Below are 95539 nucleotides of genomic sequence, written 5' to 3' on the forward strand. Positions count from 1 at the left end.
GCGGCGACGTCCCACGGCGCGGACGGCGCGGGCTCCCAGCCGGCGTCGAGGCCGGCGGCGGGCCCGGAGCCGACACCGGCGGACCGGGCGGCGGGCCCGGCGGCGGACGCGGGGGCGGCGCCCATGAGCGTGGTCGCGGCAACTGCCGCCAGAGCAACGGCGGTTCGTCGCATGGTGACTCCCTGAAGTAGTGCTCGGACCGAGACATGACCCGAGACGTGACCAGGCCGAGAAGGATCGGACCGGGAGGCCGTCCCGCTGTCCGCCCCAGCGTCCCCCGGTCGTCTGACCACGCACTCACCATCGCTGTGCACCGCCGCGCCGGCCGGTTAGGCTCGCGGCTGCCATGGAGTTCCAGCTGCTGGGTCCGTTCGAGGCCCGCCACGAAGGCCGGGTCCTGGTGGGCAGCCGCCGCCAGGAGCGCTGCCTGCTGTCGATCCTCCTGCTGGAGGCGGGCCGCGTCGTGAGCACCGGCCGGCTCATCGAGCTGCTGTGGGACGGCAACGCGCCCGCGTCCGCGCGGGGCACCGTCCACACGTACATCGGCCGGCTCCGCGCCCGGCTGGGCCCGTACGGGGTCCGTGTCGACACCCGCCACGACGGTTACGTCGTCGACCCGGGTGTCCACGCCGTCGACGCCCTTGAGTTCACCGACCTCGCCCGCCGCGCCGGCAGCGTCGCCGACGCGGCGCAGCGGGTGCGCCTGTACGACCGGGCCCTCGGGCTGTGGCGGGGACCGCTGCTGTCCGACGTCGCGGACGACGGACTGCGTGAGCGGCTCGGCGGGCCGCTGGCCGAACTGCGGCTGTCCGCGCTGGAGCGACGGGCGGAGGCCCAGTTGGAGCTCGGTATGCACGACAGCGTCGTCACCGACCTGACGTCGCTCGCCCGCGCACATCCCGGCAGGGAACGGCTCGTCGCCGCGCAGATGACCGCCCTGTACCGGAGCGGCCGGCAGGCGGACGCGCTCGAGCTGTACCGCGCCACCCGCAACGCGCTGGTGACCGGTCTCGGCATCGAGCCAGGCGCCGGGCTGAACACCCTGCACGAGCGGATGCTGCACGGCGATCCCAGGCTGCACCGCCCGCCCGTGCCCCTCTACGCGGTACGGGTCGACGAGGAGTGGCTGCCCTGGACCACCAGCGGCCACCCGGCGCTCGAGTTCTGCAACACCTACGCCGGCTGGGGAGGGCCGGGCCTGCCGGGGTCGGAATGGCTGCGCACGTACCGCACGCTCGCCGTCTGGGCCGGGCACCTTGACCTCGCGGAGGACTGGCTGGTGAACGGGCTGCTCGAGCGGGCGCGGCAGCGGCCGGAGGAGGCCGCGGCCGTTCTCGGGGAGGCGCGGGACTTCCGTACGCGGCTGTACGCCGCTCTGACCGGACCGGACGACGTGAGGGCGTTCAAGGCGGTGGCGGATGTCGCGGAGGACGCCGCGAAGGCGTCGGCGTTCGTCCGCGGCGAGGACGGCCTCGGCCGCTGGCGGCTGTCCCCGTCCGCCGGTCTGCGGCTGCCCGTGCTCGCCGTGGCCCAGGGCGCCGCCGAGCTGCTGGCGGACCCGGGCCGGTTCACCGTCCGTGCCTGCCCCGGTGCCGACTGCGGCTGGCTGTTCAGGGACGAGAGCGGCCGGCGCAGATGGTGCAGCCTCGCGACCTGCGGAAAAGAGACTCCGGCGTACTGAATGAGACATTGCTGTCTCATATGGGCTATGGTTGTCCCATGGCCATGGATCGAGACCACGTGCTGCGCGCCGCCGCCGCCCTCCTCGCCCGGAAATCGACCGCCACGATGGACGAGGTCGCCCGGGCCGCCGGCATCGGCCGAGCCACCCTGCACCGTCACTTCGCCGGCCGGGACGCGCTCGTCAGGGCCCTGGAACAGCTCGGCATCCAGGAGTTCGAGGCGGCGATCGACCGGGCCCGCCTCGACGAGGACGGCGCCGGCGAGGCCCTGCGACGGCTGATCGGCGAGACGCAGCCGGCCGCGGACCTGCTGGCCTTCCTCTACACCGAGAACCAGCTCTTCGAGGGCGACGAGATCAACGAGGGCTGGGCCCGCCTCGACGCCCGCGTCTCCGACCTGTTCCGGCGCGGCCAGAACGAGGGCGAGTTCCGCATCGATCTGACACCGGCGTGGCTGACCGAGGCGCTCTACGCCCTCATCGGCTCCTGCGCCTGGGCCGTCATGGACGGCCGCGTCGCCACGAAGGACTTCCAGCACATGACCGCCGAGCTGCTGCTCGGCGGAGCACTACGGAGAGTGAATCAATGAGCAGCACCGTCCGGCCCACGACCGGGGCGGACGAGACCGTGTACCGCCCCGGCCGCTGGCTGGCCCTCGCGGTCCTGGTCCTCGCCGTCCTCCTGGTGGCCGTCGACGCCACCGTCCTCGGCCTCGCCACCCCGTTCCTCAGCGAGGACCTGGCCCCGACCGGCACCCAGCTGCTGTGGATCGGCGACGTCTACTCGTTCGTCATCGCCGGCCTGCTCGTCTCCATGGGCAGCCTCGGCGACCGCATCGGCCGCAAGAAGCTGCTGCTGAGCGGAGCGGTCGCCTTCGGCGCCGTGTCGGTGCTCAACGCGTACGCCACCACCCCGGAGATGATGATCCTCGCGCGGGCGCTGCTCGGCGTCGCCGGCGCGACCCTGATGCCCTCCACCCTGGCGCTGATCCGCAACATCTTCCACGACCCCAGGGAACGCAGCTTCGCCATCGGCATCTGGGGCGCCACGGCGTCCGCCGGTGCGGCGGTGGGCCCCGTCGTCGGTGGCCTGCTGCTGGAGCACTTCTGGTGGGGCTCCGTCTTCCTGATCAACCTGCCCGTGATGGCGGTCCTCGTCATCGTCGGCGTCAAGCTCCTGCCGGAGTCGAAGAACCCGGTCAACGGCCCCTGGGACCTGCTCAGCGTGGCGCTGTCCCTCGTCGGCATGGTCGCCGTCGTCTACGCCGTCAAGGAGGCCGCCACGCACGGGGCGAGCTGGGAAGCGGGCGTGGCCGTGCTCGTCGGCGGCGCCGGCCTGTACGGCTTCTACCGCCGGCAGCTCACCCTGAGCGCGCCCCTGCTCGACATGCGGCTGTTCCGGCACCGCGGGTTCTCGGGCGCGGTGCTCGCCGACCTGCTGACCATCCTCGGCCTGTCGGGTCTCGTGTTCTTCCTGTCCCAGTTCCTGCAACTGGTCCAGGGCCGCGCCCCGTTCGAGGCCGGACTCGCCGAACTGCCCGCCGCGATCGGCGCGGTGGCGACCGGGCTGATCGCGGGCAAGGCCGCCCGCCGGTTCTCGGTACGGTCCGTCGTCGCCGGCGGCCTGGCCGCCGTCGGGCTCTCCCTCGCGGTGCTCACGCTGCTCACCGGGTCGACCGGCTACCCGCTGCTCGGCGCGGCGCTGCTGATCGTCGGCGCGGGCGCGGGATTCTCGTTCACGGTCACCGCGGACGTGATCCTCTCCAGCGTTCCCAAGGAACAGGCCGGAGCCGCCTCCGCGGTGTCCGAGACGGCGTACGAGCTGGGCGCGGCACTCGGCATCGCGCTGCTGGGCTCGATCGTCACCGGCGTCTACCGCGGCTTCACCGCGCCGGACGGTACGCCGCCGGACGTGGCCGCGGCCGCCCACGAGTCGCTCGGCGGCGCGGTGGAGGCCTCGGCGGCCCTCCCGCCGGCCCGCGCGGAAGCCCTGGTCACGGCGGCGCAGGAGGCGTTCACCGAGGGCCTGCGGATGGCGGCGGGGGTGGGGGCGGCCGTGCTTTTCACCACGGCGGTGGCGGCGTGGTTCCTGCTGCGGGGGCAGAAGCTGGCGGAGGGCGTCGAGCACTGAGGGGGTGGGCGGGGGCGTGTCCGCTGCGCGGGGCCTGTTCCCCTACCCGCCCCTTCCCGAAACCGGGCTCCGCCCGGACCCGGCACCGCGCTGCGCGCGGTGTTTCGGGGGCTCCGCCCCCGGACCCCCGCGCCTCAATCGCCGGCGGGGCTGACAAAGTCAGCCCGCCCGGCGTTTGAGGGCACCGCGCGGAGCGCGGTACGGGTCCGGGCGGAGCCCGGTTTCGGGAAGGGGCGGGTAGGGGAACAGGCCCCGCGCAGCGGCCACCCCCCGCCCAACCTCATGTCACGCTCAAGACTTCCTTGATCGTTGGACTGACCCCGTACCCCCTCCATAGGCTCACGCCGTGCCCGACATATCCCTGACCACGATCGTCTTCCTCTGTCTCGCCGCCGCCGCTGCCGGCTGGATCGACGCCGTCGTGGGCGGCGGCGGTCTGCTGTTGCTGCCCGCGCTGCTGCTCGGTCTGCCGCAGGTGCCCGCCGCCCATGTGCTCGGAACGAACAAGGCGGTCGCCATCGTCGGCACGTCGGGTGCCGCGATCACCTATGTGCGCAAGGCGCCGGTCGACGTGAAGACCGCGGTGCGGATCGGGCTCGCCGCGCTCGCCGGCTCGATGGGCGGCGCCTTCTTCGCGGCGGGCATCAGCAGCGACGTGCTCCGCCCGGTGATCATGGTCGTGCTGCTCGGCGTGGCCGCGTTCGTGATGCTGCGCCCGTCGTTCGGCGCGGCCGCCGGCGCCGACAAGCGCCGTGTCACCCGTACCCGCACCGTCGTGGCGATCGTGCTCGTCGGCGGCGGTATCGGCTTCTACGACGGTCTCTTCGGACCGGGCACCGGCACCTTCCTGGTGCTGGCGCTCACCGCGGTGCTTCATCTGGACCTGGTGACCGCCTCCGCCACCGCGAAGATCGTGAACGTGTGCACCAACGGCGGCGCGCTCGCGATGTTCGCCTACCAGGGCACCGTGCTGTGGCAGCTGGCCGCGCTGATGGCCGTCTTCAATCTGGCGGGCGGCCTGTTCGGGGCCCGTATGGCGCTGCGCAAGGGCAGTGAGTTCGTCCGCGGGGTGCTGCTCGTCGTCGTCTTCTCGCTGGTCGCGAAGCTCGGCTTCGACCAGTGGACGGCGTGACGCCGGTCAGTACCTGTCGGCGGTCCGCGCGTACGCGGCGTTCGCCCGTGCGATGACCTCGGTCAGCACACGGCCGGCGACGGCCAGGTCCGCTTCCGGGATCCCGCCGTACACCAGCGGGCCGAACTCGGTGGCGACCGCGGCCAGCCGGCTCTGCTCGGCGCGGCCCGCCTCGGTCAGTGCGACCCGCGGGCCCTGTCCGGGCAGCGGCTCCAGCGGCTCGAGGAGCTCGGTGGCCAGCAGCTCGGCCACGGTGTCGCGGGCCGTGGCCCCGTCGATCTTCAGGGTGGAGGTCAACGACTCCACGATCCGGCTCGTTCCGGCGGTGCCGCCCTCGGCCGCGGTCGCGTTCAGCGCCATCGACTGGTGGAAGGTGGTGCCGGTGCGGCTCAGTTCACGGTCGAGCAGGGCGCGGGCCGCGTAGTGGGCCCGCCCGATGAGCCGGCTGTTGAGCAGGATCGGCGTGGTGGACGACATGGTTACTCCTCGGGTGTCGTGGACGTGTCCTCGATGGCGTCGGGTGGTGCGTCGAGCGGTGTTTCGAGCAGCAGCCGCAGTTCACGCGTCAGCGCCTCGGTGCGAGGTGCGTCGAGCCCGCCGAGCGGGGCCAGCAGCCGGTCGAGCAGCGTGTGGACCTCCGCGACGGCGCGGCCGGCCTTCTCCTCTCCCGCGGGGGTGAGCGAGAGCTGTACGGCCCTGGTGTCGGCGGGGTCGGGCGTGCGCTGTACGAGCCCCGACGCCTCGAGGGCGCGGGCCAGCTTGGAGACGTAGAGCGGCTCCAGGCCGGTGTGGTCGGCGAGTTGCCGCTGACTGGGGCGGTACCCGGACCGCCATATGCCGTGCAGCGAGGCGATCAGGGTGTACTGCGCGTGAGTCAGCCCCAGGGGAGCGAGCGCGCGGTCGACAGCGACGCGCCATTTCGTCGAAAGACGCCAGACCAGGTAACCGGGCGTGGGGCCCTTGGGTGCTGTGCTCATGAAAGATACAGTACATGGAGACTATGTCCATGGATACTGTTTTCAGGCGTTGCCGTTCCGGACGCCGATGAGATGCCCGTAGGCGACCACGTTGCCCTGATAGCCGGTCTTCTCCGAGAACTCGCCGCCGCAGGTGATGACCCGGAGCTCGGCCCGTTCGCCGGACCTGTAGACCTTCTTGTCGGGGAAGTCGTCGGCCTCGTACACCTCGATCGCGTCGATCGTGAAGACCGCGGTCCGGCCGTCCGCGCGGAGCACCTCGATCCGGTGGCCCTTCTTCAGGGCGCCGAGGCTGTAGAAGACGGCGGGCCCTCGCGCGTTGTCGACATGGCCGGCCACGATCGCCGTGCCCTTGGCGCCCGGGGTGGTCCCGTCCTCGTACCACCCGGCCAGGTTCCGGTCCTCGGCCGGCGGGACGTCGAGACTGCCGTCGCGGGCGAGGCCGAGGCCCATTACGGGGGCGTCGACGTCGATCTGCGGAATGCGCAGCCGCACCGGCTCCGAGGGCGGCAGCGGGTCGGCGGCGGCGTCCGTGTGCTGGTTCGGACCGGCGGCGAAGGCCTGCGCGGCTGAGGGAATCGGCGGGGTGATGTCGCGGGTGCCGTTGTGCACCAGCCACAGCCCGGCGCAGACGGCGGCGGCCACGGCCCAGCCCTTGGCCCTGCGCCTGGTGCTGTCCTGAGCGCTCATCGGTCCTCCGGCTTCGCTGCGGGGGCGGCCGGGCCCGGCCCGGGCGGCACCCGGGCCGGGCGGCCGTACGGGATGTGGGGGCTCGGTCGTGGGGCGGTCGCGCAACGGCCGGCGCCGCCCGGACGTCGCCCCGCCCCCGTCGGCTCGAGGCCTGACGGGAGCGGGGGATCCGGCGGGACGAGGAACGGTTGGGGTACCGGTCCGTCAGCCTCTCTGCGCGCCGCTCGCCCGGCGGCGCAGAAGGAGCGTTCCGCCCACGGCGGCCGCGGTGAGTACCGCCGCGCCCGCCGCGATCTGGGTGGTGTCGGGGCCCACGCTGCCGCCGACGCCTGTTCTGACGTGCCCGCTCGGCTCGCGGTGACGCACCTCGAGGTCGCCGGTGGCCTCCTTGCCGTTCTTGCAGCGCACCTCGATGCCGTAGGTGCCCGGCCTGGTGTCCTCGGGGACCGTGAACCGGCCCACCGCGACCTCCTTGTGCGTGCCGGGCCACAGCTTGAACTCGCCGGCGCCCAGCGACCGGGCGTCGCCGACGCCGTGGCCGTCCTTGCCGCAGGCCGTGGTGTTCACGGTGATCTTCGTGCCGGGGGTGGCGGGCGACGGGTACACCTCCAGCTCTCCGAAGCCCGAGGCGTACGCCCCCTGGGCGGCGAGCCCTGTCGTGGCGAGCGCCATCGCGATGCCGGTCAGCAGGCGGGCGGTGGTGCGCATGGGTCCTCCGGAAGCGCGTGGTGCGGTGTCTCGTCTTCTCCGAGGTAAGAGGCACCCGGCCCGTCACGCCTGCTGATGGCCAATCAGTTTCCTTCTGCCGAAACCGCGTGTCGCGCTGGACAGTACGCATCGCCGCAGGTCGCGGCGGGTGGCGCCGCGCTCGGGGGAGTGGTCGGGCGTGCCGTGCCGAACGGGTGAAGGGCTGCCGGCCCTCCGTCGGCGCGGTGTCCTGCGGGCCGTCCGCGCGATTGATCTCCGGAGCGTCTTGACCTCAACCAAACTTGAGGTACCAGGCTGCTCCGCATGGACATCAACACGCCTGACACCTCGTCCGACCGTCCCTCCGCGCTGAAGCTCGCCGTCATCATCGGCAGCAACCGCGACGGCCGCTTCGGACCCACCGTCGCCAACTGGTTCCTCTCCCGTGCCGCTCGGCGCGAGGACTTCACCGTCGACGTCGTCGACCTGGCCGACGCCGACCTCCCCACCGCCCTCTCCTACTCGCCCTCACCCGGCGTGCGGGCCGAGCTGGCCAAGCTCACCCCGAAGCTGGCCGCGGCCGACGCCTTCGTCGTCGTCACCCCCGAGTACAACCACTCCTTCCCCGCCGGCCTCAAGAACGTCATCGACCGGCACTTCGGCGAATGGCAGGCCAAGCCCGTCGGCTTCGTCTCCTACGGCGGCATCTCCGGCGGGCTGCGCGCGGTCGAGCAGCTGCGCCAGGTCTTCGCCGAGCTGCACGCCGTCACCGTCCGCGACACGGTGTCCTTCCACAACGCCGGCGCCCACTTCGACGACGAGGGCAACCACCGCGACCCCGCCGCCCCCGACGCCGCCGCCAAGACCATGCTCGACCAGCTCTCCTGGTGGGCAGAGGCACTGCGGTCCGCCAAGTCCGTCCGCCCCTACGCGGGCTGAGGGCCCGGCCGTGCTGCTGAGCCTGCTGACCGCCCGCCTGGGTCCCTACCGCGGACTGATCGGGCTGGTCGTCCTCCTCCAGTTGATCCAGTCCCTCGCCACCCTCTACCTGCCCACCCTCAACGCCGACATCATCAACAGCGGTGTGCTGCGCGGCGACACCGGTCACGTCGTCACCACGGGGGCCGTGATGCTGGCCGTCACGGTCCTCCAGGTCGCCGCCGCCGGCGCCGCCGTGTACTGCGCCGCCCGGATCGCGATGGGCATCGGCCGCGACCTGCGCTCCACCGTCTTCCGCCATGTCCAGGACCTGTCCGTGCGCGACATCGGGCGCTTCGGCGCCTCGTCCCTGATCACCCGCACCACCAACGACGTGCAGCAGGTGCAGACGTTCTCGCTGCTGATCCTCACCATGCTGGTCGCCGCGCCCCTGATGTGCGTGGGCGGTATCGCCATGGCCCTGTCCCAGGACGTGCCGCTCGCGATGCTCCTGCTTCTGTTCGTCCCGGTGCTCGCACTGTCCGTCGGACTGATCGTGCGCCGCCTGCCGCCGGTCTTCCGCTCCATGCAGGAACGGATCGACGTGGTCAACCGGGTGATGCGGGAGCAGATCACCGGCATCCGCGTCATCCGCGCCTTCGTACGGGACCGGCACGAGCAGCGGCGCTTCGCCGAGGCCAACGACTCCCTGCTCGAGGCCGGTCTGCGGGCGGGCCGGCTGCAGACCCTGATGTTCCCGACCGTTCTGATCGTCTGGGAGATCGCCACCGTCGCCATCATCTGGACCGGCGGCCATCGGCTCGACTCCGGCTCCCTGCAGGCCGGTTCGATCGTCGCCTTCCTCGGCTATCTGACGCAGATCCTGATGTCCGTGATGATGGGCCTGTTCCTCATGATGCACCTGCCGCGCGCCGAGGTCAGCGCGGAACGCATCCAGGAGATCCTCGGCACAGAGCCGAGCGTCGTACCACCCGTCGCTCCCGTGCACCGGCTGCGTGGGCGGGGTGAACTGCGGCTGCGCGGCGTCGACTTCAGCTACCCGGGCGCCGAGGAGCCCGTCCTCAGGTCCGTGGACCTGACCGCCCGCCCCGGCCGGGTCACCGCCGTCATCGGTTCCACCGGCAGCGGCAAGACGACCCTGCTGAGCCTCGCCGCCCGGCTGTTCGACGCGACCGGCGGCGACGTCCGGATCGGCGACGTGGACGTACGGGACCTGGACCCCGCGCTGCGGTCGCGCACCGTGGGACTCGTCGCCCAGAAGCCGTACCTCTTCTCCGGGACCGTCGCCTCCAACCTGCGGTACGGGAAACCGGACGCGACGGAGGAGGAGCTCTGGCACGCCCTCGAGGTCGCCCAGGCCGCGGACTTCGTACGCCGGCTCGGCGACGGGCTCGACGCCCCCGTCTCACAGGGCGGCGCCAACCTGTCGGGAGGGCAGCGCCAGCGCCTCGCCATCGCCCGGGTACTGGTGGCCAGGCCGGACGTCTACCTCTTCGACGACTCGTTCTCCGCGCTCGACAACGCCACCGACGCGGCACTGCGCCGGGCGCTGGCCGAGGAGACCGCCGACGCCACCGTCGTCATGGTCGCCCAGCGCGTGTCCACCATCCGCGGCGCCGACCGGATCGTCGTCCTGGAGAAGGGCCGCGTCGCGGGCACCGGCACCCACGACGAACTCATGCGGGACAACCCCACGTACCGGGAGATCGTGCTCTCCCAGCTCACCGAGGAGGAAGCCGCATGAGCGCCACCACACCGGAGCGCCGCGGCCCGGCCGGGCAGCAGCGCGGCCCCGGCGGCATCGGCTCCCCTTCACTGGAACGCTCCCTCCACTTCCGGGCCTCCGGACTGCGGCTGCTGCGGATGACCGCACCGGAACGCCCCCTGGTCCTCGGCGTCCTCGCCGCCGGCGCGGCCGCCGTCGCCCTCTCCGTGGTCGCCCCGAAACTCCTCGGCCACGCCACCGACCTCGTCGTCGACGGCGCGGCCGGCCCGGACGGGGTCGACTTCAGGGCCGTCGCCGAGGTGCTGACCCTCGTCCTGGGCCTGGTCGCCGTCTCCGCCGGTGCGACGCTGATCCAGATGCGGCTCGCCATGACCGTCGTGCAGCGCGTCGGCCACCGGCTGCGCGAGGAGGCGGGGGCGAAGCTGTCGCGGCTGCCCCTGTCGTACTTCGACAAGCAGCCCCGCGGGGAGGTGCTCAGCCGCACCACCAACGACATCGACAACATCACGCAGACCATGCAGCAGGCCTTCAGCCAGATGGTGCGAGCGGTGCTCACCATCGCCGGCGTCCTGGCGATGATGTTCTGGATCTCGCCGCTGCTGGCCCTGGTCGCCCTCGCGACGGTGCCGCTGTCCGTCTACGTGGCGACCCTCATCGGCAAGCGGGCCCAGCCGCAGTTCGTCCGGCAGTGGTCGGTGACGGGCCGGCTGAACGCCCACGTCGAGGAGATGTTCACCGGCCACGCGGAGGTCCGCTCCTTCGGCCGCGGGAAGCAGGCCGTGGAGACCTTCGACGAGCTGGGCGAGCAGCTGTACGCGTCGAGCCTGCGCGCCCAGGTCATGTCCGGGCTCATCCAGCCCGCCCTCGGTTTCGTCGGCAACCTCAACTATGTGCTGATCGCCGTCGCCGGCGGGCTGCGGGTGGCCTCCGGATCGCTGTCGATCGGCGACGTACAGGCCTTCGTGCAGTACTCCTACGAGTTCAACGGCCCCATCAACCAGGTCGCCGCGATGGCCAACCTCCTCCAGTCGGGCGTCGCCTCCGCCGAGCGGGTCTTCGACCTGCTGGACGCGGAGGAGGAGCTTCGGTCGACGACCGGACCGAGGCGGGCCGGGCCGCGGGACGGACGGCCCGCGGGCCGGGTGTCCTTCGAGAAGGCGGCCTTCCACTACCACCCCGCGGAGCCGCTGATCGAGGACCTGTCGCTCGACGTCGAACCGGGCCGGACCGTCGCCATCGTCGGCCCGACCGGCGCCGGCAAGACCACGCTGGTCAATCTGCTCATGCGGTTCTACGAGGTCACCGGCGGCCGCATCCTGCTCGACGGGGTCGACATCAGGGACATGACCCGCGACGAACTGCGTTCCGGCATCGGGATGGTGCTCCAGGACACCTGGCTGTTCGGGGGCACGATCGCCGACAACATCGCCTACGGCGTCCCCGGGGAGGTGTCCCGCGAGCAGATCGTCGCCGCGGCGACGGCCACCCACGCCGACCGGTTCATCCGCACCCTGCCCGACGGCTACGACACCGTCGTCGACGAGGAGGGCGCGGGCCTGAGCGCGGGCGAGAAGCAACTCCTCACCATCGCCCGCGCCTTCCTCACCGAACCGTCGATCCTCGTGCTCGACGAGGCCACCAGCTCGGTCGACACCCGCACCGAGGTGCTCATCCAGCGCGCCATGTCCTCGCTGCGCCGGGGCCGTACCAGCTTCGTCATCGCCCACCGGCTCTCCACCGTCCGGGACGCCGACGTGATCCTGGTGATGGACGCCGGAAGGATCGTCGAGCAGGGCACGCACGACGAACTGCTCGGCCGCGGCGGCGCGTACGCCCGGCTCCACGCGGCGCAGTTCGCCGCGGCCGGGTCCCCTGTGTGAGGCCGCGGTGCGTAACGTGAAGGGCGGGGGCCGCGACGGTTCCCGTCCTCCGTCCGCGGCCGCCGGCCCGCCCGCGGACACGTTGGCCGAACACCGAGAAGGAGCTCCTGCCGTGGAACCCACCCCCGCCGCGCCGCCGCTGCTCACCGTGATGACCACGACCGACAGCGCGGAGAAGGCCCGGCGGCTCGCCGACGGCGCCGTGGAGGCCCGGCTCGCGGCCTGCGCGCAGATCTCCGCGCCGGTGACGTCGGTGTACCGCTGGCAGAACCGCATCGAGACCGCCGAGGAGTGGCAGGTCCTCCTCAAGACCACGCCGGCCTGCTACGACGCCCTCGAAGCCCATCTGACCGCCGCCCACGACTACGACACACCGGAGATCATCGCCACCCCGGTGGTACGCGCCGGCGCGGCTTATGCGGCCTGGGTGCGGGCGGAGACCGTGGCGCCGTGAACGGGTCGCGGCGGCTTCCGTTCTTCGTCTACGGCACCCTGCGGCCGGGCGAACGCAACCACGACCTGCTCCTGCGGGGCCGCACCACCGCGGAGCGTCCCGCCCTGCTTTCCGGCGCGGTGCTCTACGAGGGCCCCGGCTACCCGTACGCCGTCGACACCGACGACCCGGCGGCCACGGTCACCGGCGAGGCGGTGACCGCGAAGCCGGAGGAGTACGAGCGACTGCTCGCCCTCCTCGACCGGCTGGAGGAGTACGGCGGACCGGGCCACGCGGCCAACCTGTACGAGCGGGTGGCCCGGGAGATCCTCCTCGAGGACGGCACGCCGGCACAGGCGTGGGTCTACGTCGCCGCCGAACGCGTGGCCCGCGGACTGCGGGCCGGCGGCCGACCCGTCACCGGCGGCGACTGGCACGAGGCGGTCAGCCGCCGCTGACCCGCTCCGGCTCCAGCCGGACGGCGCACACCTTGAACTCGGGCATACGGGACGTCGGGTCGAGCGCCGGGTTCGTCACCGAGTTCACCCGTCCCTCGCCCGGCCAGTGGAACGGCATGAAGACGGTGTCCGGCCTGATACCCGTGGTGATCCGGGCGGGCCCGACCGCCCGCCCCCGCCGCGACACCACGGCCAGGGGCTCGCCCTCCGCGACACCGAGACGTTCCGCCAGCTGCGGATGCAGCTCGACGAACGGGCCCGGGGCGGCGGCGTTCAGCTCGTCGACGCGCCTGGTCTGCGCGCCCGACTGGTACTGGGCGACCACCCGCCCGGTCGTCAGCAGCACCGGGTAGTCGGCGTCGGGCTCCTCCGCGGCGGGCCGGTGTCCCACGGCGACGAACCTGGCCAGGCCGTCGGGGGTGGCGAACCGGTCCAGGAACAGCCGGGGCGTGCCGGGGTGGGCGGCCGGCTCGTCCTCTTCGTCCGGCTCCGGGCACGGCCAGAAGACGCCGTCCTCCTCGGCGATCCTGCGGTACGTGATGCCCGAGTAGTCCGCAGGTCCGCCCGCCGACGCCCGCCGCAGCTCCTCGAAGACCTCCTCCGGGTCGGCGGGGAAGCCCTTCTCGTGTCCGAGCAGCGCCGCCAGCGCGCTCAGCACCTCGAGATCGCTGCGCACCCCCTCCGGGGCGTCGAGCGCCTTGCGGCGCAGCAGCACGCGGCCCTCCAGGTTGGTCGTCGTGCCGGTCTCCTCCGCCCACTGCGTCACCGGCAGCACCACGTCCGCGAGCGCCGCCGTCTCCGAGAGCACCACGTCCGCGACGGCCAGGAAGTCCAGGGACTTCAGCCGTCCCTCGATGTGCGCCGCACGCGGCGCCGACACCACCGGGTTCGATCCCATCAGCAACAGCGACTTCACGTCACCGCCCAGCGCGTCCAGCAGCTCGTAGGCGCTGCGTCCCGGCCCCGGCAGGGACTCGGGGGGCACGCCCCACACACCCGCGACATGGGCCCGCGCCGCCGGGTCGTCCAGCTTGCGGTAGCCGGGCAGCTGGTCGGCCTTCTGGCCGTGCTCACGGCCGCCCTGCCCGTTGCCCTGCCCGGTCAGGCATCCGTAGCCGGACAGGGGCCGCCCCGCCCGGCCGGTCGCCAGGCAGAGGTTGATCCAGGCGCTGACCGTGTCGGTGCCCTTGGAATGCTGCTCGGGCCCGCGGGCGGTGAGCACCATCGCGGACGGCGCGTCGCAGAACAGCCGTACCGCCTCACGCAGCTGCGGCACGCCCACGCCGGTGATCCGCTCGACGAGCTCGGGCCAGTGCGCCATGGCGGCGGCCCTGGCCTCCGCCCAGCCGCTCGTGCGGGCGGCGATGAAGTCCTCGTCGGTACGCCCCTCCGCCACCACTTCGTGCAGCAGGCCCAGGGCGAGCGCCAGGTCGGTGCCGGGACGGGGCGCCAGATGCAGATCGGCCTGCTCCGCGGTCCTCGTACGCCGCGGGTCGACGACGATCAGCTTGCCGCCGTTCTCCTTCAGCTCCGTCAGGTAGCGCAGCGCCGGCGGCATGGTCTCCGCGATGTTGGAGCCCACGAGGATCACACAGCCGGTCCTCGGGATGTCCTCCAGCGGGAACGGCAGTCCGCGGTCGAGCCCGAACGCCTTGTTGTGCGCCGCCGCGGCCGACGACATGCAGAAGCGGCCGTTGTAGTCGATCTGCGAGGTGCCGAGCACGACCCGGGCGAACTTCCCGAGGGTGTACGCCTTCTCGTTGGTCAGCCCGCCGCCGCCGAAGACGCCCACGGCGTCGGCGCCGTGCACGTCCCGCGTACGCCGCAGCCCGTCGGCGATCGTACGCAGTGCCTCCTCCCAGGTGGCCGGTTCGAGCCGGCCTGTGGCGTGGCTTCTGATGAGCGGCCCGGTCAGGCGCACCCGGGAGGAGAGAAGGGAGGTCGACGTGCGGCCCTTGCCGCACAGGGCGCCCCGGTTGACGGGGAAGTCGGGACGCTCCACCACCTCGACGGCCGTCCCGTCGGCGGTGTCCGGCCGGGGGACACCGCGCAGATTCATGCCGCACTGCAGGGCGCAGTAGGGACAGTGGGTCGGGATGGTCTCGTCGCGCATGACGCCCAGCGTGGAACATCCGTGTTACGCGGGCGGACGCGCCGCATTACGGACGGGGTACGCCTGGCTCAGCCGCGAGCTCACGGCGGAGTGAGGACCGACCGTGAGCGGTGGGCCCGTCCCGGGGCCCCGGGACGTCGTGCCGGGGGGCGTCGGAGCGGGCCTCCCCGCGGTCCCGGCCGTCCTGTCCAAGGCCACGGCGGCTCAGGCGCGGCGGCCCCGTCCTGTCCGGGGCCACGGCGGCTCAGGCGCGGCGGCCGAGCATCGCCAGCAGCCGGGTCTGCGGGTCGTCGCCCGGCGGCGGCTCGATCGGCGCGGCGAAGAGGCCGGATTTCGACAGCTCCGACGCGTACGGGGCGACCTCCTCCAGGGTGAAGGCCACCAGCGCGTCCGGAAGCCGCTCCTCCGCGCCGATCGCCCGTGACAGGTCCCAGGAGTGCACCACCGCGTCGCTGATCATCTGCGAGCAGTAGGCGGTCGCCGGGGTCTCCCCGTACGACAGCTGGACCGTCCGCTCCAGCGCCCCCTCGTCGGAGAACGCCTTACGGGCGGCGCGCGCCGCGGCGTCCCAGGCCTGGCGGGGCCGGTCGCCGAGGACGTCACCGTCGTAGGCGTCGCCGATGTCCTCGATCGTCGCCCCGTCCGTCACCAGGTCCGGCACCCACAGCTGCTCGGCGGTGAGGTGGTTGACGAGATCGCGCACCGACCACTCCGTGCACGGCGTCGGATCGTCCCACTGGTCGTCCCGTACGGCGTGCACCCGGTCGGTGAAGAGAGCCAGGGCCTCGGTGTGCCGGGTCAGCAGCGTTGCCACGTCATTTGTCATGCGGCTCACTTTTCCCTGCCGGGGACCTCGATGCGAGCGTGCGCGGCCGTGTGCCTCCCGGCGTGTCAGCCCGCCGCCGCCAGCGCGTCCCGCACGCCGGGCTCGCGCGCCCCCAGGAACCGCGGGTCCGGCCGGAACACGGCATCCAGCGACGCCTTGCCCGCCGCGAACATCTCCCGCACGCCGCCGTAGTACCAGGTCGCGTCATGCGGTTCCGCCACACCGACGCCGTACGCCTCGACCCCGGCGGACCGGCACAGCGCGACCGCCCGGCGGATGTGGAAGCCCTGGCTCACCAGCAGCGCCCGCTCCACCCCGAAGATCTCCTTCGCCCGCACGCACGAGTCCCAGGTGTCGAACCCGGCGTAGTCGCTGACGATCCGGTCGTCGGGCACACCGCGCTCCGTCAGATACGTGCGCATGGCGTCGGGCTCGTCGTACTCGACCCGGCTGTTGTCACCGGTGACCAGCACGACCTTGACCTTGCCGGTCCGGTACAGCTCGGCGGCGGTGTCGAGCCGGTGCGCCAGATAGGGGGAGGGCCGGCCCTGCCAGAGACCGGCGCCGAAGACGACGGCGACGTCCCGCGCCGGGGCCTCCGCGACCGTACGGACGCGGCTGTCGGCCACGGCGTGCATCCAGGTCGCGGGCGCCAGGCCGAGGACGCACCCCAGCATGACGGCCTGTGCGACGAGACGTCGCCTTCTCGTTCCTCTCACGGACAGTCAGACGCCGGCCGAGCGGAAATGGTTGGCCGGACGGGCCGGTCTGTTGACACGATCACCCGATGACCGACAAGAGAGCCGCGTCCGCCGCCCGCGACAACGCCGAGTGGTGCGAGGCGATGTGCCGCGCACACGGCCTTTCCGGCGCCTTCGGCGCCCGCGCGTGGACCAGCGCGAGCCGCACACCCCTGCTGTACCCGGACGCGGTGACACTCGCCAAGGACGCGACGGCGGACGACGTCCTGGGCGCCGTCTCCACCGGCCCCGGCTGTTCGGTCAAGGACAGTTTCGCGACCCTGGACCTGTCCGGCGCCGGATTCCACGTCCTCTTCGAGGCCCAGTGGATCCACCGGGAGCCGGGCCTGCCCACGCCGACGGCTCCCGCCGGCGTCGCATGGTCCCGCCTCCACACCCCGGACGAGCTGGCGGAATGGGCGGCCGCCTGGGACGGCGGCGACGGTCTGGCGCACCTCTTCCGCCCGGAACTGCTGTCCGACCCGTCGGTCGCGTTCCTCGCGGGCCGCGCGGAGGGCCGGCTGACCGCCGGCGCGGTGGTGAGCCGGGCCGGGGACGCGGCAGGCGTCTCCAACCTGTTCGCCGTCGACGACGACCTCGACGCGGCGTGGGCGGGCTGCCTGTCGGCGGTGGCCGACGCATGGCCGGGCGTGCCGGTGGTCGGCTACGAACAGGGCGACGACCTGTCGGCGGCGGTTCGGCAGGGGTGCGTGCCGGTGGGTCCGCTGCGGGTCTGGCTGGCGGGGTAGCGCCGACGCGGAGTGCCCTCAAGCGCCGGGCGGGCTGGATTTCGCTGCGCGAAATCAGCCTCGCTGGGGGCACCTCCCACGGCCGCCAGGCCGTAGGGGGAGTTTGAGGCGCGGGGGCCCGGGGGCAGAGCCCCCGAAACACCGCGCGGAGCGCGGTGGCGGGTCCGGGCGGAGCCCGGCTTCGGGAAGTGAGGGGCTCGCCACGGCCGCCAGGCGGAAGGGGGACCGCAGGAGCGGCGCCGCGTAGCGGTCAGGCCCGGCGGGGTGGCCGCGCTCACGCGGTGGCCACGCCCACGGGGTGGCCCCATGGGGTGGCCCCGCGTCGCGGTCAGGCCCACGCCACGCCGCGCCCACGCGTTGGTCGCGCCCGCAGTAGCGGCCCCGCGCCCACGCCGCGCCCACGCGTTGGCCGCGCTCGCAGGAGCGGCCCCGCGCCCACGCAGCGCTGCGCCCACGGGGTGGCCCCGCGCCGCGCCCACACGGCGGTCACGCCTACCGGTGGCCCCGCGCCGCGCCCACGCGGCGGTCACGCCTACCGGTGGCCACGCCCACGCGCCGCCCGCGCCGCCCGCGCCGCCCGCGCCGCCCGCGCCGCCCGCGCCGCCCGCGCCCCCGTGAGGCCCGTGAAAAGACCCGTCACCCTCACGCAACACCCCCGCAACCTGCGCCCGCCACCATCGGTGCATGACGGAGCCGGAACACCTTCGTGAGTCCCCGCCCCCGCCCCTCCCGAGCGCAGCCGACAGCGCAGTCGACACCGCCGCGCAGTTCGACACCACCGTCGGGCTGCTCACGCGTATCACCGCTCAGCTCGGCACCCAGCTGAGTCACGTCCGACTGAACGGAACCCGCACCGCATGCCCCCGACCGATCGGCCCACCCTCGTCGCCGTCGCCCACGGCAGCCGCGACCCCCGCGCGCTGAGCACCGTCACCGCTCTTCTCGAGCTGGTGCGTGAACTGCGCCCCGGCCTGGACGTACGGCTCGGCCACGTCGAGCTGAACGAGCCGCTCCTCGACGACACCCTCCGGTCGCTCGGCGGCGCGCCCACCGTCCTCGTGCCGCTGCTGCTCAGCCGCGGCTATCACGTCAAGCACGACCTGCCGCGCGCCGCGGCCGTGATACCCGGCGGCGACATCCGCATCGCGCGCCCGCTCGGGCCGCACCCGCTCCTCGCGGAGGCGCTCGCGGCCCGGCTCGCGGAGGCGGGCTGGCGGGCGGAGGACGGCTCGAGCCGCAGCGCCGGGGTCGTCCTGGCGTCCGCGGGCTCCCGCGATCCCGAGTCCGCGGCGGACACCCGGCGCATGGCGGACATGCTGGGGGAGCGGCTCGGCGGCGTGCCGGTCGTGCCCGCGTACGCCTCCGCGCTCGCGCCCACCGTGCCCGCGGCCGTCAAAGCCCTGACGGCGCGCGGCCGCCACCGGATCGCCGTGGCGTCCTACTTCGCCGCGCCCGGCCTGTTCGCCACCCGCAGTGCCGCCGCCGCTCCCTGGATCGCGGCGGAGCCGCTCGGCACGCATCCCGCTCTGGCCCGGCTGCTGCTGCACCGTTACGACCAGGCGCGAGCGCTGCCCCGCGCCGCGCGGCGGCTGGAACTGTCCGCCGCGTAGGGCGCCGTGGGGCCGGACGGGGCCCGGCTGTCGGCCGCTCCGGTTACCTTCGGTGCATGGACGGCACCACCAGCACCACAGGCACAGGCACACCCCCGGGCCACAGCACGGGCAACGGCACCGCCCCCGACGGCTACGACGCCGCGGCCGTCGAACGCTGGGCCGCCGAGCCCGACAAGCGCCCCGGCCGTACCGCCTTCCAGCGCGACCGCGCCCGCGTGCTGCACTCCTCCGCGCTGCGCCGCCTCGCCGGGAAGACGCAGGTCGTCACCCCCGGCACCCGCAGCCTCGCCTGGGACGCCAGCCCCCGCACCCGGCTGACGCACTCGCTGGAGTGCGCGCAGGTCGGGCGGGAGCTGGGCGCCGCCCTCGGCTGCGACCCCGATCTCGTCGAAGCGGCGTGCCTCGCCCACGACATGGGCCATCCGCCGTTCGGCCACAACGGCGAGCAGGCGCTGAACGAGTTCGCGGAGGACTGCGGCGGCTTCGAGGGCAACGCCCAGTCGCTCCGCCTGCTGACGCGGATCGAGCCCAAGCGTTTCGTGCACGCGCCGGAGACGGGCGAGCCGGTCAGCGTGGGCCTGAATCTCACCCGGGCCGCCCTCGACGCGGCGACCAAGTACCCCTGGCCGCGCGGCGGTCATCCGACCGATCCCGGTTCCGGGAAGTTCGGTGTGTACGAGGACGACCTGCCGGTCTTCGAGTGGGCCCGCCTCGGCGCCCCCGCGTTCCGCAAGTGCCTCGAGGCGCAGGTGATGGACTGGTCCGACGACGTCGCGTACTCGGTGCACGACTTCGAGGACGGCCTGCACGCCGGGCACATCGACCCCGACTGCCTCATGTCGGAGACCGAGCGCGCGGGCATCTGGTCGGTGGCGATCGGCCGGTACGTGCCGCACGACACCGAGCCTCAGGAGTTGTCCGAGGCACTCGACCGGCTGGTCGACCAGGCGTGGTGGCCGCACCAGTACGACGGGTCCGCGGTCGCCCAGGCCCGGTTGAAGGACGCCACGAGCCAGCTCATCGGCCGGTTCGCGCTCGCCGCAGAGGGCGCCACCCGGCAGGCGTACGGCGGCGGCATGCTCACCCGGTACGGGGCGGAGCTCGTCGTCCCCCGTGCCACGCGCAACGAGTGTGCCGTGCTGAAGGCGGTGGCCGACCGCTATGTGATGCAGCGCGCCGAGCAGGAGGCTCTCCGCGCCGACCAGCGCGTGGTGCTCGCCGAGCTGGCGCAGGCGCTCACCGCCCGCGCGCCGGAGGGCCTGGAACCGCAGTTCCGTGCCATGTTCGAGGCCGCGGCGGACGACCGGGCGCGCAAGCGTGTGATCGTCGACCAGATCGCGAACCTCACGGACGCCTCCGCCCGCACGCTGCACGTCCGCCTCACCGCCCGGCGCTGATGGAGGGCACGACGACCCCGGGAGCACCCGTGCCACGCACCGAGTGATTCGTCCGTTTTTGACACGCCGGAGGGCACTCCCTCTTCCGCCATATCGCTCCGTGCGGGACGCTCGCTGAAGGCTGCGCTGCGGAGAAGCAACGAGGAGGCATCACGTGGTCGACGCACATCGGACATTCGTCATCGTCGGCGGTGGGCTGGCGGGGGCCAAGGCCGCCGAGACCCTCCGTGCCGAAGGGTTCACCGGGCGAGTGATCCTCATCGGCGACGAACGTGACCGCCCCTACGAACGTCCGCCGCTGTCCAAGGCGTATCTGACCGGCAAGGACGAACGCGACAGCGCCTTCGTCCACGATCCGGCCTGGTACGCCCGGGCCGACATCGAGCTGCACCTGGGCCAGACCGTCGTGTCCATCGACCGCGAGTCCCGCTCCGTGCGCCTCGGCGACGGAACCGTCGTCCACTACGACAAGCTGCTGCTCGCCACCGGCGCCGAGCCCCGCCGGCTGGACATCCCGGGCACCGGTCTGGCCGGCGTCCACCATCTGCGCCGCCTCGCCCACGCCGACCGGCTGCGCCATGTGCTCGCCGCCCTCGGCCGCGACAACGGGCACCTGATCATCGCCGGCGCCGGCTGGATCGGCCTCGAGGTCGCCGCCGCGGCCCGCGGCTACGGTGCGGAGGTGACCGTCGTGGAGCCGGAGGCCACCCCGCTGCACCAGGTCATCGGCCCCGAGCTCGGCCAGGTATTCGCCGAACTGCACCGCGAGCGCGGCGTCCGTTTCCACTTCGGCGTCCGTCTCACCGAGATCATCGGGCAGGACGGCATGGTCCTCGCGGCCCGCACCGACGACGGCGAGGAGCACCCGGCGCACGAGATCCTCGCCGCCATCGGCGCGGCCCCGCGCACCGCGCTCGCCGACGCGGCGGGCCTCGACCTCGCCGACCGGGCGGAGGGCGGCGGCATCGCCGTCGACGAGAGCCTGCGCACCTCCGATCCCGACATCTACGCCGCGGGGGACGTCGCCGCCGCCCGGCACCCGCTGCTCGGGACCCGGCTGCGCGTCGAGCACTGGGCCAACGCCCTGAACGGCGGCCCGGCCGCCGCCCGGGCCATGCTCGGCCAGGACGTGACCTACGACCGGGTCCCGTATTTCTTCTCGGACCAGTACGACGTCGGCATGGAGTATTCGGGCTGGGCGCCGCCCGGCTCGTACGACCAGGTCGTGCTCCGCGGCGACGTCGGAAGGCGGGAGTTCATCGCCTTCTGGCTCAAGGACGGCCGGGTGCTCGCCGGGATGAACGTCAATGTGTGGGACGTCACCGCACCGATCCAGCAGCTGATCCGGAGCCGGGCGCAGGTGGACCCGCAGACGCTCGGCGATCCGGGTGTGCCGCTCACCGACCTCGTGAACCTCTCCGGCTGACGGGAGTGTCGCCGCGTCACCGTAGAATTCACGCGTGGCAGGCAGGATCAACGATGACGACGTGAAGGCGGTCCGGGACGCGGTCCCGATCGACGCCGTCGTTTCCGAGTACCTCCAGCTGCGCAACGCAGGCGGGGGGAACCTGAAGGGCCTGTGCCCCTTCCACGACGAGAAGTCTCCTTCCTTCCAGGTCAGCCCGAGCAAGGGTCTCTTCCACTGCTTCGGCTGCCAGGAAGGCGGCGACACGATCGCCTTCGTGATGAAGATCGACCATCTCTCGTTCTCCGAGACGGTCGAGCGCCTCGCCGCCCAGGCGGGCATCACCCTGCGCTACGAGGAGGGCGGGTACAACCCCACCCATCAGCGGGGCGAGCGGATCCGGCTGGTCGAGGCCCACAAGATCGCCGCACAGTTCTACGTGGAGCAGCTGGACGGCCCCGAGGCCGAGATCGGCCGGAAGTTCCTCGCGGAGCGGGGCTTCGACCAGGCCGCCGCCCAGCACTTCGGCGTCGGCTACAGCCCGGCCGGCTGGGACCACCTCACCCGCTATCTGCGCGGCAAGGGGTTCAGCGACAAGGAGCTGACCCTCTCCGGCCTTTCGCAGGAGGGCAGGCGCGGTCCCATCGACCGGTTCCGCGGCCGGCTGATGTGGCCGATCCGGGACATCACCGGGGAGGTCGTCGGCTTCGGCGCCCGTAAGCTCCGCGACGACGACAACGGCCCGAAGTACCTGAACACGCCCGAGACGGCGATCTACAAGAAGTCGCAGGTGCTGTACGGCATCGACCTCGCCAAGAAGGAGATCGCCCGCACCAGCACGGCCGTCGTCGTCGAGGGCTACACCGACGTCATGGCCTGCCACCTCGCCGGAGTCACCACCGCCATCGCCACCTGTGGCACCTCGTTCGGCGGCGACCACATCAAGATCCTCCGGCGGCTGCTGATGGACAACGCCACCGCCGAGGTGATCTTCACCTTCGACGGTGACGCCGCCGGCCAGAAGGCGGCACTGCGCGCCTTCGAGGACGACCAGAAGTTCGCGGCCGAGACGTCGATCGCCATCACACCCGGCGGCATGGACCCGTGCGAGCTGCGGCTCGCGGAAGGCGACGAGTCGGTGCAGAAGCTCGTCGAGACGCGCACGCCGCTCTTCGAGTTCGCGATCCGGCAGATGGTGAGACGCCACAACCTGGAGACGCCCGCCGGCCGCGCGGCGGCCCTCGACGAGGCCGCCCCGATCGTGGCCGGCATCAAGAACGTCGCCATCCAGCACGAGTCGGCCGTGCAACTGGCCGGCATCCTCGGCATCCTCGACACCCAGTTCGTCGTCAAGCGGGTCGCCCAGCTCGCCCGCTGGGCCCGCGACCGCGGCGGTGACCGGGGGGAGCGCAGGGGCGGCCCTTCCAGGGCATCGCATCCCGCGCCCGGCGCGCCTGCCCAGGCCGCGCCGTCGGGTCCGGCACTCAACCTGCGCAGCCCCGCCCACCGCACCGAGCGTGAACTGCTCAAACTGGCCCTCCAGCACCCCGAGCTGGTCTCCCCGGCCTTCGACGCGTACGGCGTCGACGAGTTCACCGCCCCGCCGTACGCCGCGGTCCGCCGGACCATCGAGGAGGCCGGCGGCGCCGAACAGGGCACCCGGGACGCCTCCGGCTATCTGGCCCGCGTCCGCGAAGCCGCCCCCGACGACACGGTGCGCGCCCTGGTCACCGAGCTCGCCGTGGAAGCGGTGCACGCCCGCGCGGTCGACGAGGTGTACGCGGGCATGCAGCTCGTCCAGGTCCGTCTGCGCGCCGTCGACCGCCGCATCCGCGAGGTCCAGGGCACGATGGCCCGCCTCGGCGCAGGAGGCGACCAGGAGCGGTACGCGGCGGTGGCGAACGAACTGTGGGTGCTCCAGCAGTACGCGCAGTCGCTGCGCAACCAGGGCGCGGCCGCGCTCTAGCGGCCGCACATCCGGCGCCCGAGGCGCCGCTCCGCGCCGCTACGCGGCGAACGTGGGCGCCAGCGCGGTCAGCAGCCGCCGGACGTACTCGTCCCTTCCGTCGGCGAACTGCGGATAGTCCAGGGCGAAATGGTTCCAGTCCATGTGCCGCAGGGAGTCCCGGAGGTCCTCCAGGCGGAGCTCCTCCTGCCCACCGGTAGGCCACTCGTTCCCCGACAGCCGGAACACCTCCTGAAGGAGCGCGTTCCCCAGCGGGCCCCGTTCCGCCAGCAGCACCGCGTCGTACAGGTCCTTGCCCTGCGGATACAGGTCGTCGATCAGCCACACCACCTTCCAGGCGAGCGACAGTTCGAGGGTCGCCGTCAGCAGCGGCACGCCGCACACCTTCTCGGAGCCGGGCTCCACGGGCAGCTTCTCGTTGAAGACGAAGTCGAGCTGCACCTGCCCGGCGGGCAGCCCGGGTGCCTGCCACGGCAGCACCATGCGGCGGCCCGGCACCCGCTCGTACGTCCAGATGTACTCGGACTCGGCGCCTGCCGCATCGATGACCGGGCCGCCCGCCTGCTCCTCGGTGGCGCGCTGCGCCGCCGCCGCGATGTCGTCGAGCATGGTGGTGGTGCGCTCCTCCTCGATGCGCCAGTCCGCAGGGACGACGACGAAGTCGAGGTCCTTCGGCTCCCGCGCGGCGTCCCCGAACCGGTCGGCGAGCAGCATGCTGCCGCGCAGCACCAGCGAACCGGCCCACCCCGAACGGGAGACCGCGGTGACGACGCTCTCCAGCGCGCGTCGTCGCGCCGCCCCCCAGGCGGGGCGCAGCTCTTCGGGCACCACGGAGTCGGCGGGCCGGTACGCGCTGTCGAAGTGCTTCAGGGCGGGGTCGAACAGCCGGTGCCTGGACGCGCCGGGCCCCACACCCGCGTGCAACGTGCGAGGCAGCTCCGTCCGGCGCCGCACGCGTTCCTCCCTCGGCTCCGCCGGGTCGTCAGGACCGCCCGGAATCGTCGGCTCCCAGTTCGCGTTCATCGTTCCGCCCCCTCGTCGATCCAACCGTCGTCCACCGACAGGTCGCTGTCGTACAGCACGAACTCCCGCTCTTCGCCGAGGACTTCGAACCCCTCGGCGGCCAACTCGGCTGTCAGCGCGTCACATGCCGCGCCCGCCTGCTCCGCGGAAACACCGCGGCGGCGCTGCGTCACGAAGCGCTCGTGCCGGCCCCCCGCCGCCACCCGGCGCGCGTTCCACGACAGATGCGCACCGTGGCGCACCGCCAGGTCCGTCAGCGCCTCGCGGTCGAAGTCCTCCTCGAGCAGCAGCTTCAGATGGTGCTCGAAGTAGCCGCCGTCCGCGGTGCGGACCTCCGGTGACCACGGCGTGGTCTCGATCTTCACCCGCACCGGGTCGAAACCGCCGGCGCGCAGCCGTGCCACCAGCCGGTCGGCCGCCGCCCGTTGAGAGGCCAGATCCTCGGTGCCCCGCAGGGTCAGCATCGGCTGGGACACCATCCGGCCCCGGGCGAGCACGATGTGCGTCACCTTCAGCCCCGCGGCGCCCGCCCACGAGTCCAGCCCGGAGCGAGCCGCGTCGTCCGTACAGCGCACCGTCACATGGGTCTCGTATTCGCACAGCCTGTTCACCGGCGCAGTCTGCCAAAGCGCCGGACGTCCGGCATCCGAGTAACCGGCCGGTCACGCACGGGTCTCAAAAAGTCGCCGCACGCCCCTCGTGGCGGTGATGTGTCGTACCCCACACTGGGTGGCGGTGCCTGAGCCCTCGGAGCTGCCCCCGACCCCCGACCGGCAGCGATCACCCTGGAGGTCGCCCCGTGCAGACCCAGACCCTGACCGAGACCCATACCGACGCCGTCGCGGCAGTCCTCGCGACCGCGGTCGAGCAGGTGCCCGCGCAGGGCCTGCCCGCCGGGCACCCCGACGCCCTGCCGGGCAGTCTGATCGAGGAGGCCGTCGAGCCTCCGGAGCCCCCGCGGCGCACCGGGCGCGGCGCGGACACCGGCGGCCCGTCCTCCGACCTGTTCCGCCAGTACCTGCGGGAGATCGGCCGCATCCCGCTGCTGACCGCCGCCGAGGAGGTCGAGCTCGCCCGCCGGGTCGAGGCCGGTCTCTTCGCGGAGGAGAAGCTGGCGAACACCCCGGACCCGGACTCGCAGCTGGCCGTCGACCTCGACCGGCTCGTCGTCATGGGACGGATGGCCAAACGGCGTCTCATCGAGGCGAACCTCCGCCTCGTCGTCTCCGTCGCCAAACGGTACGTCGGCCGCGGCCTGACCATGCTCGACCTCGTCCAGGAGGGGAATCTCGGCCTGATCAGGGCGGTGGAGAAGTTCGACTACGCCCGCGGCTACAAGTTCTCCACGTACGCGACCTGGTGGATCCGCCAGGCCATGTCCCGCGCCCTCGCCGACCAGGCCCGCACCATCCGGGTGCCCGTCCATGTCGTCGAACTGATCAACCGGGTGGTCCGGGTCCAGCGCCGGATGCTCCAGGAGCGGGGCTACGAGCCCACCCCGGAAGAGGTCGCCACGCACCTCGAACTGACCTCTGAGCGGGTCAGCGAGGTGCTGAGGCTGGCACAGGAGCCGGTGTCCCTGCACGCCCCGGTGGGCGAGGAGGACGACGTCGCCCTCGGCGACCTCATCGAGGACGGCGACGCGGCGTCCCCGGTCGAGTCCGCCGCGTTCCTGCTGCTGCGCGAACACCTGGACGCGGTGCTGTCCACGCTGGGCGAGCGCGAACGCAAGGTGGTCCAGCTGCGCTACGGCCTCGACGACGGCCGCCCCCGCACGCTCGAGGAGATCGGCCGCCTGTTCGGCGTGACCCGCGAACGCATCCGCCAGATCGAGTCGAAGACGCTCAACAAGCTCCGCGACCACGCGTTCGCGGACCAACTCCGCGGCTACCTCGACTGACCGGCCCTGCCGCCCGGCCCGGCTTACCGGCCCGCGTCGCCCGTTCCGGCGTCGCCCGGTCCCTGCCGTCGCCGCGCCTGCGAACCGGTCGCGTTGGTCGCGCCTGCGGCGGGCCTGTCCCCGACCCGCCCCTTCCCGCTGTACCGATGTGCGGCTCCGCCGCGTGGCGGGCTCCGCCCGGACCCGTACCGCGCTTCGCGCGGTGCCCTCAAACTCCCCCTACGGCCTGGCGGCCGTGGGAGGTGCCCCCAGGCGGACTGACTTTGTCAGCCCCGCCGGCGATTGAGGCGCGGGGGTCCGGTGGGGGTCCCCCCACGCCGCCAGGCGTAGGGGGAGGAGCCCCCGGACCCTCACGTCACTCCACCTCGACCACCGCCTGCGCGAACTGCGCCGAATACAGCCGCGCATACGCCCCGTCCGCCGCCAACAGCTCCTCGTGCGTGCCCTGTTCGACGATTGACCCGTCCTCCATCACCAGGATCACGTCCGCGTCCCGGATGGTCGAGAGCCGGTGCGCGATCACGAAGCTCGTCCGCCCGTGCGCGAGACGCGCCATCGCCTTCTGGATCAGCACCTCCGTGCGGGTGTCGACGGAGCTCGTCGCCTCGTCGAGCACCAGGATCACCGGATCGGACAGGAACGCCCGCGCGATGGTGATCAGCTGCTTCTCGCCCGCGCTGACGCCCGAACCCTCGTCGTCGATGACGGTGTCGTAGCCGTCGGGCAGCGTGCGGACGAACCGGTCGGCGTGCGCGGCCCGCGCCGCCTCCTCGATCTCCTCGCGAGTGACCTCCCGGGAGGCTCCGTACGCGATGTTCTCCGCGATCGTGCCCCCGAACAGCCAGGTGTCCTGGAGCACCATGCCTATCCCGGAACGCAGGTCCTCACGGGACATCTTGGCGATGTCGACGCCGTCGAGCGCGATCCGCCCGCCGGTCACCTCGTAGAACCGCATCAGCAGATTGACCAGCGTGGTCTTGCCCGCACCGGTCGGGCCGACGATCGCGACGGTGTGCCCCGGCTCGACGGCGAGCGACAGGTCCTCGATGAGCGGCTTGTCGGGGTCGTAGCGGAACGAGACCTTCTCCAGCGAGACCTGGCCGCGGGGCCGCTCGAGCCGCTCCGCGGACGGGGCATCCGTCTCCTGCTCCTCGGCGTCCAGCAGCTCGAAGATCCGCTCGGCGGACGCGACGCCCGACTGGACCAGGTTCGCCATCGAGGCGACCTGGGTCAGCGGCATCGAGAACTGCCGCGAGTACTGGATGAACGCCTGCACGTCACCGATCGACAGTGAGCCTGACGCGACCCGCAGACCGCCGACGACCGCCACCAGCACATAGTTCAGGTTGGAGATGAAGAACATCAGCGGCTGCATCATGCCGCTGTTGAACTGCGCCTTGAACCCGGCCTCGTACAGCGCCTCGTTCTGCTCGGCGAAGTCCCGCGCCGACTCCTCCTGGCGGCCGAAGACCTTCACCAGCGAGTGGCCGGTGTACATCTCCTCGATATGGGCGTTGAGCGCGCCGGTCGACTTCCACTGCGCCACGAACTGCGGCTGCGACCGCTTGCCGACCTTCGCCGCCACGAAGACGGACACGGGCACCGTCACCAGCGCGACCAGCGCCAGCAGCGGTGAGATCCAGAACATCATCGCCAGCACACCGACGATGGTGAGCAGGGAGTTGATCATCTGCCCCATCGTCTGCTGCAGGGTCTGCGAGATGTTGTCGATGTCGTTGGTGGCCCGGCTGAGGACCTCGCCGCGCTTGGCCTTGTCGAAGTACGACAGCGGCAGCCGCGACAGCTTCGTCTGCACGTCCTCGCGCATCCGGTACACGGTGCGGTTGATGACCGTGATCGACAGTCGCGTCGCCACCAGCATCGTCAGTCCGGCGGCCACGAACACGGCCAGTGCCAGCAGCAGTACCTCGCCGACGGCGTTGAAGTCGATGCCCTCGCCGGGGACGAAGTCCACACCGGAGAGCATGTCCGCGAGGCCGTCGTCGCCGCTTTGCCGCATGCCCTCCAGCGCCTGCTCCTTGGAGGTGCCCTCCGGCATCTGCCGGCCGACGATCCCGGCGAAGATCAGGTCGGTCGCCCGGCCGAGGATCTTCGGCCCGACCACCGCGAAGGCGACACTCAGCACACCGGCCGCGAGCATCACCCACAGCGTCGCCCGCTCGGGCGCGAGCTGCCGCAGCAGTCGCTTGCCCGAGCCCTTGAAGTCCATCGATCGCTCGACGGGACCCGTCATCATGCGTCCACCCGGCCCGCTCATGCGGCCTCAGCCTCCGTCAGCTGCGAGAGCACGATCTCTCGGTACGTCTCATTGCTCTCCATCAGCTCGTGATGGCTGCCGGTCCCCACGACCCTGCCCTCGTCGAGGACCACGATCCGGTCCGCGTCGCGGATCGTGGACACCCGCTGGGCGACGATCACGACCGTCGCGCCCGACGTCTCGCGAGCGAGCGCCTCGCGCAGCGCCGCGTCCGTGGCGTAGTCGAGTGCCGAGAACGAATCGTCGAAAAGATAGATCTCCGGCCGCTGGACGAGCGTCCTCGCGATCGCGAGCCGCTGGCGCTGCCCGCCGGACACGTTCGTGCCGCCCTGGGCGATGGGGGCGTTGAGCCCGCCCTCCAGCCCGCGTACGAAGCCGGCGGCCTGCGCCGTCTCGAGCGCCTGCCACAGTTCTTCGTCGCTCGCGTCGGGCTTGCCGTAGCGGAGGTTGGTCGCCACCGTCCCGGAGAAGAGGTACGGCTTCTGGGGTACGAGGCTCACGGTCCTCGCCATCAGCGCCGGCTCGAGCTCCCGTACGTCGACCCCGTCGACGAGCACCTCGCCGCCCGTCACGTCGAACAGCCGTGGCACCAGGCCGAGCAGTGTCGACTTGCCGCTGCCGGTGGAGCCGATGATCGCGGTCGTCTCGCCCGGGAGTGCCACCAGGTCGACGCCGCGCAGCACCGACTCCTCCGCCCCGGGGTAGCGGAAGTCGACGCCCCGTACCTCCAGCTGACCGCGGCCGCGCAGCTCGGTCACCGGAGCGAGCGGCGGCACCACGCTCGAGTCGGTGTCCAGTACTTCCTGGATGCGCTCCGCGCACACCTCGGCGCGCGGCACCATCATGAACATGAAGGTGGCCATCATCACGGCCATCACGATCTGCATCAGGTAGGCGAGGAACGCGGTCAGCGCGCCGATCTGTATGGCGCCGCTGTCGATGCGCTGCGCGCCGAACCAGACGACCGCGACGGAGGAGACGTTCACGACCGTCATCACGGTCGGGAACATCAGCGCCATCAGCCGGCCGGTGGACATCGAAACGTCGGTCAGCTCCTGGTTCGCCTCGCGGAAGCGCCCCTTCTCGTACTCGTCCCGTACGAAGGCCCGGATCACGCGGTTGCCGGTGATCTGCTCACGCAGCACCCGGTTCACGGTGTCGAGCCGCTCCTGCATGGTGCGGAACAGCGGCCGCATCTTCTTCACGATGAGGGAGACGCAGATGCCGAGCACCGGCACGACCGCGAGCAGCACCGCCGACAGCGGCACGTCCTGGCCGAGCGCCATCACGATGCCGCCGACGCACATGATCGGCGCCGACACCATCAGCGTGAACGCCATCAGCACCAGCATCTGGACCTGCTGGACGTCGTTGGTGGTGCGGGTGATGAGCGACGGCGCCCCGAAGTGGCCGACCTCACGGGCGGAGAAGCTCTGCACCCGGCCGAAGATGTCGGCACGGACGTCGCGGCCGAGCGCGGCCGCCGTCCGCGCCCCGTAGAACACGGCTCCGATGTTGCAGAGCACCTGGACGACGCTGACGCCGATCATCAGGGCGCCGAGGGCCAGGATGTAGCCGGTGTCGCCCTTGACGACACCGTTGTCAATGATGTCCGCGTTCAGGGTGGGCAGATAGAGGGTGGCGCTGGTCTGCAGCAGTTGCAGCGCCACCAGGAAGCCAATGGGTCTCTTGTACGGACGGAGATAGGTCCGCAGCAGTCGTATCAGCACGCGCTGTCTCTCGGGCTCGGCAAGATCGGGGGTCACCCCATCTTCCGACACCGGGTCGGTGAACCCACAAGGGTTTTCCCCAAGCGCCGGTCAAGAACAGCTCGTACGACCGCGCGTCACGGTGTGGCGTCGAAGGCCCCGGGATGGATCTGGTCGCGCGTCGCGCCGTACTGCTGACGTACTGCCTGGCCCACTGCCAGCTCCTCGCCCGGCTCGAACACCTGCGCCGCGGCGCCCTGCCAGGCCGGCGGCGCCTGCGGGGACAGCGTCCCCTGCGCGGCGCCCAGCGCCCACGCGGCCTGCCGGGCCGCGCCCAGGGCCGCGTAGTCGGCGGGCTGCGGCACGACGACTTGCGCGCCGAAGATCGCCGGTGCGAGCGCCTGTACGGCGGGCAGCTCGGCGGCCGCCCCCAGCAGGAACACCCGGCGCACCTCCACGCCCCGCCGGCGCAGTACGTCCATCGCGTCCGCCAGCGAGCAGAGCATGCCCTCGAACGAGGCCCGAGCCAGGTGCTCGGGCTTCATCGACTCACGTCGCAGACCGGTCAGCGTGCCCGCGGTGTGCGGCAGCTGCGGTGTCCGCTCGCCCTCCAGATACGGCAGCAGCACCAGTCCGGACGAGCCGGGCGTCGACTTCAGGGCCAGCGCCGAGAGCTCGGAGAGGTCGGCGACGCCCAGGAGTTCGGCGCTGCCGCGCAGGGCCCGCACGGCGTTGAGGGTGTGCACGACCGGCAGATGCATCCCGGTCGCGTCGGCGAAGGAGGTGATCGTCCCGCTCGGGTCGGGCAGCGCCTCGTGGTGCACGGCCATCACGGAACCGGACGCCCCCAGCGACACCACCGCGTCCCCGACGGCCACCCCGAGCCCGAAGGCCGCCGCCATCGTCTCGCCGGTGCCCGCCGAGATCAGCAGCCCTTCCGGAGTGGTGCCCGCGGCTTCCGCGGGGCCGAGCACCTCGGGAAGCGTGCACTGCTGCCCGAGCGCCAGCTCGACGAGATCGGAGCGGTACGCCCCCGTGCCGGCCGACCAGTAGCCCGTGCCGGACGCGCCGCCGCGGTCCGTGGTCCTGCGGGCCGGGCGGCCCAGCAGTTGCCACACCAGCCAGTCGTGCGGCTGCATCACGGCGGCGACGCGACGTGCCGCGTCCGGCTCCGCGCGGGCGAGCCAGCGGAGCTTCGCGACCGGCTGCCCGGCCTGGGGCACGGAACCGACCGCTTCCGCCCAGGCCTGCCGGCCGCCGAGTGCGTCGATGAGATCGGCGGCGGCGGCCTGCGCCCGCTTGTCGTTGCCGAGCATGGCCGGGCGCACCGGAGCGCCGTGGGCGTCCAGTGTGATCAGGCCGTGCTGCTGCGCGGAGACCCCGATGGCCTGGACGCCCTCGAGCAGGCCGCCGGTGGCCGCCTCACCGAGCGAGAGCAGCCACGCCTGCGGATCGATGTCGGTGGCCTTGGGTTCCACGGGGTGCGGCGCACACCCCTGACGCAGCACGGCTCCCGTGTCCGCGTCGCAGACGACGATGCGCGTGAACCCAGACGAACTGTCCAACCCGGCGACTATCCCCATGTCCGGAATTCTGCCGTACGCGGACGGTGTCCGGCGTCACGCCTGCCGTGCGCCGGGCCGGCCGCCTCAGGTGTTGGTCGTTCCCCAGTCGTCCTCGGCGCCGCCGCCCCGCTCCCGGAGCGCCCGCACCCGGTCCGCCACCGAGTCGGGAACCCGGTCGCCGACCTTGTCGCTGACCGCGTGGAAGGCTTTGCCCGCCGCCTCGCGGCCGTTGTGGGCGGCGGACTCGGCGGCGTTGCGGACCGCCGGGTTCTGCGAGATCTGTCGCGCGGACTTCTTGAGCTGCTCGTAGCGCTCGCGCCCGGCCCGTGTCCCGAGCACGAAGCCGATGGCCAGTCCCGCGACGAACGTGAGCTTGTACCGCATGGGTGACACCCTTCCGTTGCGTCGGTGCTGCCCGCCTACCCGTCGGGACCTGTGATCACCCGGCGCCATACCGATTGGCGGAGCACCCCCCTGGTTGCGCTAATGTATGTGTCGCAGCGAGCGCACGCCCCCTGGGACGCCCCGGGTAGGTACGTTCGGTGCACACGCAGCAATCCCCTGTAGCTCAATTGGCAGAGCAGCCGGCTGTTAACCGGCAGGTTACTGGTTCGAGTCCAGTCGGGGGAGCGCGATCCCCTGTAGCTCAATTGGCAGAGCATTCGGCTGTTAACCGGAGGGTTGCTGGTTCGAGTCCAGCCGGGGGAGCAGATGGGAAGAGGGCCCCTCGGGGCCCTTTTTCATGTGCGCGTACGGGAGCCCGGACGGTCCGTTCGGTGTGTTCCCGGCTACATCCGGAACCGCGCGGGGCGCAGCGGGGTCCTCATGGTCGAGCGTTGTCGACCATGCGAGGCAGGAGATCGTATGACCGGCTATGCTGCGGCAGACGGCGCGCACAAATGTGCGCGACGCGCCGTTAGGGGCGGTAGCTCAGCCGGTTAGAGCAGCGGACTCATAATCCGTCGGCCGTGGGTTCGAGTCCCACCCGCCCCACCCAAGGAAGGTAAGGGGAAACGTCTCTCCTCCTCGTGAGGCGCGCGACATCCCTTCCGAATCCTCCGGCGAGTTCACTCTCCCGGCCCCTCGAGCCCCTCGATCAGCGTGGTGAGCTCGCTCAGTGTCCAGGCTTCCGCCGCTCCCGGGCACCCTGACAGATAGCGGGCCACGGCCGACGGCTCCCAGGTGCCGTCGGCGCACAGCCCGTGGGCCAGGTGCAGCAGATACGGGGCCGAGGGCTTGTTCCAGGCCACTTCCGACAGGCGCCACGGTGCGGTGAAGGTGAGGACCGGGATGTCCTCGAGGTGGCCGAGGAGGACCAGCGTCTCGTACCGGCCGGGGCCGAGGGCGGCGCTGCCGTCGGTGAGCACCGCGGCGAGGTCGAGGTCCTTGCCGGGGATCTCGTACATCTCCTGCGCGGCGATGTCGGAGAACTGCTGCACGGTGACGAGGTGGGCGCGGCCCCTGACGACGCCGTCGGCGGCGGGGTCGTAGAACGCCCGGCCGCCCTGCCATACGGGCGACTCGGTCGCGAAGTACAGCGCCCCCGGGAACTCGACCGGTGCGGAGCGCACCGGTGGTCGCCGGTCACGGCAGCCCGGGTAGGTCCGCGCCGCGCCGGGGGGCCGGCCGCCGGTGAGGTAGTACCGCAGCCGGCCGGTGTCCATGTTCGAGCCGTACGACGCGTACCAGACGTGCTCCGCGCCACGCGTCGGTGCTGCCGGCGTGGTGGCGAGGCGGTGGACGATGGTCACGGACGACTCCGCTGACGGGTGTCTGGGCGGTTCCAGGCTACGGGGTGGTGTGCGGCCGGGGCGGCCGCACACCCGCGCCGGGCGGAGAGCCCCAGGTCAGCCCTGGCTCTCGTTGATGTTGACCATCCAGGAGATGCCGAAGCGGTCGACGCACATGCCGAACGTGTCGCCCCACATCTGCTTCTCGAGGGGAACGTTCACCGTGCCGTCGGCGGAGAGCTTGTCCCAGTAGCCGCGGAGTTCGCCGGCGTCCTCGCCGCTCAGGCTGATCGAGAAGTTGTTGCCGGGCTTGTGCTCCATCCCGGGCGGGGTGTCGGCTCCCATCAGCGTGAAGCCGCGCTCGGTCTCGAGCATCCCGTGCATGATCTTGTCGGCGTCGTCGGGCGAGGTCTCGCCGCCGATGTCGGCGTAGGTGTTCAGCCGCAGGTTTCCGCCGAGGACGCTTTTGTAGAACTCCATGGCCTCACGGGCGTTGCCGGCGAAGCTGATGTACGGGTTGAGGCGAGATGCCACTGGACGCTCCTTTTGCGATACAGGTCGGTTTCTCGCAGGGTAATTGCCGCGGTCCCGCTTTTTGCCGCCACACGCGGTCGGGCAACCGCGGGGTGTGAGCGGCTGATCCGCGCGTGCGGGTCGCCGTAAGCCGGGGAGCGGTCGCCGCCGCCGCTGGACGTGATTGCCGCTTACGTCAACCACGGCCGTCGGAATGCTTCTCCATTGTTGTACTTACTCAAGTTCCAGAAAGCGGTGTCCCTGCCCGAAAGTTGTCTTGACCGGCACGTTGTGAATGGTCGGGGTTCCAGAACTCTTGTTAGCGGTAGGCCAGTTGTGTAAGGGTGAGCCCTCTCACACCCGAACAGCACTGCTCAGATCAACCGTTCGAATTCCATTGCGGTGGCCCACTCCAAAAGAGCGTCGAGCCGCCCCGCTCGAAGGTATGTACCAATCGGTGCACTTCTTTCGGTCCCACACAGCAACCCCCCACCGCATTGCCATGGATGGAAAGACGTCAATGCAACATCCCCGCACGCCCGGAACCGCCCCTTCTTCGCAGCCCGGCCGCGCCCCCGGGATCTCCGACGAGGAGCTCGCCGCCGCACTGCAGGCCGGTGGAGGGGGTCTTGAAGTCCAGCCGATGGCCACGCTGCTCGCCCGGCACTGGCAGCCCGTGTTCGACTACGCCTCAATTTGTGCGACCTCGAACAAAACCGCTTCGATGCTGACCACCGCGGCTTTCGCGCAGTTGATGGAAAGTCTGGCGCGCAACGCGGCGGCCGGTGCGCTGAGGCCCCATCTTCTGGTGACCGTCCGTCATATCGCCAAGGCGTGGGCCGGCGACCCGACGGTGGCCTCGGTTCTGACCGGGCTCATGAATCCGGAAGGCCCCGGGGAAAACAGGCAGTTGGTCTCCCGGGCTTTCCATGTAATGCCGATGACCGCTCAGGTTCTGCTCTGGCACGCCGAGGTCGAGGCCGAGGGAATATCCATACCGGCGGGTTTGTCGGGGCTTGATCCACGTGTCGCCTCCGCCCAGCTCGAGCAGGCCCGCGAGCAGTTCAGGCAGGCGTGTGTGCGGGTCCACCGGGAGTACGCGCCGACCGCGGAGTGCCGCCACTACAACCGCCTGCTCGACATCTCGCTGCGCCGGGGCGGGGTCCTGATCCCCGACATCCAGGTGCATCTGTCCGAATGCTCGTACTGCCGGTTCGCCGCGGAGCAGCTGAGGCAGTCGGGCGGGCGGCTCGGTGTGCTGCTCGGGGAGGCGCTGCTCGGCGGCGCGGCCGGGCCGTATCTCGACTCGAGGCCGGGGAGACGGCGCAGGGCCGGGGCGGCGCAGGACACGGCAGGCCCCGGGCCCCGCGGCCCGAGGGGGAGCGGCCGGCACTCACGTGGCGGAGGGCCCGGGACGCTGCGGAGCCTCGCCCTGAAAGGCCGGCGTATCGCGGCGGTCGGCATCGCGCCCGGAGCGCTGACCGTGGGGGCCGCGGCGGCCGTGACCGGGCTGCTCGTCATCACCCTGGCGTCGGCCCTCTGGCAGGACGACGACAGGCAGGCCGGCCCGTCCGTCCCCAGCGGCGCCGTCACCGGCACCGCTCCGCCCGCGTCCGGGGCGGGCACACCCGGGCCCTCCAGCCCCGCGCCCGACCCGACGGCCACCTCGGCCAACCATCCGGGGGCCCCGCTGACCACCCGGCTGCGCAACGCGGAGGCCGGACTGTGCCTCGACATCACCGCCCCCGCGCCGCAGGCCGGGACGGAGGTGACCATGGCGGCGTGCTCCTCCGCGGCCACCCAGAAGTGGGTGTACGAGAGCGACGGCCGGCTCCGCAGCTCGGCCGCCCCCGCGCTCTGTCTCAACTCCCACGGACTCGATGGCATCGTTGTCCTGGACGGCTGCACCAGCCGGACCGCTCCCGACGCGGTGGACGTCCGCTACGACCTGACCATCCAGGGCCAGGTGATCCCGCGATGGAACGACCGGCTGGCCATGGTGCCCGCGTCCACGGAGCCGGGGGCGAACGTGGTGGTCAAGGTCCGCGACGAAACGCCCGCCCAGGTCTGGCAGACCGACGCCTCGCCCATGGGCACGCGGCAGCAGTCCGGCACGGGGCGGACGGCCCCGTACGCGGAGGAGGTCAACGGTCCCGCGACGGAGCACGGGTGCGTCCGCGAGCCGTGCCCCGCACCGCCCGCCGGCCGCGGCTCCGGCGTCGCGACCGGTGACCCGGGGGCCCGCTCCGGCGCCGGCCACGGCGTCGCCCCCGACGGCGGGCGGGACCCTGGCCGGGAGGACGTGCGGGGAGGCGAGGCGGAGGAGCCGGCAGAGGGAGGTCTGCGCCGGGTCAACGACCCGCCGCAGGACCAGGGGGCGCAGCAGAGCCCGCCGCCTCTGGTGACCGCCGTGGTGGGCCGGAGCGTGACGCTCCCGCCCGCCGGGCCCGCCACTTCCGGATCCGGGGTCAGGTGAACCTGGGCATCTCGCCTGCGGTCGTGGTGACGTCGATGACGGAGAACGCGGCGCCCTGCGGGTCACGGACCGACGCGTACCGTCCGTAGGGGCTGTCCAGCGGCCCCCGCTGCAGCGTGCCGCCCAGCCTGGTGACCGTGTCGATCGCCGCGTCGCAGTCCTCGACGCCGAAGTAGACGTTGAGGTACGGGTGGAGGTCGGGCGGGAAGTCGTCCGTCATGCGCAGCCGGCCCGCGACGGGTTCACCGCCGAGGTGCCACAGGGTGAAGTCGACCGAGTCCTGTTGCATCCGCTTCGCCTCGTAGGGGAAGAGCGAGCAGAAGAAGTGGTCCGCCCGCTCCACGTCCCTGGTGGTGACCTCCGCCCAGCAGTACGAGCCGGGCTCACCGGTCTTCCCGAACCCCGTGTGGGCGTCCGGCTGCCAGAGGCTGAAGAACACACCGCTGGGCTCCTCCGCGGTGACCATCGTGCCGAACGAGCCGACCGGCATCGGATCCATCAGCAGCGCACCGCCGTTGTCGCGGATCCTCTCGGCGGCGGACGCCACGTCGGACGTGGCGAAGTAGAGGTTCCAGGCCGGCGGTCCGCCCGTTCCCGGCATCCGGGGCACGACGGCCGCGACGGCCTTGCCGTCGGAGAACGCCTGCGTGTAGCCGCCGAACTCGGGCGAGCCCTCGTCGAAGGTCCAGCCCAGCAGCTCGCCGTAGAAGCCCTTCGCGGCCTCCACGTCGGGGAACATCGCGTCGGCCCAGCAGGGCGTGCCTTCGGGGTGCGCTGCCATCGTCTCCAAGCCTTCCTGCCCGTCGGGTCTCTCCCGTCGCACGCTATGCGCCCCCGTCCCGGGCCGCCCGTCGGGCGCGCCGGGCGCCCCCGACCCGGTGCCGTCGCACCTCCCGCCCCGGCCCCGGAGCGCCGTCTGGCGGGTCGCCGCCATGGCACGTACCCGCCAGCGAAGTCCGGTTCGCAACCGCCTTGATCACGCCGAGACTCTTCGCAGCGCCCGGAGCCACCCCTTCCACCGGGCGTCCCGAGGAGAGTCGTTCATGACCAGAGCACCCGCGAGACGCAGGGCCCGGCTGATCGCCGCCGGCGTGTCCCTCGTCCTGCTCCCGGCCGGGCAGGCCGTCGCCGCCGACCGTGAACCGGTCCACGCGGCGGCCGGGACCGCCGCCAGGACCGCCCAGGCGGCACACACCGTCACGCTGGTCACCGGCGACAAGGTGACCGTCACGGATCTCGGCGGCGGCCGGAAGTCGGTGGCGGTGCAGCGGCCCGAGGGCGCCGTGGGCGCCGTGCGCAGCGAGATCTCCGACGGGCGGGTCACCGTCGTGCCCGACGAGGCGCGTCCCTACCTGGCCGCCGGCGTGCTGGACGAGAGGCTCTTCGACGTCACGGGGCTCATCGAGCAGGGGCTCGCGGGCCAGGACGGTCTGCCGCTCATCGTGAGCTACGCGAAGGGCGCACCGCGGACGCAGGCCCGTGGCGCGGAGACCGTCCGGGCGCTGCCGAGCGTCAACGGCGCTGCCGTCGAGGCGGCGGCGTCCGGCGAGTTCTGGCGTGCCGTCACCTCCGCGAAGTCCCGGTCGGCGTTCGGCGCGGGCGTCGCCAAGGTGTGGCTCGACGGCCGGGTCGAGGCCGACATGGCCGAGTCGAACGCGCAGATAGGCACACCCGCGGCGTGGGAGGCCGGGCTCACCGGCAAGGGCGTCAAGGTCGCCGTCCTCGACACGGGCGTCGACGCCGGGCACCCCGACCTCAAGGACCGCGTCACGGAGTCGAGGAGCTTCATCGAGGGCGAGGAGGTCGCCGACCGCAACGGCCACGGCACCCATGTGTCGTCCACCGTCGGTGGTAGCGGCGCCGCGTCCGGCGGCCGGGAGAAGGGGGTCGCCCCGGGCGCGGACCTCGCCGTCGGCAAGGTGCTCAGCGACGAGGGCAGCGGCAGCGAGTCGCAGATCATCGCCGGCATGGAATGGGCCGCCAAGGACATCGACGCCAAGATCGTGTCGATGAGCCTCGGTTCGCAGGAGGGCTCCGACGGCACGGACCCGATGGCGCAGGCTCTCAACACGCTCTCCGCGGAGACCGGCGCGCTGTTCGTCGTCGCCGCGGGCAACAGCGGCGCCCCCGGCTCCATCGGATCGCCCGGCGCCGCCGACGCCGCGCTCACCATCGGCGCCGTCGACGCGGCGGACGAGGCCGCCTACTTCACCAGCCAGGGCCCGCGCTTCGGCGACAACGCGCTCAAGCCCGACCTGTCCGCGCCCGGCGTGGACATCCTCGCCGCACGCTCGCAGCTCACCGCCGGCGAGGGCCCGTACACCGCGATGAGCGGCACCTCGATGGCCACGCCGCACGTCGCTGGTGTCGCCGCCCTGCTCGCGGAGAAGCACCCCGACTGGAGCGGGCAGCAGCTCAAGGACGCGCTGATGAGTACGTCCGAGCAGCTCGACGCCTCCGCCTACGCGCTCGGCGCCGGCCGGCTCGACGTCCCGGACGCGGTCGGCGCCACGGTCACCGCGACCGGCAGCGCGGGCCTCGGCTTCTTCCGCTGGCCGTACGCGGAGAACGAGCCCGTCACGAAGACGGTCACCTACACCAACCACTCCGACGCGCCCGTCACCCTGGACCTCGCCGTCGACAACGCCCCGGCCGGGGTCTTCTCCCTCGCCGACACGACCCTCACCGTGCCCGCGCACGGCACGGCGCAGACGTCCGTCACCGGCGACGGCACCGGTGCGCCCGTCGGCAACACCTCCGCCCGCATCGTCGCGAAGGACGGGGAGCGCACCGTAGCCCACACCGCCGTCGGGCTGGTGAAGGAGGAGGAGCGGTACACGCTCACCGTCCGCGTCCTCGACCGTGACGGCGCCGCGACCGCCGCCCACCTCGGTGTGCAGAAGCTGGAGAAGGGCAACGACCCCTTCCCGGCGACGGTCGGCGAGTCCGGCACCCTCGAACTGCGGCTGCCCCCGGGCACGTACACCGTCTCCTCCTTCCTCGACGTACACGGCAGCAACGGGAAGGACTCCCTCGGCCTCGGATTCCTCACGGACCCCGAGATCACCCTCGACCGGGACCGCGAGATCACCCTCGACGGGCGGACGCTGCGGGAGGTGCGCGCCGACGTCGGCAGGCGGACGGAGACCCGTCAGCTGCTGATGGAGTTCGACCGCGACGCGAACGGCGTCTCCTACGGCGGCGCGGTGCAGGTCCCGCCCCTGTACGACAGCGTCTTCGCGGCGCCCACCGACAAGCCCGCGACCGGCTCGTTCGCGTACCGGACCGTCTGGCGCCTCGGCAAGCCCATGCTCGACGTCGCCGCGGGCGGCAGGCTGCTCGGCGGCACCCGGGTCCAGGCCGGCACGGCCGTCCTCGACGGGAAGCACCGGACGGCCGTCGTCGACGCGGGCGCGGGAACCACGGCCGACTACGCGGGCAAGGACGTCCGCGGCAAGGCGGTAGTCGTCCACCACACGGGCGCGGTCAGCCCCGCGCAGCTCGCCCAGAACGCCCAGGACGCGGGGGCGAAGGCCCTGTTCGTCACCGACGACGCGCCCGGCCGGCTGATGGCGTGGTTCGGCACGGAGAGCTACGAGGACCGGCCGCTGCACGTCGCCACCGTCGACGCTGCGGACGGCGCCCGTCTGCGGGAGGCGGCCCGCCGCCACCAGCGCCTCGAGCTGACCGGCACGCAGTACACGCCGTACGTGTACGACCTCTCGGAGGGGCACCCCGGCGCCGTACCGGACCGCGACCTCGCCTACCGGCCCGGCAAGGGTGAGCTGGCCGTGCTCGACAGCAGGTTCCACGCGGCGAAGCCCGCGGACGGCGGCGAGTTCCGCTACTCGATCACCGACACCTTCCCCGTCGGCTTCGGCTTCCCCGAGAAGATCGCCTTCCCCGTCGAGCGGACGGACTACGTCAGCACCGGCTCCGGACAGCGCTGGCACGAGTCCGTCACCAACGGCCCCGGGGCCCTCGAGCAGCGCAGCGGCACTCCCGCCTACCAGGGCGGCAGCCGCTCCGAACTCAACTGGTTCAAGCCGGTGCTGCACCCGTGGCTGGGCACCGGACTCGGCTGGGGACAGACTCGGACCGGCAACAACCTCGAGTTCAACACCCCCGGCTGGGGCGACTCCGGCCCCGACCACACCGGCTTCGGCGACGTGTGGAGCGATGCGTCGATGACGCAGTTCACCGAGGTGTACGCGGACGGCGAGCTGGTGGACCGCAGGATGAGCTCGGGCGCCTACGCCTGGGGCGCCGACCCGGCGGAGAAGACGTACAAGGTGGTCACCGACACCACGCTGGACGCCGACCGGTGGCGGCTGGCGACGAAGGGCCACACCGAGTGGACCGTCCGCTCCGCAGAGACGCCGGCCGACCGGCGGACCGTGCTCCCGATGCTCAACCTCGGCTTCGACGTCGACACGGACCTGCGCGGTGACGTCCGGGCCGGCAAGCGCCTCGGTATCGGGATCTTCGCCGAGTACGTCAAGGGCGCGGCGGGCACCGGCCGGATCGGCGGCGGGTCGCTGGAGGTGTCGTTCGACGACGGGAAGACCTGGACGGCCGTGGAACTCGACGGCGCCCGGGGCCGGTCCGCGGCCTGGGAGGGCACGGTCCGGGTCCCCGCGGACGCGCTGTACATCTCCGTCCGGGCCTCCGCGAAGGACGACCAGGGCGGCTCGGTGCGACAGGAGATCATCCGCGCGGTGGGTGTGAAGTAGCCCGCAGGCGAAGAAGAGGAGGCCCGGTACGTGCGCCGTACCGGGCCTCCCGCCGTCACCCCGGCCCCACGATGCCCCGCACGACGCCCAGTTCGACCAGGTCCTCGGGGCGCAGCCGTAGCTGGTCCGCGAGGTGCGGCACCTGGTCGGGGGAGCGCTTGAGGATCGCGGCGGCGAGCTCCGGGGCGATGACGGAGAAGTAACTCGCCGGCGTGGCCCAGGTGTTGCCCGGCGCGGCCAGCGCCAGCGCACCCCCGGAGCCGCCCTCGCCGATGAGCAGGCTCGTCAGCGGTGTGCGCGCCGCTGCCATCGTCGTGAACAGCTCGGCGATGGCAGCGCCTGCGCCGGAGCGCTCCGCCTCCGCGTCGTTGGCGGCGCCCGGGGTGTCGATCAGCGTCAGCACCGGCAGCCCCAGCCGGTCGGCGAGCCTCACGACCCGGGCGGCGGTACGGTAACCGGCCGGCCTGGTCGCGGTTCCGCCCTGGGCGACGTACGCGACAGGGCGCCCGTCCCGCAGTCCCACCCCGCAGAGCATGCCGGGGTCCTCGCCGCCGCACCGGTCGCCGCGCAGCGGCTCGCGGCGAGTGAAGTAGTCGTCGAGGTACGCCTCGGCCCGCGGCCTCTCCGCGCCGCGCGCCTGCCGTACGGCGTCCCATCCGGTGCGCGCGGGTTCCCCGCCGGCGCCCAGCGCCCGCGGCGGCTCCACGGGCTCCCGTTCCCCGGCCACGGCCGCCGGGGCGAGCGCCTTCACCCAGAACGCGAGCGTCTCGCGCAGGGAGCCGGGAGGGACGACGGCGTCGATCTGGCCCGCGGCGAGCTGGCCCTCCGCCGTGTACGCGGCCGGGTCCGCGTCCGCCGGACGCACGCGCGAGCCGGCGAAGCCGACCTGGGCGCCGGGCAGCGCGAGGATCACGTCGGCGCCCGCGCCGAGCGTGGCCCAGCCGCCGCCGGTCGTCGGATCGCGGAGCACGGCGATGTGCGCCACGCCCGCCTCCCGGAGCAGCACCGACGCGCGGGCGACCCGCTGGAGCTGGCCGAGCGCGATCATCCCCTCCTGCATCCGGCTGCCGCCGGTCGCGATCAACGAGACGAGCGGCAGCCGCCGCTCACGTGCCAGCCCGTACGCGGCCTCCAGCCTGTCCCCGGCCCGCTCGCTCAGCGAACCGCCGAGAAAGCCGAACTCGAAGGAGATCAGCACGCATTCGGTGCCGCCGAGCAGCGCCGTGCCGTAGACGACGGACTCGGCCGAGCCGGTCCGGCGCGCGGCGCGGTCGCGCTGTGCTCCGTAGCCCTCCCAGCCGAGCGGGCCGTCGCCCGCGTCGGGCAGGTCGGCGAGCTGCTGCTCGGTGAAACCGTCGCTGACCAGGGCGATCGCCTCGCGGGCGGACACACGCTCAGCCATGGAGCACCCGCTTCATGATCTTGCCCATGTCGTTGCGCGGCAGGACGTCGAGGAACCGGACCGTCCGCGGCCGTTTGTGCGGGGCGAGTTGGGAGGCGACGTGGGCGGTCAGCTCCTCCGCGGACGGCGGGTCCGCGGGGTCGGCGGCGACGATCCAGGCGACCACCCGCTCGCCCAGGTCCGCGTCGGGCTCGCCGGTCACCGCGGCCTCGCGGACGGCCGGATGGTCGAGCAGCACGTTCTCGATCTCGCCCGCACCGATCTTGTAGCCGCCGCTCTTGATCAGGTCGGTGCTCTTCCTGCCGACGATGCGCACGTAGCCGTCCGGTTCGCGCACGGCCATGTCGCCGGTGCGGAACCAGTCCCCGTCGAAGGCGGCGGCCGTGGCGTCGGGACGGTTCAGGTACTCGGTGAAAAGGTTGTCGCCGCGCACCTGGATCTCGCCGATCGTCTCGCCGTCGTGTGCGGCGATCTCCGTGCCGTCCTCCTCCACCAACCGCAGCTCCACGCCGCGCAGCGGCACGCCGACGGTGCCCGGCCGGGCCTCGCCGTCGATGCGGACGCTGGTGTTCATCAGGGTCTCCGTCATCCCGTACCGCTCGATCACCCGGCGCCCCGTCGCCTCCGCGATGCGGGCGTGGTCGGGCAGCGGCAGGGCGGCCGAACCGGAGACCAGCAGCCGCGCGCCGGACAGCGCCTTCGTCAGCTCGGCGTCGCCGTCGAGCGCCTCCGCCAGCCGGTGGTACATCGTGGGCACGCCGAAGAGCATCGTGCCGCCCGAGCCCAGCTCCCGTGCCACGCCCTCCGGGCCGAAGTGGCCCAGATGGCGTACCTCGCCGCCGCGGCGCAGCGGTCCGAGCACGCCGAGGATCAGCCCGTGCACATGGAACAGCGGCAGGGCGTGCACCAGGACGTCGTCGGAGCCCCACTGCCAGGCGTCCCGCAGCGCGTCGAGCGAGGCGGCGACCGCCCGCCGGGGCAGCACCGCGCCCTTGGGCGGGCCGGTGGTGCCGGAGGTGTAGACGATCAGCGCGGGGGACTCGGCCGCCGGCTCCGGGGGCAGCTCGCCCGCCGTGCCCGTCACCGTGATGTCGATCCGCCTCAACGGCGCGAGGGCCGCGGGCAGCCGGTCGTCCGGTGCGGCGAGCACCGCGGAGGGGCCGCTGTCCGCCACGATGTGCGCCAGCTCCCGGTCACCGGTCCGCGGGTTCAACGGCACGACCGGTACGCCGGCCAGCAGCGCCGCCACGACGCCGACCGCGGTCTCGAGGGTGGGGCCGGCCCACAGCGCGACCCGCTCCGCCCCGCCGATCCGTAGCGCGAGGGCACCCGCCGCGCCCCGCAACTGCCCGTAGGTCAGCGACCGTTCCCCGAACCGGAGGGCGATCCGGTCGGTGCCGGTGGCGGTCGCCGCCAGCGCTGGGAAGAGGGAACTCACTCGTCGGCCTCCTGGTGTCGTCGCATGCCGCACCCGGCGGGTCTCCCGGGACGGCCATTGTCTCCCCCATGCGGAGGAGCCGCCGGGCGGCCGGCTCCCTCCAGGGAACGATGCGCCGGATCCCTCGAGTCCGGCAGGATCGGCGACGGCCGACGGGGGAATGCCTACCGCCCGGCCGGCGTCCACGGGGGAGGCCGGCCGGGCGGTGACGGTCGCCGCCGCCCGGTCGGGGGTTCCGGCGCACCGAGCCGCCGCGGGCGCGCGGACGACGAAGCGTCCGGCGCCCGGACCCGACCCGCTCCCGACCCGCTCCGGCTCCGGCCCGCTCGGGCGGCCCCCCGCACCACAGCGCCCGGCTCGGGGCGCGTGCTACAGCGGGTGATGCCAGGTCAGCGTCGTACCCCTGGTGCCCTCGTCGTCCAGGCCGTCGTCCGTCACCGTCAGCCGTACGCCCTGCCGTCCGTCCGGCAGCCGTACCGTCGCGTCGACGTGCACGTCGACCGACGAGACGTCGCTCCTGCGGTGCGCGGCGGCCAGGGCGCCACGGAGCGTCGCCAGCAGCTCACGGTCCACCGGCTCCTGGACCAGGGTGTCGACGGCGCCGCTGAAGTGCACCGACGGAAGCACCCCGAGCGGCACGGCCGCCCCGCGGGTCTCGCGCAGCACCTGGCCCCTGAAGGTCGCCGGCGCGTCGGCGGGCGGCTGCTGGAGGGCGAAGATCGTCGTCCGCACCTCCTGGATGGTCGAGTCGAGTTCGTCGACGGCCTGGCTCAGCAACCGGTCCGTCGCCCCGGCCTCGGCCCGCCGGCGCGTCGACTCGAGCATCATCTCGGTGGCGAACAGCCGCTGGACGACGAGGTCGTGCAGATCCCGGGCGATCCGGTCCCGGTCCTCGTACACGGCGAGCTGTTCACGGTTGTGCCGGGCGTCCGCGAGCACCAGCGCGAGTGCGGCGTGTGAGGCGAACTGGGTGGCCAGCAGCCGTTCCAGACCGGTGTACGGGCGGCCGCCCCGCCGCCTCGGCAGCGCCAGGGTGCCGATCAGCCGCCCGCCGCTCTGCAGCGGCAGCATCATGCTCGGCCCGAAGCGGCTGCGGACGGGGGTGGTCATCCGCGGATCGGTGGCCGAGTCGTCGATGAACACCGGTTCACCGCCGAGGAGTTGGGCGAGCACCGGCGAACCGGGCCGGATGGTCGTGCCGACGATGTCCCGCGGGTCGTCGAGGGTGGAGGCCGTGACGATCTCCATGCCGCCCTCTTCGGTGGGCTGGAGCACCACGCCGGCGGCGGCATCCGCGAGGTCGCGTGCCTGCTCGGCCACGGTCATCAGCGCGTCGTCGGCGCTTTCGCCGGTGAGCAGCGCGTTGGTGACGGCCGCGGCGCCCTCGATCCAGCGTTCGCGCTGCCGGGCCGTCTCGTGCAGCCGTGCGTTTCCGATGGCGATACCGGCCTGCGCCGCGAGGACCTGCAGCAGCGCCAGGTCCTCCTCGGTGAACGCGTCGCCGTCCCGCGGGGTCAGGCGCAGGTCGCCGAACATCTCGGTGTCCACCCTGATCGGGATGCGCAGCGGCTCGGGGCCTGCCTGGGGCGCGTCCGCGGGTGTGGAAAGGCCGCCTGCCGGCAGGGGGCGTTGCCCCGCGCCGCCCGCCGTGGCCGTGAACCGTTCGGCGACGCCGCCCCGCTCGGGGTCGGCCACGTCCAGGGACGCGTCGTGCGCACCGGTCAGTACGGCGGCGGTGTCCACGATCTGCTGGAGGGTGGTGCGCAGATCGAGGTCGGTGCCGATGCCGGTCACCGCCTCGATGAGCGCGGCGAGCCGCGGCGCCCCGGCAGGCCGCTGCCCCGGGCGGCCGGCGTCGCCCGGGGTGGCCGGTCCGCTCGTGCGGGGTCCGTCCGGGGCGTCCGGGGCGCCTGCGCCCGGTCCGGCCGCGGAGTCCTCGGGGCCGGTGGTCACCGTCCCGTCTCCAGTGCCGGTCTCAGTCGGCCGTGGCGAGCGACTCGAGGTCCAGGGGCTGGATCCGGCCCTCGAGCATCGCGCCGAGCCCTTGCACCGTGCAGGTGTCGGGCCGTTCCGCGATGGTGACCGTCATCCCGGTGGCGTTGTGCAGCATCTGGTCCAGGCCCGGCAGCAGAGCGCTGCCGCCGACCATCATGATGCCGCGGTCGACGAGGTCGGCGACGAGGTCAGGCGGGCAGTCCCGCAGCACCCTGCCGATCCCGTCGAGCACCGAGGTGAGCGGGGTGTGGATCGCCTCCCGCACGGCGGCCGTGTCGACGCGGACGGAGCGGGCGAGACCCGTGGCGACGTCCCGGCCGTGGATCTCCGTCACCTCGGGGCCCTGCGAGGTGAGGCCGTTGCCGTGCAGGGCGACCTGGAGCGGCCGTACGGACTGGCTGGGCAGCATCAGCTCGTGCCGGTGGCGCAGGTGCTGGATCACCGCGTGGTCGATGGCGTTGCCGCCGATGGGGATACGGGTGGCGGTGACGATCGAGCCGAGGGAGAGGACGGCGATCTGTGTGGTCGCGGCGCCGCACACCATGATCATGGTCGCGCTCGGCTGCTCCACCGGGAGGCCGCAGCCGACGGCGGCCGCGATCAGGGTGTCCACCAGCTCGACCCGGCGGGCGCCGAGGCCGACCAGTGTCTCGACGGTGGCGCGCTGGGCGAGGGGGTCGCTGTCGTGCGGGGTGCTGGCGGCCGCGCGGAGCCGGGGCTTGCGGCGCAGCTGCCGGCGGAGCTTCTCCCCGAGCAGATGACGCAGCATCCGCTGGGCCATGTCGATGTCGACGACGGTGCCACCGGAGACGGGGCGCGCGACACGGATGTAGCCCGGGGTGCGGCCGGTCATCTTCTCGGCGAGCTCGCCGACCGCGATCAGCGCGCCCGTGCGGGTGTTCACGGCGGCGACGCTCGGTTCGTCGACGACAAGGCCGACGCCCTTGACGAAGACGCGGGTTCTGGCGGCGCCCAGATCGACTGCCACATGGCAACGGCGCAACTGCTCAAGGCTGACGGTCACGGCGGGTCCTCCCGAGTGCGGTACGTGTTCGCATCGTGCGATCGCCGCGGGCGGGGCGCGCGCTGGGCTGCGCCGGTCGGGGGTAGCACCTGACGGGCCGACAGATCAGTCCACGAGGCGTTGCAGCAGGCCCCAGGTGAACTCGGCGACGCGCATCTCGCCACCGGGCAGGGTGAACGAGAGCCGCCATCTGGTGGGCGCGGAGCCCTCCATGGGACGGGCCGGCGGGAAGGCCCTCGCCACCTCGTCGACGGTGCACGACCAGGGCGCCAGGTCGTCCGCGGTGCGCAGTTCCGGGCCGGCCGCTCCCGGGGCCCGCACCAGCCACTCGTTCCACACCGCGCCGTTGCCGGCGGCCAGTACCTCGAAGCGCAGGTCCGGCCAGAGCGGCAGGGGCCACAGCAGGGCGTCGCACTCCAGGTCGCCGATCCGCCGTCGACGGACCTGTTCGGGTTCGCCGAGCACCGAGCGGTAGCGCGACAACGCGCCGCGCGAACCGCGCGCGTGCAGCATCGCCTGCCAGCGCCGATTGGCCTCGCGCTGCTGCGCGAGCGACGCGCCCAGGGCGTGCCGCGCGTCCTCCGCGAGGCCCGGCTGGAAGTCGGCCATCCGGCGCAGCAGCACCAGTTGGAAGTCGAGTGGTCCGAAGCGGGCGTCAGGGGTCATGGCCGACATCCTGCCTGGTCGGCGGGGTCGACCGCGGCGAGTCGGCTCGCCGCGGAATCGAGCTTTCCACACAGGATCTGCACAGGCTGACCCACCGCAGGTGCCCCGTCGCCGAATAATCTGCGGGCGCCATGGATTACTGCCACCCGTGCGGACGGCATCTCAACGGCGCCCTGGCCTGTGCCGGGTGCGGCACACCGGTCGAGGAGCTCCGCCACCACAGCCCCCGTGCTCCCGAGCCCGACCACGTCTACGAACTGGACGTGGTGACCGAGCCCGCGGACAGCACCGGGCCGCGCCGTTCGCGCCGCCAGGCCCCGTCGCGGCGCAAGCCCGCGGGCCGCCGTGCCCGTAAGCGGCGTGGGCGCAAGGTGATGCTCGGGGCGCTCGGCCTCGTGCTGGCGGCCGGGGCGCTGAGCCTCGCGGAGCTGGCGATGGAGGACTCCGGCGACGACGGCGCGGCGACGGCGGTCAAGGAGGATCCGGTCGTCGAGTCGGAGATACCGGAGCCGACGGCGTCCGACGAGTCGCCGGACGCCCCGGGTCATGTGAAGGAGCCGGCCGTCACGAAGTCGTCCTCGCCCCGACCGGGGAAGTCCCGGGGCGGCGGTGGTGGTGACGGCGACGGCGACGGCGGCTCGGGCCGTACGGGCTCCGGTGCCGGGAGCGGCGAGCCGTCGGAGGCCGGGCCGAGCGGCGACGGCTCCCCTTCGGCGTCGTCCTCCGGCGATCCGGGGAGCTCCGAGGAGCCCGGGAGCACGGACGGGACCTCTTCGGACCCGGACGATCCCGAGGAGCCGGGCCAGCAGGACCCGCCACCTCCGGAGCCGACGCCGAGCGAGACGTGCAGCCGCTTTCTGTTCTGGTGCGTCTAGGCCGGGGCCGTACCGGGCCCGCCGCCCCTTCGCCGGGGCCTGGCGGTGCCGGGAGGCCCGAGGGCTTCAGGAACCGGCGGCGGGCGGCTCTGACACGTCTTCGCCCAGCATCCGTCTGAGCAGGTCCCGCAACACCGAACGCTCGACCGCCGTCAGCTGCGCCAGCGGCTCGCGCGCGAAGTCCAGCGAATCCCGCAGCCGGCGTGCCGTGCTGCGGCCCTCCTGCGTGGCCGCGGCGATCTTCACCCTGCGGTCGGCCGGGTCGGGGCGGCGCTCGACCAGGCCGCGCGTCTCGAGCCGGTCCACGATCCCCGTCACGTTCGACGGCTCGCACCTCAGCTTCTGGGCGATCCGGCGCATGGGAGTGGGCTCCATGGAGAGCAGCCCCAGGACACGGGCCTGTGCCCCCGTGAGGGAGTGCTCGGCCGCGGCCTGCTCGTACTCCTCGTGGTAACGCGCCACGACGGTGCCGATGAGCTCGACGACCTCGAGGGTCAGGGGATCTGTTCGCTGGGCGGCCATGCACATCAGGATAACCCGATACTTGACAACCTGAAATATTCAGGCGCATGGTTGTTTCAGGTAATGAAGCTTTTCTAGGAGGAACGCAGCATGTCCGCACTTCCCGCGTCCGGCCGTGAATGGCACCTTGTCGCCCGCCCGCATGGCTGGCCCAAGGCCGAGGACTTCGCGCTGCGCGACGCGCCCGTCACCGAGCCCGGGGAAGGCCGCATCCTCGTGCGGAACCTCCACTTCTCCGTCGACCCCTACATGCGCGGCCGGATGAACGACGTGAAGTCGTACGTCCCGCCCTTCCAGCTCGACCGGCCCATGGACGGCGGCGCGGTCGGCGAGGTCGTGGCTTCCGACGCGGAGGGCTTCGCCGTCGGCGACCACGTACTGCACGGCCTCGGCTGGCGGGAGTACGCCGAGGTGCCCGCCAAGCACGCCACCAAGGTCGACGCCTCGCTCGCGCCGCTCTCGGCCTACCTCGGCGTGCTCGGCATGACCGGCCTGACCGCCTACGCGGGCCTGTTCGACGTCGCGTCCTTCAAGGAGGGCGACGCCGTGTTCGTCTCCGGCGCCGCGGGTGCCGTCGGCGGACAGGTCGGCCAGATGGCCCGGATCAAGGGTGCCTCGCGCGTCATCGGCTCGGCCGGCTCGGACGAGAAGGTCAAGCTCCTCGTCGAGGAGTACGGCTTCGACGCGGCCTTCAACTACAAGAACGGCCCCGTGGCCGCGCAGCTGAAGGAGGCCGCCCCCGACGGCATCGACGTCTACTTCGACAACGTCGGCGGCGAGCACCTCGAGGCGGCGATCTCGTCGTTCAACGTCGGCGGCCGGGCGACCATCTGCGGAATGATCGCCCAGTACAACGACACGGAGCCGACCCCCGGCCCCCGCAACCTCGCGCTCGTCATCGGCAAGCGGCTGCGCCTCCAGGGCATGCTGGTGAACGACCACACCGCGCTCCAGCCGCAGTTCGTCCAGGACGTGGCGGGCTGGATCGCCTCCGGTGAGCTCAAGTACAACGAGACCGTCGTCGAGGGCATCGAGAACGGCTACGACGCCTTCGTCGGACTGCTCCGCGGCGAGAACACCGGCAAGATGATCGTTTCCCTCGCCGGTTGATTCACCCGTTAGGCTCTTGCCCAGCCGTCGCGATCGTGGGCGCGAGTCGCGGCGAACCAGCAGGAGGAAGACTTCATGTCCATCCAGCAGTCCGAGGTGCTCTACACCGCGGTGGCCACGGCGGAGAACGGCCGGGACGGCCGTGTCGCCACGCACGACGGCACGCTCGACGTCGTGGTCAACCCGCCCAAGGAGATGGGCGGCAGCGGTGCCGGCACGAACCCGGAGCAGCTCTTCGCCGCCGGGTACAGCGCCTGCTTCCAAGGGGCCCTCGGTGTCGTCGCCCGCCAGGAGAAGGCGGACATCTCCGGCTCGACGGTCACCGCCGAGGTCGGCATAGGGAAGAACGACGACGGCTTCGGCATCATCGTCAAGATCTCCGCGACCATCCCGAACGTGGACGCCGCCACCGCCAAGGATCTTCTCGAGAAGGCCCACCAGGTCTGCCCGTACTCCAAGGCGACCCGCGGCAACATCACGGTCGACCTCGCGGTCTGACCGGCAGCGCCGAGCACGACGCAGGGCCGCACCCCGTCCGGGGTGCGGCCCTGCGGCCTGTGCGGGAGGTCAGCGGGCCAGCAGCGCCCGGCCGATCTGCGCGAAGACACCCTTCGGGTGCGCCCGGAACATCGGCTCCGTGCCGAACAACGCCACCGGCGTGCCGGCCGACGACGTCCCGGAGACCACAGCGGCCTGGCCCGCGGCGTCGCCCGGCCCGCCCGTGCCCTTCTCCGTGGCGCGCCAGTGGCCGGACACCAGCGGGTTGCCCGTGGCGTACGACTGGTCCACCCGCACCCCGGCGCCCGCCCCGGTGAACCACATCGGCGAGTAGACGAAGGTGTGCGCCGGGGCGCCGCCCGTGATCGGGCCGCCCGCGTTCCGCACCCGCACCACACCGTTGGCGTCGCCGTTGCCCGCCACCGCCGTGACCTCGAGGAGCGACGCCGCCTCGTTGAACGCCGCGCCCTGCTCACCGAGCCCGACCACACCGACACCGCTCGCCTCGAACGCGGCGCGGGCGGCGGGGGTCAGCTTCGCGTGGTCCAGCCCGGACGACACGTACAGCACATCGGCCGTCGACCAGTCGAAGCCCGCGTTCAGCACCGCCGTCGAGACCGGCACGACGTCGAAGCCCATGTCACGCAGCGCGAACAGCTCGCCCGCCGTGACGGCCGCGGCGACCCGGGTCCGCTCCAGCGCGGTCGTGCCCTTCTCCCGCGTGGCGTGGAACGCCACGCCCAGCCGGTCCGCGAGTACGGCCGCCCGGCTACGTGCCGAGCCCGGCACGATCGCCGAGCCGTCACCGGCGCGCCGGACCTCGACCCCCTGCTTCAGCAGGGAGTTGAGAGCGGCCAGTTCCTTGGGGTCGTCGAGGCGCAGCCGCAGGTCGCCGCGCGGGGCGACGTATCCGGTGGGCGCCGCGGCGTGGACCGTACGGGTGCGGACCCGCAGCTCGCCGGAGGCGGCGGCGTCCACGTCCGCGCCCCACAGCAGGCCGAGGCTCCAGCCCGAGATGTCGTACATGGTGCCGACGTCCGCGCTGATGTCGCGGCCGGCGGCCAGGATCACGTTGGCGATACCGCGCTTGGGCTGGCGCATGTCGACGATGTACGACCCGGCGGGGTACGTACGGCCCGCCAGCCGGAACGCGGTGACCGCCCGCTCCACCCGGACGTCGTTGGCGACGAGATGGTCGACCAGCCGTGCCGCCGCGGTCGCCGACCGCTGCGAAGACCCGGCGGGCACGACGTACGCCCTCGGGAACTTCGCGGTGTAGACGTCCTCGGGGCCGATGCCCGGCACACCCGGGACACTCTCCTCGGAGACGGGTCGCTGCGGCTCTCCCGCCGCGCCCCTGCGGAACGTCTCGATCTGGTCGGCCAGCACCGAGGCGCGGTGCGTGTGGGTGTAGTCGAGGGTCGCGCGCATCGCCGCGCCCGCGATGTCGGTGTTGATCGCGGCCCTGCGGCGCAGCTCCTCGACCGGCAGCGTGTTGTACGCGTTGTTGTTGACGACCATCGGGAACTCGATGGTGTGCGAGGCGACAGCCCCCTGGAAGGGCATGTACTGCGGGGTGAAGATGGGCGGCCAGTCGTCCCAGCCCTCCTCCTGGTCCCGGAACGGGATCACGGCGGGGCGCACACCGTCCTTCTCCGCCGTGTAGCCGAGGCCGTTGACGGCCGCCTCCATCCCGAGCGCGTTCGCGTAGGAGTTCTTGAGGAACAGGTCGTACTCGTAGTTCTCACCGTGCGGCGGGGTCGTCGGCTCGATCAGGGTGCCGTTGACGTATCCGTGCAGGTCGAGCATGACGGCAGGCTGCTTGTCGATCGCGATCTGCCGGATCGCCCGTGTCTCGGGCTGCGTGGCGGTGATGAAGTCGCGGTTCAGGTCGAAGCCGCCTGCGTTGGCGCGGGTCCCGGCGATCCTGCCGTCCGGGTTGGCCGTGACGTTCAGATAGACGCGGTTCTTCGCGAGCAGGTCGGCGGTCTTCGCGTCCTTGGCCTTCGCCAGCTCCTCGATGAGCTTCAGAGCGGCGTCCGTGCCCTCCCACTCGTTGCCGTGGATGTTGTTGTTGATGAACACCGGCGTCTTGTAGCGCGTCTTGATGTGCCGGTCCTCGGCCGCGGCAGCGGGCGCGTTCTCGATGCGCTCCCGCATCCGCTCCTGGTCGCGCGCCTGGGCGGCGGTCTCCGGCGCGGTGACGGTGACGAGGTACAGCTCGTGACCGCCGGCCGAGCGGCCCGCGACCTCGACGCTGACCCGGTCGCCCAGTGCCTGAAGGGCGTTGAGCCGCGGGGCGAGGGAGTGATAGGGAGCGAGACCCAGTTTTATCGACTTATCGGCCGGGTTCTCCGGCGGGGCCTCGAGTTCGGTCCTGCGCGGGTATCCGCCCTCCCTGGTGAGATCGCGGGTCTCGTCGGTGAGCGCGCCGGCGGTCGCGGAGAGCGGCGCCCTGGCCGCCGCCGTGGGCGCCTCGCGGCTCCCTTCCCTCACGGGGTGCGGCTGGGGCCGGTCCTCCGCGGGAGCGGCCACGGCGCCGGGAAGGGGCGCGAGGAGAGCACCGGCGAGTGCCGCGGTGAGGGTGGCGGTGATCAGTACGGGGCGGGGTGAGCCCATGCGGTTCGAGCCTCCGTTGTGTCGGAAGGAATCGTCACAAGATCAGTACGCACGGTCTACCGGTTCGGCCGCCGAACAACAAGAGGCACCCCGATAAGGTGTGCGTATGCGTGATCTCGGGGTGGGTTTCGGGTACTTGATGAAGGGCCAGCGCTGGGTCGCCGGCCACGGCCGGTGGTTCGGTTTCGGCCTGCTGCCCGGACTCGTGACCCTGCTGCTCTACACGGCGGCACTCGTCGGTCTCGTCCTCGGCGCGGACGACGTGACGGCCTGGGCGACACCCTTCGCCGACGACTGGTCCTCGCCCTGGCTCGGCATCTTCCGCGGCACGCTCACCGCACTGCTGTTCGCCTTCGGGCTGTTCGTGGCCGTCATCACCTTCACGGCCGTGACGCTCCTGGTCGGCCAGCCCTTCTACGAGAACCTCTCCGAGCAGGTCGACCGCTCGGAGGGCGGCGACGTGCCCCACTCCGGGCTGCCGCTCTGGCGCGAACTGTGGATCTCCGCCAGGGACTCGCTTCGGGTCGTGCTGCGCGTGGTCTGCTACGGCGTGCTGCTCTTCGCCTGCGGCTTCATCCCGGTCGTCGGGCAGACGGTGGTCCCGGTGATCGGCTTCTGCGTCTCCGGCTTCTTCCTCGCGGAGGAGCTGACCGCGGTGGCCCTCCAGCGGCGCGGTATCGAACTGAAGGAACGCCTCGCCCTTCTGAGGGGCCGCCGGATGCGCACGCTCGGCTTCGGCGTGCCGCTGACGCTGGCGTTCATCGTCCCGTTCGTCGCGGTCTTCCTGATGCCGGGCGCGGTGGCGGGCGCGACGCTGATGGCCCGGGACCTCGTGCCGGACCCGGCCGCCGACCCCGCGCCGGCGCAGCCGGGCCCGTACACGTTCCGCAAGGCGGACTAGCCGCCCGGGCTATGGGCCGACGCGGCCCGGTCCGGCCCGGCGGCGAGCCGGCCGGCCGGGATCCGCGCCACCGCGAGGGCGGGGGCCTCGGTGCCCGCCGTGGCGAGCAGCACGCCGTCCGGCCCCCAGACCGCGCTGCCGCCCAGGCAGTCACCGACGCCGGAGGGCCCCATCGCGTTGGCGAGCAGCACCGGCAGCGCGTTGTCCCTGGCCCGGACCGGATAGACCCGCTCGAACGAGTCGTTGTGCTCGTCGAGCACCGAACTGGCCACATACACCCGGCATCCGTCGGCCTTCGCCCGCTCCGCCACGTCGGGGAAGCGGTTGTCGTAGCAGACCGCCACCGCGAACCGGACGCCGTCGAGGGTGAAACGGCCGTCCCGCGTACCGGCCGTGAAGACGTCGTTCTCCTCGCCGTACAGATGCGTCTTGTCGTAGCGGGCCAGCAGCTCGCCGTCCGGGCCGATCACCAGCGCCGCGATCGTGGGGCGGGGCCCGGACGTGCGGGCCGCGCAGCCGACGAGTGCCGCGGTCGACGTCGCACGGCACGCCTCCCGCAGCGGTTCGAGCCGGCGATCGTCCTCGGACAGCCACAGCTCGGGGCGTCCGGCGATCAGGTCCAGGTCGTAGCCGGTGACCGCCAGCTCGCAGAAGGCGACCAGGGCGGCCCCTTGCCCGGCCGCCGCCCGCACCAGCCCCCGCATGCTGTCGACGTTCGCCCCGATGTCGCCGGGTACCGACGTGAACTGTCCCGCCGCGATCTTCATGTGTCCGTCATCCCGTCCCGTCGTTCTCGGCAGCCACCCGGATGATCTCGCGCACCTGGGCGATGATGTCCAGCCGGTTGCGGACGAACTCCGGGTCGGTGATCCGCGTCGTGTTGTCCGCCGCGAACTGGAGCACCGGGGTGTGCACATGACCGCCGGGGATGTCCAGGCCGAGGCGGTCGCGCAACAGGGTCGCGCGGTAGGCGATCTCGTTGGACAGATAGTCGCCGCCGCCTCCGGCCCGCGCGGTCGAGCCCGGCGTCGGGCCGTCCGTCCGGGTGACCGGGGCGCTCTGACCGGCCGGTATCTCGGTCACGGAGGTGTTGTCGTAGACCGGGAAGCGACCCGTGTCCGCGGCCGTGATCGCCTTGTACGGGAGCGAGGTCGGCGTCCACTGGGGCTGCGAGGCGGGATCGGACACCGGCACGGTCTCCCGGCGGGAGACGTTGTCGTTGTCCGGGAAGCCGCCCCGCCAGGCCCCGTTGAAACGCTCGATGTCGATACGGCCCACCCGGCCCTGACTGACCGTCGTGAACAGGTCGGCCTCCGGGAGCCGGGCCTCGAGGGTCCGTTCGACCGTGCCGTCGGTGAAGTCCTGCCAGCGCACCGGGAAGACGGCCGTCTCGATCCTCGCCGGCCCGTCCGCCGTGCGGATCCAGGTGCCGTCGAGGGCGAGCGCGGTCGCGCCGGACGGGTTGCTGATACGGATGTCCCGGTCGAGCGTGAACGGGTCGAAGCCCGTCATCACGATCCGCTTGACGCCCTTGCCGGGCGGGAAGTCCATCGAGTCCTGGCCGCGCGAGGACCGTTCCAGGCCCTCCAGCAGCCGCGCCCGCTGCCCGGCGGTCATGTCGAACGCGGGCTGCCACTGCCGCAGACCGGCCGTCATCCCGAGCCGCGCCCAGTACAGCGGGCGGTCGTCGTCCCGGCTCAGGTCGCCCCGTGCCGCACCCCTGCCCTGCGCCCGGTCCACGGCCCGCTGCCACAGCGCCGACCCGTGGCGTACGACGATCCGCTCCGCCTGCCGGTACGACGCCGTGCCCTCCAGAGCCCGGACGAAGTCCGGTGCCGTGGAGTCGAATCCGCTGCGCCGCAGGATCTCCTGCGGTACGGCCCGTCCGAGCCGCTGCTCCTCGACCGTGAGCGGGACGGCGGCGGGGGAGGGGGCGGCAGAAGCGAGCGGGGACGCCGTGAGCGTGAGCGCGGCGGAGGCGAGCAGGGCGACACCAAGTACGTCCAGGCGGGCGCGTATCCGGGGCACGGGAAACCTTTCGTCGGGTGGCGGAAGTATCGCCGTCCGGCCGCGGTGGGGGAAGGCGGCCTCCTGCCTAGGACCCGGCGCGCGGCGCCTGGGCGGCCGTGATGTTGCGGTAGGCGATCTCCGCCAGCCGCTGCTGGCCGTCCCTGCTGGGATGGAACCAGTCCCAGCGGCTCAACTGCTCGCCCGTGAAGCGGTAGTCGAAGACCGCGCCGCCGTCGTACCGGCAGCGGTCGTCCTCGGCGCACACGTCCTCGAGAACGCCGTTGTACGCGACGACCCGCTGCTGGACGGTGTCCCTGCGCCGCTGAGCCTGGACGCTGAGGTCCTGCGCGTCGCCGAGCATCGAGGCGCAGATGCCCAGTTCCCATATCCGGCTGCCCAGCGCGTCGCCGCGCCCGGCCGACCACAGCCGCTTGAGGTCCGGAACGCTGGAGACGTAGACCTGAGCCTTCGGGGCGTCCTTGCGCAGCGTCGCCATGGCGGCCTCCAGGGAGGCCCGGAAGTCCTCGACGGGGGTCATACGGTCCACGGTGTCCGCGCAGGCGTCGTTCGCGCCGACCATCACCGTGACCAGTTCCGGCTTGTGGGCCGCGGCCCGGGCCATCTGCTCCGGCAGGTCGGAGGCGTCGGCACCGGAACGGGCGAGGTTCCAGCTGCGCTCCGCCATGGCGGACGGTCCGAGCAGGCGCAGGGCGAGGCTGTTCACCGTGGTGTCCGTACCGGTCGCCCACGACACCTCCGGGCAGTCGGCGAGGATCATGCACGCGTCGAACCCACGGGTGATGGAGTCGCCGACCGCGGCGAGCGAGCGCGGACTGCTGTCCCACACGCGGGTCGGGCTCGGGCTCGGGGAAGGACGCGCGGACGTCGCCGACGGATCCCGGCCGGAAGATGCTGACGGCGAGTCACATGCCGCCAGCACTCCCGCCGCCAGCGCGGCGGTGGCGAGCGCGGCGGCCACGCCGACGCGTGCCCGGAACCTCCGGCTCCGCTGTCGCAAGGTCACTTTCCCCTCCACAAACCCGGCATCCGACCTCCTGCCGAGTGAAAGCTTGGTGCGTACGGGCCCCAGGACCGACATTACGTCACCCCTCGGTGCGTTCCGCACGGTAACTTTTGCCACGTCGACCCAGAGGCCCACCTCGCCCATCGGCGCCGGTAAATTACATCTCGTCACATGCCGTCCCTTTTGCGGAGACTTGTTCCCGATGCTGTTTACTGAGGCCGCTGGGAAGGCGATCCTCGTCCCACACTGGAGGTCCCGGTGACGACACGTGGCGTTCTGTACGTTCACTCCGCACCGCGCGCGCTGTGCCCGCACGTCGAATGGGCGGTCGCGGGCGTGCTCGGCGTACGGGTCCAGCTGGACTGGATCCGCCAGCCCGCATCGCCCGGCACCTGGAGAGCGGAATTCTCCTGGCGGGGTGAGGTGGGCACCGCCTCCAAGCTGGCGTCCGCGCTGCGTGGTTGGCACCTACTGCGCTTCGAGGTGACGGCGGAGCCGTGCGCGACCGCCGAGGGCGAGCGCTACAGCGCCACGCCGGACCTCGGGATCTTCCACGCGGTGACCGGCATGCACGGCGACATCCTCGTGCCCGAGGACCGCCTGCGGGCGGCGCTGGCGCGGTCCGCGCAGGGCGAGACGGACCTCGAGGCGGAGATCGCGAAGCTGCTCGGGAAGCCGTGGGACGACGAGCTGGAGCCGTTCCGGTATGCGGGTGAGGGAGCGCCGGTCCGGTGGCTCCACCAGGTGGTCTGAGGCGGTAGCCCCTACGGGGGCCCACGGCTTTCGGGGGCTCCGCCCCCCGCACCTCGATCACCGGAGATGCCGGTGTGCCCCGCGCCTCGATCGCCGGCGGGGCTTGAGTGGCCCGTGCTTCGGGCGCCGGAGATGCCGGAGTTGCCCCTGCGCCTCAAGCGCCGGCGGGGCTGGAAAGCGACCCCGTGCGTGAGTTCCGGCAGGGATCGGGTCGCCTTGGGCCGAGGCTCTGCGCCGGGCCGGGGTTGCGCCCGCGCCTCGATCGCCGACGGGGCTTGAGTGGCCCGTGCTTTGGGCGCCGGAGATGCCGGAGTTGCCCCCGCGCCTCAAACGCCGGCGAGGCTGGAAAGCGGCCCCGCTGTACCGATGTGCGGCTGCGCGCCGCTCCGGCCAAGCCCTGTGCGGCTGCGCCACCCAAGGCTTCGCCTGGACGCACCACCGGGCTTCGCCTGGACGCACCACCGGGCTTCGCCCGGACCGGCGCCGCGCTCCGCGCGCACCACCGGGGCCCCTGCGTATCCCGGCGGGGCTGGTTTCGCGGAGCGAAAGCCGGTCCGGCTGGGGGCACCTCCCGCGGTCGCCAGGCCGTAGGGGGAGATCGAGGGCACCGCGTGAAGCGCGGCACGGGTCCGGGCGGAGCCCGCCACGCGGCGGAGCCGCACGTCGGTACAGCGGGAAGGGGCGGGGTGGGGGAAAGAGCAGAGGCCCGCGCCCCAAGAGGGGCGCGGGCCTCGCGCGTGTGTGATCAGGCAGGTCAGACCGTGCGGAACGCCAGCACCACGTTGTGGCCGCCGAAGCCGAACGAGTTGTTGATCGCCGCGATCGTGCCCTCCGGCAGCGCCCGCGGCTCGCCGCGCACGATGTCCGCGTCCACCGACTCGTCGAGCTCGTCGACGTTGATCGTCGGCGGGGCCGTGCGGTGGTGGAGGGCGAGCACCGTCGCCACCGTCTCGATGCCGCCCGCGCCGCCGAGCAGATGACCGGTCATGGACTTGGTCGCGGAGACCGCGACGTGGTCCAGGTCGTCGCCCAGCACGCTGCGCAGCGCCTTGATCTCGGCCACGTCACCCTGCGGCGTCGACGTCGCGTGCGCGTTGAGGTGCACGACCTCGGACGGCTTGAGGTCCGTGGTCTCGAGCAGGTTCCGCAGCGCCGCCGCGATCCCGCGGCCGGTCGGCTCCGGCTGCGCGATGTGGTGGCTGTCCGCGGACAGGCCCTGGCCCAGCACCTCGCAGTAGACCTTCGCGCCGCGCGCGGCGGCGTGCTCGGCCGACTCCAGGATGACGACGCCCGCGCCCTCGCCGAGGACGAAGCCGTCGCGGGTCGTGTCGTAGGGGCGCGAGGCCTTCGTCGGCTCGTCGTTGTTCTTGGACATCGCCATCATGTTGGCGAAGGCCGCGATCGGCAGCGGGTGGATCGCCGCCTCGGTGCCGCCGGCGACGACCACGTCGGCACGGCCGGTGCGGATCATCTCGACGGCGTAGCCGATCGCCTCGGCGCCCGACGCGCACGCCGAGACCGGGGTGTGCACGCCCGCCTGGGCGTTCACCTCGAGGCCGACGTTGGCGGAGGGGCCGTTGGGCATCAGCATGGGAACGGTGTGCGGGGAGACGCGGCGTACGCCCTTCTCCTTGAGCACGTCGTACTGGTCGAGCAGGGTCGTCACGCCGCCGATACCGGAGGCGATGACGGTGCCGAGACGGGCCGGGGCGATCGCCCCGTCCTCGCCGGCGGGGGCGGTGTAGCCGGCGTCGGCCCACGCCTCGCGGGCCGCGATCAGCGCGAACTGCGCGGAGCGGTCCAGCCGTCGGGCCAGCGGGCGCGGCAGAACCTCGCCCGGGTCGACCGCGGCGGTCGCCGCGATCTTCACCGGCAGGTCGGCGAAGCGCTCCCCCTCGAGCAGCTTCACACCGGAACGCCCGGCGATGAGACCTTCCCAGGTCGATGCGCTGTCGCCACCCAACGGTGTGGTTGCGCCGATACCGGTGACGACCACGGTGCGATTGGTCGAGTTCACAGGAATTCTTTCTCCACGTGTAGAGGGTGCTGAATTTTCACGGCGCCACCGGAGAGTGGCGACAAACGCGACGTGAGACTCAGGCCTGGTGCTTTGCGATGTAGTCCGCGGCGTCGCCGACGGTCTTCAGGTTCTTGACGTCCTCGTCGGGGATCTTGACGTCGAAGCGCTCTTCGGCGGCGACGACGACCTCGACCATGGACAGCGAGTCGACGTCGAGGTCGTCGGTGAAGGACTTGTCCAGCTGGACGTCCTCGGTCGGGATACCGGCGATCTCGTTGACGATCTCGGCGAGACCCTTGACGATCTCTTCCTGCGTGGCGGCCATGGTGGCGCTCCTTCGGTGTGTATCAGAGGGTGTGGCAGCAGCCGTCCGGAAGATCCGTACGGTGCCTAGGGGAGGGTAACGACCGTCGCGGCGTAGACGAGACCCGCCCCGAAGCCGATGACGAGCGCTGTGTCGCCGCTCTTCGCCTGTCCGGTCGCCAGGAGCCGCTCCATAGCGAGCGGGATCGAGGCGGCCGAGGTGTTGCCGGTGGTTTCCACGTCGCGGGCGACCGTGACGTGCTCCGGCAGCTTCAGGGTCTTCACCATCGAGTCGATGATCCGCATATTGGCCTGGTGCGGGATGAAGACGTCCAGGTCGGCCGCGCTGATGCCGGCGGCGTCGAGCGCCTGCTGCGCGACCTTCGCCATCTCGAAGACGGCCCAGCGGAACACCGCCTGGCCCTCCTGCGTGATGGCGGGGAACTTGACCTCGCCGCGCTCGTTGAGCGGCAGGCGGGACACGTCGCCGAGGTGGAAGTCGTTCCACGGCACGGTCTGCTTGATCGTCTCGGACTTGTCGCCCTCGGAGCCCCAGACCGTGGGGCCGATGTGCGGCTCGTCGGACGGGCCGACGACGACCGCGCCCGCGCCGTCACCGAACAGGAAGGCCGTCGCGCGGTCCTCCAGGTCGGTCAGGTCGCTGAGCCGCTCGACGCCGATGACGAGCACGTACTCCGCGGAGCCCTCGACGATCATGCCCTTGGCGAGGGTGAGGCCGTAGCCGAAGCCCGCGCAGCCCGCGGAGATGTCGAACGCGGCGGGCTTGCCCGCGCCGACCTTGTCGGCGATCTCGGTGGCCACGGCCGGGGTCTGCTTGAAGTGCGAGACGGTGGAGACCACGACGGCGCCGATCTGGTCGGCGGTGATCCCGGCGTCCGCGATCGCCTTGCCCGACGCCTCGACCGACATCGCGGTCACGGTCTCCTCGGGGGAGGCCCAGTGGCGGGTGGTGATACCGGAGCGGGAGCGGATCCACTCGTCGGAGGAGTCGATCTTCTCGAGGATCACCTCGTTGGGCACGACCCGGGTCGGACGGTAGCCGCCGACACCCAGGATGCGTGCGTACGGGGCGCCCTTGCTGGGCTTGATCTTCGACATGCTCTACGGCTCCTTGTCAGGCTGAAAGCTCGGCGACGAGCGCGCGGGCCGCGTCGAGGTCGTCGGGGGTCTTCAGCGCCAACGTCCGCACGCCCGGCAGGGCGCGCTTGGCGAGGCCCGTGAGCGTGCCGCCGGGGCAGACCTCGATCAGGGCGGTGACGCCCTGCTCCTTGAAGGTCTCCATGCACAGGTCCCACCGGACCGGGTTGGCGACCTGACCCACGAGACGGGAGATGACGTCGGCGCCGTCGGCGACGATCTGCCCGTCCTTGTTCGAGACGTACGGAACCGCCGGGGCGGAGACCGTGAGGGCCTTCGCGGCCTCCTCGAGCTTCGCGACGGCGGGTGCCATGTGATGAGTGTGGAACGCGCCGGCCACCTGGAGCGGCAGGACACGGCGGACGCCTTCCGGCTTGTCCTCCGCGAGTGCGGCGAGCTGCTCGGCGGTGCCGGCGGCGACGATCTGTCCGGCGCCGTTCACGTTGGCCGGGGTGAGGCCGAGCTTCTCGAGGTGCGCCACGACAGTGTCGGCCTCGCCGCCGAGGATGGCCGACATGCCGGTCTTCGTGATCGCGGCGGCCTCTGCCATCGCCAGGCCGCGGGCCCGTACGAGCTTCAGCGCGGAGGTGTCGTCGACGACACCCGCGAACGCGGCGGCGGTGATCTCTCCGACGCTGTGTCCGGCGACCGCGCCGGGAGCCACCTCACCGAGCGCCGACGCGGACAGCAGTCCGGCGGCGACGAGGAGGGGCTGCGCAACGGCGGTGTCGCGGATCTCGTCCGCGTCGGCCTTGGTGCCGTAGTGGGCAAGGTCGAGCCCGATGGCGTCCGACCAGGCCGCGATGCGGTCGGCGGCGCCGGGGAGGTCGAGCCAGGGAGTCAGGAAGCCGGGCGTCTGAGCGCCTTGGCCGGGAGCGACGAGTACGAGCACCCTCACACTCTCTCTTGTGGACGGCCTCTCCCGCCCGTGGGGACAGGGACGAAGAACCGTCAGGGGAATTGTCGGTGTTCAACAAAAGTCTAGGGCTGGGCATCCCCGTCGGCCAGACGCCCCAGGATCAGCGCGATTCGCAGCGTGAACGCCGAACGCACGTCGGAGGGTGACCAGCCGGTGACGTCCGTCACACGTCGGAGCCGGTAGCGCACGGTGTTGGGGTGGACGAAGAGCATTCTGGCGGCGCCCTCGAGGCTGCTCGCCTGCTCCAGATAGACACTCAGAGTTTCCAGGAGGGCCGAGCCGGCTTCCTCCAGCGGTCTGTAGATCTCCTCCACCAACTGCTCACGCGCAGAAGGGTCGGAGGCGATGGCGCGTTCCGGCAGCAGATCGTCCGCGAGAACCGGCCGCGGGGCGTCCTGCCAGGCCGAGCACGCCTTGAGGCCGGCGGCGGCGGCCTGTGCGGAGCGGGTCGCCGCCAGCAGGTCGGGCACGATCGGGCCGGCGACGACGGGGCCCGCCGCGTAGGGGCCGATGAGGGCCTTGGCGACGTGCAGCGGGTTGTCGCTGCCGCCGGCGATGACGACGAGCCGGTCGCCGAGCACGCCCGTCAGCACCTGGAGCTTGGCGTGCCGGGCGGCGCGGCGGATGGCTTCGACGGTCAGCTCGCTGTCCCCGTCGGGCGCGGTGCCGAGGATCACACACACATGCTCGGGCGAGTTCCAGCCGAGCGCCGCGGCGCGGGAGACCGCGCCCTCGTCGGCCTCGCCGGACAGCACCGCGTTGACGACGAGCGATTCGAGGCGGGCGTCCCACGCGCCGCGGGCCTCGGCGGCCTGCGCGTAGACCTGGGCGGTGGCGAAGGCGATCTCCCGTGCGTAGACGAGCAGTGCCTCACGCAGGACGGACTCGTCGCCGGGGGCGGCGACCTCCTCGATCGCCGCCTCCATGACCTCGATGGTGGTGCGCACCATCTCCACGGTCTGGCGCAGGGTGATCGCCCGGGTCAGCTCGCGCGGGGCGGTGCCGAAGACGTCGGTCGAGATGGCCTGCGGGGTCTCCGGGTGCCGGAACCATTCGGTGAAAGCGGCGATACCGGCCTGGGCGACCAGCCCGATCCACGACCGGTTCTCCGGTGGCATGGCCCGGTACCAGGGCAGCGACTGGTCCATGCGGGCGATCGCGTTCGCGGCGAGCCGGCCGGAGGACTGCTCGAGGCGGCGCAGGGTCGCGGAGTGCGGGTGGGAGGAGTTCGCTGCAGGTTCGGGCACGGGACAAGAGTGCCTTATCAGGACGCGGGGGCCGGGGGGCGGGGTTCTTGTTCATCCCGTCGTCGCCCGATGGTTCCCGGCTACCGTGGTGGCGTGATATCCGTTCGGCGCGCCGGTGAGCGCTACACAGGCGGCGACCCCGCGGCCGGCATCGAGTCCCTGCACGCCTTCTCCTTCGGGCGGCACTACGACCCCGGCAACCTCCGCTTCGGCGCGATCCTGGCCTGCAACGAGGAGCGGCTCGCTCCCGGCGCCGGGTTCGACGAGCATCCGCACAGCCACACGGAGATCGTCACCTGGGTCGTCGAGGGCGAGCTCACCCACCGCGACACCGCCGGGCACGCCACCGTCGTCCGCCCCGGCGATGTGCAGCGGCTCAGCTCGGCGGGCGGGGTGCGGCATGTGGAGCGCAACGACGGCGATGCGCCGCTGGTGTTCGTACAGATGTGGCTGGCACCGCTACGGCCGGGTGGCGAGCCGTCGTACGAGATCGTGCGCGGTATCGCCGACTCGACGCCGTACGCCCTGCCCGAGGCTGGCGCGATGCTGCACGCGCGCCGGCTCACCGCGGGCGAGCGGACGGCGGTCCCGGACGCGCCGTACGTGTACGCGCACGTGGTACGGGGCCGTGTGCGGCTCGCCGCCGACGAGTTGGGGCCGGGGGACGCGGCGCGGATCACGGACGCGGAGGGCCTGGAGCTGGCCGCGGCCGACGCGGCGGAGGTGCTGCTGTGGGAGATGGCGGCCGGCTGAGCGGCTGCGGGCCACGGGTCGGGCCTGCCAGTGGAACAACAGCGTGCCGACGCTCAGGGGGTCCGGTCGCCGAAGTAGTGCGTGGAGGTGGACCCTGCCCTCGGCTGGTTACCGCAGGCCGTCGATGAACGCCCGCCAGGCGCTCGCGCCGACGACCACGACCGGGCCGTCGGGGTTCTTGCTGTCACGGACCGGCACGGCGGCGGTCGGGCAACCGTCCGCGACCTCGACGCACTCGCCGCCGTTCGGGCCGCTGTAGCTGGACTTACGCCATTGCGCCTTGCTCGGGCCGGTCTCCATAGCGTTCCTCCATCACGCGGGCGATCAGCGCCGCCGAGTCCCTCACGGAGAGGGCGGCGGCCTGCAAGTGAGCGTAATGGAGGCTGGCCTCCTTGATGGTCTCCGGGTTGGCCGTCATGTGACCGGACATCATGTCCTCCGTGTAGAAGACGTCCGGGTGGTCCTCGAAGCGCAGGACGGTGAACGATCCGGCGAGGCCGGGATGTTCACCGGCGGCAAGCGGCAGCACCTGGATGCGCATCCAGCGGTGGTCGACGTACTCCAACAGGCGCGCCAGTTGCCTGCGCATCACGTCCGCGCCGCCGATCGGCCGGAGCAGCACCGCTTCGTCCAACACCGCCCAGGCCAGCGGCGGGTGCGCGCGCTCCAGAATCCGCTGGCGCTCCATTCGGGCCGCCAGCAGGCTTTCCAGGTCCACGGGACTGCCCGCCGTCAGCACCGCCCGCGCGTACTCCTCCGTCTGCAACAGTCCGTACACCAACTGTGCCTGATACGTGGAGATGTACGCCGCCTTGGCCTCCATCTCCGCGTACGGCTGGAACCAGTTGGGCAGTTGACTGCGCAGGACCAGGCCGACCAGGCGTGAGAAGACCCCGTCCGTGCCGAGGGCGGCGTCCACTCGCTCCGAGAAGTCGCGGGTGGGGACCTTCTTCGTGGTCTCGATCTGGCCGATCAGTGAGCCCGTGCAGAAGATGATGTCGCCGAGCTGGGCCTGTTTGAGGCCGTGGGCCTCGCGTTGGCGGCGGAGTTCCCAGCCGTAGTAGTCCAGTGGGGAAGCGCTGGGGTCGAGCGACTGGATGTTCACCACGGTCGGCACCTCCGGCCTGCAACGCCTCGCGGCGTTCGGTTCGTTACGTAGCCGAGCGTAGCCGGGTGGTCGCAAGGTGGTGCCATGAATCACGTAACCGACGAGCAGCCCGGCTACCGCGCCGACTTCGCCGTCGGCGCGCACTCGGCCCGGCACCTGCGTCGCATCCTGCGCGCGTACCTCACGAGCTGGGACCTGCTGGAGGTGGCCGAGGCGGCCGAGCTGGCGCTGACGGAGCTGATCGCGAACGTCGTACGGCATGTGCCCGGGCGGCGTTGTCAGACGCTGATCCTGCTCCAGGACGGCGGCGTGCGGGTGGAGGTCTCGGACGCCTCGCCGGTTCTTCCCCGCTCGGCCCGCGCGGATCTGACGGCCGAGGGCGGGCGGGGGCTGCTGCTGGTCGAGGCGGTCACGGACCGGTGGGGCGTGGAGGAGCGCCCGGCGGGGGCCGGCAAGGCGGTGTGGTTCGAGTGTGCGGCGAAACCAGCGGGCACGGACGGGCGGTGAGCGGTCCTCGCCGGCTGCCCGCGGGGCTGCTCGGCCTGGACTACGAGACCCCGCACGTGCCGGCCACGCCCGGTGAAGCGGGCCGGCCCCGGTCCACGCACCGGATGCCGTCAGTCCTCGCGCCAGACATCGTCGATGGCGTCCTGGACGTCCTCGGTGCGAGTGACCTTGAAGACGGACACCATCAGGTTCTCCCGGACGTAGTCGGAGTGCAGACCGCAGGCGAGGAGGTCGAGGTACTCGACGCCGATGAAGGGCTCGTCCTGGTCGGTGTCGAGGTACTCGCTCCCCGGGTCGCCGGGACCGACGCCGACGGCGCGCAGGAGCTGCGCGGGGTCGCCGGTGACGTCCTGGTCGTCCCAGCCGTCGGCGGAGAGGCGCGGCTGCCCAGGGACATGGGCCAGGTACTTGCCGTAGGTCTCGGCCGAGTACATCTCGCAGACGGCGGTGATGCGGGCCTCGGGGTGAGCTTTGACCTGGGCGTCGAACGCGGCGTCGAGGTTGGTGGAGAGGATGCCGTCCTCACCGAAGGCCGGGTCGCTGATCTGGACGATGTCGCCCCAGCATCCGACGGCGACCTGGTCGAGGTCGCCGACGCGCCGGGGGTGGTCCAGGTTCCGGCGGAGCACGGTCCCGAGTTCTTCGGCGACGGTGGCGACGGTGGAGAGCTCGTCGACGACGGCGCGGGCGCGGACCGGGTCGTGGGCCGGTGCGTGGCGGATCGTGTGCTGGTCGTAGGGGGCGCGGTAGGGCGGGTGGACGCGGGTTATCCGGAGGGCGGACTGCCGCCAGGCGACACGCGGATTCGTGCTCATGGGGCGAGCCTAGGGCCTTTCGTTTGGATCAGGCCGGATCAGCGAGCGGGGTCTGGTGCGTGCGATCGCAAGGCGGAGGAAGGAGGCATGGCGGAGCCATGCCGACTGACGACAACGCGGCGAGCGTGCGTGCCAGGGCCCGCGAGCCCGGCATGATCCAAACGAGAGGCCCTAGGTCAGGGGCCGCCGTGAAGCGATCGGCGTGTCGGACGCCAAACCTCTTGGTGTTCCCAGGAGTTGGGTACCTATGGTGAGCCCCGTTGGCGGTGTCATGTCACGGGGGCTCACACCGCACCGTACCCGTCCCACAGCCCCCAGGAGCAGGGACAGAAGAGCTTGAAACCGATACGTTTACGCGTCCGGGCACGTCTGGCCTCCGCCGCTGCCGTCGTCGCGGCATTGGGCCTCGCCCTCACCGGGCTGCCCGGCCTGACCGGCGACGCGGACGCGGCCCCGAAGCCGCTGGACAAGGGCATTCCTTGCAAGGACTACTTCGACCTCGCCGACGACATCCAGGCCATCGCCGAACTCCCGGAGTTCGACGCCTCCCGGGCCAAGGCCCACTGGGACACGTACGACTACGTGAACCCGGGCAAGCAGTGGGACGGCCTTGAACCGCCCGGCCAGGAGGTCATCGACCGGCTGGAGGACCTGGAGAAGCAGCCGCCGAAGTCCGAGCCGAAAGACCGCATCTACTGGGCGTGGCTGCAGGCACGGAAGGCCAACAAGGAGGCGTGGGGTGACTGGTCCCACTGGCGCGACGTCCGGCTGATCCGCAACTCCGGCAACGACCCGCGCGGCAAGGCGTTCGAGAAGAAGGTCATCAAGGACCACGGGCTGATCGGACCGGAGTGGATCTGCCAGAAGGAGGTGGAATTCACGGACCCGGACACCAAGAAGACGTACCGCAGGCAGCTCGACGCCTACAACACCAAGACCAAGCAGATCCTGGAGATCAAGTCCAACGGGCAGCCCGACCCCAAGCAGAAGCCCAAGGACATCGCGTGGTCGAAGGACAAGAACTGGCGCCAGTCGACCATGAAGTACGTCTACGGACAGCCGCAGGAGAAATCGGCGGCCACCCTGAAGCAGGAACTGAGCAAGAACGCTCCGGGCCGCGTCACGGAGTACAACTACCGCTCGGACAAGGTCGAGAAGGCGCCCAGCGGCGGTGTGCGCGCGAAGTCGACCAACATGCAGCCCCCCGGAAAGCCCCCCACCACGGGCGGCGGCGCGAACGACCTGATCCGTGAGTCCCGCCCCAGCCCCAAGACCATGGCCGAGTTCCTGAACAAGAAGAACGCCGCTGACCCCGGTCGGCTCTCGCCCCGAGGTGCGGGCGGCGTGGACTTCACCACCCTCGAACTTCGTTATGTCGGTGAGCCCGTCAAGGGCGAGGGGCTGGACTACGGCTTCTCCGCCGAGGAAGACCCCGAGGAGAAGTCCGGCTGGGGCGGCAAGGAGAAGGCGCAGCTCATCTCGGACGCCTTCCTGACCTGGCTGGCGCTGACACCGGACAAGTTCTGGGTGAACCTCAACCCGGACGAGCCCAACAGGGTCATGGACGCCCGGTTCGGGAAGACCGACGCCGGCCGGATCCTCCTCGAGGCCGACCTCCGGATGAAGCACGACTTCTTCAAGGCGATGGACCCCAAGACCGATCTCGGCAAGCGGTTCTGGGCGTCCCTGCCCAAGGTGAACGGCCGCCCGTGCTTCACCGGGATCCGCAACTGGATCGAGCCGAAGACCGCGACCGTACGCGAGCAGGACGGCGGCATCTACATCCTCGACGCCCCCCTGAAGCTGGAGTCCACCCCGCAGGACTTCACCACCGACCCCGGCGGCGACCAGATCTGCGACCCGACCAAGGCCGAACGGGACCAGGCACAGCGGGTCATCGACCAGATGATCGTCCCCGAGGTCGAGAAGACCATCAACACCGCGCCGCAGTACGCGGATCTGCGCCGCGTCTACACGGCCCGCGTGGCCGCCGAGTGGATCCGTCTCCAGGACGCGAAGACGCCCACCGACTATCGCTCGATCATCAACAGCAACGACGTGACGTCGTGGCCGCTGCGCGCTCCCAACCAGAACTGGGACAAGAACGAGCTGTTCAAGAAGTACCGCGACATCTTCCTCAACGGCGAGTTCCAGTACGACGTGGACACCGACGAAGGCGTGATGGTCTACATCGTCGGCGGCGTCGACTTCTCCAAGCAGCCGAAGCGCAACATCAGCAAGACCGAGTTCACCACCGGGCACAGCAACCTTCCCCGGCAGACACAGACGTCGGTGAAGACCCTCACCGACAACGCCAAGGACGACGACGGCAACGTGCTGCTCCTGGGCGGCAACACGACCTCCACCGATACCGGCGGAGGCGGTGACGAGCCGGGACCGGACCCGACGCCGACTCCGACTCCGACCGAGCCGGGCGAGCCGACCGACAAGCCGACCACCCCCGGACCCGACCCCTCCACGCCGCCCGCCACGGGCGGTAACACCGGCGGCCAGAACGACCCCGACCCGGACGGTGACCTCGCCGACACCGGTTCCGACACCCCCATCGGCCTGATCGCGGGCATCGCCGCCGCGCTCGCGGCCCTGGGCGGCGGACTGATCTGGTGGAAGCGCCGGACGGCCCTACAGGAATAGCCCGACCCGTCCCGCGAAACGCCGCGGCCCCGTACCCGAAGCGCGAAGGTACGGGGCCGCAGTGCTGCGGCCGGAAGCCGCACCGGCACGCGTCAAGGCCGGGGGACGGTCCGTGAACGGCTCAGCGCAGTGCGCTGAGCGTCTGCCACTCGGCCCACGGCACGTTCCAGGCGCCGAAGCCGTTGCCGGGCGCCGGGACGCCCTTGGTGTCCTTGCCGGTGATCTCGAAGGGGTCGCCAGGGCGGACCTGGGCGTAGAACCAGGCGGCGTTCGCGTCGCTCATGCCGATGCAGCCCGAACTCCTGTTGGCCTTGCCCATCCACCGGTCGTTCCAGGGCGCCGCGTGGGCGTACATCCCCGACCAGGTGAGGCGCATCGAGAAGTCGACCATCTTGTCGTAGGCGTCGGCGAGGCCGACCGTTTCGGAGTTCATGTTGATCGTGCCCTCCTTGGCCATCAGGACCGTCGTCCCGCGCCAGGAGCGCTTGTCGCCGCCGGGGGTGCCGCCGGAGACCGGGATCGTACGGACCGCCTTCCCGTCCCGCTCCAGGGTGAGCCGCTTGCGGTCGAGGTCGACCTTGACGACCTGGCTCGCGCCGATCGTGAACGTGGTCGCGTAGTCGCGGACGAACCAGCCGCCGTCGCCGGAGTCGGTGCCGTTCAGCTCGGCCCGGAGGGTGACCTTGGTGCCGGGCTTCCAGTACTCCTTGGGGCGCCAGTCGATCCGGTCGCGGCCGGAGTAGTCCTCCATCCAGCCCCAGGAGCCCTCCGTGCTGACGGAGGTGGTGATCTTCAGCTGCTTCTCGACGGCGGCCTTGTCCGTGACCGGGTGGTCGAAGACGAGGGAGACGGGCTGGGCGATGCCGGCGGTCGTGGCGGCGCCGGGCCGCCAGTCGACCTTGTTGACCTTGTCGGCCGACGCGGTCGTGAACGTGGAGGTCGCCGTCTTCCTCGTGCCGGCTTGGGTGGCCGTCACGGCGGTGACCTTGTACGAGGCGCCGGGCACGGCCTTGCGCAGCGAGGTCCAACTCGCCTTGTCCTTGGAGAGCTTGCCCGTGAGGCCGCGGCCCTCGGCATCGGTGACGGTGACCGAGGCGAGCGTGCCGCCGGTCGCGGTGACCGTCACCGGCACGCCGGCCCGCACGGCCTTGCCCTTCGGGGAAACGGTCACCGTCGCGGGGCGGTCCTCGGCCGCCGCCGATGCTCCGGCCTTGCCGTCCGCGGCGGACGTGCCCGATCCGGACGAGCAGGCGGCGAGCGGGGCGAGCAGCACCGCGGCCGCCGCGATGCGCACACGTATGTGGCTCAACGGAGCCTCCGTCAGTGGTCGATGAGTGGGATCGTGGCGACTCTAGAGCGGCAGAAGCGCAGGTGAGAGGCGCTGCGGCGATGTGACAGCGACTGCAGGCGAACGGTCATCGTCCGGTCACATCAGCCGCGCGGAGCGGTCACGGACGGCTGTGAGCATCCTCGGCGTCCCCCAGAGAGAGGCTCACACCGTGTCAGCGCTGCTCGTGCCGGCCGCCGCCCGCGGCCAGGAATCACCGCTGGGGTCCGTCGACGCCGCGACGTACCGCGCGTTCATCGCGTCCCGCACCGGCTCCGACCTCGGCACCGGGTTCCTCCAGTGCCCGTCCTGGGCGCAGGTCAAGGAGGGCTGGCAGTCCCGGCTCGTCGGCTGGGGGCCCGATCCGGCCTCCGGCGCGCTGACCGGTGCCGCGCTCGTCCTGCTGCGCCAACTGCCCCGCACGCGCAAGTTCTTCGCCTACCTGCCGGAGGGGCCCGTCGCCGACTGGGCCGACCCCGGCATCGACGCCTGGCTCGACCCGCTGCTGCGGCATCTGCGGGCGGCGGGCGCCTTCGCCGTACGGATCGGGCCGTCGCCCGCGTACCGCAGTTGGGGTGCGGCCAGGCTGAAGGCGGCGACGGGGCCGGGGCGCCGGCTGTCCGACGTCCTCGCGAGCGAGGTGGACCCGCTGGGCACGGCGGTCGCGGAGCGGCTGCGGGCCCGGGGCTGGCAGCGGTGCGGCGGCGAGGAGGACGGTGACGCGCAGCCGCGCCACGTCTTCCGGGTCCCGCTCGCCGGGCGTACCCAGGAGGACCTGTGGTCCGGGCTGAACCAGGAGTGGCGGCGCAACGTCCGGCGGGCGCAGAAGTCCGGCGTGGAGGTGGTGGTCGGCAGCGCGGCCGACCTGCCCGAGTTCTACCGGCTGCTGCGCATCACGGAGGAACGCGACGGTTTCCGGCTCGGGCGGTCGCTCGCGTACTACGAGCGCCAGTACGCGGCCCTCAACGCGGAGGAGCCCGGCCGGATGAAGCTGTACCTCGCCCGCCACGGTGGCGAGATCCTCGCCGCGCACACCATGATCCATGTGGGGCGCCGCGTCTGGTACCAGACCGGCGCCTCCGCCGACCACCGCCGCGAGGTCCGCCCCTCCAACCTGCTGCAGTGGCGGATGCTTCTGGACGCCAAGGCACTCGGCGCCGACGTCTACGACATGCGCGGGGTACCCTCCACCCTCGACCCCGACGACCGTCCGTACGGGCTGCTGCGCTGGAAGCTCGGCACCGGCGGCGAGGTCGTCGAGACGCTGGGGGAATGGGAGAGACCGTTGGACGGCACCGCCAACCACGCGCTGTACCGCGCGTTCCAGGCCTATCTGGCCCGCCGGTGAGCCGCCTCGCCGACACCGCGCCGAACGCCGCCGGCACCCCGGCCGACGCCGGTCCGGCTGCCGCTCTCAAGGAGCAGGGCCCGGAACGGGGACAGGAACACGGCCAGGAGCAAGGCCACGAACAGGGCGGGGAACGGGCCCTCGACGGCGGGTCCGTCGCGCGCAGCGGCCTCCTCATGGCGGCCGGTTCCCTCGTGTCACGGGCCACCGGATTCGTACGGTCCGCCGTGGTGGCCTCTGCGCTGGGCGTCGGTCTGGTCGCCGACGGGTACGCCGTCGCCAACGCCGTCCCGACCATCGTCTACATGCTCCTCCTCGGCGGCGCGCTCAACGCCGTCTTCGTGCCCGAGCTCGTCAAGGCGGCCAAGGAGCACGCCGACGGCGGGGCCGCCTACACCGACCGGCTGCTCACGCTCTGCGTCCTCGCCCTGCTGCTGCTCACCGGCGCCGCCGTGTGGGCCGCCCCCGCGATCATCGGCGCCTACACCGACTACGACGGCGAACAGGCCGCCATGACGGTCGCCTTCGCCCGCTACTGCCTGCCGCAGATCTTCTTCCTCGGAGTGTTCACCCTGCTGGGACAGGTGCTCAACTCCCGGGGCCGGTTCGGCGCCATGATGTGGACGCCCGTCCTCAACAACGTCGTCGTCATCGCCGTGTTCGGCCTGTACCTGGTGACCGGCAGCGGCGGCGGGCTCTCGCCGTCCGAGACGGCGCTCCTCGGCTGGGGCACCACCGCCGGCATCGCCGTGCAGGCGCTCGCCCTGCTGCCCGCCCTGCGGACGGCCCGCTTCCGCTTCCGGCCCCGCCTCGACTGGCGCGGCGCCGGACTGACCCGGCCGATGCGTTCCGCGGGCTGGCTGGTGCTGCTCGTGCTCACCAACCAGGCCGCGTTCTGGGTGACGACCCGGCTGGCCACGACCGCCGGGCTCCAGGCGCAGGCCGCCGGGATCGAGGGCGCCGGGTTCAGCGCCTACAACAACGCGTACATCCTGTGGGCCGTGCCGCACGGCATCGTCACCGTCTCCCTCATGACCGCCCTGCTGCCCCGGATGAGCGCCGCCGCGGCCGACGGTGACACGGGCGGACTGCGCCGGGACATCGCCTACGCCCAGCGCAAGAGCGCCGCCCTCGTGGTGCCCGCCGCCTGCGCCCTGCTCGCCCTCGCCCAGCCGGTCCTGGCCCTCGTCTTCCAGTACGGACGCACCGGCGCCGACGACATCGCCGTCATGGCGGGCACGCTCATGGCCTTCGCGCCCGGACTCGTCGCGTTCTCCGGGCAGTACGTGCTGTCCCGGTCGTTCTACGCGCTGTCCGACACCCGTACGCCGTTTCTTCTGAACCTCCTGATCGCCGGCCTCAACGCGGGCCTGTCACTGGCCGCCTACCTGGTGCTGCCCGCCCGCTGGGCCGTCACCGGGATCGCCGGCGCCTATTCGCTGGCCCTGTTCGCCGGCTGGCTGCTGACCGCCACCGTCCTGCGCCGGCGTCTCGCGCCGCCGGTGACGGGGGCCGTGCGCCCCGCCGGAATGTGGCGGTCCGGAACCGTCGCCGCCCAGGCCCGGCTGCTCACCGCCGCCGTGCCCGCCACGGCACTCGGCCTGCTCGTGGCCCGGTGGGCGGCGCCTGCCGGGCCCGCCGCCCAGGCCGCGGCGGGCACGCTCGCCATCGCCGCGGTGTTCGCCGCGCTGGCCCGCCCGCTGCGGCTGACCGAACTCGACGCGCTGCTCTCCGGCGCCGTCGCCCGGCTGCGCCGCGTCCTGCCCACCCGCCGCTGATCACGACCTGGAGCCCCACCGATGCCCCGCGTCCTCCTCATCGAAGACGACCCCTCCGTACGCGAGGGGGTCGAGCTCGGGCTGCGCCGCCGCGGTCACGAGGTGCGGACCGCCGCCACCGGCGAGTCCGGGCTCGCCGCGCTCGCCGAATTCCGGCCCGACCTGCTGCTGCTGGACCTGATGCTGCCCGGCATGAACGGCGTACAGGTCTGCCGCCGGGTACGGGAGGACAGCCAGCTGCCGATCATCATGCTCACCGCACGCGGCGACGACTTCGACGTCGTCATCGGCCTCGAGGCGGGCGCCGACGACTACATCGTCAAACCCGCCCGCACCGAGGTCATCGAGGCCCGCATCCGTGCCGTGCTGCGCAGGATGGAGGCGCCCGGCGGCCGGCCGTCCGTCGAGTTCCACGGCGAACTCGCCGTCGACCGCGCGGGGCTCACCGTCGCCAAGAACGGCGAACGCCTCGCGCTGGCACCCTCCGAGATGAAGCTGCTCCTGCACCTGACCGCCGCGCCGGAGCAGGTGTTCAGCCGCCAGCAGCTCCTGGAACACGTCTGGGAGCACAGCTACCACGGTGACGCGCGGCTCGTCGACGCGTGCGTACGGCGGCTGCGCAACAAGATCGAGGACACGCCGGGCAGTCCGCGCTACATACAGACCCTGCGCGGCTTCGGCTACCGCTTCGGACCGCTGTGACCGGCGACCGCGCCGCGGCCCGGGCCAGGCGGCGCAGCGCCGACCCGGACGTGACCGGCGCAGCCGATGTACGTCCCGGCAGCGCCGTCCGCCCCACGCCCCGGGACCGCCGGATCGCCCCCTTCGGGCTGCGCACCCGCCTCGTCCTCGCGTTCCTGCTGGTCGCCGCGGTCAGCGCGGGGACCACCGCCACCCTCACCTACCGCGAGGCGCGCAGCGCCGTCCTGGCCAGCGCCCAGGACACCGCGGTCGCCTCGTTCCGCGAGCAGGTCCAGACCCTGGCCCCGGAGCTGCCGATCGACCCGGTTCTGCTCCGGGAGTACCTCTTCGTCATCGCGAGCAAGTCCAAGCCGCACCCCTGGGTCGTCTTCGCCGAGTACGGATCGCTGCGCGTGTCCTCCGGCACCAACCCCGCATCGACCGTCATCACGCCGGATCTGCGGCGCATGACCCTCGCCCGCTCCCGGGGCAGCTTCCAACGGGTCGTCAGCGACGGCGTTCCGTACCTGACCGTCGGGGTGCCCGTCCTGGTGCGCACCGGCCCCGGCAGCAGCATGCCCAGCGGACTCGTGCTGTTCGCGGTGATGCGGATGACCGACGAGGAGGCGAACGTCGACGCCCTCGTCACCGCCGCCCGCGACGGGGCTCTGCCCGGACTCGCCGTCGCTCTGATACCCGCGCTGATCGCCGCGCGCGGTGTGCTGCGTCCGGTGCGCCAACTGCGGCGCGCCGCCCGCTCGATGGGCAGCGGCCGGCTGGACACCCGTATCCCGGTCCGGGGCAGCGACGAACTCGCCGACCTGGCCCGCACGTTCAACGAGTCCGCCGGCCAGCTCGAACGGTCCGTGGACGAACTGCAGCAGGCGGAGGCGAGGGCCCGGCGCTTCGCCTCCGACGTCTCGCACGAACTGCGCACCCCGCTGGCCGGGATGCTCGCCGTCACCGAGGTGCTCGACGAGGACGCCGACGGCCTGGACCCGGACACCGCGCGGGCCGTGCGGCTGATCAGCGCCGAGACGGGCAAACTCGCCGTGCTGGTCGAGGACCTGATGGAGATCTCCCGGTTCGACGCCCGCGCGGCGGAACTGAACACCGACGAGGTCGACGTCGGCGAGACCGTCCGCAAGACCCTGGACCACCGCCGCTGGGGCGAGCGGGTCCGCACCGACCTCCCCGACGGCATCCGGGCACGCCTCGATCCGCGGCGCTTCGACGTCGTCGTCGCCAACCTGGTCGGCAACGCGCTGCGGCACGGCTCCGAACCCGTCACCGTACGGCTGTCGGTCCAGGGCGGACTGCTGGTCGTCGAAGTGGCCGACAGCGGACCGGGCATCCGGCCCGAGGTGCTCCCCTACATCTTCGAACGGTTCTACAAGGCCGACGCGGCCCGCACCCGGTCGACCGGAAGCGGGCTGGGACTGGCCATCACCCAGGAGAACGTGCGCCTGCACGGCGGGACGATCCGGGCCGCGAACGGACCGGACGGCGGGGCCGTCCTCACCGTCGAGATCCCGCTGCACGGGCCGCACGACAGCCAGGAGGCGACGGCATGAGACGGCGCATCCGCGCGGCGACGGCCCTGGCGGCGCTGCTCGCGCTCACCGGCTGCGGCATTCAGGAGACGGACGTCATCGAGGCGGGCGGACCGGCGACGCTCGACGTCCTGCCGGCCCGCGAGCACCGCATGATGGGGTTCCTCCTCTCCCCGGACGGCCTGCTGGTGCCGTCGCCGAGATCGGTCGACACGAGGGTCTGGGACGGAGGCGTCGGCCCGGAGTCGGGCACCGCCCCGAAGGCGCCGTCGACCGCCAAGACGGTCGCGGCCCTCCTGGCCGGCCCGAACGCGGCCGAGAAACGGGCCGGGCTGAGCAATGATCCGTCGCTGCCCGATCCGTCGACCGTGGTGGGGACCGAGGTGTCCGGGGGCACAGCGAGGCTCACTCTGGACACCCCGCTGACCCCGTTGACCGGGGTCGCCCGGCAGCAGCTCGTCTGCACCGTCGCTTACGCGGAGAGCGACAACGGCGGTGTGCCGGTGGTCCTGGTGGGCACGGACGGCGCACGGCCCGCCGCGACGTGCGACAACGGGGCCCGCCGTCCGGCGCCGACCGTGACCCCTTCGGAGACGGGCTGATCCCGCCGTACCCGTCGGTGGGACGGCCAGGTCAGCCGCGCAGCTCCGCCAGCACCGCGTCCGTGAACGCCGGCCACGCCTCGATCGCCCACGGCCCGAAGTCCCGGTCGGTGAGCGCCACGCACGCCGCCCGGGCGTCCGGGTCGATCCACAGGAACGTGCCCGACTGGCCGAAGTGGCCGAAGGTGCGCGGTGAGGACGAACCACCCGTCCAGTGGGGGGACTTGGAGTCACGGATCTCGAAGCCGAGACCCCAGTCGTTGGGCTTCTGATTGCCGTAGCCGGGCAGCACACCGGACAGGCCGGGGTGGACGACCGTCATGGCGTCGAGCACCGTCCGCGCGTCGAGCAGCCGCGGCGCCTGCACCTCGGCCGCGAACCGAGCGAGGTCGTCGACGGTCGACACACCGTCCTTGGCGGGGGAGCCGTCCAGGGAGGTGGACGTCATGCCGAGCGGCTCCAGCACGGCCTGGTGGAGATAGTCGGCGAACGGGATGTCGGTGGCCTTGGCGATGTGGTCCCCGAGCACCTCGAAGCCGGCGTTCGAGTACAGCCGGCGGGTGCCGGGCGCCGCCATGGCCCGGTGCTCGTCGAAGGCCAGCCCCGACGTGTGCGCCAGCAGGTGCCGGACGGTGGCGCCCTCCGGGCCGGCCGGCTCGTCGAGCTCGATCGCGCCCTCCTCGTACGCGACGAGCGCCGCGTAGGCGGCGAGCGGCTTCGTCACGGAGGCAAGGGGAAAGCGGTGGTCCGTCGGGCCGTGCGAACCGGCGACGGTGCCGTCCGCTCGTACGACGGCGGCCGCCGCGGTCGGTACCGGCCAGTTCTCGATCATCGCCAGGCTCTGCATGGCTACGAGCCTAAACGGTGCTACAGGCTCAGCCGCATCGCCGGGTCAGGGGTGCGGACGAAGCCCAGGGAGGCGTACAGCGGCTCGCCGTTCTCGGAGGCACGCAGGTCGATCTTGCGGACGCCGCGCTCACGGAACCAGCCGAGCAGCCCTTCCATGCAGGCGCGCGAGTAGCCGCGGCGGCGCATGTCCTCGTCCGTGGCGACACTGAAGACATAGCCGCAGGTGCCGTCCGGGTTCCCGGGACCGCCGAGCCGGTGCTCGATGGTGCCGACCGCGCACGCCGCCAGCCCGCCGCCGGGCCGCTCGACGACATACGCCGTGAGGCTGCCGGCCGGGTCCGCGAGCCGGTCGCGCAGCGTCGCCGCGGCCGCCGGCTGCCAGCTGACATCCGGGTTCGGCCCGACGACGGAGTCCGTCATGACCTTGCGGAGGCGGACCAGCTCTTCGGCGTCGGCGGGGGTGGCGCGGCGGGAGATGCTCATGATCAGGCAGGCTAATTCCGGCCGCACCGGAAATGCCAGCGGATTGAGCTTGCTTGGAGTGCACTCCAACGTTTTAGCGTGGAGGGCATGACGGTGATCGAGAGCACCCCGGCCAGGACCGATCTCTGCAAGGCCGCCCCCCGTGCGCACCCGCGCCCCGAAGGGCAGGACCGCTACACCATCAGCGAGGTCGTCGCCTTCACCGGACTCACCGCGCACACCCTGCGCTGGTACGAGCGGATCGGCCTGATGCCGCACGTCGACCGTTCGCACACGGGCCAGCGGCGGTTCACCAACCGCGACCTGGACTGGCTGGCCTTCGTCGGCAAACTGCGGCTGACGGGGATGCCCGTCGCCGACATGGTCACGTACGCCGAGATGGTCCGGGAGGGCGAGTCCACCTTCGAGGCACGCGCGGAACTGCTCCAGCGCACCCGGCGCGACGTCCTCGCCCGGATCGACGAACTCCAGGACACCCTCGCCGTCCTGGACCACAAGATCGAGTTCTACGCGGACGCCCGGCGGGCTCCGGAGAGGTTCTGACCTGATGAAGGACAGCAAGATCGCACAGGTGCGCCTCGGCCCGGAGGGCCCCCTCGTCGGCGTCCAGGGCCTCGGATGCATGGGCATGAGCGAGTTCTACGGCGACACCGACGAGGCGGCGGCGAGGGAGACCCTCGAGGTGGCGCTCGCCGAAGGCGTGACCCTCTTCGACACGGCCGACGTGTACGGGCGGGGCGCCAACGAGGAGTTCCTCGCGCCGTTCGTCGCCGCGCACCGGGACGAGATCACGCTCGCCACCAAGTTCGCCATCGAGCGGAACGACGACCCCCACTACCGGGCGGTGCGCAACGACCCCGCGTACATCAGGCAATCCGTCGAAGGCAGCCTGCGGCGGCTCGGAGTCGACGTCATCGACCTCTACTACATGCACCGGCGCGACCCGGCCGTGCCGCTCGAGGAGTCCGTCGGGGCGATGGCGGAACTCGTCCAGCGAGGCCTCGTCAAGCACCTCGGCCTCAGCGAGGTGACCGGCGCCGAACTGCGCGAGGCGCACGCCGTGCACCCCATCGCGGCCCTCCAGTCGGAATGGTCCCTCTTCAGCCGCGACGTGGAGCGCAGCGCGGTCGGCGCGGCCGCCGAACTCGGCGTCACGCTCGTGCCGTACTCGCCCCTCGGCCGGGGCTTCCTCACCGGCGCGTTCACCGATGCCGGCAAGGACCTGTCGGAGAACGACTTCCGCCGCCACCAGCCCCGCTTCACGGGCGACAACGCGCGGGCGAACGCGGCGCTCCTGGAACCCGTCCACAAGATCGCGGCGGCGCACGGGGCGAGCGCGGCGCAGGTGGCGCTGGCATGGGTCCACCAGCGTGCCGACGCCCATGGCCTGACGGTCGTCCCCATCCCGGGCACCCGCAAGGCCACGCGCCTCCGCGAGAACCTGGCGGCGACGCGGCTGGTCCTGACCGAGGCGGAACTGACGGAACTGGAGCCGGTGGCGGGGCAGGTGGCGGGGGACCGGTACCCGGACATGTCATCGACGTCGACGGTGCGGGAGTAGGCCCCTGCGGGGCGGGGAAACGCCCCGCGCAGGGCCAAAAGCCCACCGCCACGCCGCACCGCACCGCCACGCCGCACCGTCACGCCCACCCGAACGCGAACACCGCGAACCCCACCGCCAACACCCCCGCCACCGCACGCGCACCCCGCGCACCCCGCGGCCACGGCGTCTCGAACACCCTTGCCCGGCGGGCGATCAGAGCCAGCAGGCACGCGAACAGCGGCAGCCACGCCACCCGCGCCAGGATCCAGGCGAGCGAGTCCGGCGGCGTGGTCAGGCCGGGGACCTCCCCGAGGAAGGACGCGGGGACGGCCGCCGCCAGCATCGCCGTCTGGTGCCAGCACAGGATCGTCATCGCCGACAGGTTGACGACGACCACCGGCGCCCACAGCGCGGGCCGCCTCAGCAGCGCGCCGAGCCGGCCGTGCAGCAGGATCGCCGCCCCGCTCTGCGCCGCCGCCAGCGCGAGGACCAGCAGCGACGGCGGATGCGAGTTGGTGCGGGCCTCGCCGGGCACGCCGACCATCGACGCCGGGTAGTCGAAGACGAGCAGCAGCAGCGCGAACAGCGCCACGCCGCCGATCAGAAGCCCCCGCGCATGACGCCGCCCGACGCGGCCCTCGCCCCAGCTCACTCCGAGCTGGTAGGCGAACAGCCAGCCGGGCAGGATGTTGACGACCCCGAGCCACCCCGGCACCGCGCCGGCGTCGGCGTACGGCCCGTACCGCAGCAGGTCGACCACCGCGACGGTGAGCAGCAGCGGCGCCGCCGCCCACGCGCCCATGCGGCGGGCGGCGCGTACGCAGTACGGGGTGAGGGCGGTGATCACTGTGTACACGCCCACGAACCACAGGGGTTGCACGACCAGCGTCGACCCGGTCCGCAACGTGTCGCCCGGTACGCCGAGCCACCACAGCACCGGGATCAGCACGGCCCACACGGCGGTGACGCCGAGGACGGGCCGGCCGAGGCGGGCGAGGCGCTGCCGCAGCCACGCACCGGTGGTGCCGGTACGGCGGTGGTAGGAGAGGACGGACGCGTGACCGCCGACGAGGAAGAAGACGCCCAGCATCTGGAGCACCCAGCTGACCGGCGCGAAGAAGCCGAACGCCGTGAGCGGGCTGGCGTTGTGCAGCGCGCCGTCCGTGTCGAGGGTGAAGCCGCCGAGCAGCCAGTGGCCGGTCGGTACGGCGAGCAGGGCGAGCGCGCGCAGCCCGTCGATGGCGCGGTCGCGGTGGGCGGGTGTCCGGGCCTCGATCTTCTCCGCGAGTTTCATCGCGCCGCTCCTTCCGGGCCGCCGTTCGCGAGGCCGGCCGCGTTCGCGAGGCCGGCCGCGTTCGCGACGCCGGTCCTGTCCGCGACGCCGGTGCCGTCCGCGATCGCGGCGAACGCGCGCAGCGAGTCGGTTCCCGGCACGAAGTAGCCGGTGTGGCCCTCGGCCAGCTCCGCGGGGATCCGGCGGGCGCCGAAGGACGGGTCGGTGGGGTCGTTGCCGTGGCCGAGGCCGATGAGCCGCACGCCGGGGACCTTGGAGATCCAGTCGGAGTCGTCCTTGGCGGCCCACACCCGCGCGTCCGTGCCCAGTGCGCGCACGTGCCCGGCGCGCATCCCGGGGGAGGCCAGCACCACGATGTCGCGGGCGTTCACCTCGTCGGCGGCGAGCCCGCAGACGACGGAACCGTAGCTGTGGCAGAACAGCACGGGTTTCGGGGCGCCGGTCGCGGCGAGGCCCTCGGTGAACCGGGCCAGCCGGACCGCGCCCGCCTCCGCGAGCTTCCCGGTCGCGGCGTCGAGACCGACCCCGACGGGCGTGGTGTAGCCGGCCCAGGCGACGACCGCGGTGCCGCCGTCGGTCGCCGCCCGCAGGGCCTTCGCCATGCCGGCGGGGGTGCCGTACGGGTCGCTCGCCCGGTCGAAGGTGTCGGCGTCGATGTCGGAGCCGGGGACGACCACGGACACCTGGCGGGCCCGCTCGAGATCCCCGTGCACCTCCGCGACCTGGCCGCGGCCGCGCGGGTCGAAGGCGAGGATCTGCCGCCCGGCCAGCCGCTCGTACGGGGTGCCCCGCAGGGCGAGGGCGTTGGCCCGGTAGCGCAGCCGGACGGGTACGCCGTCGAGGTTGCCGACGACGAGCGGGTGGCGGCGGACGAGCCGCTGCTGCTCGTCGTCGTTCAACGACCCGAAGAACGCGGCGACTTCCGCGGGAGCCGCCGCTGCCGGGTCGGGCAGGGCCCGGCCCAGCGAGGTGTCCGCCGTCCACGCGGCGCTGCCCGGCGGCGGTCCCGTCACCGGGCGCTGTGCGTTGCCCGAGGCCCATCCGGTGGTTCCCGCGGCGACCGTCGTCGCGAACGCGACGGCGACCAAGGTCCTCTTGTAGCGGCGCATCGGCCCGCCTCCCTCTTCCCGACTCCGTTGCTGTGGCGGGAGGAAGGTAGGAAGGGGACGGGTGACGGCACGTCACACCGGGGAGCCAACTCCGGTGTCGTACCGGAGTATCACCGGGAGGAGAAGGGCGGAACGGCCTGGACGGGCCTCAGCCCGCGGCCTCGCCCGGCCGGACCAGGCCCGACTCGTACGCGAAGATCACGGCTTGTGCCCGGTCCCGCAGGTCGAGCTTGGCCAGCACCCGGCCGATGTGCGTCTTGACGGTCTGCTCGGCCAGCACCAGATGCCCGGCGATCTCCTGGTTGGACAGGCCCCGCGCGATCAGCTCGAGGACCTCCGTCTCGCGCGGCGTCAGCCCGTTCAGCCGCAGTGAGGGGTCCCGGCGCGGAGCGGGCCGCTGTGCGGCGAAGTCCGCGATCAGCCGACGGGTCACGGACGGGGCGAGGAGCGCCTCCCCGGCGGCGACGATCCGTACGGCGGCGATCAGGTCGGCGGGCGGCGCGTCCTTCAGCAGGAAGCCGGACGCGCCGGCGCGCAGCGCCTCGTACACGTAGTCGTCCACGTCGAACGTCGTCAGCATCAGCACCTTGGGCCGGTGCACGACGGCGGTCGGAGGGTTCAGCAGCTCACGCGCGGCGGCGAGGCCGTCCATCTCCGGCATCCGTACGTCCATCAGGACCACGTCGGGGTGCGTGGTGCGGCTGACCTCCACGCCCTTGCGGCCGTCCGGCGCCTCGCCCACCACGTCGATGTCGCTCTGCGCGGAGAGCAGCGCGGCGAATCCGGCGCGCACCATGGCCTGGTCGTCGACGATGATCACGCGAATGGTCAACTGGCGTCCTCGGTCCGCTGAATGGGCTTGCTGTTGGTCCTGCCGGTGCTCCCGGCGATGTTCTCCGGCGTGGTCCCGGCGGTCAGGGGAAGACGTGCTGCGACCCGGAAACCGCCGTCCGGCAGCGGACCGGTGTCGAGACTGCCGCCGGTCAACCGTACGCGCTCCCGCATCCCGACGAGCCCGTGCCCGGTCCCTGTCGTCTCCAGTGGCGAAGTGGGCGCGGGGGCGGGGCCGTTGACGACGAGCACGGTCAGGTCGGACCCGTCGGACGTCACCGACACCCGCGTCGGCGCGCCGGGCGCGTGCCGTACGACGTTGGCCAGTGCCTCCTGCACGATCCGGTACCCCGACAGGTCCACGGCCTGCGGTACGGCACCGAGGTCCGCGGCGAGCGACAACTCGGCCGGCACCCCCGCCCGTACCGTCGCCTCCACCAACTGCTGCACCCTGTCCAGACCGGGCTGCGGGGCCCGCTCGCCCTGCGTGTCCTCGCTGCGCAGCACGGCCAGCAGCCGCCGCATCTCGGTCAGCGACTCCCGCGCGCTCGCCGCGATCGACGTGAACTCCTCCCGCGCGGCGTCGGGAAGGGACTCGATCCGGTACGGCGCCGAGTCCGCCTGCACGGTGATCACCGACATGTGGTGCGCCACGACGTCGTGCAGTTCACGGGCGATACGGGCGCGCTCCTCCAGCAGCGTGCGCTGGGCGCGCTCCGCCTCGCTGATGGTCTCCTGCACGATCAGTCTGCGCTGGGCGTCACCCCGCTCGCGCAGGGCGCCGGTGACGACGAGGACGACGCCGCTGAGCACGAACAGGAGCAGATGCACGCCGTCGCTGAGGTCCTGCGAGACCAGTTCGAGCGCGAACCCCGCCGCGCCGGTCGCCAGCCACACGGCAAGCAGTGTGCGGCGCGGCTCGCGCAGCCCCAGGCAGGCCATCAGCAGCAGATGGCCGATGACGGCCATCGGGGTCCACGGCCAGGACCTGCCGTCGGTGCCGTCCGCGCCGAGCAGGGCCAGCGCCCCGGCCACATCGGCGGCGAGGACGATCCACCACGCTTGCAAGGGGCGTGTCACGGCGAGCAGCAGCGGCGCGGTCTGCGCGGTGGCGAGCGCGCCGGCGACGGCGCCGCCGACCTTGTAGTCCTGGGTCAGCACGGTGGCGGTGACGGGCAGCAGTGTGGCGACGAAGGCGAGGGCGACGCCGTACGGGAGCAGCCGCAGCCAGCGGTTGCGGGCGCCGCCGAGGAGGGGAGCGGTCGAGGAGGACGGCGTACCGAGATCGGCGGCGAGCCTCCGCCCGGCACTCCGCGCGACGGAGCGGGCTCGGGCGCGGATACGGGTGCCGGCGCTGGGGCGGAGGGTTTCTGGCATGACGGGGTCAGCGTAGGCGGGGCGGGGTGGCCCGGGCGTCATACCCCGGGCGTGGGTGGCGGGTCATACCGTGGTCCGATCCTCGCGGAGCCCCGTCACAGCTCCGCCAGGAGCTCCGCCTTCTTGCGGGTGAACTCCTCGTCCGTCACCAGCCCCGCCAGATGCAGGTCACCCAGGTGACGTATGCGGTCCGCGATGTCCGCGGGGTCGCGGCGGGCCGCGGGGACCGTCAGCGCCGGGGTCTGGTTCTGGCGGCGGACGGATTCGAGGACCGCCGCGGCGAACGGGAGCGACTCGTGCACCGGCCCGTAGCCGAGCCCGAAGACGACCGCCGCCGGGTCCTGGTCCGCCTGCCCCGCGTCCTGTGTGCCGTCCGAGCCGCGGCGCAGCAGCCGCAGGTAGCCGTCGAAGACCTCCGGTGAACGCCATTCGACGCCGCTCAGTTCGGAGACGGCGAAACTCTGGTCGCCGGCCTTCCACTTCGCGGAGGACGCCCCCGTCCAGAACCAACGGAACGCCACGTGCGAGCCGTCGAAGGACGCCTTCCCGTCGTAGGCCTTGAAGCCGAGCGGCGCCTCGGGCGCGGAGACGAGGTGCCGCTCCGCGGGCCGGCCGGCGTCGGGGCCGAGGACGGCGCGCAGTTCGTCGGCGTAGTACTCGGCCAGCGTCTCCCGCTCGGCCGGCAGCACCAGGCGGTACGGGTCGCACACGTCCTTGAGCTGCCCTGCGGCCGCCTCCATCAGCGGATCCGCACCCGGTCTGGGCACAGCGTGCAGTACCACCGTGCCGCGCTTGCCCGGGGTGAGCGTCACCGATGCCAACGCCTCGTGCGGTATTCGGCGTTCGCGCAGCGAGGAGAGGAGCTTCGGTGTGCGGATCCCCCGTTCGAAGCGGATGAGCAGGGAGTCGGTCTCGAACTCCCAGGTGGCTTGAATTCCGGCCAGCACATCACCCATGTGCCTCATCGTATGCGGCTCACGCCTGCGCGTCTTCCCTCGGCGGCCACCCCTTTTGGCCGGGCTCTACGCGCGTCAGCCCGCTCAGGCACCGGAAATACCACTGCGGCATGTGTCGGTGCCCGATGCGCAGCTCACGTCGGCGTAGGCGCCGACACCCAGGTCGGCGAAATTGCGGACGCTCTCGGTTCCCGGCTCGAAATAGCCGGTATGACCGACGGCGCCCTCCGCGGAGAGCACCCGCGCGCCGAACTCGGGGAGGACCGGGTCCTCACCGTGGCCGAGTCCGCCGACCTCCAGGTGCGGCACGCCCTCGATCCAGTCGTCGGCGTCGCGCATCGCCCAGATCCGGGCCCTCGTGTGCAGGTCGGCGACGCTCTCCGCCCGCATGCCGGGGCTGCCGGCGACGGCCACGTCGCCGACCCGGGCGGGCAGTTGCCGTGCGGCGACCCCGCAGACCACGGAGCCGTAGCTGTGGCAGAACAGCGCGACCGGGGACCGCCCCGGCAGCGCCTCGGTGAGCTCGACGAGCCGTACGGCCCCGTTCTCGGCGAGCCGCCCGATGGCCGACTCCATGCCGACACCGACCGGGCTCGTGTAGTCGCCCCATGCGATGACGGCCGTACGCATCCCCGGTGCGGCCGCCCGCTGGGCGGCGTAGAGGGACCGGGCCATGCCGACCGGCGCGGTGTACTTGCGGGCGGTCCGCTGGAAGGTGAGCAGGTTGGTGTCCACACCGGGCACGACCACGGAGACGCGCTGGGCCCTGTCCAGGTCCCCGAAGACCTCGGCCACCCGGCCGGAGCCGGACGGGTCGAAGGAGAGGATCTGCCGGTCCGGGCTCATCAGCGCCTGGAACCGGTGCATCCGCCGTACGGCCTGACGGTGTCCGGCGGCCGTGAGCCCCGGATCGGCCACCCGCTTGCGCTCGCGGGCCAGGGAGTCCGCGAGGGCCGTGCGGTTGGCCCGGTACCGCAGGGTGACGGGCGCCCCGTTCAGGTTGCCCACGATGCGCGGGTAGTCCTCGGCGAGTTGCCTGCTCCGCTCGCCGCCGAGCGACCTGAAGAAGGTGGCGAACCGCTGCGGCCCGCTGTTCAGGCCGGGCAGTTCACGGGCGCCTATACGTCCCTTGCTCCAGCCCGCCAGTTCGGCGTCGAGGGCGTCACGGGCGCCGGGCTGGTGCCGTACGGCGGTCCAGCCGGTGGTCGCCAGCATCACGAACACCACCGCGAGGGCGAGCAGGGTGCGCCACGCGGTCAGGGAGGGGGAGGAGTCGAAGGAAGTCACTGCGGGACACCCTAGGAGAAGGGCGCGGGCCTACGCGAAGAGCGTGAGGTACATCACGTGTCGGAAGGCGAATTGATGGGGAGAAGGGTGACGTTCCGTGCGTGCCCGGCGCGCGTTCGGGCACATTTCCCCTGCGCACGGCGGGTGTTGGGCGCCCACGATGCCCTTGGGCCTCAAGAGCCGGGCGGTGAGCGCCGCTCGTCGGTGCGCCAGTTCCCGGCGAGCGCGGGACCGAGATGGTCGAGGAACGTCTCCGTGAGCGAACGGATCGCCTCGATGCTGGGATCCTCGCCCTGCCCCCACAGCCGCCCTGTGGCGCGCATCACGCCGCTGAAGGCGGCCACGGCCACCCGGGGCCTGGGATCGGCGTTCACGTCCAGCCCCTCGCGTTCGGCGATGAGCCGGGCCAGCGCCTCCTCCGTCACGGTGGAGCGGCGCATGTGCGCGGCGAGCAGCGCCGGGGTCGACTCGATCATCTGGAAGCTGCGCATGTACAGATCGAGCGGAACGATCTCCTCGACCGCTTCGCCGATGGCCTCCCAGGCGGCGAACACGGCGTTGCGCAGGGCCTCGAGAGGGCCTTCCTCCGCCGGGCGTCCGCGCAGCACCATGGCGTAGTGGGCCTCGAGGATCTCCTGGACGGCGAAGGCGACCTCTTCCTTGGACGCGAAGTAGCGGAAGAAGGTGCGCTGGGACACCTCGACGGCGTCCGCGATCTCGTCGACGGTCGTCCGCTCGTACCCCTGGGTGGTGAACAGCTCGAGGGCCACACGTACCAGTGCGTCACGGGTGCGCTGTTTCTTGCGGGCGCGCAGCCCGGTCGGCTCGGCCGTGGTCACTTCATGTTCCTCATTTCGCTGCTTCCACCTGCGTCCATTGTCCGCTGAGTCACGTGACAGTTACCGACTAGTGAACTCGTTTGTCAACTGTCAGTGGCTGTCATTAGTCTTCTCGCATGACTAGTCAGACCACCGTCGAAAAGGCGCCGAGGGATCCCCAGGACTCCGCTCCGGCACCGGTCAAGGGGCTTCGCGGCCACCCCTGGCTGACCCTGTTCTCCGTGGCCATCGGCGTGATGATGGTCGCGCTGGACGGCACGATCGTCGCGATTGCCAACCCCGCGATCCAGAAGGACCTCGGCGCCTCGCTCGCCGACGTCCAGTGGATCACCAACGGCTATCTGCTCGCCCTGGCCGTGGCACTGATCACGGCGGGCAAGCTCGGTGACCGCTTCGGCCACCGGCAGACCTTCCTCATAGGCATCGCCGGCTTCGCCGCCGCCTCCGCGGCCATCGGCCTGTCCGACTCGATCGTCCTCGTCATCGCCTTCCGGGTGCTGCAGGGCCTCTTCGGCGCCCTGCTGATGCCGGCGGCGCTCGGCCTGCTGCGCGCCACCTTCCCCGCCGAGAAGCTGAACATGGCGATCGGCATCTGGGGCATGGTCATCGGCGCCTCGACGGCCGGCGGCCCGATCCTCGGTGGTGTGCTCGTCGAGCACGTCAGCTGGCAGTCGGTGTTCTTCATCAACGTGCCCGTCGGCATCCTCGCCGTGGTCCTCGGCCTGGTCATCCTGAAGGACCACCGTGCGGAGAACGCCCCGAAGTCGTTCGACATCCTCGGCATCCTGCTGCTGTCGGGCGCGATGTTCAGCCTCATCTGGCCGCTGATCAAGGCCGGCGAGTGGGGCTGGGGCTCCGCCGGCACCCTCGGCTGGCTGGCCGGCGCCGTGGTGCTGTTCGGCCTCTTCGCCTTCTGGGAGAGCAAGGTCGACGAGCCGCTCGTGCCGCTCGCCATGTTCCGGTCCGTCCCGCTCAGCGCCGGCGTGGTGCTGATGGTCCTGATGGCGTTCGCCTTCATGGGCGGCCTGTTCTTCGTGACCTTCTTCCTCCAGGGCGTCCAGGAGATGAGCCCGGTCGACAGCGGTCTGCGGCTGCTGCCGCTCACCGGCATGATGATCGTCTCCTCGCCGCTGGCGGGTGCGCTGATCACCAAGTTCGGCCCCCGTGTGCCGCTGGTCGGCGGCATGGTCTGCACCGCCGCCGCCATGTTCGGCATGACCACCCTCTCCGAGGGGACCGGCACCTTCGCGATGTCCCTGTGGTTCGCGCTCCTCGGCCTCGGCCTCGCGCCGGTCATGGTCGGCGCCACCGAGGTCATCGTCGGCAACGCCCCGATGGAGCTCTCCGGCGTCGCCGGCGGTCTCCAGCAGGCCGCCATGCAGGTCGGCGGCGCCCTCGGTACGGCCGTCCTCGGCGCGGTGATGTCCGCCAAGGTCAGCGCCGACTTCGCGGCCAACTGGAAGGACGCGGGCATCCCGGCCCCGGCGGACCCGCGGCTGGAGCAGGCCGCCGAGTTCGGCATCGTCCCCGGCGAACTGGCCCAGGCCCCCGGCATGACGCCGGACCTGGTCACCAGGATCGGTGACGTCATCCACGACACGTTCATGTCAGGCATGGGCCTGGCGTTCACGGTCGCCGGCATCGTCGCGGTCGTCGCGGCCCTGGTCGCCGTGCTCACCAAGCGTGGCGAGAACGCGGAGGCGGGTGCGGGCGCCGCCCACATCTGACGTCAACCGCGTGCGTCGACAGCCCCGCCGGGCACTCCCCGGCGGGGCTGTCGCCTATCCGGATGATTTCCCCCGCGGCCCCTTCCGCGGCCACGTCACCGCAGGTCAGGGTCGGCCCACCGATTCGTCCGACCACACGGGGGTTCCTCATGCGCAAGACCGTCACCGCCGCCGCCCTGGCCGCCGCCGCACTGCTGCCGCTGCTGCTCCAGCCACCGCAGACCGCGTCCGCCGCACCACCGCGTCTCGGCGCGTGCGCGGCCGGCGAGCTGTGCCTGTGGGCCGAGAACGACTTCCGCGGCGCGCGCAGCACCCATGAGCTCTCCGGTACCGACATCGAGAGCTGCGTGCCGCTGCCGCCGGGCACCTCCGCCAAGGCCCTCGCCAACCGGACCGGCCGGCCCGTCACCACCTACCAGTCAGAGGAGTGCGCGGAGACCGGCGAGTTCGAGACCTACCCAGGCGGCGGCACCTGGCTCCCCAGGTCGCCGTACCGGGTCAGGGCGTTCAAGATCTGGGAGAACTAGGCCCCGGCACCTCGGGCGCACCGGCCTCCGGGGCGCCCGAGAGCCGCGCCACCTCGGCCCGCAGACCGCGGACCTCCGCCGTCAGCGCCTCCAGCAGCGCCGTCTGCCGCCGCTCCTCGGCGTCGTCCCGCTCGAAACGGGAGATGAACCAGGCGGCGATGTTGGCCGTCACCACACCGAGCAGCGCGATCCCGGAGATCATCAGCCCGACCGCCAGCAGCCGCCCGAGGCCCGTCGTCGGCGAGTGGTCGCCGTAGCCGACGGTCGTCATCGTCGTGAACGACCACCACACCGCGTCGCCCAGCGTCCTGATGTTCCCGCCGGGCGCGTCCCGCTCCACCTGGAGCACCGCCAGCGAGCCGAACATCATCAGCCCCACGACCGCGCCGCCCACATACGTGGTGAGCGTGATCTGCGGCGCCATCCTGGCCCGCCGGCCCACCAGCAGCAGCGTGGAGACCAGCCGCAGCAGCCGCAGCGGCTGCACCAGGGGCAGCAGCACCGCCAGCAGGTCCAGCGGATGGCTGCGCAGGAACAGCCACTTGCCCGGCGCCAGCGACAGCCGTACGAGGTAGTCCACCGCGAACGTCCCCCACACCACCCACTCGGCCACCTGACAGGACCGGTGGACCCAGGACGGGGCCCCCGGGGCGACGATCGGGACCGTGTAGGCGACCGCGAAGACGAGGGCGAGCGCCAGCAGGGGCGTCTGCATGCGCTTTTCCCAGCGGATCTGGGCGGTCTGCTGTTTCATGACAGGAATCGTAAGGACACGCCAGGGGCGGCGGACCCGTGGGTCCGCCGCCCCTGACGTGCTGATCCTCGCTACGCGTCGCCGCCCGCCGCGCCCGGGTCGGCCGCCGCCACGTCCAGCAGCTGGTAGCGGTCCACCGCCTGCTTGAGCGCGCCGCGGTCGACCTTGCCCTCGCGGGCCAGCTCGGTCAGCACCGCCAGCACGATCGACTGGGCGTCGATGTGGAAGAAGCGGCGGGCCGCGCCACGGGTGTCCGCGAAGCCGAAACCGTCCGCGCCGAGCGACTGGTACGTGCCGGGCACCCAGCGGGAGATCTGGTCGGGGACCGAGCGCATCCAGTCGGAGACCGCGACGAACGGGCCCTCCGAGCCGGACAGCTTCCGCGTCACGTACGGGACGCGCTGCTCCTCCTCGGGGTGCAGGAGGTTGTGCCGTTCCACGTCGACCGCCTCACGGCGCAGCTCGTTCCAGGAGGTCGCCGACCACACGTCGGCGCGTACGTTCCACTCCTCCGCGAGGATCCGCTGGGCCTCGACCGCCCAGGGGACGGCGACGCCGGACGCCATGATCTGGGCCGGGATGGCGCCCTGCTCGCCCTGCTTGAAGCGGTGGATGCCCTTCAGGATGCCCTCGACGTCCACATCTGCCGGCTCCGCGGGGTGCTGGATCGGCTCGTTGTAGACGGTGAGGTAGTAGAAGATGTCCTCGTTCTCCTCGGGGGTCCCGCCGTACATCCTGCGCAGACCGTCCTGGACGATGTGCGCGATCTCGAAGCCGAACGCCGGGTCGTAGGCGACGCAGGCCGGGTTGGTCGAGGCGAGCAGCTGCGAGTGGCCGTCCGCGTGCTGGAGTCCCTCGCCCGTCAGCGTCGTACGGCCGGCGGTGGCGCCCAGGACGAAGCCGCGCGCCAGCTGGTCGGCCATCTGCCAGAACTGGTCGCCGGTGCGCTGGAAGCCGAACATCGAGTAGAAGACGTACACCGGGATCAGCGGCTCGCCGTGGGTCGCGTACGCGGAACCCGCGGCGACCAGGGACGCGGTGCAGCCGGCCTCCGAGATGCCGTCGTGCAGCATCTGACCGGTCGGCGACTCCTTGTACGCGAGCAGCAGCTCGCGGTCCACTGCCTCGTACTGCTGACCGAGCGGGTTGTAGATCTTCGCACTCGGGAAGAACGAGTCCATGCCGAAGGTGCGGTACTCGTCGGGCGCGATCAGCACGAACCGCTTGCCGATCTCCTTGTCCCGCATGAGGTCCTTCAGCAGTCGGACGAACGCCATGGTGGTGGCGATCGACTGCTGACCGGAGCCCTTCTTCACAGCCGCGTACGTCTTGTCCTCGGGCAGCTCGAGCGGCTTCGCCCGTACGATCCGGGTCGGCACATATCCACCGCAGGCCTTGCGGTGGTCGTGCATGTACTGGATCTCCTCCGAGTCGCGACCCGGGTGGTAGTACGGCGGGGGCCCGCTCTCGATCTGCTGGTCCGTGATCGGGAGGTGCAGGCGGTCACGGAAGCGCTTCAGGTCGTCGACCGTCAGCTTCTTCATCTGGTGCGTGGCGTTGCGGCCCTCGAAGTTCGGCCCCAGCGTCCAGCCCTTGATGGTCTGCGCCAGGATCACCGTCGGCTGGCCCTTGTGGGCCTTGGCCGCCGTGTAGGCCGCGAAGACCTTGCGGTGGTCGTGACCACCGCGGCCCAGGTGCAGGATCTGCTCGTCGGTCATGTTCTCGACCATGGCGCGCAGCCGCTGGTCGCCGCCGAAGAAGTGCTCACGGATGTACGCGCCCGTCTCGGTGGCGTACGTCTGGAACTGGCCGTCCGGCGTGGTGTTCAGCTTGTTGACGAGGATGCCGTCGCGGTCCTGGGCGAGCAGCGGGTCCCAGGAGCGGTCCCAGACCAGCTTGATGACGTTCCAGCCGGCGCCGCGGAACTGCGACTCCAGCTCCTGGATGATCTTGCCGTTGCCGCGGACCGGGCCGTCGAGGCGCTGGAGGTTGCAGTTGACCACGAAGGTCAGGTTGTCCAGGCCCTCACGGGCGGCGATGGACAGCTGGCCGAGCGACTCCGGCTCGTCCATCTCGCCGTCGCCGAGGAACGCCCACACGTGCGAGTCGGAGGTGTCCGCGATGCCGCGGGCCTCCATGTAGCGGTTCATGCGCGCCTGGTAGATGGCGCCGAGAGGGCCGAGGCCCATGGAGACCGTCGGGAACTCCCAGAAGTCCGGCATCAGCCGCGGGTGCGGATAGCTGGACAGCCCGTACGGCTCCTTGGACTTCTCCTGCCGGAAGGCGTCCAGCTGCTGCTCGCTGAGCCGGTCGAGCAGGAAGGCGCGGGCGTAGATACCGGGGGACGCGTGCCCCTGGAAGAAGATCTGGTCGCCGCCCTTGCCGTCGTCCTTGCCCCGGAAGAAGTGGTTGAAGCCCACGTCGTACAGGGAGGCGGAGGAGGCGAAGGTGGCGATGTGGCCGCCGACGCCGATACCGGGGCGCTGCGCGCGGGAGACCATCACCGCGGCGTTCCACCGGGTCGCGTTGAGGATCTTGCGCTCGATCTCCTCGTTGCCGGGGAAGAACGGCTCGTCCTTGGTCGCGATGGTGTTGACGTAGTCCGTGCTGCGCATCTCGGGCACGGCGACGCGCTTCTCACGCGCCCGCTCGATCAGGCGGAGCATCAGATAGCGGGCCCGTTCCCGGCCCCGCTCGTCGACGGCGGCGTCGAGGGAGTCCAGCCACTCCTGGGTCTCTTCAGGATCGAAGTCCGGGACCTGGCTGGGAAGGCCGCCAATGATGATCGGGTTGCGATCTGATCCGGAAGCCACGCTGTTCCTTCGCTGTTCGGAGGTACTGGGTCGGCAAAGCTGTCGCACCGCCTCCCATCGTGTACCGCGGGGAGCCTCGCGTCATCTCTACCGGGAGGTAACCCTCGATCTCGGCGACATCCGGCCCCGGACCGGCGGGCGGGCCGGACCGAATCGCAACTTTACGCCCGACCCGTCCATGCGTTTCGTTCGGTCGTTCGGTTCCTATTGAGATGTGAAAGGGTAGGAATGCCGCGTACGCGGCCGAAGGGTGTGGTCACGATCGTGGCGGGGACCCGTCGCTTGCCTGGAGTTGCGCCGAGACGGCCGCAAACGTCACCGTTTCGGCGGTCTGGACGGCCGGGTACTTGCGCGATCCGCCCCGCCCGTGTGGACTACGGCCAATGCTGCGCGTACGCGCGTGGCCGAAGCATTTGTCGAAAACGATCAGGAGGCAAGCCGTGAGCGCGACCGCGGACCACGCGGAGGAGCGGACCAACCCGGCAGCAAGGCTGGGGTTCGAGCCCGGACAAGTGGTCCAGGAGATCGGCTACGACGACGACGTCGAGCAGGAGCTCCGTGAGGGCATCGAGGCCGCTACCGGCCAGGAACTCGTCGACGAGGAGTACGACGACGTCGCTGACGTCGTCGTGCTCTGGTTCCGCGACGAGGACGGGGACCTCACCGACGCACTGGTGGACGCCATCGGTCTGATCGAGGAGGGCGGGGCCGTCTGGCTGATGACCCCCAAGACCGGCCGTGACGGCTATGTCGAGCCCAGCGACATCAACGAGGCCGCACAGACGGCGGGTCTCTCCCAGACGAAGAGCATCAACGCCGGCAAGGACTGGAGTGGCAGCCGGCTGGTCACCCCCAAGGGGGCGAAGTCGGGAAAGCGCTGAGCCGCCGAGCGGCGAAGGACAGACAAGAGGCCCCCACCGGCACCGCCGGTGGGGGCCTCCTGCGTAGGCTGGCCCCCTACCGGACGGCACACAGAAGGGAAGCGTTCTCCATGGCGATCGAGGTCGGCGACAAGGCACCGGAGTTCGAGCTCAAGGACAACCACGGCCGCACCGTCGCGCTCTCGGACTTCCGGGGCGAGAAGAACGTCGTGCTGCTCTTCTACCCCTTCGCCTTCACCGGCGTGTGCACCGGTGAGCTGTGCGCCCTGCGCGACGAGCTCCCGAAGTTCGTCAACGAGGACACCCAGCTGCTGGCCGTCTCCAACGACTCCATCCACACCCTGCGTGTCTTCGGCGAGCAGGAGGGCCTCGAGTACCCGCTGCTCTCCGACTTCTGGCCGCACGGCGAGACCTCCCGCGCCTACGGCGTCTTCGACGAGGAGAAGGGCTGCGCGGTGCGCGGCACCTTCATCATCGACAAGGAGGGCGTGGTGCGCTGGACGGTCGTCAACGGCCTGCCGGACGCCCGCGACCTGAACGACTACGTCAAGGCGCTGGACGCCCTCTGAGCCGCGGCGTTCGCCGCACGGGCGTCGTCCCGGTCCCGTCCGGGCATCGTTCGCGCGAACCGGCGCGCGAAAGCCTGTTTTGCGCGGGAACCGGTCACTAGGATCCTTTCGTTGATCCGATAGCCATGCACGACGGGGGCGCTGCCCCTGAAACAACAATGGAGGGACTCGTGGGAGTCAGCCTCAGCAAGGGCGGCAACGTCTCGCTGACCAAGGCCGCGCCGAACCTGACCGCGGTCACCGTGGGCCTGGGCTGGGATGTCCGGACCACCACCGGCACCGACTTCGACCTCGACGCCAGCGCCCTGCTGACCAACGCCGAGGGCAAGGTCACCAACGACGGCAACTTCGTCTTCTTCAACAACCTCAAGAGCTCCGACGGCTCCGTCGAGCACACCGGTGACAACCTCACCGGTGAGGGCGAGGGCGACGACGAGCAGATCAAGGTCAACCTGGCCGCGGTCCCCGCCGACGTCGACAAGATCGTCTTCCCGGTCTCGATCTACGAGGCCGAGAGCCGCCAGCAGTCCTTCGGCCAGGTGCGCAACGCGTTCATCCGCGTCGTCAACCAGGCCGACAACAACGAGCTCGCGCGTTACGACCTGAGCGAGGACGCCTC

At 72.0% G+C, this 95539-nt stretch carries 84 protein-coding genes and 3 tRNA genes (1 of these 87 running past the window's edge); 40 read left to right on the forward strand and 47 right to left on the reverse strand.

From position 1 onward, the window contains the following. Nucleotides 1–173 carry the 5' end (the start) of a hypothetical protein gene (locus AB0K36_RS10670; RefSeq protein ID WP_364591220.1) on the reverse strand. Its footprint begins 385 nt before the window's first position, so the window shows 173 of its 558 coding nt (coding positions 1–173); it begins with the start codon at nt 171–173; its stop codon lies beyond the left edge, outside the window. Nucleotides 174–346: 173 nt separating this feature from the next. Here AB0K36_RS10670 and AB0K36_RS10675 point away from each other — a divergent pair, with 173 nt between their 5' ends. From AB0K36_RS10675 to AB0K36_RS10690, 4 genes are all read left to right on the forward strand, one after another. Beyond that, on the forward strand, nt 347–1681 hold the full coding sequence (locus AB0K36_RS10675) for an AfsR/SARP family transcriptional regulator (protein ID WP_364591223.1): 1335 nt from the start codon (nt 347–349) through the stop codon (nt 1679–1681). A gap of 38 nt (nt 1682–1719) precedes the next feature. Then, on the forward strand, nt 1720–2271 hold the full coding sequence (locus tag AB0K36_RS10680) for a TetR/AcrR family transcriptional regulator (protein ID WP_364591226.1): 552 nt from the start codon (nt 1720–1722) through the stop codon (nt 2269–2271). Further along, nucleotides 2268–3812 carry an MFS transporter gene (locus AB0K36_RS10685; protein ID WP_364591229.1) on the forward strand — a complete coding sequence of 515 codons (1545 nt, stop codon included), beginning with the start codon at nt 2268–2270 and terminating at the stop codon, nt 3810–3812. The genes AB0K36_RS10680 and AB0K36_RS10685 overlap by 4 nt, the downstream gene beginning before the upstream one ends. Before the next feature lie 346 nt (nt 3813–4158). Beyond that, nucleotides 4159–4944 (forward strand): sulfite exporter TauE/SafE family protein, encoded by a 786-nt coding sequence (locus tag AB0K36_RS10690; protein ID WP_364591232.1) that lies wholly within the window; start codon nt 4159–4161, stop codon nt 4942–4944. A gap of 6 nt (nt 4945–4950) precedes the next feature. Here the strand turns inward: AB0K36_RS10690 and AB0K36_RS10695 are convergent, their stop codons facing one another. The 4 genes from AB0K36_RS10695 to AB0K36_RS10710 all read right to left on the reverse strand — a co-directional run bounded on the left by AB0K36_RS10695 (nt 4951) and on the right by AB0K36_RS10710 (nt 7319). Continuing rightward, nucleotides 4951–5421 (reverse strand): hypothetical protein, encoded by a 471-nt coding sequence (locus AB0K36_RS10695; protein WP_364591235.1) that lies wholly within the window; start codon nt 5419–5421, stop codon nt 4951–4953. 2 nt (nt 5422–5423) lie between these two features. Beyond that, entirely contained in the window at nt 5424–5921 is a 498-nt protein-coding gene (locus AB0K36_RS10700) for a MarR family winged helix-turn-helix transcriptional regulator (protein ID WP_364591238.1), read from the reverse strand. Between the two features lie 42 nt (nt 5922–5963). Further along, complete coding sequence (locus AB0K36_RS10705) at nt 5964–6611, reverse strand: class F sortase (protein ID WP_364591241.1); 648 nt, start codon at nt 6609–6611, stop codon at nt 5964–5966. 204 nt (nt 6612–6815) lie between these two features. After that, the gene (locus AB0K36_RS10710; protein ID WP_189468064.1) at nt 6816–7319 is read right to left on the reverse strand and encodes a GVDTG sorting domain-containing protein; all 504 of its coding nucleotides are present in this window, start codon (nt 7317–7319) and stop codon (nt 6816–6818) included. Between the two features lie 303 nt (nt 7320–7622). Here AB0K36_RS10710 and AB0K36_RS10715 point away from each other — a divergent pair, with 303 nt between their 5' ends. The 5 genes from AB0K36_RS10715 (at nt 7623) to AB0K36_RS10735 (ending at nt 12734) form a co-directional block, all read left to right on the forward strand. After that, nucleotides 7623–8237 carry an NADPH-dependent FMN reductase gene (locus AB0K36_RS10715; protein WP_364591244.1) on the forward strand — a complete coding sequence of 205 codons (615 nt, stop codon included), beginning with the start codon at nt 7623–7625 and terminating at the stop codon, nt 8235–8237. A 10-nt stretch (nt 8238–8247) separates the two neighbouring features. Continuing rightward, entirely contained in the window at nt 8248–9981 is a 1734-nt protein-coding gene (locus tag AB0K36_RS10720; RefSeq protein ID WP_364591247.1) for an ABC transporter ATP-binding protein, read from the forward strand. Next, nucleotides 9978–11843, forward strand: coding sequence for an ABC transporter ATP-binding protein (locus AB0K36_RS10725; RefSeq protein ID WP_364591250.1), 1866 nt, complete (start codon nt 9978–9980; stop codon nt 11841–11843). The genes AB0K36_RS10720 and AB0K36_RS10725 overlap by 4 nt, the downstream gene beginning before the upstream one ends. A 151-nt stretch (nt 11844–11994) precedes the next feature. Further along, nucleotides 11995–12297, forward strand: a complete 303-nt coding sequence (cutA, locus tag AB0K36_RS10730) for a divalent-cation tolerance protein CutA (protein ID WP_364591433.1) — start codon at nt 11995–11997, stop codon at nt 12295–12297. Then, entirely contained in the window at nt 12294–12734 is a 441-nt protein-coding gene (locus tag AB0K36_RS10735; RefSeq protein WP_364591253.1) for a gamma-glutamylcyclotransferase family protein, read from the forward strand. The genes cutA and AB0K36_RS10735 overlap by 4 nt, the downstream gene beginning before the upstream one ends. Here AB0K36_RS10735 and AB0K36_RS10740 read toward each other — a convergent pair. The 3 genes from AB0K36_RS10740 to AB0K36_RS10750 all read right to left on the reverse strand — a co-directional run bounded on the left by AB0K36_RS10740 (nt 12721) and on the right by AB0K36_RS10750 (nt 16350). After that, nucleotides 12721–14847, reverse strand: coding sequence for a molybdopterin oxidoreductase family protein (locus AB0K36_RS10740; protein ID WP_364591256.1), 2127 nt, complete (start codon nt 14845–14847; stop codon nt 12721–12723). The two genes, AB0K36_RS10735 and AB0K36_RS10740, sit on opposite strands and share 14 nt — an antisense overlap. A 244-nt stretch (nt 14848–15091) precedes the next feature. After that, nucleotides 15092–15673, reverse strand: a complete 582-nt coding sequence (locus AB0K36_RS10745) for a TIGR03086 family metal-binding protein (protein WP_364591259.1) — start codon at nt 15671–15673, stop codon at nt 15092–15094. Nucleotides 15674–15738: 65 nt separating this feature from the next. Further along, nucleotides 15739–16350 carry a SanA/YdcF family protein gene (locus AB0K36_RS10750; protein ID WP_364591436.1) on the reverse strand — a complete coding sequence of 204 codons (612 nt, stop codon included), beginning with the start codon at nt 16348–16350 and terminating at the stop codon, nt 15739–15741. Nucleotides 16351–16460: 110 nt separating this feature from the next. On the opposite strand from AB0K36_RS10750, the gene AB0K36_RS10755 reads away from it, so the two are divergent. The 5 genes from AB0K36_RS10755 (at nt 16461) to dnaG (ending at nt 23543) form a co-directional block, all read left to right on the forward strand. Next, nucleotides 16461–17162 carry a hypothetical protein gene (locus tag AB0K36_RS10755; protein WP_364591262.1) on the forward strand — a complete coding sequence of 234 codons (702 nt, stop codon included), beginning with the start codon at nt 16461–16463 and terminating at the stop codon, nt 17160–17162. 857 nt (nt 17163–18019) lie between these two features. Next, nucleotides 18020–18772 (forward strand): sirohydrochlorin chelatase, encoded by a 753-nt coding sequence (locus tag AB0K36_RS10760; RefSeq protein ID WP_364591265.1) that lies wholly within the window; start codon nt 18020–18022, stop codon nt 18770–18772. A 56-nt stretch (nt 18773–18828) separates the two neighbouring features. Further along, nucleotides 18829–20172 carry a deoxyguanosinetriphosphate triphosphohydrolase gene (locus tag AB0K36_RS10765; RefSeq protein WP_364591268.1) on the forward strand — a complete coding sequence of 448 codons (1344 nt, stop codon included), beginning with the start codon at nt 18829–18831 and terminating at the stop codon, nt 20170–20172. Nucleotides 20173–20326: 154 nt separating this feature from the next. Beyond that, nucleotides 20327–21598, forward strand: coding sequence for an NAD(P)/FAD-dependent oxidoreductase (locus AB0K36_RS10770; protein WP_364591271.1), 1272 nt, complete (start codon nt 20327–20329; stop codon nt 21596–21598). A gap of 34 nt (nt 21599–21632) precedes the next feature. Further along, nucleotides 21633–23543: a DNA primase gene (gene dnaG, locus AB0K36_RS10775; RefSeq protein WP_364591274.1), complete on the forward strand. Its 1911-nt coding sequence runs from the start codon at nt 21633–21635 to the stop codon at nt 23541–23543. A 39-nt stretch (nt 23544–23582) separates the two neighbouring features. Here the strand turns inward: dnaG and AB0K36_RS10780 are convergent, their stop codons facing one another. Together AB0K36_RS10780 and AB0K36_RS10785 are read right to left on the reverse strand one after the other, a co-directional pair. Further along, nucleotides 23583–24566 carry a nucleotidyl transferase AbiEii/AbiGii toxin family protein gene (locus AB0K36_RS10780; RefSeq protein ID WP_364591277.1) on the reverse strand — a complete coding sequence of 328 codons (984 nt, stop codon included), beginning with the start codon at nt 24564–24566 and terminating at the stop codon, nt 23583–23585. Beyond that, the gene (locus tag AB0K36_RS10785) at nt 24563–25177 is read right to left on the reverse strand and encodes a hypothetical protein (RefSeq protein WP_364591280.1); all 615 of its coding nucleotides are present in this window, start codon (nt 25175–25177) and stop codon (nt 24563–24565) included. The genes AB0K36_RS10780 and AB0K36_RS10785 overlap by 4 nt, the downstream gene beginning before the upstream one ends. Nucleotides 25178–25365: 188 nt before the next feature. Between AB0K36_RS10785 and AB0K36_RS10790 the strand changes: the two genes are divergently transcribed. Next, entirely contained in the window at nt 25366–26466 is a 1101-nt protein-coding gene (locus AB0K36_RS10790; RefSeq protein WP_189468087.1) for an RNA polymerase sigma factor, read from the forward strand. 355 nt (nt 26467–26821) lie between these two features. Here the strand turns inward: AB0K36_RS10790 and AB0K36_RS10795 are convergent, their stop codons facing one another. The 4 genes from AB0K36_RS10795 to AB0K36_RS10810 form a co-directional block, all read right to left on the reverse strand. Then, complete coding sequence (locus tag AB0K36_RS10795; RefSeq protein WP_364591283.1) at nt 26822–28744, reverse strand: ABC transporter ATP-binding protein; 1923 nt, start codon at nt 28742–28744, stop codon at nt 26822–26824. Then, a complete protein-coding gene (locus AB0K36_RS10800) occupies nt 28741–30474 on the reverse strand; it encodes an ABC transporter ATP-binding protein (RefSeq protein ID WP_364591286.1) in 1734 nt (577 codons plus the stop codon). Before AB0K36_RS10800 ends, AB0K36_RS10795 begins: the two co-directional genes overlap by 4 nt. A gap of 116 nt (nt 30475–30590) precedes the next feature. Further along, a complete protein-coding gene (locus AB0K36_RS10805; protein WP_364591289.1) occupies nt 30591–32036 on the reverse strand; it encodes an FGGY family carbohydrate kinase in 1446 nt (481 codons plus the stop codon). Between the two features lie 66 nt (nt 32037–32102). Beyond that, entirely contained in the window at nt 32103–32402 is a 300-nt protein-coding gene (locus AB0K36_RS10810; protein ID WP_364591292.1) for a YtxH domain-containing protein, read from the reverse strand. Between the two features lie 173 nt (nt 32403–32575). Between AB0K36_RS10810 and AB0K36_RS10815 the strand changes: the two genes are divergently transcribed. From AB0K36_RS10815 to AB0K36_RS10825, 3 genes are all read left to right on the forward strand, one after another. Next, nucleotides 32576–32648: transfer RNA gene (locus tag AB0K36_RS10815), tRNA-Asn, on the forward strand. 5 nt (nt 32649–32653) lie between these two features. Next, nucleotides 32654–32726, forward strand: a tRNA-Asn gene (locus tag AB0K36_RS10820). A 211-nt stretch (nt 32727–32937) separates the two neighbouring features. Then, nucleotides 32938–33011: transfer RNA gene (locus AB0K36_RS10825), tRNA-Ile, on the forward strand. A gap of 74 nt (nt 33012–33085) precedes the next feature. On the opposite strand, the gene AB0K36_RS10830 is transcribed toward AB0K36_RS10825, so the two are convergent. Further along, a complete protein-coding gene (locus AB0K36_RS10830) occupies nt 33086–33769 on the reverse strand; it encodes a histone deacetylase (RefSeq protein WP_364591295.1) in 684 nt (227 codons plus the stop codon). A 96-nt stretch (nt 33770–33865) separates the two neighbouring features. Next, nucleotides 33866–34282 (reverse strand): VOC family protein, encoded by a 417-nt coding sequence (locus AB0K36_RS10835; RefSeq protein ID WP_364591298.1) that lies wholly within the window; start codon nt 34280–34282, stop codon nt 33866–33868. Between the two features lie 499 nt (nt 34283–34781). Here AB0K36_RS10835 and AB0K36_RS10840 point away from each other — a divergent pair, with 499 nt between their 5' ends. Next, nucleotides 34782–36737, forward strand: coding sequence for a ricin-type beta-trefoil lectin domain protein (locus AB0K36_RS10840; protein ID WP_364591301.1), 1956 nt, complete (start codon nt 34782–34784; stop codon nt 36735–36737). On the opposite strand, the gene AB0K36_RS10845 is transcribed toward AB0K36_RS10840, so the two are convergent. Further along, the gene (locus AB0K36_RS10845) at nt 36730–37518 is read right to left on the reverse strand and encodes a VOC family protein (protein ID WP_364591303.1); all 789 of its coding nucleotides are present in this window, start codon (nt 37516–37518) and stop codon (nt 36730–36732) included. The genes AB0K36_RS10840 and AB0K36_RS10845 overlap by 8 nt on opposite strands. Nucleotides 37519–37780: 262 nt before the next feature. On the opposite strand from AB0K36_RS10845, the gene AB0K36_RS10850 reads away from it, so the two are divergent. Continuing rightward, nucleotides 37781–41470: a S8 family serine peptidase gene (locus AB0K36_RS10850; RefSeq protein WP_364591306.1), complete on the forward strand. Its 3690-nt coding sequence runs from the start codon at nt 37781–37783 to the stop codon at nt 41468–41470. Nucleotides 41471–41525: 55 nt separating this feature from the next. Here the strand turns inward: AB0K36_RS10850 and AB0K36_RS10855 are convergent, their stop codons facing one another. From AB0K36_RS10855 to AB0K36_RS10875, 5 genes are all read right to left on the reverse strand, one after another. Continuing rightward, entirely contained in the window at nt 41526–42872 is a 1347-nt protein-coding gene (locus AB0K36_RS10855; RefSeq protein ID WP_364591308.1) for a carboxyl transferase domain-containing protein, read from the reverse strand. Continuing rightward, nucleotides 42865–44310, reverse strand: a complete 1446-nt coding sequence (locus AB0K36_RS10860; protein ID WP_364591311.1) for an acyl-CoA synthetase — start codon at nt 44308–44310, stop codon at nt 42865–42867. Before AB0K36_RS10860 ends, AB0K36_RS10855 begins: the two co-directional genes overlap by 8 nt. Nucleotides 44311–44679: 369 nt before the next feature. Beyond that, complete coding sequence (locus AB0K36_RS10865; RefSeq protein WP_435877832.1) at nt 44680–46263, reverse strand: GAF domain-containing sensor histidine kinase; 1584 nt, start codon at nt 46261–46263, stop codon at nt 44680–44682. Between the two features lie 22 nt (nt 46264–46285). Beyond that, nucleotides 46286–47329: a rod shape-determining protein gene (locus tag AB0K36_RS10870; protein WP_364591314.1), complete on the reverse strand. Its 1044-nt coding sequence runs from the start codon at nt 47327–47329 to the stop codon at nt 46286–46288. Between the two features lie 105 nt (nt 47330–47434). After that, on the reverse strand, nt 47435–47995 hold the full coding sequence (locus tag AB0K36_RS10875) for a hypothetical protein (RefSeq protein WP_364591317.1): 561 nt from the start codon (nt 47993–47995) through the stop codon (nt 47435–47437). 131 nt (nt 47996–48126) lie between these two features. Here AB0K36_RS10875 and AB0K36_RS10880 point away from each other — a divergent pair, with 131 nt between their 5' ends. Continuing rightward, complete coding sequence (locus AB0K36_RS10880; protein ID WP_364591320.1) at nt 48127–48870, forward strand: SCO2400 family protein; 744 nt, start codon at nt 48127–48129, stop codon at nt 48868–48870. 66 nt (nt 48871–48936) lie between these two features. Here the strand turns inward: AB0K36_RS10880 and AB0K36_RS10885 are convergent, their stop codons facing one another. Beyond that, the gene (locus AB0K36_RS10885; protein WP_364591323.1) at nt 48937–49392 is read right to left on the reverse strand and encodes a MarR family winged helix-turn-helix transcriptional regulator; all 456 of its coding nucleotides are present in this window, start codon (nt 49390–49392) and stop codon (nt 48937–48939) included. 90 nt (nt 49393–49482) lie between these two features. On the opposite strand from AB0K36_RS10885, the gene AB0K36_RS10890 reads away from it, so the two are divergent. Together AB0K36_RS10890 and AB0K36_RS10895 are read left to right on the forward strand one after the other, a co-directional pair. After that, nucleotides 49483–50502 carry an NADP-dependent oxidoreductase gene (locus AB0K36_RS10890; protein ID WP_364591326.1) on the forward strand — a complete coding sequence of 340 codons (1020 nt, stop codon included), beginning with the start codon at nt 49483–49485 and terminating at the stop codon, nt 50500–50502. 75 nt (nt 50503–50577) lie between these two features. After that, nucleotides 50578–51000 (forward strand): organic hydroperoxide resistance protein, encoded by a 423-nt coding sequence (locus AB0K36_RS10895; protein WP_159692291.1) that lies wholly within the window; start codon nt 50578–50580, stop codon nt 50998–51000. A gap of 69 nt (nt 51001–51069) precedes the next feature. On the opposite strand, the gene AB0K36_RS10900 is transcribed toward AB0K36_RS10895, so the two are convergent. Next, nucleotides 51070–53619 (reverse strand): M14 family zinc carboxypeptidase, encoded by a 2550-nt coding sequence (locus AB0K36_RS10900; protein WP_364591329.1) that lies wholly within the window; start codon nt 53617–53619, stop codon nt 51070–51072. Between the two features lie 106 nt (nt 53620–53725). Between AB0K36_RS10900 and AB0K36_RS10905 the strand changes: the two genes are divergently transcribed. Beyond that, entirely contained in the window at nt 53726–54520 is a 795-nt protein-coding gene (locus AB0K36_RS10905) for an EI24 domain-containing protein (RefSeq protein WP_364591331.1), read from the forward strand. On the opposite strand, the gene AB0K36_RS10910 is transcribed toward AB0K36_RS10905, so the two are convergent. From AB0K36_RS10910 to AB0K36_RS10920, 3 genes are all read right to left on the reverse strand, one after another. Beyond that, complete coding sequence (locus AB0K36_RS10910) at nt 54517–55287, reverse strand: carbon-nitrogen hydrolase family protein (protein ID WP_364591334.1); 771 nt, start codon at nt 55285–55287, stop codon at nt 54517–54519. The two genes, AB0K36_RS10905 and AB0K36_RS10910, sit on opposite strands and share 4 nt — an antisense overlap. Before the next feature lie 7 nt (nt 55288–55294). After that, nucleotides 55295–56548 (reverse strand): pyroglutamyl-peptidase I, encoded by a 1254-nt coding sequence (locus AB0K36_RS10915; protein ID WP_364591337.1) that lies wholly within the window; start codon nt 56546–56548, stop codon nt 55295–55297. A 67-nt stretch (nt 56549–56615) separates the two neighbouring features. Next, the gene (locus tag AB0K36_RS10920; RefSeq protein WP_364591442.1) at nt 56616–57548 is read right to left on the reverse strand and encodes an SGNH/GDSL hydrolase family protein; all 933 of its coding nucleotides are present in this window, start codon (nt 57546–57548) and stop codon (nt 56616–56618) included. Nucleotides 57549–57812: 264 nt separating this feature from the next. On the opposite strand from AB0K36_RS10920, the gene AB0K36_RS10925 reads away from it, so the two are divergent. Continuing rightward, on the forward strand, nt 57813–58307 hold the full coding sequence (locus AB0K36_RS10925) for a DUF3145 domain-containing protein (protein WP_360038601.1): 495 nt from the start codon (nt 57813–57815) through the stop codon (nt 58305–58307). A gap of 754 nt (nt 58308–59061) precedes the next feature. Here AB0K36_RS10925 and AB0K36_RS10930 read toward each other — a convergent pair. From AB0K36_RS10930 to AB0K36_RS10950, 5 genes are all read right to left on the reverse strand, one after another. After that, complete coding sequence (locus AB0K36_RS10930; RefSeq protein WP_364591340.1) at nt 59062–60324, reverse strand: beta-ketoacyl-[acyl-carrier-protein] synthase family protein; 1263 nt, start codon at nt 60322–60324, stop codon at nt 59062–59064. A gap of 79 nt (nt 60325–60403) precedes the next feature. Continuing rightward, on the reverse strand, nt 60404–60652 hold the full coding sequence (locus AB0K36_RS10935) for an acyl carrier protein (RefSeq protein ID WP_005318091.1): 249 nt from the start codon (nt 60650–60652) through the stop codon (nt 60404–60406). Between the two features lie 65 nt (nt 60653–60717). Next, the gene (locus AB0K36_RS10940) at nt 60718–61749 is read right to left on the reverse strand and encodes a ketoacyl-ACP synthase III (protein WP_189468137.1); all 1032 of its coding nucleotides are present in this window, start codon (nt 61747–61749) and stop codon (nt 60718–60720) included. Nucleotides 61750–61765: 16 nt separating this feature from the next. Further along, complete coding sequence (locus tag AB0K36_RS10945; RefSeq protein WP_364591445.1) at nt 61766–62680, reverse strand: ACP S-malonyltransferase; 915 nt, start codon at nt 62678–62680, stop codon at nt 61766–61768. Between the two features lie 89 nt (nt 62681–62769). Beyond that, complete coding sequence (locus AB0K36_RS10950) at nt 62770–63954, reverse strand: PucR family transcriptional regulator (protein ID WP_005318100.1); 1185 nt, start codon at nt 63952–63954, stop codon at nt 62770–62772. 93 nt (nt 63955–64047) lie between these two features. Here AB0K36_RS10950 and AB0K36_RS10955 point away from each other — a divergent pair, with 93 nt between their 5' ends. Next, complete coding sequence (locus AB0K36_RS10955) at nt 64048–64707, forward strand: pirin family protein (protein WP_364591344.1); 660 nt, start codon at nt 64048–64050, stop codon at nt 64705–64707. 108 nt (nt 64708–64815) lie between these two features. Here the strand turns inward: AB0K36_RS10955 and AB0K36_RS10960 are convergent, their stop codons facing one another. Together AB0K36_RS10960 and AB0K36_RS10965 are read right to left on the reverse strand one after the other, a co-directional pair. Then, entirely contained in the window at nt 64816–65007 is a 192-nt protein-coding gene (locus AB0K36_RS10960; protein ID WP_364591347.1) for a DUF397 domain-containing protein, read from the reverse strand. After that, nucleotides 64973–65815, reverse strand: coding sequence for a helix-turn-helix domain-containing protein (locus tag AB0K36_RS10965; protein WP_364591350.1), 843 nt, complete (start codon nt 65813–65815; stop codon nt 64973–64975). Before AB0K36_RS10965 ends, AB0K36_RS10960 begins: the two co-directional genes overlap by 35 nt. Before the next feature lie 84 nt (nt 65816–65899). Between AB0K36_RS10965 and AB0K36_RS10970 the strand changes: the two genes are divergently transcribed. Next, nucleotides 65900–66322 (forward strand): ATP-binding protein, encoded by a 423-nt coding sequence (locus AB0K36_RS10970; RefSeq protein WP_364591353.1) that lies wholly within the window; start codon nt 65900–65902, stop codon nt 66320–66322. Between the two features lie 110 nt (nt 66323–66432). Here AB0K36_RS10970 and AB0K36_RS10975 read toward each other — a convergent pair whose 3' ends face one another. Next, a complete protein-coding gene (locus AB0K36_RS10975; RefSeq protein WP_364591356.1) occupies nt 66433–67137 on the reverse strand; it encodes a DUF6333 family protein in 705 nt (234 codons plus the stop codon). 336 nt (nt 67138–67473) lie between these two features. Between AB0K36_RS10975 and AB0K36_RS10980 the strand changes: the two genes are divergently transcribed. Further along, nucleotides 67474–69792 (forward strand): LPXTG cell wall anchor domain-containing protein, encoded by a 2319-nt coding sequence (locus tag AB0K36_RS10980; RefSeq protein ID WP_364591359.1) that lies wholly within the window; start codon nt 67474–67476, stop codon nt 69790–69792. 121 nt (nt 69793–69913) lie between these two features. On the opposite strand, the gene AB0K36_RS10985 is transcribed toward AB0K36_RS10980, so the two are convergent. After that, a complete protein-coding gene (locus AB0K36_RS10985; RefSeq protein WP_364591362.1) occupies nt 69914–71101 on the reverse strand; it encodes a L,D-transpeptidase family protein in 1188 nt (395 codons plus the stop codon). A 190-nt stretch (nt 71102–71291) separates the two neighbouring features. On the opposite strand from AB0K36_RS10985, the gene AB0K36_RS10990 reads away from it, so the two are divergent. From AB0K36_RS10990 to AB0K36_RS11010, 5 genes are all read left to right on the forward strand, one after another. Further along, nucleotides 71292–72467 (forward strand): lipid II:glycine glycyltransferase FemX, encoded by a 1176-nt coding sequence (locus AB0K36_RS10990; RefSeq protein WP_364591365.1) that lies wholly within the window; start codon nt 71292–71294, stop codon nt 72465–72467. A 176-nt stretch (nt 72468–72643) separates the two neighbouring features. Next, nucleotides 72644–74245, forward strand: coding sequence for a murein biosynthesis integral membrane protein MurJ (gene murJ, locus AB0K36_RS10995; protein ID WP_435877834.1), 1602 nt, complete (start codon nt 72644–72646; stop codon nt 74243–74245). A gap of 21 nt (nt 74246–74266) precedes the next feature. Next, the gene (locus AB0K36_RS11000) at nt 74267–74947 is read left to right on the forward strand and encodes a response regulator (RefSeq protein WP_364591371.1); all 681 of its coding nucleotides are present in this window, start codon (nt 74267–74269) and stop codon (nt 74945–74947) included. 50 nt (nt 74948–74997) lie between these two features. Then, nucleotides 74998–76500, forward strand: coding sequence for a sensor histidine kinase (locus AB0K36_RS11005; protein ID WP_435877835.1), 1503 nt, complete (start codon nt 74998–75000; stop codon nt 76498–76500). Further along, nucleotides 76497–77081 (forward strand): hypothetical protein, encoded by a 585-nt coding sequence (locus tag AB0K36_RS11010; protein ID WP_364591374.1) that lies wholly within the window; start codon nt 76497–76499, stop codon nt 77079–77081. The genes AB0K36_RS11005 and AB0K36_RS11010 overlap by 4 nt, the downstream gene beginning before the upstream one ends. A gap of 31 nt (nt 77082–77112) precedes the next feature. Here the strand turns inward: AB0K36_RS11010 and AB0K36_RS11015 are convergent, their stop codons facing one another. Together AB0K36_RS11015 and AB0K36_RS11020 are read right to left on the reverse strand one after the other, a co-directional pair. Continuing rightward, entirely contained in the window at nt 77113–77928 is an 816-nt protein-coding gene (locus AB0K36_RS11015; RefSeq protein WP_364591377.1) for a serine hydrolase domain-containing protein, read from the reverse strand. Nucleotides 77929–77948: 20 nt separating this feature from the next. Next, entirely contained in the window at nt 77949–78413 is a 465-nt protein-coding gene (locus AB0K36_RS11020) for a GNAT family N-acetyltransferase (protein WP_364591380.1), read from the reverse strand. A gap of 87 nt (nt 78414–78500) precedes the next feature. Between AB0K36_RS11020 and AB0K36_RS11025 the strand changes: the two genes are divergently transcribed. Together AB0K36_RS11025 and AB0K36_RS11030 are read left to right on the forward strand one after the other, a co-directional pair. Beyond that, a complete protein-coding gene (locus tag AB0K36_RS11025) occupies nt 78501–78956 on the forward strand; it encodes a MerR family transcriptional regulator (protein ID WP_364591383.1) in 456 nt (151 codons plus the stop codon). Nucleotides 78957–78960: 4 nt separating this feature from the next. Continuing rightward, nucleotides 78961–79974: an aldo/keto reductase gene (locus AB0K36_RS11030; RefSeq protein WP_364591386.1), complete on the forward strand. Its 1014-nt coding sequence runs from the start codon at nt 78961–78963 to the stop codon at nt 79972–79974. Nucleotides 79975–80053: 79 nt separating this feature from the next. On the opposite strand, the gene AB0K36_RS11035 is transcribed toward AB0K36_RS11030, so the two are convergent. The 7 genes from AB0K36_RS11035 to AB0K36_RS11065 form a co-directional block, all read right to left on the reverse strand. Then, complete coding sequence (locus tag AB0K36_RS11035; RefSeq protein ID WP_364591389.1) at nt 80054–81250, reverse strand: acyltransferase family protein; 1197 nt, start codon at nt 81248–81250, stop codon at nt 80054–80056. Further along, nucleotides 81247–82359: an alpha/beta hydrolase gene (locus AB0K36_RS11040; RefSeq protein WP_364591392.1), complete on the reverse strand. Its 1113-nt coding sequence runs from the start codon at nt 82357–82359 to the stop codon at nt 81247–81249. Before AB0K36_RS11040 ends, AB0K36_RS11035 begins: the two co-directional genes overlap by 4 nt. 148 nt (nt 82360–82507) lie before the next feature. Further along, nucleotides 82508–83191 carry a response regulator gene (locus AB0K36_RS11045; protein WP_005318133.1) on the reverse strand — a complete coding sequence of 228 codons (684 nt, stop codon included), beginning with the start codon at nt 83189–83191 and terminating at the stop codon, nt 82508–82510. Beyond that, complete coding sequence (locus AB0K36_RS11050) at nt 83188–84609, reverse strand: sensor histidine kinase (protein WP_435877833.1); 1422 nt, start codon at nt 84607–84609, stop codon at nt 83188–83190. The genes AB0K36_RS11045 and AB0K36_RS11050 overlap by 4 nt, the downstream gene beginning before the upstream one ends. 53 nt (nt 84610–84662) lie before the next feature. Beyond that, complete coding sequence (locus AB0K36_RS11055) at nt 84663–85523, reverse strand: DUF4429 domain-containing protein (protein WP_189468178.1); 861 nt, start codon at nt 85521–85523, stop codon at nt 84663–84665. An 84-nt stretch (nt 85524–85607) separates the two neighbouring features. Further along, on the reverse strand, nt 85608–86810 hold the full coding sequence (locus AB0K36_RS11060; RefSeq protein WP_364591399.1) for an alpha/beta hydrolase: 1203 nt from the start codon (nt 86808–86810) through the stop codon (nt 85608–85610). A 173-nt stretch (nt 86811–86983) separates the two neighbouring features. After that, nucleotides 86984–87649 carry a TetR family transcriptional regulator gene (locus AB0K36_RS11065; RefSeq protein ID WP_364591402.1) on the reverse strand — a complete coding sequence of 222 codons (666 nt, stop codon included), beginning with the start codon at nt 87647–87649 and terminating at the stop codon, nt 86984–86986. A 116-nt stretch (nt 87650–87765) separates the two neighbouring features. Between AB0K36_RS11065 and AB0K36_RS11070 the strand changes: the two genes are divergently transcribed. Both AB0K36_RS11070 and AB0K36_RS11075 read left to right on the forward strand, forming a co-directional pair. Beyond that, nucleotides 87766–89376, forward strand: coding sequence for an MFS transporter (locus AB0K36_RS11070; RefSeq protein ID WP_364591405.1), 1611 nt, complete (start codon nt 87766–87768; stop codon nt 89374–89376). A gap of 149 nt (nt 89377–89525) precedes the next feature. Then, on the forward strand, nt 89526–89903 hold the full coding sequence (locus AB0K36_RS11075) for a peptidase inhibitor family I36 protein (protein WP_364591408.1): 378 nt from the start codon (nt 89526–89528) through the stop codon (nt 89901–89903). On the opposite strand, the gene AB0K36_RS11080 is transcribed toward AB0K36_RS11075, so the two are convergent. Further along, nucleotides 89884–90657 carry an ion channel gene (locus AB0K36_RS11080; RefSeq protein ID WP_364591411.1) on the reverse strand — a complete coding sequence of 258 codons (774 nt, stop codon included), beginning with the start codon at nt 90655–90657 and terminating at the stop codon, nt 89884–89886. The two genes, AB0K36_RS11075 and AB0K36_RS11080, sit on opposite strands and share 20 nt — an antisense overlap. Nucleotides 90658–90728: 71 nt before the next feature. Further along, nucleotides 90729–93470, reverse strand: coding sequence for a pyruvate dehydrogenase (acetyl-transferring), homodimeric type (aceE, locus tag AB0K36_RS11085; protein WP_364591414.1), 2742 nt, complete (start codon nt 93468–93470; stop codon nt 90729–90731). A 440-nt stretch (nt 93471–93910) separates the two neighbouring features. Between aceE and AB0K36_RS11090 the strand changes: the two genes are divergently transcribed. From AB0K36_RS11090 to AB0K36_RS11100, 3 genes are all read left to right on the forward strand, one after another. Continuing rightward, nucleotides 93911–94351, forward strand: a complete 441-nt coding sequence (locus tag AB0K36_RS11090) for a DUF3052 domain-containing protein (RefSeq protein WP_364591417.1) — start codon at nt 93911–93913, stop codon at nt 94349–94351. A gap of 110 nt (nt 94352–94461) precedes the next feature. After that, nucleotides 94462–94920: a peroxiredoxin gene (locus AB0K36_RS11095; protein ID WP_307706253.1), complete on the forward strand. Its 459-nt coding sequence runs from the start codon at nt 94462–94464 to the stop codon at nt 94918–94920. A 170-nt stretch (nt 94921–95090) separates the two neighbouring features. Continuing rightward, nucleotides 95091–95539: TerD family protein (locus AB0K36_RS11100; RefSeq protein ID WP_364591421.1), on the forward strand; the 449-nt coding region annotated here is incomplete at its 3' end.

The organism is Streptomyces kurssanovii, from assembly GCF_040677245.1.
Classification (GTDB): Bacteria; Actinomycetota; Actinomycetes; order Streptomycetales; family Streptomycetaceae; genus Streptomyces; species Streptomyces kurssanovii.

Coding starts and splice junctions, on each gene's coding strand:
- AB0K36_RS10675 (WP_364591223.1), top strand. CDS start 347: ATGGAGTTCCAGCTGCTGGGTCCGTTCGAGGCCCGCCACGAAGGCCGG.
- AB0K36_RS10680 (WP_364591226.1), top strand. CDS start 1,720: ATGGCCATGGATCGAGACCACGTGCTGCGCGCCGCCGCCGCCCTCCTC.
- AB0K36_RS10685 (WP_364591229.1), top strand. CDS start 2,268: ATGAGCAGCACCGTCCGGCCCACGACCGGGGCGGACGAGACCGTGTAC.
- AB0K36_RS10695 (WP_364591235.1), bottom strand. CDS start 5,421: ATGTCGTCCACCACGCCGATCCTGCTCAACAGCCGGCTCATCGGGCGG.
- AB0K36_RS10700 (WP_364591238.1), bottom strand. CDS start 5,921: ATGAGCACAGCACCCAAGGGCCCCACGCCCGGTTACCTGGTCTGGCGT.
- AB0K36_RS10705 (WP_364591241.1), bottom strand. CDS start 6,611: ATGAGCGCTCAGGACAGCACCAGGCGCAGGGCCAAGGGCTGGGCCGTG.
- AB0K36_RS10710 (WP_189468064.1), bottom strand. CDS start 7,319: ATGCGCACCACCGCCCGCCTGCTGACCGGCATCGCGATGGCGCTCGCC.
- AB0K36_RS10715 (WP_364591244.1), top strand. CDS start 7,623: ATGGACATCAACACGCCTGACACCTCGTCCGACCGTCCCTCCGCGCTG.
- AB0K36_RS10725 (WP_364591250.1), top strand. CDS start 9,978: ATGAGCGCCACCACACCGGAGCGCCGCGGCCCGGCCGGGCAGCAGCGC.
- cutA (WP_364591433.1), top strand. CDS start 11,995: ATGACCACGACCGACAGCGCGGAGAAGGCCCGGCGGCTCGCCGACGGC.
- AB0K36_RS10740 (WP_364591256.1), bottom strand. CDS start 14,847: ATGCGCGACGAGACCATCCCGACCCACTGTCCCTACTGCGCCCTGCAG.
- AB0K36_RS10745 (WP_364591259.1), bottom strand. CDS start 15,673: ATGACAAATGACGTGGCAACGCTGCTGACCCGGCACACCGAGGCCCTG.
- AB0K36_RS10750 (WP_364591436.1), bottom strand. CDS start 16,350: ATGCTGGGGTGCGTCCTCGGCCTGGCGCCCGCGACCTGGATGCACGCC.
- AB0K36_RS10755 (WP_364591262.1), top strand. CDS start 16,461: ATGACCGACAAGAGAGCCGCGTCCGCCGCCCGCGACAACGCCGAGTGG.
- AB0K36_RS10760 (WP_364591265.1), top strand. CDS start 18,020: ATGCCCCCGACCGATCGGCCCACCCTCGTCGCCGTCGCCCACGGCAGC.
- AB0K36_RS10765 (WP_364591268.1), top strand. CDS start 18,829: ATGGACGGCACCACCAGCACCACAGGCACAGGCACACCCCCGGGCCAC.
- AB0K36_RS10780 (WP_364591277.1), bottom strand. CDS start 24,566: ATGAACGCGAACTGGGAGCCGACGATTCCGGGCGGTCCTGACGACCCG.
- AB0K36_RS10795 (WP_364591283.1), bottom strand. CDS start 28,744: ATGAGCGGGCCGGGTGGACGCATGATGACGGGTCCCGTCGAGCGATCG.
- AB0K36_RS10805 (WP_364591289.1), bottom strand. CDS start 32,036: ATGGGGATAGTCGCCGGGTTGGACAGTTCGTCTGGGTTCACGCGCATC.
- AB0K36_RS10810 (WP_364591292.1), bottom strand. CDS start 32,402: ATGCGGTACAAGCTCACGTTCGTCGCGGGACTGGCCATCGGCTTCGTG.
- AB0K36_RS10840 (WP_364591301.1), top strand. CDS start 34,782: ATGCAACATCCCCGCACGCCCGGAACCGCCCCTTCTTCGCAGCCCGGC.
- AB0K36_RS10845 (WP_364591303.1), bottom strand. CDS start 37,518: ATGGCAGCGCACCCCGAAGGCACGCCCTGCTGGGCCGACGCGATGTTC.
- AB0K36_RS10850 (WP_364591306.1), top strand. CDS start 37,781: ATGACCAGAGCACCCGCGAGACGCAGGGCCCGGCTGATCGCCGCCGGC.
- AB0K36_RS10855 (WP_364591308.1), bottom strand. CDS start 42,872: ATGGCTGAGCGTGTGTCCGCCCGCGAGGCGATCGCCCTGGTCAGCGAC.
- AB0K36_RS10875 (WP_364591317.1), bottom strand. CDS start 47,995: ATGACCCCTGACGCCCGCTTCGGACCACTCGACTTCCAACTGGTGCTG.
- AB0K36_RS10880 (WP_364591320.1), top strand. CDS start 48,127: ATGGATTACTGCCACCCGTGCGGACGGCATCTCAACGGCGCCCTGGCC.
- AB0K36_RS10885 (WP_364591323.1), bottom strand. CDS start 49,392: ATGGCCGCCCAGCGAACAGATCCCCTGACCCTCGAGGTCGTCGAGCTC.
- AB0K36_RS10890 (WP_364591326.1), top strand. CDS start 49,483: ATGTCCGCACTTCCCGCGTCCGGCCGTGAATGGCACCTTGTCGCCCGC.
- AB0K36_RS10895 (WP_159692291.1), top strand. CDS start 50,578: ATGTCCATCCAGCAGTCCGAGGTGCTCTACACCGCGGTGGCCACGGCG.
- AB0K36_RS10900 (WP_364591329.1), bottom strand. CDS start 53,619: ATGGGCTCACCCCGCCCCGTACTGATCACCGCCACCCTCACCGCGGCA.
- AB0K36_RS10905 (WP_364591331.1), top strand. CDS start 53,726: ATGCGTGATCTCGGGGTGGGTTTCGGGTACTTGATGAAGGGCCAGCGC.
- AB0K36_RS10910 (WP_364591334.1), bottom strand. CDS start 55,287: ATGAAGATCGCGGCGGGACAGTTCACGTCGGTACCCGGCGACATCGGG.
- AB0K36_RS10935 (WP_005318091.1), bottom strand. CDS start 60,652: ATGGCCGCCACGCAGGAAGAGATCGTCAAGGGTCTCGCCGAGATCGTC.
- AB0K36_RS10940 (WP_189468137.1), bottom strand. CDS start 61,749: ATGTCGAAGATCAAGCCCAGCAAGGGCGCCCCGTACGCACGCATCCTG.
- AB0K36_RS10960 (WP_364591347.1), bottom strand. CDS start 65,007: ATGGAGACCGGCCCGAGCAAGGCGCAATGGCGTAAGTCCAGCTACAGC.
- AB0K36_RS10970 (WP_364591353.1), top strand. CDS start 65,900: ATGAATCACGTAACCGACGAGCAGCCCGGCTACCGCGCCGACTTCGCC.
- AB0K36_RS10975 (WP_364591356.1), bottom strand. CDS start 67,137: ATGAGCACGAATCCGCGTGTCGCCTGGCGGCAGTCCGCCCTCCGGATA.
- murJ (WP_435877834.1), top strand. CDS start 72,644: ATGGCGGCCGGTTCCCTCGTGTCACGGGCCACCGGATTCGTACGGTCC.
- AB0K36_RS11000 (WP_364591371.1), top strand. CDS start 74,267: ATGCCCCGCGTCCTCCTCATCGAAGACGACCCCTCCGTACGCGAGGGG.
- AB0K36_RS11010 (WP_364591374.1), top strand. CDS start 76,497: ATGAGACGGCGCATCCGCGCGGCGACGGCCCTGGCGGCGCTGCTCGCG.
- AB0K36_RS11015 (WP_364591377.1), bottom strand. CDS start 77,928: ATGCAGAGCCTGGCGATGATCGAGAACTGGCCGGTACCGACCGCGGCG.
- AB0K36_RS11020 (WP_364591380.1), bottom strand. CDS start 78,413: ATGAGCATCTCCCGCCGCGCCACCCCCGCCGACGCCGAAGAGCTGGTC.
- AB0K36_RS11025 (WP_364591383.1), top strand. CDS start 78,501: ATGACGGTGATCGAGAGCACCCCGGCCAGGACCGATCTCTGCAAGGCC.
- AB0K36_RS11030 (WP_364591386.1), top strand. CDS start 78,961: ATGAAGGACAGCAAGATCGCACAGGTGCGCCTCGGCCCGGAGGGCCCC.
- AB0K36_RS11035 (WP_364591389.1), bottom strand. CDS start 81,250: ATGAAACTCGCGGAGAAGATCGAGGCCCGGACACCCGCCCACCGCGAC.
- AB0K36_RS11040 (WP_364591392.1), bottom strand. CDS start 82,359: ATGCGCCGCTACAAGAGGACCTTGGTCGCCGTCGCGTTCGCGACGACG.
- AB0K36_RS11050 (WP_435877833.1), bottom strand. CDS start 84,609: ATGACGCCCGGGCCACCCCGCCCCGCCTACGCTGACCCCGTCATGCCA.
- AB0K36_RS11055 (WP_189468178.1), bottom strand. CDS start 85,523: ATGGGTGATGTGCTGGCCGGAATTCAAGCCACCTGGGAGTTCGAGACC.
- AB0K36_RS11070 (WP_364591405.1), top strand. CDS start 87,766: ATGACTAGTCAGACCACCGTCGAAAAGGCGCCGAGGGATCCCCAGGAC.
- AB0K36_RS11075 (WP_364591408.1), top strand. CDS start 89,526: ATGCGCAAGACCGTCACCGCCGCCGCCCTGGCCGCCGCCGCACTGCTG.
- AB0K36_RS11080 (WP_364591411.1), bottom strand. CDS start 90,657: ATGAAACAGCAGACCGCCCAGATCCGCTGGGAAAAGCGCATGCAGACG.
- AB0K36_RS11095 (WP_307706253.1), top strand. CDS start 94,462: ATGGCGATCGAGGTCGGCGACAAGGCACCGGAGTTCGAGCTCAAGGAC.